The 115,343-nt window shown below is 42.0% G+C and carries 85 protein-coding genes, 4 tRNA genes and 2 riboswitches (2 of these 91 only partly in view); of the genes, 38 read left to right on the top strand and 51 right to left on the bottom strand.

The annotated features are described in order from the left end of the window. The 10 genes from ACK8HY_RS04765 to ACK8HY_RS04720 form a co-directional block, all read right to left on the bottom strand. Positions 1-383, bottom strand: partial view of a Gfo/Idh/MocA family oxidoreductase gene (locus ACK8HY_RS04765; RefSeq protein WP_077434842.1) — the start only. 931 nt of this gene lie to the left of the window's left edge; 383 of the gene's 1,314 nt are visible here — the first part of the coding sequence; its start codon is at positions 381-383; its stop codon lies beyond the left edge, outside the window. A 28-nt stretch (positions 384-411) separates the two neighbouring features. Continuing rightward, positions 412-1,380: a formylglycine-generating enzyme family protein gene (locus tag ACK8HY_RS04760; protein WP_077434844.1), complete on the bottom strand. Its 969-nt coding sequence runs from the start codon at positions 1,378-1,380 to the stop codon at positions 412-414. A gap of 237 nt (positions 1,381-1,617) precedes the next feature. Further along, a complete protein-coding gene (locus tag ACK8HY_RS04755) occupies positions 1,618-2,208 on the bottom strand; it encodes a hypothetical protein (RefSeq protein WP_077434846.1) in 591 nt (196 codons plus the stop codon). Between the two features lie 5 nt (positions 2,209-2,213). After that, the gene (locus ACK8HY_RS04750; RefSeq protein WP_077434848.1) at positions 2,214-2,957 is read right to left on the bottom strand and encodes a hypothetical protein; all 744 of its coding nucleotides are present in this window, start codon (positions 2,955-2,957) and stop codon (positions 2,214-2,216) included. Between the two features lie 290 nt (positions 2,958-3,247). Next, positions 3,248-3,511, bottom strand: coding sequence for a 50S ribosomal protein L27 (gene rpmA / locus ACK8HY_RS04745; protein WP_046672918.1), 264 nt, complete (start codon positions 3,509-3,511; stop codon positions 3,248-3,250). A 43-nt stretch (positions 3,512-3,554) separates the two neighbouring features. Then, on the bottom strand, positions 3,555-3,866 hold the full coding sequence (gene rplU / locus ACK8HY_RS04740; protein ID WP_028068281.1) for a 50S ribosomal protein L21: 312 nt from the start codon (positions 3,864-3,866) through the stop codon (positions 3,555-3,557). A 150-nt stretch (positions 3,867-4,016) separates the two neighbouring features. Next, positions 4,017-6,059: a M13 family metallopeptidase gene (locus ACK8HY_RS04735; RefSeq protein ID WP_416132926.1), complete on the bottom strand. Its 2,043-nt coding sequence runs from the start codon at positions 6,057-6,059 to the stop codon at positions 4,017-4,019. Between the two features lie 68 nt (positions 6,060-6,127). Continuing rightward, positions 6,128-7,636, bottom strand: coding sequence for a bifunctional GNAT family N-acetyltransferase/carbon-nitrogen hydrolase family protein (locus ACK8HY_RS04730; protein WP_343560538.1), 1,509 nt, complete (start codon positions 7,634-7,636; stop codon positions 6,128-6,130). 238 nt (positions 7,637-7,874) lie between these two features. Beyond that, positions 7,875-8,216: a DUF3467 domain-containing protein gene (locus tag ACK8HY_RS04725; protein WP_077434854.1), complete on the bottom strand. Its 342-nt coding sequence runs from the start codon at positions 8,214-8,216 to the stop codon at positions 7,875-7,877. Positions 8,217-8,252: 36 nt separating this feature from the next. Then, complete coding sequence (locus ACK8HY_RS04720; RefSeq protein ID WP_077434855.1) at positions 8,253-9,371, bottom strand: M42 family metallopeptidase; 1,119 nt, start codon at positions 9,369-9,371, stop codon at positions 8,253-8,255. 162 nt (positions 9,372-9,533) lie between these two features. On the opposite strand from ACK8HY_RS04720, the gene lgt reads away from it, so the two are divergent. From lgt to ACK8HY_RS04700, 4 genes are all read left to right on the top strand, one after another. Then, positions 9,534-10,349, top strand: a complete 816-nt coding sequence (gene lgt / locus ACK8HY_RS04715; RefSeq protein WP_077434857.1) for a prolipoprotein diacylglyceryl transferase — start codon at positions 9,534-9,536, stop codon at positions 10,347-10,349. 466 nt (positions 10,350-10,815) lie between these two features. Continuing rightward, the gene (gene trpB / locus ACK8HY_RS04710) at positions 10,816-12,006 is read left to right on the top strand and encodes a tryptophan synthase subunit beta (protein WP_217700031.1); all 1,191 of its coding nucleotides are present in this window, start codon (positions 10,816-10,818) and stop codon (positions 12,004-12,006) included. A gap of 72 nt (positions 12,007-12,078) precedes the next feature. Next, positions 12,079-12,663 carry a L,D-transpeptidase family protein gene (locus ACK8HY_RS04705; RefSeq protein WP_416132925.1) on the top strand — a complete coding sequence of 195 codons (585 nt, stop codon included), beginning with the start codon at positions 12,079-12,081 and terminating at the stop codon, positions 12,661-12,663. 162 nt (positions 12,664-12,825) lie between these two features. Then, on the top strand, positions 12,826-13,398 hold the full coding sequence (locus ACK8HY_RS04700) for a helix-turn-helix domain-containing protein (RefSeq protein WP_077434859.1): 573 nt from the start codon (positions 12,826-12,828) through the stop codon (positions 13,396-13,398). Positions 13,399-13,494: 96 nt separating this feature from the next. Here ACK8HY_RS04700 and ACK8HY_RS04695 read toward each other — a convergent pair whose 3' ends face one another. The 7 genes from ACK8HY_RS04695 to ACK8HY_RS04665 form a co-directional block, all read right to left on the bottom strand. After that, positions 13,495-15,675, bottom strand: a complete 2,181-nt coding sequence (locus ACK8HY_RS04695) for a DUF4954 family protein (RefSeq protein WP_416132924.1) — start codon at positions 15,673-15,675, stop codon at positions 13,495-13,497. Between the two features lie 8 nt (positions 15,676-15,683). Then, complete coding sequence (gene glmS / locus ACK8HY_RS04690; RefSeq protein ID WP_416132923.1) at positions 15,684-17,525, bottom strand: glutamine--fructose-6-phosphate transaminase (isomerizing); 1,842 nt, start codon at positions 17,523-17,525, stop codon at positions 15,684-15,686. 151 nt (positions 17,526-17,676) lie between these two features. Continuing rightward, positions 17,677-20,817 (bottom strand): efflux RND transporter permease subunit, encoded by a 3,141-nt coding sequence (locus ACK8HY_RS04685; RefSeq protein WP_416132922.1) that lies wholly within the window; start codon positions 20,815-20,817, stop codon positions 17,677-17,679. A gap of 65 nt (positions 20,818-20,882) precedes the next feature. Continuing rightward, entirely contained in the window at positions 20,883-21,938 is a 1,056-nt protein-coding gene (locus ACK8HY_RS04680) for an efflux RND transporter periplasmic adaptor subunit (RefSeq protein ID WP_416132921.1), read from the bottom strand. Between the two features lie 14 nt (positions 21,939-21,952). Next, positions 21,953-23,269 (bottom strand): TolC family protein, encoded by a 1,317-nt coding sequence (locus ACK8HY_RS04675; RefSeq protein ID WP_416132920.1) that lies wholly within the window; start codon positions 23,267-23,269, stop codon positions 21,953-21,955. 28 nt (positions 23,270-23,297) lie between these two features. Next, the gene (locus ACK8HY_RS04670; RefSeq protein ID WP_416132919.1) at positions 23,298-23,897 is read right to left on the bottom strand and encodes a TetR/AcrR family transcriptional regulator; all 600 of its coding nucleotides are present in this window, start codon (positions 23,895-23,897) and stop codon (positions 23,298-23,300) included. 171 nt (positions 23,898-24,068) lie between these two features. Further along, positions 24,069-24,740 (bottom strand): NUDIX hydrolase, encoded by a 672-nt coding sequence (locus ACK8HY_RS04665; protein WP_172394375.1) that lies wholly within the window; start codon positions 24,738-24,740, stop codon positions 24,069-24,071. A gap of 185 nt (positions 24,741-24,925) precedes the next feature. On the opposite strand from ACK8HY_RS04665, the gene pfkA reads away from it, so the two are divergent. The 6 genes from pfkA (at position 24,926) to ACK8HY_RS04635 (ending at position 28,240) form a co-directional block, all read left to right on the top strand. Then, positions 24,926-25,903: a 6-phosphofructokinase gene (gene pfkA / locus ACK8HY_RS04660; RefSeq protein WP_077435901.1), complete on the top strand. Its 978-nt coding sequence runs from the start codon at positions 24,926-24,928 to the stop codon at positions 25,901-25,903. An 18-nt stretch (positions 25,904-25,921) separates the two neighbouring features. Beyond that, positions 25,922-26,773 (top strand): hypothetical protein, encoded by an 852-nt coding sequence (locus ACK8HY_RS04655; RefSeq protein ID WP_077434875.1) that lies wholly within the window; start codon positions 25,922-25,924, stop codon positions 26,771-26,773. Positions 26,774-26,777: 4 nt separating this feature from the next. Continuing rightward, positions 26,778-27,776 (top strand): type I glyceraldehyde-3-phosphate dehydrogenase, encoded by a 999-nt coding sequence (gene gap / locus ACK8HY_RS04650; RefSeq protein WP_077434877.1) that lies wholly within the window; start codon positions 26,778-26,780, stop codon positions 27,774-27,776. A gap of 176 nt (positions 27,777-27,952) precedes the next feature. Then, positions 27,953-28,028 (top strand) — tRNA-Phe (locus tag ACK8HY_RS04645). 49 nt (positions 28,029-28,077) lie between these two features. Next, positions 28,078-28,150, top strand: a tRNA-Gly gene (locus ACK8HY_RS04640). A gap of 5 nt (positions 28,151-28,155) precedes the next feature. Continuing rightward, positions 28,156-28,240: transfer RNA gene (locus tag ACK8HY_RS04635), tRNA-Leu, on the top strand. A gap of 114 nt (positions 28,241-28,354) precedes the next feature. Here ACK8HY_RS04635 and ACK8HY_RS04630 read toward each other — a convergent pair. Beyond that, a complete protein-coding gene (locus ACK8HY_RS04630) occupies positions 28,355-29,695 on the bottom strand; it encodes a M60 family metallopeptidase (protein WP_416132918.1) in 1,341 nt (446 codons plus the stop codon). Positions 29,696-30,260: 565 nt separating this feature from the next. Further along, complete coding sequence (locus tag ACK8HY_RS04625) at positions 30,261-32,900, bottom strand: family 78 glycoside hydrolase catalytic domain (protein WP_416132917.1); 2,640 nt, start codon at positions 32,898-32,900, stop codon at positions 30,261-30,263. Positions 32,901-33,134: 234 nt separating this feature from the next. Continuing rightward, positions 33,135-33,230, top strand: a riboswitch (TPP riboswitch). Between the two features lie 60 nt (positions 33,231-33,290). On the opposite strand from ACK8HY_RS04625, the gene thiS reads away from it, so the two are divergent. From thiS to ACK8HY_RS04585, 8 genes are all read left to right on the top strand, one after another. After that, positions 33,291-33,497 carry a sulfur carrier protein ThiS gene (gene thiS / locus ACK8HY_RS04620; protein ID WP_077434881.1) on the top strand — a complete coding sequence of 69 codons (207 nt, stop codon included), beginning with the start codon at positions 33,291-33,293 and terminating at the stop codon, positions 33,495-33,497. 42 nt (positions 33,498-33,539) lie between these two features. Then, complete coding sequence (gene thiC / locus ACK8HY_RS04615) at positions 33,540-35,354, top strand: phosphomethylpyrimidine synthase ThiC (protein ID WP_416132916.1); 1,815 nt, start codon at positions 33,540-33,542, stop codon at positions 35,352-35,354. Next, positions 35,351-35,962 (top strand): thiamine phosphate synthase, encoded by a 612-nt coding sequence (locus tag ACK8HY_RS04610; protein ID WP_416132915.1) that lies wholly within the window; start codon positions 35,351-35,353, stop codon positions 35,960-35,962. Before thiC ends, ACK8HY_RS04610 begins: the two co-directional genes overlap by 4 nt. Then, entirely contained in the window at positions 35,926-36,546 is a 621-nt protein-coding gene (gene thiE, locus ACK8HY_RS04605; RefSeq protein WP_416132914.1) for a thiamine phosphate synthase, read from the top strand. The genes ACK8HY_RS04610 and thiE overlap by 37 nt, the downstream gene beginning before the upstream one ends. Continuing rightward, on the top strand, positions 36,543-37,313 hold the full coding sequence (locus ACK8HY_RS04600) for a thiazole synthase (protein WP_416132913.1): 771 nt from the start codon (positions 36,543-36,545) through the stop codon (positions 37,311-37,313). Before thiE ends, ACK8HY_RS04600 begins: the two co-directional genes overlap by 4 nt. 9 nt (positions 37,314-37,322) lie before the next feature. Next, on the top strand, positions 37,323-38,447 hold the full coding sequence (gene thiH / locus ACK8HY_RS04595; protein WP_416132912.1) for a 2-iminoacetate synthase ThiH: 1,125 nt from the start codon (positions 37,323-37,325) through the stop codon (positions 38,445-38,447). Between the two features lie 4 nt (positions 38,448-38,451). Next, positions 38,452-39,162 carry a HesA/MoeB/ThiF family protein gene (locus ACK8HY_RS04590; protein WP_416132911.1) on the top strand — a complete coding sequence of 237 codons (711 nt, stop codon included), beginning with the start codon at positions 38,452-38,454 and terminating at the stop codon, positions 39,160-39,162. 141 nt (positions 39,163-39,303) lie between these two features. Beyond that, on the top strand, positions 39,304-40,545 hold the full coding sequence (locus tag ACK8HY_RS04585; protein WP_416132910.1) for a YaiO family outer membrane beta-barrel protein: 1,242 nt from the start codon (positions 39,304-39,306) through the stop codon (positions 40,543-40,545). Here ACK8HY_RS04585 and ACK8HY_RS04580 read toward each other — a convergent pair. The 9 genes from ACK8HY_RS04580 to ACK8HY_RS04540 form a co-directional block, all read right to left on the bottom strand. Further along, entirely contained in the window at positions 40,542-43,964 is a 3,423-nt protein-coding gene (locus tag ACK8HY_RS04580; RefSeq protein ID WP_416132909.1) for a sulfatase-like hydrolase/transferase, read from the bottom strand. The genes ACK8HY_RS04585 and ACK8HY_RS04580 overlap by 4 nt on opposite strands. Continuing rightward, complete coding sequence (locus ACK8HY_RS04575; protein ID WP_416132908.1) at positions 43,958-45,025, bottom strand: hypothetical protein; 1,068 nt, start codon at positions 45,023-45,025, stop codon at positions 43,958-43,960. The genes ACK8HY_RS04580 and ACK8HY_RS04575 overlap by 7 nt, the downstream gene beginning before the upstream one ends. A gap of 9 nt (positions 45,026-45,034) precedes the next feature. Beyond that, positions 45,035-45,391 carry a response regulator transcription factor gene (locus ACK8HY_RS04570; protein ID WP_077434901.1) on the bottom strand — a complete coding sequence of 119 codons (357 nt, stop codon included), beginning with the start codon at positions 45,389-45,391 and terminating at the stop codon, positions 45,035-45,037. A gap of 4 nt (positions 45,392-45,395) precedes the next feature. Beyond that, positions 45,396-49,313 carry a response regulator gene (locus tag ACK8HY_RS04565; protein ID WP_416132907.1) on the bottom strand — a complete coding sequence of 1,306 codons (3,918 nt, stop codon included), beginning with the start codon at positions 49,311-49,313 and terminating at the stop codon, positions 45,396-45,398. A gap of 336 nt (positions 49,314-49,649) precedes the next feature. Further along, on the bottom strand, positions 49,650-50,804 hold the full coding sequence (locus ACK8HY_RS04560) for a TIGR03364 family FAD-dependent oxidoreductase (RefSeq protein ID WP_416132906.1): 1,155 nt from the start codon (positions 50,802-50,804) through the stop codon (positions 49,650-49,652). An 18-nt stretch (positions 50,805-50,822) separates the two neighbouring features. Continuing rightward, the gene (locus tag ACK8HY_RS04555) at positions 50,823-52,163 is read right to left on the bottom strand and encodes a DUF5690 family protein (protein ID WP_416132905.1); all 1,341 of its coding nucleotides are present in this window, start codon (positions 52,161-52,163) and stop codon (positions 50,823-50,825) included. Positions 52,164-52,353: 190 nt separating this feature from the next. Then, entirely contained in the window at positions 52,354-52,932 is a 579-nt protein-coding gene (locus ACK8HY_RS04550) for a helix-turn-helix domain-containing protein (protein WP_416132904.1), read from the bottom strand. Between the two features lie 48 nt (positions 52,933-52,980). Continuing rightward, entirely contained in the window at positions 52,981-53,805 is an 825-nt protein-coding gene (locus tag ACK8HY_RS04545; RefSeq protein WP_077434909.1) for a glycoside hydrolase family 16 protein, read from the bottom strand. 108 nt (positions 53,806-53,913) lie between these two features. Further along, complete coding sequence (locus tag ACK8HY_RS04540) at positions 53,914-54,402, bottom strand: ester cyclase (protein ID WP_416132903.1); 489 nt, start codon at positions 54,400-54,402, stop codon at positions 53,914-53,916. Between the two features lie 488 nt (positions 54,403-54,890). On the opposite strand from ACK8HY_RS04540, the gene ACK8HY_RS04535 reads away from it, so the two are divergent. The 3 genes from ACK8HY_RS04535 to ACK8HY_RS04525 are packed head-to-tail and all read left to right on the top strand — an operon-like array spanning position 54,891 to position 56,788. Beyond that, entirely contained in the window at positions 54,891-55,823 is a 933-nt protein-coding gene (locus ACK8HY_RS04535) for a ring-cleaving dioxygenase (RefSeq protein ID WP_077434913.1), read from the top strand. A 33-nt stretch (positions 55,824-55,856) separates the two neighbouring features. After that, on the top strand, positions 55,857-56,156 hold the full coding sequence (locus ACK8HY_RS04530) for a GNAT family N-acetyltransferase (protein ID WP_077434915.1): 300 nt from the start codon (positions 55,857-55,859) through the stop codon (positions 56,154-56,156). Positions 56,157-56,167: 11 nt separating this feature from the next. Further along, complete coding sequence (locus ACK8HY_RS04525; RefSeq protein WP_416132902.1) at positions 56,168-56,788, top strand: alpha/beta hydrolase; 621 nt, start codon at positions 56,168-56,170, stop codon at positions 56,786-56,788. A 177-nt stretch (positions 56,789-56,965) separates the two neighbouring features. Here the strand turns inward: ACK8HY_RS04525 and ACK8HY_RS04520 are convergent, their stop codons facing one another. Then, positions 56,966-58,249 (bottom strand): Gfo/Idh/MocA family protein, encoded by a 1,284-nt coding sequence (locus tag ACK8HY_RS04520; protein WP_416132901.1) that lies wholly within the window; start codon positions 58,247-58,249, stop codon positions 56,966-56,968. Positions 58,250-58,652: 403 nt separating this feature from the next. Here ACK8HY_RS04520 and ACK8HY_RS04515 point away from each other — a divergent pair, with 403 nt between their 5' ends. Next, positions 58,653-58,844, top strand: coding sequence for a cold-shock protein (locus tag ACK8HY_RS04515; protein WP_077434921.1), 192 nt, complete (start codon positions 58,653-58,655; stop codon positions 58,842-58,844). Between the two features lie 190 nt (positions 58,845-59,034). Continuing rightward, the gene (locus ACK8HY_RS04510; protein WP_077434923.1) at positions 59,035-60,165 is read left to right on the top strand and encodes a DEAD/DEAH box helicase; all 1,131 of its coding nucleotides are present in this window, start codon (positions 59,035-59,037) and stop codon (positions 60,163-60,165) included. Positions 60,166-60,230: 65 nt separating this feature from the next. Here the strand turns inward: ACK8HY_RS04510 and ACK8HY_RS04505 are convergent, their stop codons facing one another. The 3 genes from ACK8HY_RS04505 to ACK8HY_RS04495 form a co-directional block, all read right to left on the bottom strand. Then, a complete protein-coding gene (locus ACK8HY_RS04505) occupies positions 60,231-62,501 on the bottom strand; it encodes a cation:proton antiporter (RefSeq protein WP_077434925.1) in 2,271 nt (756 codons plus the stop codon). A gap of 176 nt (positions 62,502-62,677) precedes the next feature. Further along, positions 62,678-63,403 (bottom strand): LytR/AlgR family response regulator transcription factor, encoded by a 726-nt coding sequence (locus ACK8HY_RS04500; RefSeq protein WP_077434927.1) that lies wholly within the window; start codon positions 63,401-63,403, stop codon positions 62,678-62,680. Next, a complete protein-coding gene (locus ACK8HY_RS04495; RefSeq protein WP_416132900.1) occupies positions 63,393-64,127 on the bottom strand; it encodes a histidine kinase in 735 nt (244 codons plus the stop codon). Before ACK8HY_RS04495 ends, ACK8HY_RS04500 begins: the two co-directional genes overlap by 11 nt. Before the next feature lie 392 nt (positions 64,128-64,519). Here ACK8HY_RS04495 and ACK8HY_RS04490 point away from each other — a divergent pair, with 392 nt between their 5' ends. Further along, positions 64,520-64,738: a hypothetical protein gene (locus tag ACK8HY_RS04490; RefSeq protein WP_046672939.1), complete on the top strand. Its 219-nt coding sequence runs from the start codon at positions 64,520-64,522 to the stop codon at positions 64,736-64,738. A gap of 96 nt (positions 64,739-64,834) precedes the next feature. Here ACK8HY_RS04490 and ACK8HY_RS04485 read toward each other — a convergent pair whose 3' ends face one another. Beyond that, positions 64,835-66,013, bottom strand: coding sequence for a thiolase family protein (locus tag ACK8HY_RS04485; protein WP_077435907.1), 1,179 nt, complete (start codon positions 66,011-66,013; stop codon positions 64,835-64,837). Positions 66,014-66,397: 384 nt separating this feature from the next. On the opposite strand from ACK8HY_RS04485, the gene ACK8HY_RS04480 reads away from it, so the two are divergent. Both ACK8HY_RS04480 and ACK8HY_RS04475 read left to right on the top strand, forming a co-directional pair. Next, positions 66,398-67,576, top strand: coding sequence for an acyl-CoA dehydrogenase family protein (locus tag ACK8HY_RS04480; protein ID WP_416132899.1), 1,179 nt, complete (start codon positions 66,398-66,400; stop codon positions 67,574-67,576). 31 nt (positions 67,577-67,607) lie between these two features. Beyond that, positions 67,608-69,722, top strand: coding sequence for a 3-hydroxyacyl-CoA dehydrogenase NAD-binding domain-containing protein (locus ACK8HY_RS04475; protein ID WP_416132898.1), 2,115 nt, complete (start codon positions 67,608-67,610; stop codon positions 69,720-69,722). Positions 69,723-69,939: 217 nt separating this feature from the next. On the opposite strand, the gene ACK8HY_RS04470 is transcribed toward ACK8HY_RS04475, so the two are convergent. The 9 genes from ACK8HY_RS04470 to ACK8HY_RS04430 form a co-directional block, all read right to left on the bottom strand. After that, positions 69,940-71,391, bottom strand: a complete 1,452-nt coding sequence (locus tag ACK8HY_RS04470; protein ID WP_077434935.1) for a bifunctional 2-methylcitrate dehydratase/aconitate hydratase — start codon at positions 71,389-71,391, stop codon at positions 69,940-69,942. Positions 71,392-71,544: 153 nt separating this feature from the next. Continuing rightward, entirely contained in the window at positions 71,545-72,696 is a 1,152-nt protein-coding gene (prpC, locus tag ACK8HY_RS04465; RefSeq protein ID WP_077434937.1) for a 2-methylcitrate synthase, read from the bottom strand. A gap of 70 nt (positions 72,697-72,766) precedes the next feature. Beyond that, entirely contained in the window at positions 72,767-73,720 is a 954-nt protein-coding gene (gene prpB / locus ACK8HY_RS04460; RefSeq protein WP_254846196.1) for a methylisocitrate lyase, read from the bottom strand. A gap of 349 nt (positions 73,721-74,069) precedes the next feature. Continuing rightward, positions 74,070-75,581, bottom strand: a complete 1,512-nt coding sequence (locus ACK8HY_RS04455; RefSeq protein ID WP_139351064.1) for a SusD/RagB family nutrient-binding outer membrane lipoprotein — start codon at positions 75,579-75,581, stop codon at positions 74,070-74,072. 42 nt (positions 75,582-75,623) lie between these two features. Further along, positions 75,624-78,854, bottom strand: a complete 3,231-nt coding sequence (locus ACK8HY_RS04450) for a SusC/RagA family TonB-linked outer membrane protein (RefSeq protein ID WP_077434939.1) — start codon at positions 78,852-78,854, stop codon at positions 75,624-75,626. Between the two features lie 330 nt (positions 78,855-79,184). After that, the gene (gene prfH, locus ACK8HY_RS04445; RefSeq protein ID WP_416132897.1) at positions 79,185-79,805 is read right to left on the bottom strand and encodes a peptide chain release factor H; all 621 of its coding nucleotides are present in this window, start codon (positions 79,803-79,805) and stop codon (positions 79,185-79,187) included. A 6-nt stretch (positions 79,806-79,811) separates the two neighbouring features. Next, positions 79,812-81,203 (bottom strand): RtcB family protein, encoded by a 1,392-nt coding sequence (locus tag ACK8HY_RS04440; RefSeq protein ID WP_416132896.1) that lies wholly within the window; start codon positions 81,201-81,203, stop codon positions 79,812-79,814. Positions 81,204-81,683: 480 nt separating this feature from the next. Continuing rightward, positions 81,684-82,997 carry a PDZ domain-containing protein gene (locus ACK8HY_RS04435; protein ID WP_077434945.1) on the bottom strand — a complete coding sequence of 438 codons (1,314 nt, stop codon included), beginning with the start codon at positions 82,995-82,997 and terminating at the stop codon, positions 81,684-81,686. A 344-nt stretch (positions 82,998-83,341) separates the two neighbouring features. Beyond that, positions 83,342-84,394 (bottom strand): ligand-binding sensor domain-containing protein, encoded by a 1,053-nt coding sequence (locus ACK8HY_RS04430; protein WP_416132895.1) that lies wholly within the window; start codon positions 84,392-84,394, stop codon positions 83,342-83,344. Positions 84,395-84,751: 357 nt separating this feature from the next. Between ACK8HY_RS04430 and ACK8HY_RS04425 the strand changes: the two genes are divergently transcribed. Next, entirely contained in the window at positions 84,752-85,642 is an 891-nt protein-coding gene (locus ACK8HY_RS04425) for a winged helix-turn-helix domain-containing protein (RefSeq protein ID WP_416132894.1), read from the top strand. An 89-nt stretch (positions 85,643-85,731) separates the two neighbouring features. On the opposite strand, the gene ACK8HY_RS04420 is transcribed toward ACK8HY_RS04425, so the two are convergent. After that, positions 85,732-85,811 (bottom strand) — tRNA-Leu (locus ACK8HY_RS04420). Positions 85,812-85,925: 114 nt separating this feature from the next. Then, the gene (locus ACK8HY_RS04415; RefSeq protein ID WP_077434947.1) at positions 85,926-86,660 is read right to left on the bottom strand and encodes an SIMPL domain-containing protein; all 735 of its coding nucleotides are present in this window, start codon (positions 86,658-86,660) and stop codon (positions 85,926-85,928) included. A gap of 94 nt (positions 86,661-86,754) precedes the next feature. Here ACK8HY_RS04415 and ACK8HY_RS04410 point away from each other — a divergent pair, with 94 nt between their 5' ends. Together ACK8HY_RS04410 and ACK8HY_RS04405 are read left to right on the top strand one after the other, a co-directional pair. Continuing rightward, positions 86,755-89,583 (top strand): prolyl oligopeptidase family serine peptidase, encoded by a 2,829-nt coding sequence (locus ACK8HY_RS04410; RefSeq protein ID WP_139351065.1) that lies wholly within the window; start codon positions 86,755-86,757, stop codon positions 89,581-89,583. A 171-nt stretch (positions 89,584-89,754) separates the two neighbouring features. After that, complete coding sequence (locus ACK8HY_RS04405) at positions 89,755-91,944, top strand: glutamine synthetase III (RefSeq protein WP_077434949.1); 2,190 nt, start codon at positions 89,755-89,757, stop codon at positions 91,942-91,944. Positions 91,945-92,047: 103 nt separating this feature from the next. On the opposite strand, the gene ACK8HY_RS04400 is transcribed toward ACK8HY_RS04405, so the two are convergent. Further along, entirely contained in the window at positions 92,048-94,501 is a 2,454-nt protein-coding gene (locus ACK8HY_RS04400; protein WP_416132893.1) for a TonB-dependent receptor domain-containing protein, read from the bottom strand. Positions 94,502-94,934: 433 nt separating this feature from the next. Here ACK8HY_RS04400 and ACK8HY_RS04395 point away from each other — a divergent pair, with 433 nt between their 5' ends. From ACK8HY_RS04395 to ACK8HY_RS04375, 5 genes are all read left to right on the top strand, one after another. Continuing rightward, positions 94,935-96,911 (top strand): FUSC family membrane protein, encoded by a 1,977-nt coding sequence (locus ACK8HY_RS04395; RefSeq protein WP_416132892.1) that lies wholly within the window; start codon positions 94,935-94,937, stop codon positions 96,909-96,911. A gap of 203 nt (positions 96,912-97,114) precedes the next feature. Beyond that, positions 97,115-97,227: riboswitch (SAM riboswitch) on the top strand. Positions 97,228-97,237: 10 nt separating this feature from the next. Then, entirely contained in the window at positions 97,238-97,372 is a 135-nt protein-coding gene (locus ACK8HY_RS04390; RefSeq protein WP_262507812.1) for a hypothetical protein, read from the top strand. Between the two features lie 115 nt (positions 97,373-97,487). After that, entirely contained in the window at positions 97,488-98,798 is a 1,311-nt protein-coding gene (locus tag ACK8HY_RS04385) for an O-acetylhomoserine aminocarboxypropyltransferase/cysteine synthase family protein (protein WP_416132891.1), read from the top strand. A 27-nt stretch (positions 98,799-98,825) separates the two neighbouring features. Then, on the top strand, positions 98,826-99,869 hold the full coding sequence (locus tag ACK8HY_RS04380) for a homoserine O-acetyltransferase family protein (RefSeq protein ID WP_416132890.1): 1,044 nt from the start codon (positions 98,826-98,828) through the stop codon (positions 99,867-99,869). A gap of 39 nt (positions 99,870-99,908) precedes the next feature. Continuing rightward, a complete protein-coding gene (locus tag ACK8HY_RS04375; protein WP_077434959.1) occupies positions 99,909-101,090 on the top strand; it encodes a homoserine dehydrogenase in 1,182 nt (393 codons plus the stop codon). Between the two features lie 307 nt (positions 101,091-101,397). Here the strand turns inward: ACK8HY_RS04375 and ACK8HY_RS04370 are convergent, their stop codons facing one another. After that, positions 101,398-103,740, bottom strand: a complete 2,343-nt coding sequence (locus ACK8HY_RS04370) for a GH92 family glycosyl hydrolase (RefSeq protein ID WP_416132889.1) — start codon at positions 103,738-103,740, stop codon at positions 101,398-101,400. A 330-nt stretch (positions 103,741-104,070) separates the two neighbouring features. Here ACK8HY_RS04370 and ACK8HY_RS04365 point away from each other — a divergent pair, with 330 nt between their 5' ends. Then, entirely contained in the window at positions 104,071-105,402 is a 1,332-nt protein-coding gene (locus ACK8HY_RS04365) for a hypothetical protein (RefSeq protein WP_416132888.1), read from the top strand. Positions 105,403-105,454: 52 nt separating this feature from the next. On the opposite strand, the gene ACK8HY_RS04360 is transcribed toward ACK8HY_RS04365, so the two are convergent. Continuing rightward, on the bottom strand, positions 105,455-106,189 hold the full coding sequence (locus ACK8HY_RS04360; RefSeq protein WP_077434965.1) for a GntR family transcriptional regulator: 735 nt from the start codon (positions 106,187-106,189) through the stop codon (positions 105,455-105,457). 61 nt (positions 106,190-106,250) lie between these two features. On the opposite strand from ACK8HY_RS04360, the gene ACK8HY_RS04355 reads away from it, so the two are divergent. From ACK8HY_RS04355 to ACK8HY_RS04345, 3 genes are all read left to right on the top strand, one after another. After that, positions 106,251-107,627 carry a sugar porter family MFS transporter gene (locus ACK8HY_RS04355; protein WP_416132887.1) on the top strand — a complete coding sequence of 459 codons (1,377 nt, stop codon included), beginning with the start codon at positions 106,251-106,253 and terminating at the stop codon, positions 107,625-107,627. A 62-nt stretch (positions 107,628-107,689) separates the two neighbouring features. Beyond that, complete coding sequence (locus tag ACK8HY_RS04350) at positions 107,690-109,438, top strand: class I mannose-6-phosphate isomerase (RefSeq protein ID WP_077434969.1); 1,749 nt, start codon at positions 107,690-107,692, stop codon at positions 109,436-109,438. A 31-nt stretch (positions 109,439-109,469) separates the two neighbouring features. After that, complete coding sequence (locus ACK8HY_RS04345; protein WP_077434971.1) at positions 109,470-110,765, top strand: amylo-alpha-1,6-glucosidase; 1,296 nt, start codon at positions 109,470-109,472, stop codon at positions 110,763-110,765. 269 nt (positions 110,766-111,034) lie between these two features. On the opposite strand, the gene ACK8HY_RS04340 is transcribed toward ACK8HY_RS04345, so the two are convergent. From ACK8HY_RS04340 to ACK8HY_RS04325, 4 genes are all read right to left on the bottom strand, one after another. Next, complete coding sequence (locus ACK8HY_RS04340) at positions 111,035-112,471, bottom strand: c-type cytochrome domain-containing protein (protein ID WP_254846197.1); 1,437 nt, start codon at positions 112,469-112,471, stop codon at positions 111,035-111,037. Continuing rightward, positions 112,468-113,349, bottom strand: a complete 882-nt coding sequence (locus ACK8HY_RS04335) for a sugar phosphate isomerase/epimerase family protein (RefSeq protein WP_416132886.1) — start codon at positions 113,347-113,349, stop codon at positions 112,468-112,470. Before ACK8HY_RS04335 ends, ACK8HY_RS04340 begins: the two co-directional genes overlap by 4 nt. 3 nt (positions 113,350-113,352) lie before the next feature. Continuing rightward, positions 113,353-114,852, bottom strand: coding sequence for a DUF1501 domain-containing protein (locus tag ACK8HY_RS04330; protein ID WP_077434975.1), 1,500 nt, complete (start codon positions 114,850-114,852; stop codon positions 113,353-113,355). A gap of 137 nt (positions 114,853-114,989) precedes the next feature. Next, positions 114,990-115,343, bottom strand: partial view of a DUF1553 domain-containing protein gene (locus tag ACK8HY_RS04325; RefSeq protein WP_077434977.1) — the 3' end only. Its footprint extends 2,403 nt past the window's final position; 354 of the gene's 2,757 nt are visible here — the last part of the coding sequence; its start codon lies off the right edge, out of view — the gene reads right to left on this strand; it ends in the stop codon at positions 114,990-114,992.

Here is a 115,343-nt window from a genome sequence, read left to right as displayed (position 1 = left end):
AAATGGGTTGGTCTAAATCCGGGAGGCGTTGCCAAAATAACAACATCAGCCAATTTGATCGCCTCTTTATAGGCATCAAATCCAACAAATTTATGGTTATCGCTGACATCGATTTTATCCTGCCATTTTTCCTTAAGGGTATTATATGTACTATCTAAATTATCTTTAAATGCATCGGCCAAAGCGACTACCTTGATATTTGCACCCGAACTCAGGGCATCAAATGTAGCTCCGGTGCCTCTACCCCCACAGCCTACCAAAGCAACTTTGATGACATCGGAACCAGCAGCATAAGCTCCGGATAAAGGCAATGAGCTTAATAAGGCTCCACCTGCGACCACAGCAGAAGTTTTAATAAAATCTCTTCTTTCTAGATTTTCCATAATAGTTTTATATTGATTATTTTATTTTTTAAAAATCTTTAATTGGTTTTTTATCATAATAGGCCATAATTTCTTCATGGCTAGGAGGATTCAGCGGTCTGACCAAACGCATCCCAACAAATGGGGCTTCTGGAAACCACCAATTACTTTTTGGAACCTGCGGGTCCAATTGCTTCCATACGGGGTCTGAGGCACCACGGGCGGCTGAACGGAGGTCATCTGCGGCATGGTCAAAGGCTCCACCGCGGACAACATGTGGGTACAAGGTCGTCGGAACAACCACCGGATTGGTCAAAACTTTATCTTTACCTTCGTTATAGCTATCGGCTTTGTATTGGTCATAGGTCCATTCTGCCACATTGCCATAAATATCATAAAGACCCCAAGGGTTCGGTTTCTTCTCTCCTACAGCATGCGTTTTCTGATCCGAATTATCTTTAAACCAAGCATATTCACCCAGCTGTCCTGCTTGATCGCCAAAGAAGTAAGCTGTCTTAGCGCCAGCACGGGCCGCATATTCCCATTCCGCCTCAGTTGGTAGACGGTAGAACACACCGGTACGCACATATAACCACTTACAAAATTGAATTGCATTATAGTGGGTCATGGCAAGTGCGGGATGCCCCTCTTTACCAAATCCAAATGTCATGTCCAGATAGGGCTTGGTGGGTCTGGTTACCGCGTCGATTTCCGGGGCAACCTTACCATCCTTGCTTTTCGCGATTTCATAATCTTTATACAGAAAAGGCTCAAACAAGTCCCAGGTCACTTCGTACTGTCCCATCCAGAACGGATCGAGCTTCACCTCATGTGCTGGCTTTTCATCTTCCTTTCCGCCAGTCACAGATCCCATTTTAAAGCTTCCACCAGGGATAGCTACCATTTTAAACGAAAGATTGGTCCCTTCAATGGTCTGCTCATAAGGGTCAAACTTCTTTTGAGCAATAGCATGTACCCCAGCAAACAACAAAACAGGAATTAAGAATCTTTTTAACATATTTAGGTTTCTATTTAAAGACTAAAATATAAAATAAGGTGTATACTTTACACTTTGACATTATAACTTTTTTATTACAGTTTAATTCTTAACAGTAGAATCGATTTATAATAACGGTTTAGCAAATTGACCTACCGTTCTTTACGCCGAACACAGTAAATCAAAAAAATCCCCCAATAAAAAAGGTTTCCCATCGCTATGGAAAACCTCTTTATCTTTTTTGCTGATCCGTACTCCTTATAACAGGATTTTCCGGCTTACCGCTTTGTCTATGGTAATATATCCTGGATAAAATACCGATTGGCCAGCAATATTGATAGAAGGTTTAATTTTTAACGTAAAAATTCCCTTTTTATTCTCATCACTGGACATTAAAAAATCCTGCAGGTCCGAATTCACCAAAAGATCATAAATATTGGTCGCAATACGCACATTGGCCACAGTTGAAGCCCCAGGTTCAATTTGCAGGGATTGATTGACAATACCCTCAACAAGCTGCTGGCCACCATACAGGATGATGTATTGAAACTTATTGATCGATGCTTTCTTTAGCGTCGGATTATCTATTTTAAGACGGATTACAGCATCCAATGGAATATCTTTTCTTAAATAAGCCAGAGCCAGGCTTGGCGCTGCTCCCAGATCAATCTGGTTATTTTTGACCAGACGCTGCAACGATGTTCCTGCCAGGCGAATACTGTCCACGGATTCCACATCAAACTTGCATTTCGCCAGATTCTCGATCTGTGCTTTTTGTCTGTTCACCCCACATCCGGAAATGAATAACCCCAAAAACACCAAACATCCAAATAAAATTTTCTTGCTCATAACCGCTATTTTCCTCCAAATTTATATAAAACTCCCAGTGTAAACAATGGGTAACCGGCTTTTAAATAGGTATTGCTTTTAAAGCCGAAAACCATGCCATTGGTATACTGCAATTTCCACCCCTTTCCGAGCCCCATTCGGGTATAAAACACGGGCTCGATCAGCATATTATCTTCTTTCTCCGCCGGAAGACCGTCAATCGCGAAGTTTTTCATGCGCATATTGCTCAGCCTGATAATGGTACCATAATCGATATCATGTCGGTTGCCGAACAATTTTAGGGCATCCTTCTTTTCCGATGAAAAGTTCACCTGCACGAAAACCTTGTCAAAATCCATATCCTGCGTCTCCACGATCGACTGCCCCATCGTCGATGATCTTTTATCAATGACAGTCGTCGTTCCCAATCCATAGCCCCCATAAACTTCAAATACGCGATTATTTTTCTTACCAAAGCGTGTAAAGTATCCTATCCCCGCTTCGCCCATTTTCTGCGCATAATCTTTGGTATTGGATCTATTATCCACATAGGATCCATTAGCAATAACGGCGACATGATCGCTCACTGCTACGCCTAAATTTGCGGACACATTTGCTTTTGTATTGATGTTTCCGGAAACATATACCTCGCCGGCTTCCGTAAACATCGGCGCCGAAGGTACATTGGGCATATAGATCGAACTACAGGAATATAATGAACAGGCAAACAATCCAGCACACAGACCATATCCAAACTTGTTGTATTTCATAAATCGGTATTTATCTTAAAAACACATATCCCTTATAAAAATTGTACCAAAGCTTTTACATTTAACAGAAAATAACAATGTATCCTAGCAATACATCCCTGTTTTTTTTCACATTTAAGATTTCAGTCAGCCTTGGGCATCAGCAAATCACTCTGCTCCAACCAGATGCAATGTTTCCAATCTTAGCAACAGCATTAAACTTGTTGAAAATAAAATTCGATAACAAAAAGCGATAGGTATAAAAAAAGGCATCAATTGCTTGATGCCTTCTTCAAATATTGTTGCAAACCTTATGCTTGTTCTGTAGGAACTACAGATACATAAGATTTATTGTTCGCTTTTTTACGGAAAACTACTTTACCGTCTACTAGAGCGAACAATGTGTGGTCTTTACCAATACCAACATTTGTGTCAGGATTGTGCTGTGTACCGCGTTGGCGTACGATGATGTTACCAGCGATTGCTTGTTGACCACCGAAGATTTTGATACCTAAACGCTTGCTATGTGACTCACGGCCGTTCTTAGAACTACCCGCACCTTTTTTGTGTGCCATTTCTTTATCTTAATTTAAGACTAATGTCTGATTAAAAATTCAATTATAACGTAATACCAGTGATCTGGATTTTAGAAAATTGTTGACGGTGACCGTTTTTCTTTTTGTAGCCTTTACGACGTTTTTTCTTGAAAACGATAACTTTATCGCCTTTTAAATGAGACAAAATTTTAGCCGAAACTTTTGCACCAGCAACGCTAGGTGTACCAATGGTAAATTTACCACCGTCTTCTGCTAACAATACATTGTCAAATTCAATACTAGCGCCTTCATCTCCTTGTAAACGGTGTACAAAAAGGAACTGGTCTTTTGCAACCTTAAATTGCTGTCCTGCTATATTTACTATTGCGTACATTGTTAATTAATTAAATGTGTTATTAAATGAAGGGCAAAAGTAATTAGTTTTTCTCATAATTCAAAGATAAATCTATCTTTTTCCCTTCAACTATTTTCAGCAGCTGCACCATCGCGCATTCGAAATAACAGAATAGCAAGCATTAAGCCCTTACCAAACTAAAATTCTCTTTTCCGGTGCGACATACATTTTAGCCGTAGGCTGTACATTAAATGCCTTATAAAATGCCTCCATATTATAGACAGGACCATTTACACGGAACTGCTCCGGACTATGGGGGTCAACCTTCAAACGTAAACGCATACGTTCGTCGCTGCTCTTCACCCGCCAGACCTGCGCAAAACTTAAAAAGAAACGTTGATCAGGTGTGAAACCGTCAATCTTTTCGCTCCCCTGTCCTTGTTTGGTCAATTTAAACGCATCGTAAGCGATGTTCAAACCGCCAATATCGGCCAGATTCTCGCCTAAGGTCAGCTCTCCATTGACATGTTGATTATCCAATAAGGTGAAGCCGCCATACAATTTTGCGACCTGGTTGGCCCGTTCGGTAAACTGCTTGGCATCCACGGCTGTCCACCAGTCGTTTAAGTTACCATCTTTGTCATACTGCCTACCTTGGTCATCAAAACCATGAGTCATCTCATGACCTATGACAGCACCGATCGCGCCATAATTGATTGCATCGTCGGCATTGGCATCGAAAAATGGGAATTGCAGGATGCCCGCCGGAAATACAATCTCATTGTATGGAGGATTATAATAAGCGTTTACAGTTGGTGTTGTCATCAACCATTCCTTCTTGTCGACAGGCTTGCTTATCTTAGCGACCATCTCCTTATAGGCATGCTTAGCCGAAGATTGCAGATTGGCGTAATACGTATCTTTTGCGATTTCTACATCGCTATAATCTTTCCATTTTTCGGGGTAACCAATTTTCTTGACAAAAGCTTCTAATTTCTCGATCGCCTTTTTCTTGGTCTCCGGTGTCATCCAATCCAATTTTTCAATTCTTGACTTGTACACCTTTTGCAGATTATCGACGAGTTCCATCATGCGTTGCTTTGCTTCGGGTTTAAAGTAGTCTTCCACATAAAGTTTCCCCACAATCTCACCCAGGTTTTCATCTGCTGAGCTCACCATTAATTTCCAACGCTCTTTTTGTTGCTTCTGCCCATTCAGTGTCTTACCGAATAATTCAAACTTAGCATCTCGAAATTCCTTGCTTAACGCCGTTGCCGAAGCATTCGCCAAATCTGCTTTTAACTTTGTTTTCCAGACCTCTACAGGCTGTGATTTCAACAGATTGTTCAAAGCCAGATAGAACTTAGGCTGTTGCACCAGGATCGTGTCCGTCTTCACTTCCAAACGGCCTAGAATATCTTTCCAGTTCAAATTAGGCGTTTGCTTCTGAAAATCCTGAACGGCAAATTTATTGTAGTTTTTGATCGGATCCCGCAGCTCCACAGGTGTTAGATGAGATTTCGCGATTTCCGTTTCCAGTTTGAGCACCTCTTCGGCAGCTTTCTGTGCATTTGCCCCCTCACCGATCAATCCGAACAATTTAACCAAATAGGCTACATAAGCTTCCCGGATCTTTTTGGCTTTATCGTCCTGGTCCAAATAATAACTCGCCTCAGGCAGATTCAACCCTCCTTGGAAAAACTGAAGCGCATTTTTGTTGCTAATCCGATCATCGGCAGCTACATAGAAACTAAAAAGATCACCATCCCCTTCTTTGAATCCATCAGCCGCATAAGCAATCAGTTCATCTGCCGTTTTCAAGGCATTTATTTTCTGAATAGCAGCTTCTATTGGCTTAGCCCCCAGCTTATCAATCGTCACGGTATCCATACCGCTCGCATAAAAATCACCGGCTTTCTGCTGGTCCGACCCCTTCTTACTGTTGGATTGGGCTGCATTTTCCAATACCGTTTTTAATTTCTGCAGGTTTTCATCTGCTAGAATATAAAATGAGCCCCAACCGGTTTCAGAGGCAGGAATCTGTGTATTTTTCATCCATGCGCCATTTGCATATTGAAAGAAATTGTCGCCAGGATTGACCGTGGTATCCATGCCAGAAACATCAAAAAAATTAGTTCTGACTTCCTGTGGACTCTCCTTACTTTTATTGGACTGACATGACAGCATCATTAAGACGAGCGAGAGCGTCCCCCATTTGACTTTTTGTATCATACTTTATTAGATTAAAGAATATAACTAAAGCTAAGCATATTTTGAAGCGCTTCAAAAATACAGGCAAATTATTTCAAAAGTTTTACTTCATATAAGTCTTTACGTCGGTCTTTTTTGATTTTTACCGTACCATATTCATGCAGATCGCGCAGGGCATAAAGATCCACATCAGCAATCAGCACCATCTCCGCGTTAGGCGTGGCCTCGGCCTTGATGGCATTATTCGGAAACGCAAAATCCGATGGTGTAAAGACGGCGGATTGCGAATATTGAATATCCATGTTGTTAACACGCGGCAAGTTACCTACGGAGCCCGCTATGGCTACATAACATTCGTTTTCGATCGCACGGGCCTGCGCACAGGTCCTGACACGGATATAGCCATTTTGCGTGTCTGTCATAAAAGGCACGAATAGGATCTGCATCCCCTGATCCGCCAGAATACGGCTCAGTTCAGGAAACTCTACATCATAGCAGATCAGCAGACCGACTTTCCCGCAGTCCGTATCGAATACCTTCACCTCACTTCCCCCTACCATACCGTAATATTTAAATTCATTCGGTGTGATGTGAATCTTTTTGAATTCATCCAGTTTACCATTGCGATGACAGAGGTAAGAAACATTATAAAGTTTTTTGTTTTCCATCAGCGGCATGGAACCGGCAATGATATTGACGTTATAGGACACCGCAAATTGCTGAATGCGGTCAATAATATCCGAGGTATGCTGCGCCAGCCTTTCCATCGCCAATCGCTCAGGAAGGTCATTATAAGGACTCATTAATGGGGTATTGAAAAACTCCGGAAACATGATAAAGTCTGTCCCATAATCACTCACGGTATCCACAAAAAATTCGACCTGATCATAGAAAGCTTCAATATTGTCGAACAAGCGCATCTGCCACTGCACCAACCCCAAACGAATGGTCTGCTTGGTCGTCGAAATCGAGCGGGTCTCCGATTCGTAATAAATGTTATTCCATTCGAGCAATGTGGCAAACTCCATCGACTCAGCATCCTCCGGCAGATAATGTTTTAAGATCTTTTTGACATGAAAATCATTGGAGAGCTGAAAGGTCAGGGTCGGATCATAAATCTCCTTGCGTTTTACTTTCTCAATGTAAACCCTTGGACTCATTTTGTCCGCGTAATTATGGTAATTGGGAATCCGGCCGCCAGCAACGATGCATTTTAAGTTCATCTGTTCACAGAGCTCTTTTCGTGCATCGTATAGACGTCTTCCCAAGCGCAAAGCCCGATGCTCGGGATGGACGAACACTTCGATGCCATACAAGGTGTCACCGTCATCACTGTGTTTGCTGAACTTCCCGTCGTCAATAATATCGTAATAGCTATCGTAGATATTATTTTTTTTGGAATTGAGGATAATGGACAGCGCACAGGCAACCACATGTCCATCGATCTCCACGCACAATTGTCCTTCGGGAAATATATCGATCAGGTCCTGAATATTTTCCTTCGACCAGGTATCCCCCACACCATCATACGCTTGTTCCATTGATTTTTTCAAATCAACATAATCCTTCTTTGTCAAGTTGCGCACTTGAATATCCATAGTAATCTCCTTTTGAAATAAGTTTTCCTAAAAATAGCAAAAGTCGGGCCCAAGCGCAAATATCCTAGTGGCCCCTTAGCCACAAATGGAGACAAAACCTTCATGCTCTTATAAGCACCAACAGCTAGGAAAATCGATTGAGGGCTCTTTCTGACCAATAGAAATCAGACACTTTCAGAAACAAAAAGGCGCCAATAAAACAATTGGCGCCTTTATTATCGATAGATTATGCTATTGACTATGCTTGACCTTGAGGAGTTCCGAAAGGAAATGCCACTGTTGGGTCACCACCTTGTTGCGGTTGTTCAGCAACCCCCGTATCCATTTTAATCGGACCGTTTAATGCTTCGAAACGATTCACGTTATCAACCAATGCACCTAACAGGCGTTTTGCGTGCTCTGGAGTCAAAACGATTCTTGATTTCACTTTTGCTTTTGGCACTCCTGGCATCACACGGATAAAGTCAACCACAAATTCTGTATTAGAGTGAGTGATAATCGCAAGATTTGAGTAGATTCCTTCTGCTACTTCTTCTGTCAACTCGATGCTCAATTCGTTTTGATTTTGGTTATTTTCCATAATAATTCTAAATGTAAGTTAATATAATCCTAAATTTTATTTTGTAAATGTTCTAAAGTCCTGGCCATCCTCGATATGCAGCAATGTCTGATAGATCAAACGGATCACATTGTCAACATCCTCTTTGTGCACCATCTCAACCGTTGTATGCATATAACGCAACGGCAAAGAAATCAATGCTGAAGGTACCCCACCATTGCTGTACGCAAAAGCGTCGGTATCAGTCCCTGTATAACGTGAGCAGGCCTGACGTTGAAATGGAATATTGTTGTCCTCAGCAACCTTAACCAACAGTTTATTCAAGTTGACCTGAACCGCTGGGGCATAAGATAATACCGGCCCTTTACCCGAGAATAAATCCCCTTGCGTGATCTTGTTGATCATTGGCGTCTGGGTGTCATGCGTCACATCTGTAACGATGGCAACATTCGGCTTTATACGGTCAGCAATCATTTCAGCACCACGCAGACCAATCTCTTCCTGCACCGAATTTACGATATATAATCCAAATGGCAATTTCTTTTTATTCTCTTTTAGCAAGCGTGCTACCTCGGCAATCATAAAGCCGCCGGCCCGGTTGTCCAAGGCACGTCCGATATAATAACGGTCGTTCAGGATCGAAAATGTATCTTCATAGGTAATCACACAGCCGACGTGTACACCCAAAGCTTCCACCTCCTCTTTGGAGCTGCAGCCACAGTCCAAAAAGATATTTTTCAAGGACGGATTTTCCTCTTTCTCACCCGAGCGTGTATGAATCGCAGGCCAACCAAATACCGCCTTCACAATACCTTTTTCGGTATGAATGTTCACACGCTTGGACGGTGCAATCTGATGATCTGAACCACCGTTACGCACCACGTAGATCAATCCGTCCTTTGTAATGTAATTGACAAACCAGGAAATTTCATCCGCATGCGCTTCGATCACGACCTTATAGGCCGCTTTTGGATTGATAACACCAACAGCTGTACCGTAATTATCTACGAAAGTTTCATCCACATAAGGCTTCAGATAATCCAGCCATAAACGTTGGCCCTCCCATTCAAAACCTGTGGGGGATGCATTATTTATATATTTTTCAAAAAATGAAAGCGAATCTTTTGTCACGACTGCAGTCGTTTTCTGTTCTTTTTTCTTATTCTTTTCAGCCATCTTTTCCTTTTCTATTTACTTTCGTCAAAATATGAAAATTTCAATGAAATGCAAAAGTAAAAATGTTTTTTAGAATATTCCTTTTACATTTCACTTTGATTTTATTGAAAAATAAGATTAAACCTTATCTTTACCCTAGTAATTTAAACTGACATAAAATATATGAATTCAATATTAAGTGCTATACATTGGAATATAGATCCCGTGATGTTCAACCTTGGTGCATTTGCTCTGCGTTACTATGCCCTGTGTTGGCTTCTCGCTTTTTTTGTTTCCTATGTTATTATGCTGCGCATTTTCAAAAAAGAAGGCCGCACGCAGGAACAATTGGACCAACTTTCCATTTATATCTTCCTCGGCACACTGATCGGTGCACGACTTGGTCATTGCCTATTCTACGACTTTGATTATTACAAAGACCATATTCTGGAAATTTTCCTTCCTTTCAAATGGGATCAAAACGGGTTCCAAGTCACGGGTTTCGCCGGATTAGCTTCCCATGGTGGGGCTATCGGTATCCTCACTGCGCTTTACCTCTTCTGTCGCAAAACAAAAACAGACTTTTTATGGTTAGCAGATCGATTGGTAGTGGTTGTTCCCATTGCCGGTGCCCTGATCCGTATCGGAAATTTTTTCAATTCAGAGATGGTCGGTACGCCAACAGATTTACCCTGGGCAATTATTTTTGAACGTCATGACAACATTCCCCGCCACCCGGGCCAACTTTATGAAGCCATTGCCTACATCATCATCTTTATTATTATCGGCTCCTTATTCAAGTCAAATCCTAATCGCCAAAAGGGTTGGTTATTTGGCGTTTTCATGGTCTTATTATTTGGAGCACGGATGGTATTGGAACATTTTAAACTTGATCAGGAAGATTTTGAACAAAACATGATCCTCAATATGGGACAACTATTGAGTATACCATTTATTCTGGTCGGTCTTTATTTTATTTTCCGAAAGCCAAAAGCGTAAAACAGCCTGCGATCAGCAATCGTTTACAAAATATAGAATTAACAAGGCATCTTTTCTGAGAAAGATGCCTTTTTTTATATCCTGTCCAAAGTACTGCAAGCGCTATCCAGGTTTTGGTTTCTGTTCGACCGTGCTAGCTATCTGCCCCGATACAGATACCTAGCCGAGACGGCATGAATCCACCATGAATCCATGCTGAGTCCGTGGTGAGTCCGAGTCTAACACTTGGTCAACACGGATCCATTATCGTAGCATAGTGGATACACCTGCTTGTAGAGTCGAATAAGCCCCGAATCAGCTTCGAACAGGGAGCGCACAGCTGTTGAATACCGCCCATAACACGGACTCCATATCTAATTTTTAAAACTAAATTATCTTGTCTTTACCACCAAAGACTCCAAAGATTGCTATATTTAGGCTTCTTTTATGATCAAATATTTTTACAACAAGAAAACTTAAGCCTAAAATGAGTCTAGAAAAGTGCGCATCTGTTGAAGCGAACGAAAACATGCTTCAATACAATGGTAAATATGGTGAGTACGGCGGGTCCTTTATCCCACCTGTTTTGGAGAGCCAGTTAAACAAGTTAGCCGAATTTTTCGACAGCCATGTACAGAAAGAAGAATTCCAAAAAGAATTTATCGCCATCCTCAAACATTATGTCGGACGGCCATCGCCTTTGTATTTTGCCAAAAACCTGAGTGACTATGTTGGTTCGAGGATCTACTTAAAACGGGAGGACCTCAACCACACGGGTTCACATAAGATAAACAATTGTATCGGTCAGATCTTATTAGCCAAACAAATGGGCGCTACGGAGATCATTGCTGAAACCGGTGCAGGACAACATGGTGTCGCTACGGCTACAGCTGCGGCATTGTTAAATATCCCATGCAAAGTATTTATGGGCGAGATTGATGCCGCCCGTCAGGCGCTGAATGTCAAACGGATGGAATTATTGGGTGCTCAGGTTGTCACCACAAACCTCGGAAGCCGTACACTCAAAGACGCTGTTGATGCAGCTTTGATGTACTATGTCGAAAATCCTTCTTCCTATTACCTGTTGGGCTCACATGTCGGGCCCCATCCCTACCCTAAAATGGTCGGATATTTTCAGAGCGTTATCGGGAAAGAAGCCCGGCAACAGATCCTTGAACAGGAAGGACGTCTTCCGGACAGCATTTTTGCCTGTGTAGGCGGCGGTTCGAATGCCATCGGTTTATTTTCGGGTTTTCTGGAGGACCAAGAAGTGGAAATCAATGGTGGCGAAGGTGGCGGTTCGGGAACCTATCCTAAAACAGCCGCAACTTTATCATTTGGCAAGCCCACTGTATTCCAAGGCACCTATTCCTATTGTTTAGTCGATGACGAAGGTAATCCAATTCCTTCCACCTCAGTGTCCGCAGGACTGGATTATCCCGGCATATCACCCCAGCATGCTGCTTTAAAGGACAGCAATAGGGCTAATTACTATCCGGTAACAGATGATGAAGCAATTGCTGCCTATAAACTGCTTTCCAGATTAGAAGGAATTATCCCGGCAATCGAATCCTCGCATGCAGTTGCTCTGGCGGTCAAATTACTGAAAGACAAAAACAAACTCGCCATCGTCAACCTATCTGGACGTGGTGACAAGGATGTAGATCGTGAATTTTAACTGCTCCCATCACAGCTTGTCTTACAAATTCCCCTATCGGGATTTTGTAAGACAAGCTGAATTGAATCGGGCATGCCCAATACACCTAACGACAATTCGCAAACAACAGAAGCCATGAAGCAAAGTAAACCTCGCCGCAGCTGGTTAAAAATTGGGATCACCGTACTGCTCCTGTCCATGATAGCGCTAACGGCCTATAACCTTTACCCCGAATCGCGCCTACCCCAAAATACGGTGGTCGACAAACTTGTGGTTTACAAATCCAAGCGTAGCCTATTGGCTTATGCAGATGGCAGATTGCTCAAATCTTACCGTATTTCACTCGGTGGACAGCCTATAGGTGCGAAAGAAATCGAAGGCGATCTAAAGACCCCGGAAGGATTGTATGTTATCAACGATAAGAATCCACATAGTGACTATCATAAAAATTTAGGGGTCTCCTATCCCAATGAAAAGGATATTGCTCATGCCAAAACCCTGGGTAAAGCTGCTGGTGGTGATATTAAAATCCATGGTCTGCGCAATGGAATGGGGTTTATCGGTAAACTACAACGCTATGTAGACTGGACTCTCGGTTGCATGGCCTTGACCGATACGGAAATTGACGAACTCTATCAGGCTGTTCCTATAGGTACAGCCATTGAAATTCATCCATAGTATTCGGGCAGGCACACACGCAGACGCTGAACTGCTGTAATCCTAGTCTTCTGTTTAACTTTCCCAAAACTCTACAACATATGCCCCAAATCTTACAACAGAATGTCTGATTAATTTGCGATTTTTGGGTTTAGATTTGTAACTTGTATTAAAAAAAACCGAATGAAACTCGCAATAAAGAATATGGTATGCAATAGGTGCATCATGGTTGTCGAAAACGAATTGGCCAAGCTTAATCTCCATGTTAAACATATTTCTTTAGGACAGGTCGAAATTGAAGAAACGTTGAATAAAGAACAATCTGCACAATTGGCCGCGAACTTCTCTGCCCTTGGCTTTGAATTGATCGACGACAAGCGAACAGTGCTGATTGAACAGGTCAAACATCTGGTACTGGATCTCATCCGTAATCAACATAATAACACCAATCTCAATTTATCAGAGATCATCAGCAATGAGATTTATCACGATTACAACTATATTTCGAATCTATTTTCGGATGTGGAAGGCATGACCATTGAGAAATATTTCATCAGTCAAAAGATCGAATATGTCAAGGAATTACTGGTGTACGACGAACTGACTTTAAGTGAGATAGCTTATCAGCTGAATTACTCCAGTGTCGCTTATTTGAGCAACCAATTTAAAAAAGTAACCGGACTGACACCAAGTCATTTCAAGCATATCAAGGAGAATAAACGGAAACCCTTGGATAAGATTCAAGATGCCGGATAACCCTTGTCCTTGTCGCCAACCTGCGCCGGGTACATCAGATCATTATCCTATCCCCACAAGAAAAAAAGAAAAGGCTTCCGAGCGGAAGCCTTTCTTTTAAAATTGCCCTTTCAAATTAGCAACCCTTATTTTAAATAACTCTAATTCGTTTTGTTGTTGATTGATAAAGGCGTTTTCGGCTAATTTCCCGACGACGATATCGCGTTCTTCCTCGTTGGCATATACCATATTCTTGAACGGATTTTTATAATCTTTTGCACGGGATTTATAGATCTGCTCGCCTATCCAGATTCGATGCCCCAAAGCCTGATCCAACAAAGATACAATTTTATCTTTGGATATTTCCATTCCCTCCAGATGCAGAATTTCAATCAGCGATAACAAGGCATGTTTTCGCTTATCCAATGGGTAGCCTTTGCTGCGCTCGTGATAAAATTCATGAATATCGTCCCATGAGTCAATCTTTTTGGATTTAATCTCATTCAGGAAAACCTGCAAAGCAGTACTTTCGATAAGTTGTCCACCGATATTTTCCCAGTTGGTCCGCTGTTCAGTGGCGAGGCTCGCAAAGATTTCATCCAGCGATTGTCCTTCCTCAAGCGCTTCCATCAGGTGCAAAACACCATAATACTTGATAAATGAACGATAGAGATGATAGGCTTCGCCTACTTTCTGAATCACCGTAGGTCTGCGCGAATTCTCAGCTCCGGATAAAACAATAGTCTTATCTTTTAGATCAATATTGTTGGCAAGTAAAGCACGTCCAGCTAAAATGCGCTCCGCACGTGTTTTGTTTTCTTCGGGCTGGAGACTTTCCGATACGGCAACGGCAAGTGTTTCCATTCCGGCGAACATCTCATTGACGGTATCCGGTGCCAACATATCGTACTCAAAATATTGGTTTTTAAAATGCCTATTGTCGCGTGCTTCATATTTATTGGCATTGCGTACCAGGGCATACATATTATACATAAACCAATATCCCGGAATAAGTACGAGCCGATCATGCTGCACGTCATTGCTGACCAATGTAAAAGGCAATTGGATATCCAGCTCATGTAGGAAGTCCCCCTTGACAATTAGACAATAGGAGGCAAATCTCGAGTTATGTTTAAGACTTACGCATAATCCCGGCCAGAAGCCACGCCCAGCGATAATCTCACCATCCGCTGCCCTGGAATTGTGGTTTGACCCTACGGTGGCCCCAGCAGCCATATTACTTTGTCCCATCACCAATGCGGCACAGAGGAAAGAATTATTATGGTGTTGTTCGTGTGCCGGAAAGATCAGTGAATTGAGCACTTCACAACAGGATATCGTCGAATTATCGCCGAGATAGGAATTGATCAGCCGGGCGCCATATTTCAGTTGCGAGTAAGAAGCCAAAATAAAACGTACTGCTTTTACACCATAGAATATACGGCAACCGTAACCAATGATACCATTGACCAATTCACAGCCTTCACCGATCTGCGTATAGGATTCCTGTGATGAATTCACCGTCACATTCTTCAGCTTATTCACTCCTTTGATATAGGCATCTGTACCAATCTTCACATTCTTGATCGTAAAGGTATTTTTGATGACACAGCGATCACCGATCTGGCTATAATAGCCACGTTGCGTACCAAACTTCTGGTCTGTAAGTTCTTCAAAACGATGTTGCAGTTCCCGATCATGGCGATTTCGTGTCCACAGGTAGACGTCGGCAGCCTGCATCCCATCGAAAGGATAGACCGAACGTGCACCATTTTCATTACAGAGCTCCAGTTGGATGCGTTTACCCGATTCCTCGCCATCGCGCAGGATTCCATTTCCAAATTTGGCCGTGCTTCCGGTCTCCATCTCCTTGATCTGACTCAGCAGCACTTCATTTCCCACAATAAAATAGGATAAATAACCGATATGATGAACAGCGACATCATCGCCAAAATCCGAACTGATAATGGTCGAATGATACAGGCCGATCGGAAGTTTTAAATTCCGGTACTCCAAATAGCTGGGGCTGAGATTTCCGATCCGAACCAGGCCATAGAATTTACAGTGTTGAATCTGCTTGGGATCAAAGATTGCAGAAACTTTTACCCTGGACCAGTCGCTCGACCAATTTCCGTTGGCGATGAGCTGCTGAATCTCATCTGCTGTAAGGTCACGGTAGCCATTACGTGGATTTTGCTGAAAACGCAGGGTATACTCATCCTGCCCTTCCTGGAGAAACTCATTTGGGATAAAATCATATCCCAAATGCTCCAAAGGTATTTTCTTTAATACACTCATGCGCCTCCTTATTCTACGGTAACAGATTTGGCGAGATTACGAGGTTTGTCAACGTCTAAGCCCAACTCCACACCGATATAATAAGACAACAACTGAAGTGGAACCACGGAGATCAATGGTGCAATAATCTCATCTGCTTCGGGGATTTCCATATAATCATCCGATAAGCCTTCGGATACAGCGTCACCTCTGGTCACAACAGAGATAATTTTTCCTTTCCTTGCTTTTATTTCCTGGATATTGGAAACAATTTTTTCATGATAAGCATCTTTCGTAGCCACAAAAACAACTGGTAGGTTTTCATCAACCAAAGCAATAGGTCCATGTTTCATTTCCGCTGCCGGATAGCCCTCAGCATGGATATATGAAATTTCTTTAAGCTTTAATGCGCCCTCTAGCGCTACAGGGAAGTTATAGCCTCTACCTAGGAATAAGAAATCCCGAGCATCTTTATATTTTTTTGCAATTTGCTGAATCTTTTCGATCTGTGTATCCAGTATCCATTCCACCTTCTCTGGTACTGCATGCAATTCTGCCGATAATTCCAGAAAACGTTCTTGGGAAATTGTTCCTTTTAATGCTGCGATTTTTAGCGCGATCAGGTTTAAAACAGTGAGTTGTGCTGTAAATGCCTTGGTACTCGCTACCCCGATTTCGGGACCGGCATGCGTATAAGCTCCTGCATCCGAAAGGCGGGCAATTGAGGATCCCACAACATTGACCACGCCAAGAATAATTGCCCCCTGCTTTTTCGCATTTTCCAGTGCTACCAAGGTATCCGCGGTCTCCCCGCTTTGCGAAATGGCCAAAATGACGTCTCCAGGATGGATCACTGGATTGCGGTAACGGAATTCCGATGCATATTCCACTTCAACGTTAATGCGGCATAATTCTTCAATGATATATTCGGCAATCAAACCCGCATGCCAGCTTGTACCACAGGCAACAATAACAATGCGATTGGTGCTACTGATTTCTTCTGCGTATTTCTCAATGCCGCTCAGAATAATCTGCTTGGCCTGCAGATCCAGACGACCCCGCATTGAATCGTAAATGGTATGAGGTTGTTCAAAGATCTCCTTTAACATAAAGTGATCATAACCACCTTTTTCAATAGCAGACAATTCCAGATCTAATTTTTGGATATAGGGTGTAATCCGTTCATTACCCAAGTTCTTGAGGATAAGTTCCTCCGGTGTGATAATTGCCAGTTCGTAATCATTAATGTACACAACTTCTTTGGTGTAGGCTAACATCGGCGAAGCATCCGAGCCCAAGAAATGTTCATTTTTACCTATTCCGATAACAAGGGGGCTTCCCTTTCTAGCCGCAATAATCCGATCTGCATGACCAGCTTCCAATACCAGGATCACATAGGCACCTACCACCCTTTTTAAGGCAATACGGATTGCCTCTTCCAGGGAGCATTCATTTTGCAATTGAATTTCTTCGATAAAGTTGACAAGTACTTCGGTATCTGTATCACTTTTAAAATGATAACCTTTGCTGATCAATTCTGATTTTAGGGATGCATAGTTTTCAATGATACCATTATGAATCATTGCAATGCGTCCACTGTTGGAATAATGCGGATGGGCATTGCGGTCAGAAGGTTCACCATGGGTAGCCCATCGTGTATGACCTATTCCTGTTGTTGATTGGAGATCCTGACCGTAAACGAATTCTTCCAGATTCGCTACTTTTCCGGTCTTTTTGTAAACATCGACCTGTTCACCTTTATGCAGTGCCACTCCAGCACTGTCATATCCACGGTATTCTAATTTTTTCAATCCATCAATGACGATACCATACGCCTGACGGTAACCTGTGTATCCTACAATTCCACACATGCTTGTCTCAATTTTAAGTATTTATATATTTTGTTAATGCGGCCGCAATGTAATAAAAAATATTTACGCAATCGATTGATTAACCTAAAATTAACACAAAAAAAAGGAGGCCAATGATTTAGCCTCCTTTCTTTTGTAAAATTATTTAGATTTAATGATCTGCGACATCCACATGATCATAGTCTTCGACCATCAATGCTTCATAGTCAGTCTTCTTCTTCCTTCCGAAACGGTCGAAAATCGAATACACGACCGGAACGACAACAAGGGTCAGGAATAAGGATGACAAGAGGCCACCGATGATAACGATTGCCAGACCTCTGTTCATATCGGCTCCATCACCTGTGGCAATGGCAATCGGAATCATACCGAATACCATGGCAATTGTCGTCATCAGGATCGGACGAAGACGGGCGTGGTTAGCCGCCACCAATGCGTCGTGCGTGTTATCCCCCGCTTCTTTACGGTGGTTCGCAAAATCGACCAGCATGATCGCATTTTTGGCCACCAGACCAATCAACATGATAATACCCAAAATCGTAAAGATATTCAGCGTCTGATTACCCAGAGCAAGGAACAACAAGGCACCTATAAAGGACAACGGAATAGAGAACAATACCACAAAAGGTGTGATAAAGCTGTCATATAGCGCCACCATAACCAGGTATACCAAGATAATGGAAGCCAGTAAAGCGATTCCCAATGTACCGAAACCCTCGGTCTGGTTTTCCATGTTACCCCCCCAGATAAAGACGATTCCCGGCTTGCGTGGTAGCTTCTCAAATTGCGCCTGCCATTCCTGTGCTACGGTACCCATTGGCCTACCGATGGCCTGACCTTGGATAGATACAGCCGGTGATTTATCGCGACGTTCCAATAAAGTCGGACCCGAACCATAAGAAACTGTTGCAAACTGTTCCAAAGAAATTGAAGCCCCTTTGTTATTGATAAATTTCAGATCGCGAACATTGTCGATGCTGGCGCGACCGCTTTCCGTATAGCGGATATTGATATCGTATTCATTATCACCCGCTCTATACTTATTGTCTGTATTTCCCGAAAATGCAGTCTGCATCGTCATACCGACCGTGGATACGTTCAATCCCAAAGACGTCATTTTATCGCGGTCAATTTTCACATTGATCTCAGGGTTACCTGCTTCGGAGGTTAACTTCACTCCTGCTGCTCCTGGGATCTTACGCAATTGCGCCGCTGCTTTCTCCGCAAATTCCTGCGCATCTTCAACCGAAGAACCGATGATGGTCAATTTCAATGGTGCCTGCTCAGCACCCATGATCCCTACATTCACGGTTTTAATCTTCGCTCCGATCAGCTTGTTTTCGAGTTCACGTTTCAAAGTCGCAGAATACACCTGTGAATTGCCTTCGAAATTTTCCTTATCCAGGATGACGTGAATCTCGGATTTATAGCGCGAACCTGTTGTCGAAGCCATACCATCTGAAGACTGTCCTACAGTAGTAATGATTTCTTTGACATCGGGTTTAGATTTGATATAAGCTTCAGCTTTTTGGGTCAGCAAGTTCGTCTTTTCCAGAGAAGCATCTTTGTCCAATTCCAGCTGGATGAAAAACTCCTTACGGTCTATCCCTGGGAAGAAATCCGAACCGATATAGCCTTTGACCACAAGCATAAAAGAAGCAACCAATAAACCTACAGCAAGTCCCAGTGTTGCCAATTTATTCATCCGGCTTTTTAATGCCCAGACCAACAAGCCAGATACCCAATGGGTAAAAGCTGTCAGTCCACTTTCAAAACCGTGGATAATACGTCCAAAGAAGGAAGTTTTGCTCAGATGCTCCAGTTTTCCGAAACGGGAATATAACCATGGAACAACCGTAAAGGATACCAATAGGGACAACAAGGTGGAGATAATTACCGTCACACAGAATTGTGCCAGGATATTTGCCACCAAACCCGTAGACATCGCAATCGGTAAAAACACCACCACGATAACCAAGGTAATCGCTGTTACGGTAAAACCGATCTCCGAGGCTCCATCGAATGCTGCACGCACCTTATTTTTTCCCATCTCCATGTGGCGGTGGATATTCTCGATAACAACGATCGCATCATCCACCAGGATACCTACAACCAGCGAAAGACCCAATAAAGACATCAGGTTTAAGGTATAGCCCATTAACAGCAATCCAATAAATGTCGCAATCAGGGATAATGGAATGGCTACCATCGTAATCGCGGCATTACGCAAACTCTGCAAGAAGAATAGCATGATAAAACCTACCAACGCAATCGCAATCATCAAGTCATGGATAACGTTATTGGCGGCATTTAATGTAAAGTCAGAAGAGTCATTTGCAACAAGAATCTTGATTTTGTTACCTGCATAATCTTTCTCAACTTGCTCTATCGTCTTTTTTACACCTTCTGATACGGCTACCGCATTGGCATCGGACTGCTTAAAGACCTGCAATAAGATCGTGTTTTGACGGTCAAGACGAGCGACCTTCTCAATTTCCTTGATACCATCCTGCACATCAGCGATGTCACGTAAATAAATTTGTACCCCTGATGGCGTTGTAATTGGCAGATTACGTAATTCTTCAATCGAGGTTACTTTACCCGCCAAACGGATTGTTGTTCTGTTGTCACGGGTACTGACGTTACCTGTAGGAAAATCAAGATTTGAAGAGGCAACAGTCTGTTGTACCTGAGCGATTGTTAAGCCATAGCCCTCAATTTTCTTCGGGTCTACAGAAATCTGAATTTCACGCTCCTCACCACCGACCATATCCACTTTGGCCACACCATTGATCCGGGCAAAGACAGGTTGAATTTTATTGTCCAAGAGGTCATACAGTTCTTTCTCAGATAAATTCGATGTTACGGCTAAACTCATAATGGCCACATCATCCAACGAAAATTTGGATAAGGACGGTGTTTTCACATCATCGGGCAAATCATTGACAACCGCATTGATCTTCCGTTGTGCATCGGTCAGCAGGAAGTTGACATCGGCCCCGTTATTTAAGGTAATCATGACAATGGATACCCCTTCGAGGGAAGTCGATTCTACTTTCTTAATACTCTCCAGCGAGGAAATCGCATCCTCAATTTTTTTGGTAACAGAGCTTTCCACCTCAGCAGGCGATGCGCCCGGATAGACTGTCTGCACCGTGATTACGTTGATCTCAAATTTAGGGACTAACTCGTACCCCAACTGAGTATAGGAAAACAACCCACCTAATGTCAGTATTATAAATAATACGATAATTATACTGGGACGTTTTATCGATATTTCGGTAATTTTCATTAGAATTATTTGTTTTTAATGGTAATGAAACCACAACTTCATTTGCTACTGGTTTTCAGTAAACATTATTTAATAATTTCAACAGGGCTCTGATCAAACAGATTGATTTGACCCGAAACAATCACTTGGTCGCCATTTTGCAGACCACCCAAGATTTCAATGTAATCGCCAAAATTTCTTCCGGATTTCACATTGGTTTCGATTGCTTTACCATTTTTAAGAACGAATATTTTATTGTCGCTCACACTACCGACAAATGCATTGCGAGGTACGATCAAGGTATTACCGGCAACACCTTCGCCAAATATTGCTGTACCATACATACCGGCACGCAATTGATTCGATGCGTTATTGACTTCGATTTCTACCGGGAAATTCAAGCTTCCGTCCGATTTAGGAGCAATAAATGTCACCTTACCGGTGAATCTTTGGTCTGCATAGACACTTGCTGACACGTCAACTGATTGCCCAACCCGCAATGTAGCCACATTTTTTTCATCCACATTGACCCGTAATTTTAAGGTACCGACATTGACGATATCAAAAGCCGGAGCGCCAACATTTAAATACGTTCCGGGCTCAATTTTACGTGCATTGACCACCCCGGAAACCGATGTTTTGATGGTAACATCACCAGCATTCAATTTTGATGCTCTCAAATTATTCTTGGCGTTTTCAAATTGCAACTTCACCTGATCAAGCTGCTGTTTGGTAACACCACCTGTAGAAAAAGCACTTTCAAATCGATGTAAGTCCGCCTGCGCATTCGTAAATGCGGCTTGCGCATTAGCTACATTGACATTGAGCTTGTCACCTTCGATAATTGCCAGAGTTTGTCCAGCACTCACACGGGAACCCTCGTCGACCAATACCTTCACCACTCTACCCGCAGTCTCCGCAGATACGGTGACTTCTTGCTTTGGCGCAAAAGTTCCATTAGCCGTGTAACGTAGGTCCATTGAGCTTACCTTTGCCGTATCGATACGGACCGCAATTGCCGCATTTGTTTTGGCAACCTCAGCCGTTTCCGCTTCGTTTTTCTTTTTATTTTTATTTAACACAAAAAATATTCCTGCCAGACCAGCAGCAATAATAAGTAGGGTAATAATTCCGCGTTTCATATTGTATTAGTCAATTATTCGTTAATTAGTGATTTTAACTCGCCATTCGATTTAATAATCTGTACTTCAGCAACCTTATAGTTCAATAAACTTGTATTCAGGTTATTTTCGGCATCAGCTAATGCTCTTTCCGCATCCAGTAACTCAGTTAAAGTTGCCAAGCCATTGTTAAAGTTGTTTTTTGTATCATCCAGGACTCCTTTGGCCAATTTCACATTTCGGCGATTGTTGTCGATAGTCAGTAAGCTGATCTTAATCTGAGATTTGGCATTTTCCTTCGCCAGGCTAAGGCCAAGCTTTGTATCTTCCAAGTCCACCTGGGCCTGTCTGATCTGGATATCGGCCTGATTGATTCTTGCTTTGGTCGTTCCGCCTGTAAATATCGGCACCGAAAGGTTAAGTCCGATACTCGAGGTCTTTGGCCAGCTAAAATCACCACCGATCGGAAACCCTTTACCAAAACCATTGAAACCAAAGTCAGCACCCAAGGATAGTTTGGGATAAAGATCCGCCACTTTAGATTTCTTGTTCAATTCATACAGTTCAATCTGTTTCTTCATCAGCTGCACCTCGGTACGATTCTCAATATTGTCCGATTCCATTGCCAATACCGGGTTGATCTCAAAAGTTTCGTTCGACAATTCAATATCTTCCTCGATTGGTTTACCGATCGCAAATTTCAGCGCATTCTCCTTGATCTGCACAGCGCTACTTGTCTGCTGTTTTTGGGCCTCTAGGTTATTCACATTGACCACAAGACGATCCAAGTCGATTTTTTTTGCCAGTCCGGCTTTGACAAGCCCCTCTGTCACCTCTTTGGTTTTAGTGGTGCTCTGCAGGTTATTTTCTATTGTTTGCAGTCTAAGATGTTCCTGATAGATATCGTAGTAAGCGTTAGCTACTTTTTCAATAAGCTGTTCATCTGTTAACTGAGCATTAATCTGATAAAATTCCTTTGTTGTCCTAGCTGCTTTTAACCCTGTAAAGATCGATTGGTTAAATAACTGTTGGTTTAAAGAAACGACGGCATTTGAATTCCAGGGTTGTCCCATTTTGATTTTTTGGGTTTGCCCACCTGCTTCCAACACCATTTCTGGAATCAATACATTGTATTTCAGGGAACCGTTGGCGTTGATCTGAGGCAATGCGCTACCTCTTACCTCATCAATCTGATATTGTGAATTTTCGAGATCCAACTTGGCCTTCTTTGCTTCCTTTTTATTCTGCAAAGCAAATTTGATCGCATCACTTAGGCTTAATTGCTGCTGTGCATGACTTTGGAAAACCATCGTACCTAATAAAAGGCTGGCTAGTATTCTGATTGTTTTCATTCCTAATTTATTTATCCTAATTTTATATCTATTTTTTATTTATACCATTAAAAAACAGCTTCGTAGCTAGCTTTTGTTTCTGTAGCACTTCATCAAAACGATCCTGATTAGGTATTCCCGAAATGATATCAGAAATATTGCACATCAGGGAGAGACTCTTCATCAGCTCGACATAGATTTCAGCGGTTTCATAGAGATGCTCGCCATTGAGCTCGCCATTTTCAGCCCCAACCTTCAGTATTTCATAAAGCGCATTTACATCACGATTGTGCAGGCACTGAAAAAAATCCTGCATTGAAAGCCCTTTAATCCATTCCAGATTCTCGTTCATGTGCAACATATAATATTTGCGTACAAAGGCGTCCCGTAATTCCAATATTTTCATGATCACTTCGTAGGTTGTCCCCCTGTGCGCGGCGACTAACCTCTCTTCCTCTTCCCGGTACTCGTCAGTCAATCGGATGATCACATCCCGTATGAGCACATTCTTCTCTGAGTAATAGTAATACAAATTCGCTTTGGTAATTTTTATATCCTCCGCAATCTCATTCATTGTTGTCTTACTAAAACCATAATGCATAAAACGTCTTATGGCAGCATCAATGATCTGGTCTTTTCTATCTTCCATTCTTCAAAAAACTCCTTTCTACTTTCTGACTTTTATCGGAAATTGTTCAAAAATATAAAAAGTAACTTCCTGTACAAAATATATTTTGAAATCGCTATTAATTTGATATTTAGTTGACAACAAAAAAGGCAAACTTTGGAAGTTTGCCTTTTCTTAATAACTCAGAATTTATTAAAACGCTACAGTATTCTGAAAATGTTTGAGGAATTTTCTTTTGTCCAGCTTATAGAGCCTTGCTGCCCGGTAAGCGACACCGGTCTGCACCTCATCCAGCTCCTTTAGGAAGCCATAATTCTGCATTTTCTTTCTAAAATTGCGCTTATCCAATGTTTTATTCAATATTCCCTCATACACCAACTGTAATTGTGTCAGGGTAAATTTTTCAGGCAACAGCTCAAAAGCGATGGGTTTATAAGCCAGACGGCGCTGCAACCTTTCCAGGCATAAATCCAAAATCTGCTTATGGTCAAACGCCAATTCAGGGACATTTCTGACAGGAAACCATTTTGCCTGCTTCATATAGTTTGTAACAGGCTTTGTCTTCAGTTTTGTGTTATCCAGCTGAATCAGGGCATAGTATGCTACGGTCAGAATACGCCCTTTTGGGTGCCGTTTTAAGCCCGCAAAAGAATGCAATTGGTCCATAAATACATCCTTCAAACCTGTATTTTCATACAGAATTCTCTTCACGGCATCTTCCATCTCTTCGTCATTGTCCACGAAAAAGCCTGGCAATGCCCACCAATCCTTAAAAGGATATTCATTTCTTTCAGCCAAAAGAACCTTTAATTCTCCTTCATGAAAGCCTAATATGACGCAGTCTACGGTAAAATTACTATACAAAACTTCTAAATTTATTTATGTGCAATATACTGAGCTAAATTTATTGGCTACTAATCATCGGGTTACCTGTAACAATTATACGCTTCCTAAACGTGATGCGCAAAAAAATAATGAAAAATTTATTCAAAGTGTAGAATATACACTATAAAAATCTTATATTCGTAAAACCTAAAATATAGAGTGTGATAAAAGAAATTAAAAAAATAGGCGTATTAACATCTGGCGGTGATGCACCGGGCATGAATGCCTGTATTCGTGCAGTTGTCCGTACAGCATTACACAAGGGCCTTCAGGTCACTGGGATCTATCAGGGCTACCAAGGTTTGATTGACGGAAATTTCAAAGAAATGGATACCCGTTCGGTGAGCAATATCATACAGCGTGGTGGTACAATATTAAAAACAGCACGTTGTCTTGAGTTTAAAACAACCGAGGGGCGAAAAATTGCATATGATAATTTAAAGGCTGCCGAAATAGATGCTTTGGTGGTTATTGGTGGTGATGGTACTTTTACGGGTGCGAATTTCTTTTCCAAAGAATTTGAAATTCCCATCGTAGGTATCCCAGGAACGATTGACAATGACCTATATGGCTCAGATTATACCATTGGTTACGATACCGCAAACAACACCGTTATTGAAGCCATTGACAAAATCAGAGACACCGCAGCGTCGCATGAGCGCCTCTTCTTTGTGGAGGTCATGGGTAGAGATTCAGGCTGTATTGCATTAAATGCTGGAATTGCAGGTGGTGCAGAAGCGATCCTACTTCCAGAAAAGGAGACTGCTATTGATGACTTAATCAGTCACCTGGAAGATGGAGCCATCAAAAAGAAATCTTCTTCAATTGTGATCGTTGCCGAAGGCGATCAAAACGGTGGTGCCTATTATGTCGCAAAAAAAGTAAAGGAAAAATTTGATCATTACGACACGAAAGTTAGTATATTAGGGCATTTGCAACGCGGCGGATCTCCAACAAGCTTCGACCGTGTATTAGCTAGTCGATTGGGTTTTGCCGCCGTTAATGAAATTTTAGCAGGCAATACACGGATCACCGTAGGTCTCCGTGGTAACGAAATTAAAACTACTCCGATCGAGGAAGCTATCAGCAATAAGGAAATTAAGCTTAGCCCTGATCTATTGGAAATGGCTGAGATTTTGTAATATAAAATTAAGCAGACGATGATAGCAGTAGTATACAGTGGATCCCGATTCTCAGACTGGCGGTTGGCCGACAAAGGCCGAATAACAACCGGATTTCGCATGAATGGTATCAACCCCTATCTACAGGATGAACGGTCCATACTACAGCATTTAAATAGAAACACCAATTTGATCAATAACGCTGAAAAAATAAAACGTATTTATTTTTTTGGTGCCGGCTCCTCATCAAAAGAACGTAAGGACAAGATCAAAAATGTGTTCGAGCGCTTTTTTGTCAATGCCCGTGTCAAGGTAGACCATGATGTCATTGCTTCAGCCATTTCAACCTTTGGTGATGAAAAAGGCATTGTCGGCATTATCGGAAGTGGATCGAACGCGGCCTATTATACCGGTAAGAAAATCATTGAGAACAACTATGGTCTGGGTTACATTCTCGCAGATGAAGGGGCGACAAACTGGAACAGTCAGCAATTGCTGAAACATTATATGACCGACACGCTTCCGGTCGATCTGAAAGATAAATTGGAAAAAGAATTTACCCTGGACAAGAAAAGTATTTTGGAGAAGGTCTATATTGCGCCGCAGCCAACCAACTTTTTAAATTCATTTACCGATTTTGTACTTGAAAATAAGGATCACCTATTTATCAATCAGCTGATCAAAAACGGACTGCGCATCTTCATTAAGACGTACATTAAGCCATTAATGAAAGAGTATCCGGATAGTGATGTGAATTTTACAGGTTCGGTAGCTTTCAATTATGAAAACATCCTCCGGGAAGTTGCTACAGAAGAATTTAATATCAGTATTGGCACCGTAGTTAAGGAGCCGATACATAATTTAATTAAATATTATATCAATAAAAATTAAGAATATGAAAATTGGAATTAACGGATTTGGCCGTATTGGTCGTTTAGCATTCAGAGCTGCTATCAATCGTCCAGAAATTGAAATTGTTGGTATCAATGACTTAGTTGAGCCTGATTATATGGCTTATATGTTGAAATACGATTCAACTCACGGTAAATTTGATGGTACTGTAGAGGTGAAAGATGGTAACTTGGTCGTGAATGGCAAAACAATCCGTGTAACTGCTGAAAAAGATCCAGCAAACTTGAAATGGAATGAAGTAGGTGCTGAAGTAATCATCGAATCTACAGGTTTCTTCCTTACTCAGGAGTTGGCTCAAAAACACATTGACGCAGGTGCGAAAAAAGTTGTGATGTCTGCTCCGGCAAAAGATGATACCCCTACTTTCGTAATGGGTGTAAACCACAAAGAATTAAAAGCTGATCAACATATCGTTTCAAATGCATCATGTACAACAAACTGTTTAGCGCCTATCGCTAAAGTATTGAATGACAAATTTGGTATCGTTGAAGGTTTGATGACTACCGTACACGCGGTAACAGCTACGCAAAAGACTGTGGATGGTCCTTCAGTGAAAGACTGGAGAGGTGGCCGTGGTGCTTACCAAAACATCATCCCTTCATCTACAGGTGCTGCTAAAGCTGTAGGTTTGGTACTTCCTGAATTGAAAGGTAAATTGACAGGTATGTCATTACGTGTTCCTACTGCTGACGTTTCAGTTGTTGACTTGACAGTACGTTTGAACAAAGGTGCTTCATACGAAGAGATCAAAACTGCGATGAAAGAAGCTTCTGAAGGTGAATTGAAAGGTATTTTGGGTTACACTGAGGATGAGGTTGTTTCAACTGACTTCTTGGGTGATGCACGTACATCAATCTTCGATGCTAAAGCTGGTATTTCTTTGAATGATAACTTCGTTAAAGTGGTATCTTGGTACGACAACGAGTGGGGTTATTCAAACAAAATCGTTGATCTAGTATTAGAAGTAGGTAAATTATCTTAATCAGATCCACCTAGACCATATCAAAGGGCTATTCACATCGAATAGCCCTTTATTTTTTCCACTTAGGAATCAATGGGTTGGCGTTTAAACGCAAAAAAAAGCGCTTTTGCCTTTTGTATTTCAAATAATCCCTCTATATTTGCAGCATCAATAAGGCAAACGCCTAGTATTGAAAAGGTGCCATAGCTCAGTTGGTAGAGCAAAGGACTGAAAATCCTTGTGTCGCTGGTTCGAATCCAGCTGGCACCACCAAAAGAAACAGAACGCGAAGTTCTGAAATACTTGAAAAAATAAATTCCATGCGAAAATAGCTCAGTTGGTAGAGCACAACCTTGCCAAGGTTGGGGTCGCGAGTTCGAATCTCGTTTTTCGCTCACCTGCCTAGGTGGTGGAACTGGTAGACACGCAGGACTTAAAATCCTGTTCCCGTTAAGGGAGTGCGGGTTCGATTCCCGCCCTAGGTACAAGAAAGCTCATCTAACGATGGGCTTTTCTTGTTTTTATACTGTTCAGCTTCCCTGAATAAAAAAGGGCACACGAATGATCATGTACCCTAACTAACTATTAAAAATGAAATTTTAATCCCTCAATGCCGTAATATCTTGATTCGGCGCTGGAAAATTAAAGTTGGCAATCTCCGTATAAACAGATTCATTAACTTTGAAGCCCCATTTTCTAAAAAAGTCTGAAAGGTCTTTCTGTGAAATTTGACAAGCTGAAAGCATAAAATAGCGCATTTTATCCGCATCTGTTGATAAAACAGGGCGATTCTCACGCGTAGCCTTGCTCAAATTAATATAGAGATCATCACCAAAAGCCAACCACAATTGATGGAACATAATCATCTTCAAGTCATTATCACCCAAATTGAAATCTCGTTCGGTAATAGGCTTTTGGAGATAAGTATCCAATTTGGGCCATGCATTGTTTGCAGTAACACGACTAACAGGCAGACCAAAACCTCGCTCACATGCTAACGAATAAACATTGACCGTCGTTTCCGTCAGATTGTTCCAAGTCCAAGCTTTCTGCTGATAGGTATGTCCTACTTCGTGCCAGATCCCCCATCCATTGGTGTTGGAAAGATATTTAGGCTGCAGCATGCGATAAGACAATGATTCCGTATAAAAAATAGAAATACCTGCCGCCATATATCCGCCAGAAGCAGAATCCCTAACCGTGATCAAATGTTTATTGTAAGGGATGGCATGTACACCGCTTGTACCGCTCAAGCCACTAATACGATTTGAAAAACCGATGATCGAATCCAATCGATTAACGATCAATTGTTGATCCTCGCCCTTATAAAGAAGAGCCTCATCCATATTAGCGACCATAATGGTACGGTCGGAAGAAAAGACCACATCCGGCGCAATGTTCTTAAGCGAATCCAATGTCAGCACCCATTGATCATGGGTTGTTTTACCTTTTTGAAAATACGGAACAGGAATAAATCCATTGCCGAAAGTAAGTTCAATTTCTCCTGTTGTTGTATAATTATTCGCGGTATAGATCAAATAAACCAACCCTCCGTATTGATCTACTGTAAACGATTGCGTTCCCGGCTGTAGATCAAAGTATTGTCTCACAGGCCTGATATTATCCCTAAAAGGAGTACCGATCGCAAGTCGGGCTCCTGTTGAACCAGCTTTGACGTTAACAGTTACCGTTATTGTACTATTGGGAGCAGCATAAAATCCCGTTGCCTGCATATCGTTGTGATTTGCCCTGAATTGCAATCGATCGGTCTCTGTCGATGCCGAAGGCATTACTTTGAACGTTTGTACACTATCTGCAATGGCCAATTTGACCGGTTCAGGATCATTAGGCACCGGATGCATCCAACCACCATCCTTTTTACAGGAGGTAAATAAGCCGACAAAGCAGATTGCAATTACATAAAAGATGTTTTTCTTCATTGGTTTTCAAAATTAAGTTTATAAACAGTTTAAAACTTTGGTAAAAAATTAGTAGTAGGATTATAATCGCTATGACCAATATAGAAGTAAATTATTCAATAAATCCGAGCAATCGATTGCGCAACAAACGAAAACGTTATCGTGTACAATAAACACAATAAGTTAAAAAGAACTAAAATTAACTATCGTAAATAAAAACCTCCTTTAATAGGTAAAATAAAGTATAACTGGCTCACAAATGGGATATCGTCCTTAATAGGCTTTGCTTTTGCTAAAAAAGAGCGGCTGACAATCCATTTATACGTGGACTGTTCACTGGTTAATGATCACCTTTCTTCGGATCAAATTCGGATCATATTCGCTAACAGCCAGACAGGTGGCTGAGCCAGAGCAGACCTGAGGCAGATTCGATGCAGAAATTGTTTGGGTAAAACCGGCCACCGATCTGCAGCAATATTGGTCAGTACCGCAAACGATCCGAATAAGGTCCGAAGATAATAGCAAGAAAAGCCCCGCCAATGACAACCATATCCAGTAGAAAAAAATAGGATGTAAACCAGGCCTATTATTTTAATTCCAAATCCATTTGATATTTCCCTGCTTCCAACTGGACTGCACCGCTACTGCGGATATTCGCTGGCGGATAAAAGGTTGCCGTCGCATTCGCCGGTATCTCGACAGTGTATTCGATTTTGTTTCCATTTACTCGCCAACTGGACACAATTTTACCATAAGGCGATTGATAAGAAATCGAGGATTCCTTGAGCTCCTTCGGGAAAATAGGTTTTAACAAGACATGTTTAAAGCCAGCCTGTGTTGGATCTGGCAGGATACCGCCAATGGATTTAAAAAACCAGCCGCCGATCTCGCCAAACATCATATGGTTATCCGAAATATCCCGCGTCGCCTGTAGGTCCCAATTTTCAAGCAAGGTGGTTGCACCATTGACAATCCACCAGCCCCAGGAGGGATAAGTATCCTGTACGGCGACTTTATACGCCGTCTCGCCGTAACCATTATCCTTCAATGCATTCAGCAGTGCTTTAGCCCCAAGTACACCAACATCCAAATGAAAATTGGTCTCTTCTACCCGCTTATTTAAGTTGGCTGCAACTTTGGCTTTCATCGCCTCGGGTACCAGGCCCCAATATAAGGGTACACTTAACTCGGTCTGTGTCCCTGTACTGTAGATCCCTGTTGTGGTATCCAAAAATTTCGTATTGATCGCGTCTTTGATCTTCTGGCTCAATCGTTCATATTTCTGCTGATCACCGGTCTTTCCAAACATTTTTGCGGCCGCGGCTAAGATCGTCGCATCCACATAAAAGTACACCGACGAAGTTAGCTCAAGATTAGATTGCGATTTGACGGGTACCCAATCTCCACGACCAAAGGTGGTCAGTCCATTCGGACTAATTCCGTCCACGTAATCCACATAACGCTTGATATTGTCATAACATTCTGCCAGTAACTTTGCATCACCGTAAAACAAATAGGTCTGCCAGGGAATAATGGCGATGGTACTTGTCCAATCCAAGCCATTTGCCGTACCATATCCCCAGCCGCCGGTCGGAATGATATCGGGCAACACGCCGTTTTCCTGCTGCTCATCCCGATGATCCGCCATCCATTTCTCATAAACGGTAATCCCGTCAAAATTATAATAGGCGGTTTCAATTGCGAGGTGCCCATCCCCCGTCCAACCATTTTTCTCCCGTTGTGGGCAGTCCGTGGGATAACCCATCAAGTTGGACAGGTAGGCGTTGTTAGTCGCTTCCCACAACCCATTGATCAACGAAGAAGAGGTTTTCAGCTGGCCAATGGGCCGTACATCACTATGCATAAAATAAGCCGTAACAGCCGATTCATCCACTGCAATTGGTTCACTGCTGCTCAGCTCAACATAACGGAAGCCCTTATAGCCAAATTTCGCCATAAATTCATCCATTTTCCTGCCACTCAGTGTCAGGATATCGGTCTGAAAGGGTTCCAGATCTTTGTTTCCACGGTAATATACATCAATATTGGACTGATCCAAGCGGCCATTTGCCTGCACGCGTTCGCCATGCTTGATTTTGACCACCGTCCCGGCTTTCCCAGCGATCTTGATCTTCGTTACACCAGCCATATTTTGCCCCATATCAAAGACATAGGTCCTGTCATCGATTTTTTTTATTAATTTCGGTTTATACGATCTGACCAGCCGTATCGGTACCATCTGCTGGGAGACGATATTTGCGGAAGGTGGTTTCCGATACTGCACTGCATGCCATTCTGAATCATCAAAGGCTGCTGTATCCCATCCTGGCATTTCCAGACGGGCATCATAATGTTCACCGGTATAAATATTATTGTAGCGGATCGGTCCTGCCGCAGTCTTCCAGGTTTGGTCTGAACTTACTGTTTCTTCAGTACCGTCCTCATAGACAATACGCAAATCCAAACAAAATGTCGGACGATCCCGCCAGGGTGCCTTGTCAAAATTCCATACCGCCAGGGCTTGATGGTTATACCAGCCGTTTCCCAAAACAATAGCGAGGACATTGTCGCCCTGCTGAAGCTGTCCGGTCACATCTTCCACCAGATACAATGTGCGTTTATCAAACCGAGTATACATGGGATCAAGGCGGTGATCGCCGATTCGCTTGCCATTTATGGACAGCTCATAAAGTCCTGCTGCCGCAATATAGGCCCGGGCCGACTTGATTGCTTTGGCTGCTTTAAAAGCCTTTCTGAAATAAGGGGCCGCCTGTTCGTGAATGTCCTGCTTATCATTGATCCATTTTCCCTTCCAGTTCTGCATCCCCATCATCCCTGTTTCGAACGAGGCGATGGAGGATGTGCTTGGCTTTCCATTTTTGTCCCAGACAAGGACTCTCCAAAAATATTTTGTCTGCGGTTCCAAAGTCGATCCATCATACTGAACCAAGATGTCGGAATTAGACTGCTTTCCACTATTCCAAATACGGGATTTATTTTTCACTAGGGCTGTTGAATCCCTGTCTACCAAGATTTGATAAGCAGATTGCTTTGCGCCCTGTCGCTTATCATCCAGCTGCCAGCTTAAACGGGGATTTAATTTGTCTACACCCAAGGGGTTCTCCAAATGTTCGCATCGGAGTGCAATAGGTACACATTCTTTTTGCTGCTGTGCATGCAATAACGTCCCCATGCTCAGCATGATCATCAGTAAAGTCTTCCTCATATTTCGTAGATACATGTTGACCTCTTGTGTTTCCCACGATGAAAATAGAATGCGTTTCCTAAGAAATCAGGGATGAATTCAGCAGGTTTACAAAAGGACGTTAAATTGTTTTAGTTGATTTAAAAACGAATATATCAAATATTTTCAACATAATAAACAGCCTTGTCTTATTGCAACAGTATTTAAAATTAACAGGGATGTTTTGGATTTTTCATCAAAATAGTCCTATATTAGTTGCGACTTTAGGGGTGTCTGCATATGCGGGCTGAGATTTTACCCTTATAACCTGATCCAGATCATACTGGCGTAGGGAAAAGTAAGCTGTCTACAGGATACATTACCGTATCTTATTGTAGCCATTCCTAAAGTTTTACCAAAAAAATAAAAGGAATGGAACTTACAATCAATCATCAAATCCGATTTTTCGACCCCGCGCCAAATTCGCTAGCCGATCTTTTACAGGTTGAACTTTCCGGTAAAACACAAGGTGTCGCTGTAGCCGTCAATAACCAGGTTATTCCCAAAGACGATTGGCCAAACACATCCCTACGTGCCAGTGACCAGATTCTACTTATTACCGCTACGCAAGGTGGTTAACCATCTTTGGAACTTATTCAATATACCTAATTTCTCCTTAACATGACATCAGAAAAAATCACACAGACCGCTTTTCCAAACTCAACCAAAGTTTTTGTTCCTGGAACACTCTATCCCATTCAGGTCGCCATGCGCCAGATTTCGTTGAGCCCTACCAAATTAAGCAATGGACAGATCGAAGTCAACCCGCCAATCACCATTTATGATACCTCAGGTCCCTATACAGATGGAACCCAGGAAATTGATATTCGTAAGGGACTTCCCCGGCTACGGGAACAATGGATCCTAGACCGTGGTGATGTGCACCAGCTGGACGGTATCAGTTCGCGGTACGGACAAGAACGCCTAGCAGATACAAGCTTAGATGAGCTTCGTTTTGCCTACAGCCATAAGCCGAAAGTTGCGGCACCGGGAAAAAATGTAACGCAATTGCATTATGCCAGAAAAGGTATCATTACGCCGGAAATGGAATATGTCGCCATTCGTGAAAATCAACGTATAGCCCAACTAGCCGACAGTACACCCGGAATGGATCATCAGCATCCCGGGGAGAACTTCGGCGCCCGGACAGCTGGAAAATATATTACACCGGAATTTGTCCGGGAGGAAATTGCTGCCGGTAGAGCTATTATACCCAATAATATCAATCATCCCGAGAGCGAACCGATGATTATCGGCCGTAATTTTCTGGTAAAAATCAATGCCAACATCGGCAATAGCGCCGTCAGCTCCAGCATCGAAGAAGAAGTCGAAAAAGCAGTATGGGCCTGCCGCTGGGGCGCCGATACCATCATGGATCTGTCTACAGGCAAAAATATCCACGAAACCCGCGAATGGATTATTCGCAACTCACCCGTGCCGATCGGTACTGTTCCGATTTATCAGGCGCTTGAAAAGGTGAAAGGTGTTGCCGAAGATCTCACCTGGGAAATATTTCGGGACACGCTGATTGAGCAGGCGGAACAGGGAGTTTCCTATTTCACGATCCATGCCGGTGTTCTCTTGCGCTATATTCACCTAACCGCAAAACGCGTGACCGGCATTGTGTCAAGGGGTGGCTCCATTATGGCTAAATGGTGTCTATTCCATCATCAGGAAAACTTTCTCTATACCCATTTTGACGAAATCTGTCAGATCATGAAGCAGTATGATGTTGCTTTTTCACTGGGTGACGGTCTGCGCCCCGGTGCTATCGCAGATGCCAATGATGCAGCCCAATTTGCCGAACTGGAAACCTTGGGGGAATTGACAAAAATTGCCTGGAAACACGATGTACAAGTGATGATCGAGGGACCGGGCCACGTGCCGATGCAATTGATCAAAGAAAATATGGAAAAACAGCTGGAATGTTGTGACGAAGCTCCATTTTATACGTTAGGGCCACTGACCACCGATATCGCGCCAGGATATGACCATATCACCTCGGCGATCGGCGCGGCAATGATCGGTTGGTATGGCTGTGCCATGCTCTGTTATGTCACACCCAAAGAACATCTTGGCCTGCCCAATAAAAAAGATGTGAAAGATGGCGTGATTACCTACAAACTGGCGGCACACGCAGCTGATCTGGCCAAAGGTCATCCGGGGGCACAATACCGTGACAATGCGCTGAGCAAGGCTAGATTCGAATTCCGTTGGGAAGATCAGTTCAACTTATCCCTTGATCCGGATACTGCCCGTGAGTACCACGACGAAACATTACCTGCGGATGCCGCCAAAGTAGCTCATTTCTGCTCGATGTGCGGTCCCAAATTCTGCTCCATGAAAATTACACAGGAAATCCGGGATACTGCCGCACAGGGTATGCTGGAAAAATCGCAGGAATTCATCGCACAGGGAAAGGAAATCTACTTATGATCATTGCATTGACAGCAGCGGAAGAATTTGCCTCAGAAATACAGACCATCCATGATCTTTTTGTGCATGGACTCGATCTTTTGCATCTGCGCAAATATCATTTTACGGATGAGCAAATGTATCGTTATATCGCATCTATCGATGCGATATACCACGATAGACTGGTTCTTCACTCCCATCCGCAGCTGTCGGATGCACTTCAAATTAATCGGATTCATCTCAACGCACATGATCGCCAAAGCGGCCTATTCGATCCGCAAAACTTCGGAGGTATCTGTTCGACATCAGTCCACCATATCGATCAGTTCAACGCATTGGACAAAAGCTGGGATTATGCCTTTTTAAGCCCTTTGTTTCCAAGCATTTCCAAGGTCGGTTATGGCCAGGAAAATACTGTACTGAGCCAACTTCCCTTCCGGACCAATTTTGATGTCGGCCTGGTCGGTCTTGGCGGAATACAAGCCTCAAATTGCCGGATTCCCATCCATGCAGGTGTAGATGGGATCGCCTTGCTGGGAGCCATCTGGCAAACCAACAACCCTATTCAACATTTTATAACATGCAAAAACTTATGCTCGAAAAACTCCAATATATCTCACAGGGGCTGACGCAGGCTGAACAAAAGAACAATATCCTAAAAGCCCTGGACGCCGGAGCCACATGGATACAGATCCGATGGAAACAGGCGGGAGAAGCAGAATTCGCCATACTTGCGAAGCAAATACAACAGGTTTGCCAGCAGTTTGGAGCCAAATGTATCATCAATGATGATGTACACCTGGCCAAGCAACTGGATGTGGATGGTGTACATCTTGGCTTAACGGATTGCGGTATCGCGGAAGCACGGCAGTTGCTCGGCCCCGAAAAAATTATCGGTGGCACCGCTAATAGCCTGCAAGATGTGCAACAGCGGATCGCAGAAAATTGTGACTATATCGGCCTGGGGCCATTTAAACACACGCATACAAAACAAAAGCTCAGCCCACTATTGGGCTTGGCTGGATATCAAAATATCTTCCAGGAAATCCACCGGCTGGAACTCCCTCCTGTTCCAATCTTTGCTATTGGCGGGATCAGCAGTGCCGAAGATATTCAACATTTAATACAGACAGGAGTTTACGGTGTCGCGGTATCGGGATTGATCACGCAAACACCGCACCTTATTTCATCCATTAAAAATCTCTTCGCATGAGCACATTACACATAGCCAATCGCAGCTTCGAATCCAGGTTATTTATGGGAACGGGCAAATTTGGCAATCTGACCGAGATGAGCGCAGCCGTTGCTGCTTCGGGTTCACAGCTGGTTACCGTCGCACTGAAACGCATCGACCAGCTTGGAGCCGATGATGAGTTAACCGCCGCGCTCGACCTTACAAAAATAGACCTGCTTCCGAATACTTCTGGAGCGAGAACAGCCGAAGAAGCTGTCTTAGCGGCTCAGCTTGCCCGGGAGGCCCTGGAGACAAACTGGGTAAAGCTGGAAATACATCCGGATCCACGGTACCTGCTACCAGATCCTATTGAAACCCTACGGGCAACAGAAGCACTGGCAAAGCTGGGCTTTGTGGTCATGCCTTATATCCATGCGGATCCGGTGCTCTGTAAACGTCTGGAGAATGCAGGTACCGCCGTTGTCATGCCCCTGGGAGCTCCGATCGGAAGCAACAAAGGACTTCGTACCCTGGACTTTCTGGAAATTATTATCGAGGAGAGCAATGTCCCCGTCGTCGTTGACGCTGGAATCGGTGCCCCTTCGGATGCAGCAAAAGCCATGGAAATTGGCGCGGATGCCGTATTGGTCAACACTGCAATTGCCGTTTCCGGAAATCCGGTACACATGGCCGAGGCTTTTAAGCAAGCTGTCATCGCTGGACGTCAAGCTTATGAAGCAGGTTTAGGCGCGCTTTCCACCGGCGCGGTCAGTTCAAGCCCGCTAACTTCATTTTTATTTGATTGATGCTGCGTTATGAACAATTTTAAAGAGATACTCGATCAATACAGCTGGGAAGAGGTTCAGACGAAGATCTATAACTGCTCCGATCTGGAGGTACGCCATGCATTAAACAGGGATAATCTGACCTTGAATGATTTCATCGCGCTGATATCGCCGGCAGCAGCACCTTATCTGGAACAGATGGCTGTCAAAGCCCAGCAGATCACACAACGCCGCTTTGGTAAGACCATACAGCTCTATGCGCCACTTTACCTCAGCAACGAATGCCAGAATATCTGTACCTACTGCGGGTTTAGCATGGACAATAAAATTCGACGCAAAACCCTGAACAACACAGAACTATTGCTCGAAGCCATGGCGCTCAAATCCATGGGTGTCAATCATGTATTACTGGTCAGCGGTGAAGCAAACAAGACCGTGGAAATTAACTATTTTCTGCAGGCCATTACACTGCTCAAACCTCATTTCGCCCAGATATCCATCGAGGTACAACCGCTTGAACTGGCGGAGTATCAGTTGCTACAGGCTGCGGGGGTATATGCTATTTTAGTGTACCAGGAGACTTATCATCGGGAGGTCTACAAAAAATATCATCCCAAAGGCAAGAAATCCAATTTTGATTACCGGCTGGACACACCCGACCGCATCGGGCAGGCGGGTATCCATAAAATCGGATTAGGCGTGCTACTCGGACTGGAAGATTGGCGTGTGGACAGCTTCTTTACCGCAGCCCATATTGCCTATTTGCAAAAGCACTATTGGCAAACGCGGTATTCAATCTCCTTTCCGCGGCTACGGCCAGCCGAAGGTTCCGTAGCTCCCAATTTCGATCTATCAGACAAGCATCTGCTGCAATTGATCTGTGCTTACCGCTTGTGGAATGAAAACCTGGAAATCTCCATTTCTACCCGGGAAAACGAACGTTTTAGGGACCATATTATCCCTATCGGTGTAACGACAATGAGCGCGGCCTCAAAAACGAATCCTGGCGGCTATGTCGTCGATCCTCAGGCACTGGAGCAGTTTGAAGTCAGCGACGAACGGGATATGGAGACCATAAAAAAACAAATCCGGAAAATGGGCTATTCTCCCGTAATGAAAGATTGGGAAAGCAGCTATTCAGGACTAATCCGTTAAATGGATGAAAGAAGACCTTATATTCGAACGTTATAGCCGACAAATCTTTATTGAGGAGATCGGTGTTTCGGGACAACGCAAAATCATGCATTCCAAGGTACTCGTCGTTGGGGCGGGCGGACTGGGAAGTCCTGTATTACAATATCTCGCTGCTGCGGGCATTGGCAAACTTGCTGTGGTCGACTTCGACCGGGTTGAGCTGCATAATCTCAATAGGCAGGTCATCCACAGCGAAAGACAGCTGTATAACGGCAAGGTCAGCAGCGCCGCCGACTTTATACAGCAGCACAACAGTACAATTGATTTCCGGCCTATACCTGTTAAAATCGATGTGGATAATGCCGAAGAAATTCTTCAGCCTTATGATATCATTGTAGATTGCTGTGACAACTTTAAGACGCGTTACCTGCTCAATGAGACCTGTCTCAAACTCAATAAGCCCCTGGTCTATGGCAGTATATATGGATTCGAAGGCCAATTGGCGGTGTTTAATTATTGTGGCAGCAAGAACTTGCTGGACTTATTTCCGACAGCTCCTCCTCCTGAGCTGGTTCCCAACTGTGATAAAAATGGTGTATTGGGTCCATTACCAGGGATAATAGGTAGTATGATGGCCATGCAGGTACTTAAGCTGGCTGCCGGACTGCCTGTAGACTGTAATCAATTGACCCTCGTGGATACACTGCACTGGCGCTTTACGAAACTATCTTTTTAAAACAGAGCCCAAGTAGCTCTCTTCTCTGGGGGAGCTACTTATTTAACGGGAAAATTCATGGAAAAACGCTTATTGGCAAACAATATTTTCTAATTTTAGTTTATATATTAGCAAGCTAAAATCTTAACGATACAATCTGGAATGAAAAAAGTAACCTATCCATTACTATCTCTCGCTTTATTACCTTTATTTTCAATTGCCCAAGAGACGAAGATCACTGCTGATGAGCTCTTTGCCAAAGCACGAAAGGTAGCTTTTGATTCAAAAGATTATCCACAGGCCATTCAATTATCAAAACAGGCCCTTCAACAGGCACCTGATTATACAGATATCAGCATCTTCCTGGGACGTCTTTATACCTGGTCGGACAAGGTTGATTCGGCCCGTACACTCTTTCAGGAGCTGGATAGAAAAAATACGAAGGATGAAGACTTTTTTCTCGCTTATGCAGCACTGGAGTACTGGAATGATCAGGCTGAAAAAGCGACGCAACTGACCGACAAAGGCCTGGGTTTTCACCCGCAATCTCAGGACCTGCTCTTGTTAAAAGCCAAGATCAACTATAGCGCCAATCACTACGATGTTGCCGAAAATGCCGTCCACCAGCTCCTTAAGATCGACCCAAAAAATGCGGAAGCGCGGTCTCTGGCCAAAAACATTGAAGAATATACTGCTAAAAACGCCATTGGCTTAACTTATAATTTCGTCTATTTTGACAAACAGTTTGACAACAACTGGCACATCGTTGGCTTGAGCTATAAACGCGCTACGCCAATCGGCTCGGTGATCTTTAGGACAAATTATGCCAATAAGTTTGCGGAGAATGGTGTACAATTTGAAATGGAAGCTTACCCACGCCTATCCAAGCTATTTTATCTTTATGTCGGAGCAGCCTACTCCAATAATGTGGGCATATTTGCCAAATACCGTACGGGTGTCTCCTTATACGCCAACTTACCAAACAGTTTTGAAGGGGAAATCGGTTACCGTCAGCTCCATTTCAGTGACAATATCTGGATGTATACGGCTTCAGTCGGAAAATATTACGAAAACTTCTGGTTCAACCTGCGAACTTACCTTACTCCCGGCGAGAAGAATATTTCTCAGTCCTATACCGGAACAGTGCGTTACTATACCAAAGGAGCAAACGATTATTTCGGCCTAATAGCAGGTACAGGTTTGAGTCCCGAAGAAAACCGGAATAATTTATTGGATAACGCACAGTACAAATTAAAGACATTTAAAGTGGGTGCAGAATATAATTTTTCGGTCAAACAAAGCAACCTATTTTCGATCTCCGGCACTTATTATAACCAAGAATTCCGACCAAAAGAAAAAGGAAATCAATTGGACATCATCCTTGGTTATATCCGCAAATTTTAGTCTTTTTTCAAGGGTCTAAAATAATTGCTGTAAACGCTATCCGGTAGCAATTGCTTTTGAGTATAAAACAGTTTGTTCTTGCGCTTAAACAATTCAAAGTGCTTGGACATTTCTTCTTTTGCAGCATCCGAAGCAATATCCTCATTGAGGGTTCCATCCAGTTGGTATAATTGTCCTTCAGACAGATGATAATTTCCACGTACAAAATCAGCCAGTTGATTTTTGCTCTGCATCATGGCAATCCCCTCGCCTTTTGCCGACACACCTTTGTCAAGTCCCTGACCGATCCAGGTCACCTGAGCTGGAGTTTTCAGCGCAAAATTTTCTCTATAATAAGCCAGCAACGAAGGGGCGACATCAAAATGGCTTACAAAGTTGTGGAAGGTCTTTGTTTCTTTTAGGAGCGGTGAATAAATCAAAAGTGGCACATGATAACGGTCGATCTTGCTCTGTAGCGGAATCTCCGGCATGGCATGGTCTCCCGTGATAACAAAAATGGTATTTGCAAAATCGGGTCTCTTGCGATATTCTTTAAAAAACTGTTCCATTGCACCATCCAAATTTAAGACCGAAACAAGCTGGGTCCGATTTTCCAGGGCCCACTTTTTTTGCGTTGAGGACAACTCCATAGATGCAATCCGCTGATCAAATAACTGCTCATAATGGGCCACATTATTAATCAGGAAGGGATTATGTGTAGATAGTGTCAGCAGCACATGGAAATAGGGATCCGCTTGCACTTTCTGTACTTCAAGCAATTTGCTAAATACAGCCTGATCTTCATAGCCCCAGCTTTCGCCGCCTTTTTCCGGTAACTTCTTATAGGGTGGAGCAAAAGCGTCCTGGTCAATAAACCTATCAATCTTGTTATAGTCCATGAATTTTTTCATGAAATCGAAATTGGAGTTGCCGCCATAGAAGAACCCTGTATTGAACCCATTATGCTTTAGAATGTTGAACAGATTAAAGTGATCCGGCAAAGTATCCTGCTCAAGGAAACCATGCATGGCGAAAGGCAATGATCCAGTTAATGTAGGTAATACGGAGAATGTCCGTCCCGAAGAGCTCATGTTATTATCCCAATACAGCGATTGCTTTTTTAATGAACCTATAAATGGTGTAAAGTTGCCGATATACCCATTTTCCGAACTATAGGCATGGCCTAAGCCCTCAATCACAAGAATGACTAAATTGGGCGGCCTCGTTGTCTTCTTTAAATAGGCTCCCAGGAAATCCTTAGTGTCCTCAGTTTTCAGAAAAGGGAATTTACTATTCAGTTCTTTGGTATCCACTTCATCCTGATAAAATGCCGCCAGCATGCCGGGATGTTCCGCCACATAATCTGACAAATTAGATTCAAAAAAATACCGCCATTTACTTCGGCTTGCATTGGCTACGAATTCATCTTTTGTCAAAGCGCTTCCCAAAATCGAACCTGAAGAAATAAAATAGGATATAAAACCCAAAGACAAACATGAAATACCCACATAAGCCTTTTTAAAAGTCTGCTTATTGGCAATCCAGAGGGGAACCCAGGCAATCGCAATCAATACTAAAAGTAAAGCGATATTTGTAAAATTCAACATGCCACTGGCTTCCAAAATCTGCTTCAGCTCTTCGGAATTGTAATAAAATAAGTCTGCACCCAGCAGGTTTCTCGATTCAGCAAAATACAAAAACAGGATAAATTGAATGACTATGATTGCTGAAAACGATAAGTCCAGCAGAAACTTGGACCAAAAACTGCTGATGAATTGAAGCAATAAGTAGCCTAATCCCAGGCAGCCCAACACCTGAAAGGCAAAGATGAGGTTATCCACAAGCAAATACTTGCCCGCGTTCGCTTCCGCAAGCTGGGAAAAACGTTGGCCATACCACCACCATTCCGCCCCGATGGACAGCATATACAGCACAAAGAAAGCCAGCATAACAGGGCCTATTTCCTGCAAAGCTGCATTTAAACGTTTAGCCAGGTATTTCCAAACAGACTCATTTGCCTCTTTTTGTTGAAAACCCTGCCTTGTCATTTCGCCCCAGCCATGCTGCTTGCGAAAATAATCCACGACTCCCTGCACACCGGCTTTGACAACAATGGGATGAAAATATAAAGGCTCAAGAACCGCTGTTGTAATTAAGGTCGAAAGATCCCTTTTTTTTGTATAGACCTGATGACTGACAAGGTCAACCAAGATGGCATAGATGGAATAGAGAATTCCGGAAGCGATGACCAGTGAAAATAAAGCAAAGAAGAAGGGCCAGTTAATAATGCCTAAAATAAAAAAGATCACAAAAATAATGTAGCCTGTAAATTCGACGATAGGGCCTAAAAACTCGAATAAAAACCAATATGGCATACTGATCATCCCAAAACGGCCATATTTGGGATTAAACATCAGCTTGCGGTGCTTCCATAGCGTCTCCATAGTCCCTCTCATCCAGCGGTTGCGTTGTTTGCGCAAGATCTCTTTCGATTCTGGCACTTCTGTCCAGCACAAGGGATCGGGAATATTAACGACTTCATAGGCTTGTTTCTGCTCTTCCATATAGCGTCGCATACGGACTACGAGCTCCATATCTTCACCTACAGTATTTCTGTCATAGCCACCACAGGCCAAAACGATCTGACGATCGAAAGCCCCGAAGGCACCAGAAATCAGAATCAGTCCAGAAGCGCGGGACCAGGCCATCCGTCCCAGAATAAAGGCACGGATATATTCCAAAGCTTGTGTGCGACCCAACCAGGACTTTGGAAGATTGACATCCGTTACAGATCCATTAACCACATTGCAATTATTGGCCAGACGTATTACCCCGCCACAGGCAATAACACGTTTGTCTGTTTGTTCCAGAAAAGGTTTCGCTAATTTTAAAATTGCATCCTGTTCAAGAATGCAATCGACATCAATACAGACAATATAATCACCGGCAGAAATATTGACTCCGACATTCAGTGCATCTGCCTTACCCCCATTCTCTTTGTCGACAACAATAAGTTTTTTAAAGGCAGGATTTTTACTCTTATAGATACCCCGGATTTCTTTGGTTTCAATATTTCCCTGGACAAAAAAAGACGTGGGTTCAAGTTCGTAAGCTGCGATCAGCTTTTGCATGGAATCATCCTTACTTCCATCATTCACAATGATAATTTCCAAATTATGGTAATAGAGGGATAATAAGGAGCGTACATTTTCAATGATGGTCATGCCCTCATTATAGGCAGGTGCAATCAGACTGAAGGTCGGTGCATTGGGATTTGTAGCAACGATGCTATAATCGGTAAACGCGTTTTTATGTTTATAGCGAAATACCGCCCCATAAGCATACAGCCCTATCCAAGTATAAATAATACATACGGCAGCAGAGTATAACAAAAATAGCCAAACTACAATTTCATAGACAATATGGGAAAATTCTAACATTTTTTCTCTTGCAAAGCGTGTTTAATAATCTGTATAAGCTCGTCTCCGGTCGCTGTCTCCTGCGAAATTTCGCGCAAATAGTCGGTTTTTCCTAAAATCACCAGCACTTCGGCCGCAGCAATTTTAATCGATACTGCGGCATTATTCCACAATTGTTCCTTTAGAAAGTTCTCACTTTCCCTGCTCCTGGCGATCTTCATGGATTTTAGAATTTCGAGCTGCACATCAATCGGCTGTTGGTCGAAGCAGGCAATAAACTGTCCGATCGTCGCGCTATTTTCTATTGCCTGCATGCTGCGTATTGCCTGCACACGAACAGGAATGGCCGGATGAGCAAGCAACTCATATACTTCCGCATAAAATGACAGTAATCTAAATTTGCGGATCAGGCGTAAAGTAAATATCACGACGGAATCATTTGTACGCTTTAACCAGCTGTAAACCTGTGCATCGGAAAAGTCAGGTAAATACTGAATAGAGTATAGAAGACGTAGTTGCTGCCAATCTGATAGGGGTTTATCAACATGTTCCAGGAATCCAAGACCTTCATAGCCCTGAAAACTTACCATAGCGTACTGTGCTTCCTGATAAACTGCCATCCGCTCATCATTCAGCTTCGCTTCTATTTCAGGAATTGCTGCTTCAACATTCATTGCTGCCAGTTCCTGTATACCGCCGGCAACGAGATATGCTTTCCTATGTCTTAACTTTCGCCAGGCTTCGTCTTCCAGTTTAAAATCATAAAACAGGCTATTTATGGATTCTTTGGCTGCTCCCGAAAACTTCCGGTCGGAGTCTACCAGTACCTCTAAAAAAAGCGCCCGAAAGGATGGTTCTTTTAAATGCTTGCTAAATTCCTGATCCCGTTCACGATTTGTATCACTGCCCACAATCGTCTCCATAATTTTATATTCAATAATCTGTCTCCAGGATTGTCGGTTATGCAAGATCCTATAACTATAAAAGCTAAATCCCAGCACGGCAATAATCAGCAACAGTACCAGAATCAGGACGACAATAATCGCTAGAATAAGCTCATGTAGGAAGATATGGCTGGGCATACAATACGTTTATTTAGTTGTTAAGCGTTTTATTCTCAGGATCAGTTCGTTTGGACTGAAAGGTTTAACCATAAAATCCGATGCGCCAAGATCAAAGGCATCTACGACCACTTCTTCCTGCCCCATACTTGACAACACAATGACGGGAATCTTTTTTCCGATGCGTTTTATCGCGGAAAGAATTTCGATCCCCGACGCAAATGGCATCATAATATCGGTTACCACCAGATCGAAATCTGATGCCTCAATCTTCTCGATTGCTTCCTGACCATTTCTAGTTAAAACAACTTCATGTCCTTCCTTTACTAATTTGTGTTCTACGGTACGTAAAATTAACTCGTCGTCTTCGGCAATTAAAATCAACATATTCCTATTTATTTAAAATTTTCGTTATCAAGTCCAACCCCAGCTCCATTTCTACTTCAATTACAGCAAAGGCTTTCGAGAGATCGGTGTCGGATGAAATGCTAGTTTCCAGTTCTTCCGTTAATTGGGCAAGTTTAATCAATCCGGCGGTTGAAGAAGTTCCTCTCAATTTGTGTAATAGCTCCTTCATACGCTTCAGGTCATTTTCCTGTATTGCTTCTGCGATCTGAACACCCGATGCTGTAATTTCTTTGATGACCAGGTCAAGGAAAAAAGATAAAAATGCAGGGTCATCGCCTGCCTGCTCATGCAGGCGCTGTACATCCAAATGTGTTTCAAGCTCAGCTGTTACCTCTTCTGATATACCAGAAGAGGTCGAAACAGATAACATAGCTTTTTCCAACGCATTAAATAAATCCTGTTGGCGAATAGGTTTAGCTAGAAAATCAGACATTCCCGCATTCAGACAGCGTTCTTTCTCTCCAGAAATATTGCCGGCTGTGATACCGATAATGGGTGTATTTTGATATTCTTTCATTTGACGGATCTGTTTCGTTGCTTCGATACCGTCTACTTCGGGCATTTGTACATCCAGGAGAATGAGGTCAAAATGGTTTGCTTTAGATGCCTGAATTGCTTCCGCACCATTGGACACTTCTGTCAAAATTGCATCGGGCATAATACTGGCCATCATCCTTACATTCAATGCCATATTGACCGCATTGTCATCCGCTAGCAAAACCTGCATTTCCTTTCGATAGACATCAGCAGATAAAGATAGATTTACCTTTGCCTGTTCCGTATCTTCTTTATTTTGTTGGATAGCCCTACGCAGGGTCTGGTACAACTCCTCCGATTTAATAGGTTTCAATAGACAAAATGAGCCTTCTTCCTGTCTAAATGTTGAAATTACTTCGTGCTCTTCGGAAGATGTATGCAATACAATCAAGGGAATACCTTCTTCCTGTTGTCGAAAGAGTTCCTTGATCTTTTCAATGGTTTCGAGTCCCGATAAAATAGGCATATGATAATCCATTAAGATGACATCGAAACGCTCACCCTTCATCAGCAATTGCAAAGCTTCCATACCATTTTCCGCCAAAACAGATTCGACTTGTTTATAACTCAGCATATGCTGCAGGATGGTGCGGTTGTTTGCATTATCGTCTACGACGAGCACCCGATTTAACGGTAATTGAGCATCTTCCTGCTCCACCGCCTCGCAGGCAACATCAATATCAAAATAAAAGGTAGACCCAGTGCCCAGCTGACTGGTCAGGTTTAACTTACTGCCCATATATTTCAATAAATTATTGGAGATCGTAAGTCCTAACCCAGTCCCGCCATAACGTTTGCTGACAGAACTGTCTTCCTGTGTAAAGGCATCAAAAATACGCTGCTGTTTTTCCTCAGGAATTCCGATCCCTGTATCACGTACTTCAAAACGCAGGCGTAGCTTATCATCAGTATGATGCAGCTGACTTATTTTGAATTCAATTTCCCCTTTTTCAGTAAACTTAACCGCATTGCCCAATAAATTTATAAGCACTTGTTTAATACGTGCATCGTCAACCCATATAAAGGCGGGCAATCCTTGCTCGATATTCAAAAGCAATTCGACTTCCTTTCTTTGAGCTTGGTATAAGACAACATTGATCACCTGATTGGCGATATCGTATACATTATGTTTATCGACAAACAGTTCCAGTTTTCCGGACTCGATCTTCGAAAAGTCCAGAATATCGTTGATAATATTTAACAGACTGTTGCCAGATTCATTAATGTAGCCCAAGTATTGCATTTGGATATCATTGAGCGGTGTTTTCAATAAGAGATCCGAGAATCCGATTACGCCATTTAATGGAGTCCGGATTTCGTGACTCATATTGGCCAAGAACTCTGATTTGGCTTTACTTGCCAGATCCGCCATTTTTTTCGCGTGTTTTAGTTCCTCATTTTTTTGGACAGACTCCGTAATATTCTGTGTGAAAATAATAATCCCACCAATGCTTCCATCGGTCAAATGCCAAGGTCTTACTTCCCAGTTGAAATGCTGTGGTTCGGCTATTCCACCCGCCTGAATAACTTCGTCTATATTCTTATAAGGAATCCCCCGCAATGCATCCTGATAGATTTTCTTTCGCTGTTCCGGAATATTTGGAAAAAGTTCAAACAGGTTTTTATTAAGCAATTGAGTTTCATCTTGATGAAAGTCTTCAATCCATTGGTTGCTCAATGATACATAATTAAAATCACGATCGAACATCGCCACGGATGCAGGCACATAATTCACAAACGCGCGCAGCATGGACTCTTTGCGTTCCAGTTCCAGGTATAGCGACTTACTCTTATCAATATCCTGGATAATACCAAATACCCGTTTACAGACATCATTCTCATATTCAGGAATTCCTTTTACCCTGACCCAAATCGCTTCTCCGCTCTGTTTCAACAGACGCAATTCCGTATCATAAGGTTTTCGGTTGCGGACCGATTCTTCAAATATCTGCCGTAGGGCGATTTGGCTTTCGGGTTCATAAAAACCGATGGCATGTTCAAAATCCGGAGTAAAATCAGGATCAACGCCGTGGATCAACTTTGTGGACTCTGACCAATATACCCTATTTTCAGCCAGGTTTACCTCCCAGCCACCGACCTGAGCAACAGCATTGGTCTGCTCCAAAATTTGTTTGGTATGCAGCAGGTCATTTTCCAAACGCATGCGATCGGTCATATTCAATGCAGTACTGACGACATAGGGCTTACCGTCTTCGTCCAGTTCGACCATATTGTGATAAAGCCAATAAATATCTTCCCCCTCTTTTGTCCGCAGGACCATCATTGCGGAGTCTTCTTTATTTTTAGCAATACGTTTTAAGTATTCTTCAACCAATGCCACATGATGTGGCGGAACCAATTTTTTCAGATTGAGCGACTTTACCTCTTGCTGTTCATATTTCAGCATGACCCTTCCCTTTTCATTGACAGCAAGAATATTGCCTTCCATATCATGCATACTCATCAGGCCAATGGCATTTTCAAAGAAACTACGGAAGCGTCGCTCTGAATTTTCCAGTTTCAGTTTTTCCTGACGCTCTTTGGTGACATTACGGCCAAAGGCCAGAATTTCATGGTTGATGGGGTCATGTTTAAAATGCCATTCAATAATGACTTCACTGCCATCTGCGATGGAAGTTGATGATGTCGATTGAATGCCGAAATCAGCAGCTTCGATCTGCTTTAAATCAGCAGCTAGTGTCTTCGTATCATCTTGCAATAATGTAAAAAGGGATTTTCCAATGCTATCTGGCCTTGATATCCCCAGTACACCGGTAAAGGCAGGATTGACATCTTTAACCCGGCAATTTTCATCCAACACACAAATAACATTGTTTGTCAACTGAAAGATTTCGGAGAAATATCCAGCCTGCCGCTTTCTTTTCTTTCCAAGTAGGATCTTGGTCACTCCTTTTCCAAGCTCTTCCAATAAATGTCGCTGCCGATCCGAAAGTGATTTTGGTTGAAAATCGATCACACAAATGGTTCCCAACACATCTCCATCCTCATCCATCAACGGTACCCCAGCATAAAAACGGATATTACCTTCCCGGATCAAGGGATTGGCGGAAGAGCGCGGATCTTCAAAGGTATCCTCGATAACGAGCAATTCCTTACTCAAAATCGTATATTGGCAAACGGTATTTTCTCTTTCGACAGTATCCAGCTCCATACCCACACAACTTTGTATACGCTGTGTTTGCTCTTCCATCATCGCTATCAATGATGCGGGACAGTCGGTAATCAAACAGGCTGCCTGCGCAAATACATCCAACTCGGGATCTTTCCCTAGTCCCATTAACTCATAAGACTTTAATTTCTCTATCCTTCGCCATTCATTTTCAGGGAAATTCTGATTTGCCATAAGTTGCTGTTTGTAATTTTTGGTTTTAATATGCCTGTGAAGTTAATAAAAAACATTGTTTAATACCTAAGCAATAAGGAAATATCATTGGATTGCTCTTTTATAAAGAACAATATTACCAGCAAATAGTTGGTACCAGTGAGCAGAAAGTTTTTAATAAACAATTGCAAACCGCTAGCAAAAATTCTTAATAATTAATTTTTTAAAACTACAAACTTATTCTATTCGCCTATAGATTGCTTTTTTCCTGCGAAATAGTTTAGCTGACACCAGGCTTAGAAAGAAAAAGGTCCTACTTTCGCTAAGTAGAACCTTTTTTAATGGAGGGGAACGTAATTAAAAAAGTTTTTCAATACTTTGTTCGGCATACCCGGCACTGGCTGTCATTCCTTTACCGCCGATACCGGTACGTACATGGATACGTGGACTAATGTCAACTTCAAGAATATGGTCTTTATGCTGTGAGTAAAAGCCCGACCAGGACGAAGCAATCCAATCTTTCTGCATCGGAATAATTCGGTTAGCTTCAGCGATCATAAGTTCGTTGATATAGGTATCCACTGCAAAACCCAGTTCATCCAATCGATTGCCGGCCGCATATTCATGTGAATCGCCAACAATAATACTACCGTCAATGGCCTGTTTAAATAAAATATGGATGCCATATTTGCGCAGTTCGTGATAATGTTCAGGTACAGGAATAGCGCCAAATGACGGACAATATTCTTCGAAGCTTTCATAACGGCGAATCGTTAATCCAGTCAGGATATTTCCGGGTAGTTGGATCTGAGGCAAAGGTTTGGTACGCATCATTTGCAATTTACTGATTTCTAAACCGCTATCATCAAATAGAGAACGATACAGGATCTTAAATTCATAACCGTTGCAGATAATTACTTTAGCCCCTGTAAAGGTTTCTAGGCTACTTGTTGTCAAGCATGCCATTTCATTGGCATCTTCGCACGCGATAACAGTTGTGTCATATTTCAGCGTATACCTATCAAATTTTGCCTGCATAAAAATATGCAGCTGGCGAATCATCGTTTCGGGCTCAGCACTTAGTTCCTGTTCAAAAACAATGGCTTCTTTCACGTAATCCGCATTCATACTGGGATATTTTGCCAGGATTTGCTCTTTAGACCAAAGGGCATGCTCATATCCTTTGGTTTGATAATGTGCGGATAGTTCGTGGATGACCTGCACTTCATCGGCATCGGACGCGATATAAATACTGCCATTATTCCGAATGGAAATATCCATTTCCTGTTGGATGGATTGGTATATTTCCAATCCCCTTACACCATAATCAAACCACTCCCCTGCCATTCCTGAGGGCACCACCTGGCCAAAGTTGCGTACAGTAGAACCTACAGGAAAATTATCTTTTTCCAGCTGTAGCACACGTAAGCCTTTTTTCAGCGCGTGATAAGCATGAAAAGTCCCCAAGATACCACCTCCAACAACAATTAAATCGTATGTATTTGTTTTCATTCTTTAAAAATATTAGCATTAACTTATTTGTACTTCACCATTGGATGCTTGCCAGGGCTGTACCAATTTATCATCTTTTTTTGTTTTCATCTGCTCTTTCTTACGAACAAAATAAACGAGCGAGAAGATCGCCAAAATAGCACCTATGATTGAAGCAAGATAAACCAGTTGAATAAAATAAGTTCCCCAGGTGACTGAATTTGGCAAAAATTCTTTATTCATTAATATGAGAAAGCTTCCTAAATACCCCACCGAATCAGCCATATACATCACAAAACCGATATTACTTTTCATACGATAAGTCGCAATCATCCGTTCAAAAAATATGGCATTGTAAGGAATATAGGCCATGTACAGTCCCAAACCCACCAATAACATCCAACTGAGTCCCCCGATCCAGTGCCTGGTAAATAAATAGGTAGAAATCCCCGCAATAAGAAATCCCAGAATAATCATGTAATGAATCAGCTTAAATGCCTTCAGGTTGTTTTTTACCATAATCAGGCAGCCTATTAAAATTAAGACAATTAATGCAATCGTTCCATCGACTTTCGCAAAAACACCGGCGCCTTGGAGGTGCAGCATCTGCCAGATTTCAATCTCGAAATTGTCCCGCACATCGCGTAAAATGGTCAGCATGGTATAGATTATAATGGTCAGGATAATACCCGGCATGAATACACTAAAAAAATGTTTGCGCATCGTTGCATCCATTGCCACGCGTTCGGTCCGTAAACGCTTATCTTCTGCAGTCGGCCCAGGCGTATTTTCCAAAATCCATACACACAGCACAAAGGGTAAGAAAAAGAGCATCCCCGTTAAAAAAGGCATCCAAAATTCATTAACCTGAAAGGTATCCATTAACCAACGCCCCACAGTCTTGATAAAACCAGACGCAAAAATCAGACTCACCGACATGACGGCTCCCATAATTTCCGTATACCGACGACCTTCGAGGTAACTGAACACCAAGCCCCAAACCATTCCCAATGGAAAACCATTGATAAAAAGAAAAATGACATTCCACGGTTTTGGTAAAAGCGCAAAAGCCAATAATCCTGCCCATGAAATACAGATCAGGGCAATTAAATAACGTCCTCTATGCCGTTGCTTGCTTTCGGAGATAAATTTAATTCCGTAGAACTTCGAGAACAAATATCCCAACATCTGGATAATGACCATGCACACTTTATAATCTAAACCAAAAATAGATTCACTGGCAAAAGCCGAAGCTGTGAATGATTTCCGAAATGAATACATACTTGTATAACATAAAAATGCAGTAATAGCCAATAATATGGCCACCGAACGCTCGTCAAATCCCGCTATACGTCTTTTTACTCGCTGGTTAAAATCCATGATTTAGAATTGTTCGCGGACTTCATTGTCCGCAATCAAAAGTAAATTCTGGAAATTAACATAACACTAAACTTTTGTTAAGTATTTATAAACAAATATAAATAACTGAAGTGATATTGTAGGTAGAGAAATAAAAAAAGCATCACTGTTGGGTTCAATGATGCTTTTTCATACTGCTTAATGCGTAGGGCTAGCGTTTATTTTCGAAGAAATACACAATAAGCATGGATGCTTTTTCCTTTCCTACATTGCGTGGTGTATGCGATAATCGTCCATTAAAGAAAATGGAGTCACCTTCTTCCAACCTGATTGTTTGGTCCTGGAATACATACTCCACCTCTCCGCTGATGATGTATTTATATTCATAGGCCTCGGTTTCTACCATCGGACGCTGTGCATCGGGCTGCAGTTCCAAAAGAACGATATCCATGGTAGAGCTATCCATGGCGGAGGTGAAGATTCGTTTATAATGAAATCCTATCGCATGTTCCTTTTCGAAGGCTGTATAGCTGTCTTTTTTTCGAACAACTATTGGCCCTGCGTCGAGGTCGGAATTAAAATCTTTAAAGAATTCATTCAGGTCGACATCCAGCGCATTGATAATATTGATCAACACCAACAGGGATGGAATCGTTCGATTATTTTCGATCTGCGATATGAGGCCCTTGCTTACACCAGCTTTATCCGCAACCTCCTGTATCGTGATTCCTTTCTCCTTGCGGATCTCTTTAATCTTATAACTTATTTTGAATAGTGTATTATCTTCCATAATTGGGTCAAAAATAAACATTATTTTCGCGGTCGGTATGTTAAGTTTTTATTGATAAATCTTGACCCAGTCTACCCGCATTTCGACTGGCAACTGTTCGGGATCTACTTTTCCCACCCAACTACCACCAAGCTGCTGGTCTATCAATAGGTAAAAAGGCTGATCATAAGGCCATTGCGAAGCATCAACACCGTTTATACGCGGATAAGTAAATGTATCCACACCATTCAATTGAAATACAATTCGATCTGGATACCAGCTTATACCATAGACATTATATGCTCCAGCATTGACTTTTGCTGTTCCCGAATGTTTGGGATTATCTTTTTGTCCGAGATTCAACGTATAATGCGAATGCGTCGTCTGATAAATTATATCATCAAAATTGAGGTGTTCCATGATATCAATTTCCCCATTTCGAGGGTATTGACCATATCTATCCAACTCGGCCAGCATCCACATCGCTGGCCATGCACCTTGTGCACTACCCAGTTTGGCTCTTATTTCGATACGTCCATACTGAAAGGCAAACTTTCCCTTACTCCATATCCCACCTGTTAGAAATAGTCTTGTATCTTTCTGCTGATCCGTGTTTCGGATCCCTTTGAGAATCAATTCCCCTTTTTCCCATCCAAAACAGGCATCATCTTGGCTCATATGACGGTTCCAGTCCGACCCACCTGCCGGAATCCGGCTCCATTTGCTCGTATCCAAATTTGGTGAATTAAAGTTGTCTTCCCACACAAGTTTCCATTTTTTTGTTTCCCGTCCGGGATTTTGCAAATACACCTGGGGGTGTTCTTTTGGATTATGATGTACACTGCACGCGGATATGAGGATATAAAACAGGCCTGCACCTAAAATTCGCTTCATTTAAATTAATTATTTTCTATAGTCAATACAAAACTACCCAATTTATGGATAGCGTATTAAATATAAGACCTTTTTAAAAAGGAACCAGCATTAATATCAAATAACTGATTAAAACATCGGATGGCTGTTAGCGGACTCCTTGGGCACATCTTGCTGTGCGTCCCAGTGTTCCACAATCTTTCCATTTTCTAAGCGAAAGATATCTATTGTAGACTTGAGACTACCAGCCGCATTTTTATTCTTAATATGAATAAATACGAGATCACCATCTGAGGCAATACGTTGCACGTCTACCTTGGTTTTAGGCTGCCCTTCAAACCACTTTGCAGCGGCGGCTTTAAATGCGGCTGCACCATCAGCTACATGAGGGTTATGCTGAATATATTCCGGCGCAATATATTTGTCTACGGCCGATAGATCCTTGTCGCCGAACATCTGCTGATAGAAGTCTAATACGATCCGCTTATTTTCTTTATTGATATCTAGCTGTGTCTGATCCTTTTCTGCGGGTTTATTAGGCGTGCTTTTTTGCCCACACCCGGTAAATAAGAGCGCTACGATTGCTGTCAACAGCATAAAATTTGTTCGTATTTTCATTATCTGAACGTATTATGATGGATAAAAAACCGATTATATGTCTCAGTTTGGTATTGATAATACCCAATAAACAAACATTTGGTTTATCGTTTTGTTTTCCACCAGTTGTTTCCTTTAGTGAAGAATAGGCTGAAAAAGATGGCATGATAATTGAAAATTACCCCATAGTATAATATTCAGAAATATACATTTCATAAATTTAGGTTAATAATTGGTTAGATTAAAACACCAGAAGTTGGGGACTTCTGGTGTTTTTTTTTCTGAAAGTATCTGTTTTCTATGGATCAGAAATAATCCACAGTTGATTTTTGGGGCCATTGCTGCCTCGTAAAAGCACGAAAGTCTTGTTTAAAGCCCTACTCCTTTTAAAAAGTTATCGACAAGCTAAAACAAAAAGTTCATTTCTTGTTTTTATTAATCTAGTTCAATGATTTTTTTTCTTGGCTGCCGTAATTTTACATCAGTTAAGAAAATAAAAAACAACAACCATGGACAATAAAATATTAGGACTACACCATATTACAGCGATAGCTGATAACGCAAAACGAAACCTTGATTTTTACACTGGCGTACTTGGACTCCGTTTGGTAAAGAAAACTGTCAATTTTGACGACCCTGGCACCTATCATTTTTATTTCGGGAATGAACAGGGGGATCCGGGCACCATCCTGACCTTTTTCCCTTGGGAAGGTATTGGCAAAGGTACACAGGGTGCGGGTATGGCAACCCATATCGGCTATGCTGTTCCCGAAGGAAGCCTCGCTTTCTGGAAAGACAGATTGAAAGCGCATAATGTTGCATTCCAGGAAAATGAAATTTTTGGCGAAAAGTTAATTTCATTTACAGATCCTGACGGTCTACAGATCCAATTTATTGAACCGTTAACAAAAGATCACAGAAAGGTGTGGACAACCGCAGATATCACGAATGAAAATGCTTTAAGGGGATTTCATAATATTACCCTATCCTTAAAAGAGGCTGATCCGACACTAAGGGTCTTAACGGATATATTAGGATACACGGTGCAAGGTCAGGATAGTGGACGCTACCGGTTGACGACCGACAGCATAGATACGGCCAATATTGTTGATATTCTGGCAGATCGCAACCTACCTTACGGTCGTAATGCTGCCGGTACGAATCATCATGTGGCCTTTCGGGTAAAAGATGACAACATTTTAATGGAATATCGCGAAAAGGTGCTTTCTGCAGGTTTGGATATTACACCAAAAATCAACCGGGATTACTTTTTCTCCCTTTACTTTCGGGAACCTGGTGGTGTTTTATTTGAGATCGCAACAGACAATCCCGGATTTACAGTGGATGAGCCCTTAGAGCATCTTGGAACAGCTCTTAAATTGCCAAAACAATACGAAGGTCATCGGTCGCAGATCGAAGCTACATTACCAAAAATAAATTAGGATCGACATAAAAACGATTAAGTAAAGCAAAAAATGGAAAGAACAGAAATTGTACTGGATAAAAATCAGCGTGGTGAACTTCAATTATTCTCTGATGAGAAAAAAGCTGGTTTAATGAGCATCGCTATTATCGATGGAAGATTGGTCGTCTACCATACCGAAGTCGATGAGGCCTACGAAGGCAGGGGATTTGCCAAAATACTTTTGGAAAAACTGGTGTCCTATGCGCGGGAAAACACCATGAAAATTGTCCCGCTATGCCCTTATGTAAATGCACAATTCCATCGTCATCCCGACATATATGACGATGTATGGTTTAAGAAAACAGTATAGGAAAAACTATAATGAGTCACTCAAATAATATTAAAACAGCTGGACACAGTTTAGAAAATACAGAAAAAGCATTGATCATGATTCATGGCCGTGGCGGAAATGCAACGGACATTCTGAGCATGTCTGCTTACCTGAATGTGGGGGATTACGCACTACTCGCACCACAGGCAGACAATTACACTTGGTATCCATATTCCTTTATGGCTCCTGAGCAAAGCAATGAACCCTGGTTAAGTTCGGCAATTCAAATCATTGAAAATACGGTACAACTTGCTTTGGATAAGGGGATCAAAACTGAAAACATCTATTTCTTCGGATTCTCCCAAGGCGCATGTCTAACGCTTGAATTCCTGGCACGCAATGCCCGGCGGTATGGGGGGGCGGTCGCCATTATTGGTGGACTAATCGGCGAAACAATCGATCCGGATAAGTATATGGGGGACTTTGCGCAAACACCTATATTTATCGGCACGAGTGATCCTGATCCTCATGTTCCGTTGGAACGCGTTAATGCGACAGTGAAAATTTTGGAAGCACAAAATGCGGATGTTAAACTAGCCGTTTATCCAAATTTCGGTCATTCCATTAATCAGGAAGAGATTACGATTGCCAACGAGTTTGTCTTTCGTTAGGCGCCCACGAAAGCTGCGCAACCAATAGTAAGGCCTTCAATCAGCCCTTCGTTGAAAAAGCGATGCATATGCTGGCTTTGAACTGTATTCATTTTAGCAGCTCAAAGTCAGCATATTTATTAAAAGTTATCGGTTTTCGATTGCTTACTTCCCGATGGCAAGTCTTATCACCAGCTATCAAACCTTGGGGTACTTATACCCGTTATGATATACCGAAGCCAGATATTTATTTGCTGCCTCGTCTTTAAAACGCTGTTTATCCTTATCCCAGTACAGCTTCTGTCCGGTTCTATAGGCAATATTTCCCAATTGCGAAAAAATAGCGATGTGTGCACCGACTTCAAGTGGAGCATGCAGCAGTTTCGGATTTTTCTGGCGAATGGCATCCACAAAATTAGCCATATGCTTCTCCAGACCGTTGTCAATGGAAGGCTGTAATGCAATTGCCTCCATCCTGCCCTTCTCGGGTATCACTTCCCAGCCAGCACGGTTTAATACCAAGGTCCCGTTATTACCAATAAAGGCGACGCCATGGTTACGGTTATAGGGGCCTAAATCTATTCCCTTGGCATGCTCCCATTGGATATTAAAGTTGTCAAACTCGTAGACTGCAGTCATGGTATCCGGTGTTTCCCCGGCATCATCCGGGAAGGCAAATTTTCCGCCGGAAGCCATAACAGATTTTGGGTCGGAGACATTCATACCCAGTAAGGCATAATCCAGCATATGTACGCCCCAGTCTGTCATCAAGCCACCCGCATAATCCCAGAACCACCTGAAATTAAAATGAAAGCGATTGACATTAAACGGTCTTTTTGAGGCGGGTCCCAGCCAATCCAAATAGTGTACACCTGTAGGAACCGGTTCGTCCGGATGAATGGGAATACTGTTTTTCCAGCCCAGATAAGACCAGGCCTTGACCAAGCGTATTTTCCCGAGCTTACCTGAATGGACAAAGTCAATGGCATCTTTAAAATGCTGTTGACTGCGCTGCCATTGCCCCACCTGGACAACAGCATTACTTTTGTTTGCCGCCGCTAGCATCAACTGGCATTCCTGAATAGAATTACCGATGGGCTTTTCGACGTAAACATGCTTCCCTGCCTTCACAGCGTCAATCATCTGTAAGCAATGCCAATGATCAGGTGTCGCAATAATGACTGCATCCACATCCGGGCTGTTCAACATTTTTTTATAATCCAGATAGGTTGAAACCTTTATATTCCGGTCCTGAAGTTCTTTTGCCCTTTTGCCCAAAATATGCTCATCCACATCGCACAGGGCCGTACATGTAACACCTTGTTGCTTTAACAAAGCATTCAGATCAGACCAGCCCATCCCATTGACCCCAATCACTCCCACTCGAATGGGTTGTTCAAATAGACTGGATGCATGGCTTCTACCGATGACGGATGCCGCAGCCAAAATACTGGAAGTTCGGATAAAGTCTTTTCTATTCATCAGATGCTGGTTTATATATTCACGGTTTAAGTTCGCGATGAAAATACAAAATTCACTTTAAGCCCTTACCAAAATTATTGTAAAATATATATCGACATTCAGCGCATTCCAGTGAGGAGCCCTAGGGAGAAGTTTACTAAGGGTTGAGATAACCGGAGAAAGTCTGTTGCTATTGATTCGTGTTTTATGATTCCCGGATGATATAGCCTACCCCATGTTACAGAATTTACGAAAGACACTTCAGCAACTGACTTTCAATACAATAGAAAAGTGCAGCTGAAAGGTCCTGAAGGTTGATTATTGATATATAAATGTTAAGAAAGAAAAAAAACTTTGTTATTTCAACGAAAAATAAAAGATTAGTCATTTATTATCCCTACCTTGCGGAACTTAATTAAAAATAATGAATACAGGTAAAATTAAATTTTTCAATGAAACTAAAGGTTTTGGTTTTATTACACCAGAGGATGGTAGTGCAGATGTTTTCGTACACGTTTCTGCTCTTAAGAACCAAGTATCTGAAGGCGACGTTGTAACTTATGATGTAGAAAGAACTCCAAAAGGAATCAACGCTACAAATGTAAAATTGGCGTAATCCAAAAAATACACTTTCTTGTTAATGGGGTAATTCATCATGATTTATCCCATTTCTTTTTCGTATTCTTCCCTTGTTATTTCAATAGACTTATTCGTTCCAGGTGTAATTAAGATACCTTTAATTAATCGGTTAAAACTATACAAAATATGCAGGGCCTTCGTTTAAGCTTATTTTCCTATCATATTTAATGGAATTCAAACAACTTAATTTAATACCTCCTCTCCTCAAGGCAATCGCGGAAACAGGATATACAACCCCCACTGCAATACAACAAAAAGCGATCCCCGTCATATTAAGCGGTCAGGATCTGATTGGATGTGCACAGACCGGTACCGGTAAGACAGCGGCATTTGCCCTACCCTTATTACAGCGTTTATCCGAGAAAAATGTACATGCGCATGGTAAGATAATGCCTATCCGCGCCTTAATCCTCACACCGACCCGCGAATTGGCCATTCAGATCGGTGAAAACATCAATTTATATCGCAAGCATCTAAAATTAAATTACAGCACCATTTTTGGCGGGGTCAATCAAGACAGACAGGTCAAAGAAATCAAAAAGGGTGTCGATATTTTAGTGGCCACACCGGGTCGTCTATTGGATCTGATGAATCAGAAACTGGTCTATCTGGATAAAATAGAGGTCCTCATCCTTGATGAAGCTGACAATATGCTCGACATGGGCTTTATCCACGATATCAAAAAAATCCTGGCTAAAGTACCTGCGAAAAGGCAGACCCTGTTTTTTTCAGCGACGATGCCACCAAATATTCGGAAATTTGCACATGGGATACTTCACAAACCTGTCGAAGTAGACGTAACTCCTGTGAGTTCAACTGCTGAAAAAGTAAATCAATCGGTTTACTTTATCGAGAAAAAAGAAAAAATAAAACTACTTACAAGCCTTCTTAAGCAATTTAAGCAAGACCGTACGATTGTATTTTCACGGACTAAACATGGGGCGGATAAAATTGTCAAATTATTGGCTAAAAATGGTCTTCGTGCTGCTGCAATCCATGGAAACAAGTCGCAAAATGCCCGACAAAAGGCATTGGGCGAATTCAAGGAAAACCATCTAAAAATCCTGATCGCTACGGACATTGCTGCACGGGGAATAGACATTGAACAGTTGCCGATGGTCATTAATTACGATCTGCCAAATGTACCGGAAACCTACGTGCATCGCATCGGAAGGACAGGCAGAGCGGGTCTGGAAGGTAACGCCATTTCCTTTTGTGACGTGGAAGAAAGACCTTATTTAAGTGATATTGAAAAATTGATCGGATTAAAGATTAAAGTGAATAAGATCGGAAAATAAACGCGGATCTAATTCCAATACAGCGCGCGCCGAAACTGATAGTTTCGGCGCGCGCTGTATAACGACTATTTTTTACGGTCTGCAAGCAGCAGCGTGGATGGTGTGCGGTGCAGCCAGTCGGGTTTTTTATTGACAATCTTATGCCAGGAAGGCAAACTGATGAGCATCAGATCTTGCTGCGCCCAGAGATCAACATCGAGACTCTTCTCCTCCAATATCGTCAAATGATTGGGCACAAGTTGTTCTAGCTGTCTCAGCTTTTCCCGGAAACCCTCCTGCGTCCGCAAAATCTGGTCAAAATCCCATACCATCACCTGTGCATCCGAATGATGAATTAACCGTTGTATAAGTACGCTAAGGAATTCATCATTTTTAAGTAGTATAGGAACAATAACACGGCGGGCCTTAACAAAATTCTTGTCAATCAAAATTCCTACCATCGCGTTAACTTTAGCGTTGATCTGTTGATTTCTATCAAAGGTCGCAAAAGGTGATTCGGCGTTTGTCACGGTATGGAACAATTTCTCCGGATTGATAATACGTGAAGTAAAATCCAAAAATCTTCCCAAAAGACTACCTTCGTAGATGGATTCGCTGACACCCAACAACAATAGATCTTGACTATGTTCATTTGAAGTCTGCACAATTTCACTGTCGATATCACTGGAAATTTTAAATATCGTCCGGATAGGTTGCGCTAATTCCTCCGCAACCTGCTTTATTTCCCGAAAGCTATCCTGCTCCTGCGTTTCTACTTCGTAATGATGGAGCTCGTTGGAAGGCTCGATATGCAACGCCGTAATTTCTGCAGTATTTTTTGATTTTAACGTTAGCGCATCTGCAAGATGAAGCAGTGAAATCCCGGTATTGCTCTTGGCAAACGATAGCAGTATCTTAAATTTCGATTTATTTTGAATTTCCTCCTGTAGGGAACGTTTCCGGGGGCGGTATAGATAATTGATCAAGTCCAACAATGGACCCGTCATAAACGTAGTGACCAATGCCATGACAACCATCATAGAAAATAATTCGGCACTCAGTACTCCGAGATCGTAACCGATGTTCAACACAATCAGTTCCATGAGTCCTCTTGTATTCATCAAGGCACCTATACTCAAACTATCTTTCCAGCTTTGTCCTACAAAACGGGCAGCTAAGGCACTACCGGCGAATTTACCAATTACTGCGACCAAAATAATCAACAGGGTGGTCATCCAGAGTTGCGGATCATTCAATAGACCGATCTGTGTACGCAATCCAGTGTAAACAAAAAATAATGGTAATAACAATAATGTGGAGACATCTTCGATTTTTTCAATAAAAGCTGTTCGAAAACGACTGTTTTCAGGCATGATCGCTCCCGCCATAAAGGCACCGAACAAAGCATGTATGCCTATTACCTCTGTTGCATAAGCAGACAATAAAAGCACAATAAAAAAGATGGCAACAACAGGTTTGTTGAGTCCTTCACGTGTCCCTTTTACTTCCCCCACACGCATCAGAAAGGGACGTACGATTTTGATCATCAGCAGCACATAGGCCAGCGCGAGGGCAACGGTATACAAGGCGCTTGCAAAATCTCCCGCCTTCACGATCGCGATCACCACGGCCAAAATACACCAGGCTGTAATATCATCAGCAGCGGCACAGGTAATCACCATTGCACCCAGTTTACTTTTCTGCAATCCACGTTCCTGTACGATCCTAGCCAAGACCGGAAAAGCAGTGATGCTCATCGAAATCCCGATAAACAAGCTATAGGACAAAAATTCCACATTCGCCGGTGGATGATATAAGTATAAAAAGTAGGCTAAAGAAATGCCAAGTGTAAATGGTATAACGATACTTGCATGCGAAATCACCACAGCATCGTGGGCTTTGTTGCGCAGCACATTCAGGTCCAGTTCCATTCCGATAATAAACATAAACAGGATTAAGCCGATCTGGCTTAGAAACTGTAGGTTGCTCAGAGATTCAACAGGAAATAGCGTATGGGAGAATTCAGGAAAATAAAGCCCCAATAAAGATGGTCCCAATATTATACCAGCTAGCATTTCGCCTATCACAACAGGCTGTTTAATCTTTATACAGATCCAACCCATTACCCGGGCAGCAATAATAATCGTTACAATCTGTGCCAACAGAATAGCCAAGGGGTGCTGAATACTATGTAATAAAGTCAATCTAAAATCCTGCCAGGCACCCCGGCTTATCTTTTCACTGGTAAGCAGCCCCTCGCTTTGCATTTGCGTACCTAAATGAATAACCCAGTACATCACCAGCAGCAGTGTACCGATTAAAGTCACATAAAAAATCGTATTCCTGTATTTCTTCATCCTTTTTCGCTTTAAAAAGTTAACGGTGATAATTGCATGTATGAGCTTACTCCAAAATCAACGTTCCAGTTGGATTTGGAGTATAACCATCACAAAAATAGAATTCTGGGTCTGTTTTAAGACGTGTCGGGCTACAAGAACGGAAAAATATGTAATGAACTCCTTGAATTTTGTAATCAATTGAATCTTTCAAGGAATGTTTTTTTATAAGATTCTCCCAGGCTAAAAACAAGAGGTGTATCCTGTCCATCGATCAGACTGCTGGTAATCACATCGCCCGAAAAGAACTTCACAATTCTCAGTGCGATGATTTCCTTTTTATTGATACGAATGAAATTTTGTTGCGGCAGTAGCGCGAGGAGCTTGTCGAAACTGATATTTTTTAATAAAATAGTGGACCCATCGTTGAGGAACACCATCTTATCGCGACTATCTACTTCAGCAATCTGAACATAGTCAATCTGACTGAAGTAAAGTATTGCTTTGCCCTTATTGGTATTGAATTGTGCGAAAGGGGAAGGCTCCGCCGGCCGGCTAGTGATTACCTGCTCAACTTTCAGAACGGCTTGCTGCAGGCGCGACAGCGATATTGGCTTCCGTATATAATCTACGGCATTGATATCAAAAGCGTCGCTGGCATACTGCTTATAGGCGGTAGCGAAAACAATGGGGTAATTTTTTAGCCGTTCTGCTATGTCAAAACCATTAAACTGGGGCATTTCAATATCCAGTATACAAAAGTCAAAATCTAAGCTTTTGTATTCGTCGAGTAACACCGCAGGATCATTAAATGCTTTGACTACCTCCAGACCGGGAATCTGCTCACAGAGCATCTTTAGAAACCGCAACCCAGGCAGTTCATCATCCAATAAAATGCATCGCAGCGTTTTCTCAATTTTCATACAGTCGGATCTGAAGGTAAGCGTTATAGACATCATTTTCTACAAAACGTTTTAATTCATGGCGATCTGGATAATACAGCATCAACCGTTCCTCCAACGTCTTACTGCCTATTCCACCTTTGGTTTTATACAAGGGTGAGCGCTTCGATATTTTATTGCTGACAGTCAATTCCAGCAGACCATTGCGAAAGCTAAGTACAATCGAAATAAAGGAGTCGGGATGGTGAAAATCAGCATGTTTAAATGCATTTTCGATGAGGTCTACAGTCATCAATGGTACCAGTGAAGGACGTTCCAATAATGATTCGTTCAATTCATCAATATCAAATTTAACCCGCATATCAAACAAGGGACTCAACTTAACCTTATTGACTTCAATTAAATTACGGGCAAACTCGATCTCCGCTTTTGGAGATACCAGCTCCTCTTCACTTTCATATAATACGTAATCCAATACCATAGCCAGCTTATCCATCGTATAGTAAGTTTGATAGGCGTGAGAAAGGATACCATTGAGCGAATTTTTCAGCAAATGTGGGTTTAATCGATTGCGATGCACATGATCCATCTGCTCATTATCCATTCGTTTAAAAAGTTCCTGATGCCGCCGCTCTTCCACCCTGAGCTTTTTGTATTTCCGTATTAATAATACATACAAAATCAACAGGACAACGACTGCTACAAGCAGAAATAGAATAATTATATTGGAAAGTTCAGTAGTCATGATTCCGCTCAAACTTAATTAAAATTTTATTAGCAACGAAAAATGAAACAGGATCTAAGTGATCTTCCTTCTATTAGCTGCAGGCTTCTTTCACGTAAGTCCTGCTTAAATCCGTTAAGAAGATTCCCTTATACAAAACTTGGGTAAACCCGCCTTTCAGCCGACAATACCGCTCAAAACACAAGACAAAAAATGCTATTTATTAACTATAAAATTTGCAGGTATTGATTACAAAAATTAACAGTTTCATTACAATTTAGTCACTTTAAACTATTAATTTCAGAGTATTCTTCTTATATTGAGAGTATTGTAATTAGCCGATCAAATGATTGTCTACGCTATTTTGGTTAAACCTGCCTGATTTGTTCTAATCGGGCCTAATATGAAACACGATGGAAAAGCTCATTTTCGAAACTAATGCACAACATCCCAGTCTTGTAGACAAGATCAAACAAGCTGTTGAAAAATTAAATGGTATCCATGAATGGAAAATAGATCTGGATTCTATTTACAACCTGTTAACCATTGAAGGCATTCGACTCAATCCGACAGAGATCGAATCTGAACTTGCACTTCATGGCGTTGAGGCAAGTCGCCTTTATGAGGAATAACCTCAATCAATGTTCTGGCACATTGTCACCAACCAAAGAATAGACTTTGTCCAGATAAGTACTTACTTTAAAATAAATACTTATCTGGACAAAGCATTATAGTTTTTTTATAATCATTCCCGAAGCACCACCACCACCGTTGCAAATTGCAGCAAGTCCGATTGTCCCGCCTTCCTGTTGTAAAATGCTCGTCAAGGTGACGACTATTCTCGCTCCGGAACAACCCAATGGATGACCCAGGGAAACTGCCCCCCCATAGATATTCACCTTACGCATTGGAATATCCAGAATTTTAGCGTTTGCAAGTGCAACAACAGAGAAAGCTTCATTAAATTCAAAATAGTCAATATCATCTTTCGTTAGTCCAGCCTTTTTCAAAACCTTTTCCGTTACTATAGCGGGACTTGTCGTAAACCATTCTGGCGCTTGTTCTGCATCAGCATAGGCTATGATTTCAGCCAATGGTTGCAATCCCAGTCCCTTCACCTTCTCAGCACTCATTAATAATACCGCAGCCGCCCCATCGCTTAATGTGGATGCATTTGCGGCAGTTACCGTTCCATCTTTCTTAAAAGCAGGTTTTAATTCGGGGATCTTATCAAAATTGACCTGTGAAAACTCCTCATCCCTGGAGATTATCTGCTCACCCTTGCGCCCTTGGATAGCGACAGGACTGACCTCCTTGATGAATTTATTCTTCTGCCAAGCCTCCAGGCTCCGCTTATAGGAATTAATCGCATACTCATCCTGTTCGGCCCGGCCGATACCATATTTCTCAGCACATAATTCAGCAAAACTGCCCATTGGTTCATTTGAATAGACATCACTTAAACCGTCCCGTTGCAAACCATCGACGAAACTCTGGCCACCGAACTTGGCACCCCAGCGCATTGTATTCGCATAATACGGGACTTTACTCATGTTTTCCATACCTCCGGCAATGACCACATCGGCATCCCCCAACAAAATAGATTGTGCGGCAAAAGCGATGGCTTTCATTCCACTGGCACAGACTTTATTTACTGTAGTCGCTGTTACCTGATCAGGTAAGCCGGCAAGCCTTGCAACCTGGCGGGCGGGAGCTTGCCCCAAATCGGCCTGCAGAACGCTACCGATCAGAATTTCATCGACTTGATCTGCAGCAATCCCAGTCTCATCCAATACAGCACGGACAGCATGAGCGCCCAGCGCTGTCGCCGCAACCGATGATAATCCACCTCCAAAACTTCCTATTGGCGTACGCTTTGCCGCAACGATAAATACACTTTTTGACATGTTATTCTGTTTATAATTGTTTTTTCTTGAATTCAATAGACTTGCTACCCGATTCACCTGAGGATTCATCAGCCAAAACTGGTATCATTCCTTTCCTAAAGATAAAAAATATAACACAAACAAGCGAACCCTCTTATTTTATTTTTTTAGGCCAAAACAAAATAAATAGAAAAAAAACAAGGCAAAAAGTTCCCTACATAACCTATTTGACAAAAAATAAACAATAAATATTTGCAGAAAAGCCAACGCTTTTCGCTAAATTCGGTTAGACATTCCGCTCTTTTTAACGAGGGCGATGTTATACCAAGATAAAGCAAAAGACAAATCGTTTTCAGTCCGCAGTCATGTAACTGAAACCAATAACCAAAAGTAAAATAAACAATTATGCAGGCAAGCAAACTCACAGCCGAACATCAGATTTTTCGCGAAACCATTCGGGCATTTATTCACAAAGAAATCATCCCGCATGTAGATCAATGGGAACAGCAGGGTGAAATAGATCGAAGCATTTGGAAGAAAATGGGTGACATGGGTTTTATGGGACTCAACTACCCGGAAGAATATGGTGGTCTGGACCTGGATTTTTACTATTCGATGATTTTGTGCGAGGAACTATCCTATTGTTTTTCGGGAGGATTCACGATATCTGCTCTGGTCACCCAATACATGTCAGCTCCTTATCTATTGAAATATGCATCTGAGGAACTCAAGCAACATTACCTTAGACCAGTGATCGCCGGTGATATGGTGAGTGCTGTTGCTATCACCGAACCTGGGGCGGGGTCTGATGTCAAACAGATCAAAACAACTGCCGTCCGATCGGGCGACCACTACATTGTCAATGGCTCCAAAACATTTATCACCAATGGCTACTACGGCGATTTTTTTATTACGGCTGTTAAAACCGATCCAGAAAAAGGAACAAAAGGCATCAGCCTCTTACTGATAGAAAGACATGCTGAAGGTGTTTCGGCAAATAAAATCAACAAATTAGGCTGGCATGCCTCGGATACTGCCGAGTTGGGTTTCGATCAGGTCAAAGTACCTGTTTCCAATCTGATTGGAAAGGAAGGTGATGGTTTTCTTTATTTAATGGCCGGATTGCAATTGGAACGTTTGACCGCCGCCATACATAGTCTGGCTACAGCGGATTCCGCATTACAGTACACCCTGGAATATATTGGGCAGCGGCAGGCATTCGGCAAAAAAATCCAGGAGTTTCAGACGATTCGTCACCGCATTGCCCAGATGGCTGCCGATATCGCAACTACCAGGGCTTTTGTCTACCAGTGCTGCGATCTCCAAAATCAAAGTGAATATGCCGTTCAGGATTGCTCCATAGCCAAACTGCAAGCCAGCGAGCTTGCCGTACAGGTCGTGAGCCAATGTCTTCAGTTATTTGGGGGCTACGGATTCACCGAAGATTACAAAATCGCCCGTCTATATCGGGATGTACGGGTCGGAACAATCATTGGCGGAACATCCGAGATTATGCTGGAAATCATTGCAAAGATGACGATCGACAAGGTTAACTATCAATCAAACAAACCCAGCTTAACTTAAACATTTTCAACACAAAAAGCAGTTCAGCATAATGACTTATCAGGTACACCCATTTTTTCATATCGAACAGGACAATCAACATATTGTCACCATAAAACCATTGGCAGATGCAGCGACCGAGGAGTCAACAATCCTTGACCGTATACAGGAGTTTGTCGACTTGGTGGCTCATGTACTAAATGAAAAAGAAGTCCGCGGATTGATCTATACCTGTCCGCTAAACAACAAGCAGACTGATTACATCCGATTATTTGATCAGGTTTCCAATGGTCAACTCGATCCCGAGATCATACAGAAAACCACTTGGAAGGCATTGCAATGGAAGACCTTGGGCAAACCTATTGTATCGATCTTGGATAGCAACTGCACGGGCATCGGTTTAGCAACGATGCTATGGTCAGACTACCGTATTGCAGGTCCACCGATAAAACTGGGCTTTCCAGAGAGTAAATTCGGCCTATTTACCGGCTTTGCGACGACCATTACCTTAGCTCAACTTGTAGGTTCTACTGCAGCGTTGAACCTGTTGACCCAAGCAAAACTGATCTCAAACAAAGAGGCTCTTGAACTGGGTTTGGTGAATGAGGTAACAACAGATAGCGAGCAGAGCCTAGTGCTGGCAAAGAACTGGATTCTTGAAAATTCAAAAACCAGCATTTCCACCTCCAGCCCAACAGCAGTCTCCGCCGAATTTGAAGAAGCTTGCACTATTGTTTTAAAGAAAACAAGAGGATTGTTACCCGGCACCAATGCGGTTGTACAGTTATTAAAAACAAGCCAATCGCTGTCTTTAACAGAAGCTGTGGAGGCCGAGGCAAAGCTATATCATAAGGTATTAAATGCCCCTGAACCGCTGCACATGGTCAGGACACTGTATGAAGGCATACTACAGGCACAACATCGTGACCGTATCAAATCACTCGGCACCTATGCAATCAAAAAAATAGGCATCCTGGGTGCAGGTATGATGGGATCCGGCATCGCCTATGAAGCCGCCAGAGCAGGCATTTCCGTTGTTTTAAAAGATGTGAACAGAACTCAGGCGGAGCAGGGAAAAGCTTATTCTGCCAAACTTTGTGATAAATTACTTGCACAGGGCCAGATAAATAGCTTACAACAACAGACGCTTTTAGCCAATATTCAACCCAGTGACCAGGTTGCTGATCTTGTCGATGCTGATCTTATTATTGAAGCGGTATTTGAAGACCTGGAGTTAAAAGCCGAAGTAACCCGACAAAGCCTTCCCTATCTTGCCGAAAATGGTTTTTTCGCATCCAATACAACGTCGTTGCCCATTACAACTTTGGCTGCGGCAACGGATCGGCCAGAGCATTTTATCGGTATGCATTTCTTCTCCCCTGTAGATCGTATGCCATTGGTCGAAATTATCTGCGGTACTCAGACCGATCAAATAACATTACAAAAAGCGATTGCAATCGCTTTGCGCCTCGGTAAGATTCCCATTGTTGTACATGATGGCCCCGGATTCTTTACATCCCGTATTTTCTTCAATTACCTACTGGAGGCCATCACCATGTTGCTGGAAGGCATTCCGGCAAGTCAGATTGAAGACGAAGCCATACAGGCCGGATTTGCTGTCGGTCCATTAGCAGTACTCGATGAAATTTCATTGGAACTGATGCTGCATGTCTATGATCAGTTTCCAGCATTGCATAATAGTCAGCGACGTGCGTATGCCCATTTAAGCAAAATGATTAAAAATGGCAGAAAAGGTAGAAAATCCGGCCATGGATTCTATGATTATGATGCAGCTTCCAGAACGAAAACAGTCTGGCAGAACCCCGCACTACCTACATCAGGAGAATCCCCTCCCTCTGGAATAATACAAAAAAGACTTCTTCATGTCATGGCCCTTGATAGCTACCGTTGTCTCGAAGAAGGTGTATTGGAACAACCCATTGATGGTGATATCGGCTCTATCCTCGGTGTAGGCTATGCAGCACATACCGGTGGTGTATTTGGCCATATCGACCTTACAAGCCTTCCTGTTTTTGTACAGGAATGCCAGTCATTTCTACACCTGGGTGAACAATGGGAAGTCCCCCGTTCGTTAATCGAACGTGCTGACAGGAATTTTAAATTTTATACAGGTTTTGATTCAAATTGGCCAGGAAAGAAATCCTAGATTGAAACAGTTATAAGTTCACGAGGAAACATTGTGTATCGGACAGCGCTCTCGAATAACCAGGAAACAACTCTTAAATGAAGCGGAAGCATTTTAGCATGAAACATCTAGATCAAACAAGTCATTTGTATTTAGCTAAAAATCGTTCAATTAAATAAGATCTCTGAGAAAGTCATTGATCGATAGTTTGCCTGCTATCGATCAATGACATTTTTATTTAGCGGGCAAGGAGATCCATTAGTTCGGATACATCCAGGTCAATGAAGGTATCGTAATCCAAAGTCACCTCAAGCAATTGTTTTTGCTGTTTTTCAGAAAATACACGGGCAAGATTCGTTTTATACTTTTCGATCAATTTAGGAATCCCCTCCTGCCGGCGTCTCGGATGTCCAATCGGATATTCCACCACCAGCTCCGGCAATACTGTTCCATCCTTTAATACCACCGTCAGGGCATTTGAGATCGCCCGTTTTTGTGGATCATGATAATCAATTGTAAACTGAGGATCTTCAACACAGAAAATTTTGTCCCGCAGTGCATCAATACGTGGGTCCAGTGCAATATGGTTTTCATAATCCTCCGCTGTCAGACGTCCAAAGATTAAGGGTACAGCAACCATATATTGGATACAGTGATCCCGATCGGCCGGATTATGCAACGGCCCCTTCTTGTCGATGATTCGGATTGCGGCCTCATGTGTACGAATGGTAACACGTTCAATATCATCACTGCTTTTCCCAAAATCCTTTAACTGCTGGTGCAATTGCATTGCCGCTTCGGCAGCGGTCTGTGCGTGAAATTCAGCAGGGAAAGAAATCTTGAATAGGATATTCTCCATCACATAAGAGCCATAATCGCGCTGAAATTTAAATGGGTTGCCTTTAAATGAAACGTCATAGAAACCCCATACCGGTGCTGTTAACACCGATGGATACCCCATTTCACCCGTTTTTGCAATTAAAGCAAGGCGTACCGCACGCGAAGTTGCATCTCCAGCGGCCCAGGATTTACGACTACCTGTATTAGGCGCATGACGATACGTACGCAAAGCCTGTCCGTCGACAAAAGCCAATGAAACCGCATTGAGCAATTCGTCCCGACTGAGGCCCAAAAGCTTACCAACAACGGCTGTCGAAGCAACCTTTACCAAAATTACGTGATCCAATCCCACTTTATTAAAGGAATTTTCAAGTGCTAATACGCCTTGAACCTCATGTGCCATAATCATCGCTTCAAGCACCTGTTTTGCCTTTAGGGATTTCTCCCCTTTCGCAATCTGTGTTCTGCTCAGCCAGTCTGCAGTAGCCAGAATACCTCCAAGATTGTCCGATGGATGTCCCCACTCCGCAGCCAGCCAGGTATCGTTAAAATCCAACCAGCGAATGACTGTACCAATATTGAATGCCGCTTGTATCGGATCCAGTTGATAATTCGTTCCGGGTACTTTTGCACCATTGGGAACAATCGTACCGGGCACAACAGGCCCCAGTAATTTGGTACAGGCCGGATAGGTCAGCGCTTCCAAACCACAGCCGATGGTATCCAGAAAACAGTAAAAAGCTGTATTCCATGCAACTTTACTTTCGATTTTGTAATTTAACACGTAATCCACAATAGCCACCAGAACCTGATCTGGCTGTGGTCTTTCATTTGATATCGTTGAACTCATTATTTTATTTCTTATAAGGCTGTTGTTCTTTTCAATTTATTTTTTCTGGACGCACCTGCATCAATGATCAAAAAAACACAGCGCTGTTTCTTCAATGCGAGATGCAAACGACTTCTTTCCGTTTTATTTTTTTATGCTATACACTTTATCACACTATCTCGCGGAGATGGGCACGAAAGGCCTATCTTCGGGTCCGATATAATTTGCACTCGGCCGAATGATTTTTCCATCCTGGCGTTGTTCGAATACATGAGCAGACCAGCCCGTGATACGTGAAAGCACAAACAGTGGCGTAAACATTTCCGTTGGAATTCCCATCAGGTGATAAGAAACCGCGGAATACCAATCTAAATTTGGAAACATCCGTTTCTCTTCCCACATTACCTTTTCCAAGCGTTCGGCAATCAGGTAAAGTGTCATATCCCCCGCTTCTTCGGATAGCTCTTTAGCGACCTGTTTGATGACCTGATTCCTGGGATCCGATATCGTATAGACAGGATGTCCGAAGCCTATGATAACTTCTTTATTTTCCAGCCTTTTACGAATATCGGCTTCGGCTTCATCGGCATTGGCATAGCGGCTCTGGATTTCAAAAGCAACCTCATTGGCACCACCATGTTTGGGACCACGCAGCGCTCCGATTGCACCGGCAATACAAGAGTACATATCAGATCCCGTCCCCGCAATTACCCGGGCCGTAAAAGTAGATGCATTAAACTCGTGCTCAGCATATAAGTTAAGTGAAATCTGCATCGCCCGTACCCAGGAGTCGGATGGCACCTTGCCGTGTAACAGGTGTAGAAAATGCCCGCCCAGGGTAGAGTCGTCGGTCTCGACCTGAATTTCGCGCCCGTTTTGGCTAAAATGATACCAATAGAGTAAGGCTGAGGCCATAGAAGCCATCAGACGATTGGCGATGTCCCTGGCTCCTGCCAGTCCATGATTTTCCTTTTCTGGATTCACACTTCCAAAAAAGGAGACGTAAGTACGTAGGACATCCATTGCATGGGCAGTAGAAGGAAGCTGTTTCAGCACCTGTTGTACCGTGATGGGCAAGCCGCGCTGGCTGAGCAACTGGCTTTGATAAGTGCTGAGTTGCGCCTGGGTAGGCAGGCTTCCATAGATCAGTAGATAGGCAACTTCCTCAAAGGAGGCCTGATGTGCCAGATCTAAAATATCATAGCCCCTATAATGGAGATCATTACCACTTTTTCCAACAGTACTCAAGGCTGTATTTCCGGCAGGAACACCAGAAAGTGCTACGCTTTTTTTGGGTTTAAAACCAGTGTCGTTTGTCTCTTTCATCGGAATATATTATGTATGAAGAGCGTATCCTCGATAGTAAAAATACACTCGGTCACGCGGTTTGAAATTCTTATGATTTAGTATTGAACAATTTATCCAGGCGATCTTCGTACGCATAATAATCTATGCTCCGATATAGCTCATCACGTGTTTGCATGCGATCGATTACTGCAGCCTGACCGCCGTCCTTCCGGATATGTTGGTACACATCGGTTGCGGCCTTATTGGCTGCACGAAATGCAGATAAAGGGTAAAGCACAATGGACACATCCGCGTGGCGAAGTTCATCAAGATTAAACAAGGGTGTTTGCCCAAACTCTGTAATATTAGCAAGTATCGGCAGTCCAGTAGCTCTACTGAATTGCATATATTGATCCAGATTGTGTACGGCTTCTGCAAAAATAAAGTCAGCTCCTGCTTCTTTATAGGCTACAGCACGTTCCAAAGCACGTTCCAATCCCTCTGAAGCCAGCGCATCCGTGCGCGCGCCAATAACGAAATGCGGATCTGTCCGGGCATCCACCGCCGCTTTGAGGCGATCGACCATCTCATCTTTCGAAACCAGTTCCTTCCCCGGCCGGTGACCACAACGTTTGGCCCCAACCTGATCTTCCATATGTACGGCCGCAGCTCCCGCTTTGATCAGGCTCTTGATCGTACGCGCAACATTAAAGGCGGAAGGTCCAAAACCGGTGTCAATATCGACCATTAAAGGGAGCTTGCATACATTGGTTATGCGCTCCACGTCGATTAATACATCCTGAAGCGTTGTGATACCCAAATCAGGTATACCGAGTGAGCCGGCGGCAACACCGCCTCCGGAGAGATATATGGCTTTAAAACCAGCTTGTTCAGCCAAAAGTGCATGATTTGCATTGATGGTTCCGACTACCTGTAGGGGTTTTTCATGCTTGATTGCCTCCCGAAAAAGGAAGCCTGGAGAATCTATCATATCATCGAAATTTGAAATTCCACCGTCCATAATCTGTCGGCAAAAACCCTCCAACGATAGTATGAACAGCATTTAAGTTTATTTTAGTTTGAACAATTGCATATTGGATCGTTCATCCTAAAGATACTAATTATCATGGTATTTCAACAAATTATTTTCTACATTTCAAGCGTTTAGCAGAAGAAAATATGGAAAGAGGATTTTCCTCTCGATATTGAATAAAATCTTTTAATTGTTATTTTAGTACGCAAAGCTGACTGATACCTATTCAAATATAGGGTGATCGCCCAAAAATTCTTTTCAATGGATGGCTTGATATGTTTAATTGTAAAAACGAGCAAAGCCCTAATCAGGAATGATCAGAGCTTTGCTGTTCTATTAAAATTAAATTAGGTTGATTTTTATATTAACTATAGGCCTATTAATTTTTTCCATTATTTTTTGCCCACCACAATCTTTTACCCCAGTTGTAATCGACAGTCCCTGCTTCGGCGGCTTTAACATTCTCAGTATTATATAAATACTCATTATTTGGATACGGTAATCGCCATGGTTGGTCAGTATGAGGGGTTTCAAAATTCTGAATTTTCGAAGGATAATTTGTGCTAGGAATACCCGTTCTTCTATACAAACTCCAAGCTTCGTAATTTTCTTTAAATAAGGCTACCCACATATCCCAATAAATGCGATTTTTGGTTCCATCAAATTTACCTGATCCTGCGAGGTATGTGGCAATAGCCGCCCCGGCTATATTATTATCTTCCATCGATAGGGTAACTGCTTTTTCATAGGCCTCTTTCGCCGATATTCCAACATTATACCCCGATAAAGCAGCTTCTGCCAGCATATAATAGGTTTCACAAGCCCTATAAAAAGGAACTGCTCCAGCAGGATCGTTAATATAGTGTTCACCAATCCAAGAAATCGAACTCAGTGGAGACGGATTCGTCAAAGAACCATTTACAAACCCCACATACTTACCTTCATTATTTTTCCGTGCAACTGATGCAATTCTTGGATCTTTTGTGTTATTTAAATGATCAATAAAAATATCAAACATCCCCCAGTTATTGAGACGATTGCCATTGATACCGGATTCGTACCAAGGTTCCATATAAGGTAAGGTTCCAGGGAAAGCTACTTCACAATTTTCCGCATTTGTTTCAATTAATGGATATTTAGCGCTATTTCCAGCAATTTCCTCAATAGTAGATTTCGCTAAAGCGGGGGCTACGGAAGAGATACGCGTCGCCATCCGCAAACGAAGTGAATTACAAAACTTTTGCCATTTCAACATCTGAGCCTTTAAAGCATCAGGCCCTGTTTCTTTTGTTCCGTATATAATATCATACTCTCCAATTTCATCGGTACCAATACCAGCAGCAAGTTCATCTGCCAATGTTTTAAGATCTGCCAATACCGCCGGAAAAATATCCTCCTGTTTGTCATATTTTGCTTTCAAAATAGAACCGTCTTCAGGACGCCCTTTAAAAGCCTCTGAATATGGGATATCGCCCCAACCATCCAAAAGGTAGGACCACATATAATTATTCCATATACGGGCTACAATTCGAGTATTTTTAAAACCAGCGGCTTTATCATCCGTTTTCTTCAGCAAATCATTCATCTGTGTGATATTATAATAACATGCTGCCCAACGATTGCCATAGGAGTTATTGGTTGGTATCAATCCTGATAGATTGTCCGGATATTGAATTTTGACAATATATCCCGCGAAGGTGCCATAACCGTCTATGTCACCTCCAAATTGATCGGCAGCATTTCGCAGCACATTTACCAACATATTCCGAGGTGGAACATCTGTCAAAGCATCTGGATCGGTATTAATTTTTTCAAAATTTTTGGTACATCCTGAAACCAAAAGCATTGCTAAAAGGGGCGTATATTTTAGTTTTTTTATAAAAGTGTTCATAACCATAAATTGTTTTAGTACGTTTTAAATTCTGTAAAAGGATTAAAATGTAAAACCAAGCTTAAGACCTATACTTCTTGAATTCGGGACAGAGGCTTGTTCAAAACCTACACCACGTGAATCACTTGAGACCCCGCCACCTTCTGGGTCCAAACGCATGGTATTGGTTTTATGTACCCAAAGCAGCGCCAAATTGGTTCCGGTAAGAGAAACATGTGCACGTTTAATTCCCTTGATTCTACTGTAAAGATGTTTTGGCAAATTATAAGTAATATAGGCCTCTCTCAATTTCAGAAACGAACCATCAAAAACATACATTTCCGCAATACCACCATTTTCATACCAATCCTGCGCGCTTGTCTCGATGGTATTTTCAACCCAATTATCGCCAACTTTCATCGCGAATCGTTCATTTTTCATTACATCTTTACCCGCAATGATCGCCCGCTCGCGTATACCATCTTTAGCTGTGATTTCAGCAATACCGGTTGTATAACCATGAGACATAGTTTGCGACCAGATGTCCCCACCTTTTCTGAAATCAAGCATAAATCCAAATCTAAAATCCTTAATGGTAAAATCATTGCGCATCGATGCTAGGAAATCAGGCACTACATTACCAATAGCCTGAGCGTCCAGCGGCTTTGATACCAATCCATTAGACCCTACTTTTATTGCTCCTTTCATTGGACCATCTTCCACACGATCATAACCCGGTCCGACCAATGTGCCCCATGGTCGCCCAACCGATGCCATATTGGATATACCCCATGTCCAGCCTAATCTAAGATCGTTCAAACCCAATTCAGGATACAGTTCGACGACTTTATTTTTATCCTTGGAGAAATTGACGGTTGTGGTCCAATTTAATCCCTCTTCCCGTTTGAGGATATCACCTCTTAACTGAATTTCAATTCCCTTACTTCTGATTTCGCCAGCATTTAAGAAGATGTTACTAAAGCCAACAACATTTGATGTGGGGACAGAAAGTAATTGTTTTTTATTGATTTTTTGATAGTAAGTAAGATCCAGGTGCAATCGGTCCTTAAACATACCAAGCTCAGTTCCGATTTCGTAGGATGTAATCGCCTCGGGCTCCAAGCCCTCAATAGCATAGGTCATACTTTTGTACATCTGAGCCAGATTATTAAAAGCATCTGTCTGTGCATAATAGTAATTCCCATTTTGATACGGACGGGTCGCATTCCCCACTTTCACCAAGTTAAATCGTAACTTCCAAAAATTGAGGTAATCGCTTTTTAACCCTTCAAAACTAGACGTTGGTATCCAGCTCAAACTTGCTGCAGGATAAAAAAATGATTTTTTTAAGGTTGAGGACCAATCGTTACGTGCGGTCAAATCTAAGTACAATTGATCTTTCCAACCTAAATTGGCCTGCCCGTACAAAGAATTGGACCGGCCTTTGGCATGATCCATAAAGGTATAAGCATCACCAATTTTGTTGGTGATTGTATAAACACCCAATACATTAAGTGCTTTTGCTCCGAGGGTATTTGTTTCAAACTGATAATCCCGGTAATTTGCACCTAAAATTCCCGTTAAACTAAGATCTCCAAATTGTTTGTTGAAGTTTGCGATAAAATCTGCATTGAAATCCGAATTACTATTTTTTGTTTCATTGAACTTACCATCCCTATTATCAAAATTGAAGTATGTCGATTCAAAAATATGTGTATTGTAATAATCCAGTCCAACCCTACCTTCAAATTTTAGGAAATCAAAGGGCTGATAAAACAAGGATGTCTTTCCAAAAATACGGTTCATTTTAAGCGCATTCTGGGATTCGTGCATTGTATAAAACGGATTCATATGATAGGATGAATTCCAATTGTAATAGGTGTAATTTCCCTGTGCATCGCGCTGATCCCAATTTTTTTTCAGGTCCTGCATGTCTACTTGTCGGCCAAACCAGATCAAGCCATTCATTGGATTTGCACTGTCATAGCCCTGCATTACCAAATTATTACTTTCAGTACGTGTAAAGTTAGTCATGATGTCGTATGAAACTTTATCGCTGATTTTGTAATCGTTATTTAGTTGTGCAGTATATTTTTTCTGGTCTGTATTGGGAACTGTTCCTCGCTGATCTCTAAAAGAAATGGAAGCACGAGTCGAAGAACGATCTGTTTTCGACAGCAACGAAATATTATGATTTTGAGAAAAACCCGTTTGGAAGAATTCTTTCACATTATTTTTATTGGAATTCCAAGGCGTAGCTTGTCGTACCCCATTCACAACAGGACTATTGAATTGTGGGATTAATAATCCCATATCCATCCGAGGCCCCCAAGACTCATCAATTCCGTCGTTAACTCCGTCATTTCCGGTTCCATCCAAATAGCTGAACGAATTTTTCAAAACGTAATCTTGATACGATAATCCGTCGCCGTTAGTTTTAAAACTGTATTCATCTCCCCGAGATCCTTGACCATATAAATTTTGGTATTTGGGTAAATTGGCAGCCCGATCAATAGAAAAATTTCCGTCATAGGAAATTTGCACACCATTTTCACCACGCTTTCCAGATTTTGTAGTGATCATAATAACACCGGCACCGGCACGCATACCATAGATTGCTGCCGCGCCTCCTTTTAAGACGTTGATACTCTCTATATCATCCGGATTAATATCATTCAATCCAGATCCGTAATCCACACCGGTGTATGTATTATCACCCGTGCGTTGCGCGTCATTTGTAATTGGAATACCATCTACAACGACCAACGGTTGTTGATCCTTTTGTAATGAGGTATTTCCACGGATAGAAATCCGCGCTGAAGACCCAATAGCACCTCCAAATTGATTTACTTGAACACCGGCCACTTTGCCCGCCAATGCACCGGTAAGACTATGTTGTCCGGCGTCGGTCAATTCCTTTGCGCTTACGTTCTGGGTGGCATATCCCAGGGATTTTTTTTCCCGTGTAATTCCAAGGGCAGTTACCACGACCTCATCCAAATTTTCCGTAAGGGATTGCAGCGTGACGTTGATGACGGTTTGATTATTAATCTGTACTTGCTTTGACTGATAGCCTATCGCACTGACATTTAAGATAGTTCCATTGGTGTGGATCAACGAAAAACTGCCATCAGCACCTGTCTGTGTGCCTGGGCCGCCCTTAATAGATACGGAAACGCCCGGAATGGCTTTCCCATCCTGATCCACTACCTTTCCTTTGAGTGCTGTTTGAGCGTAGAGCGCAGAACATACTAGTATATTGGATGCCAGTATCGCAATACTTCTTTTGTTCATAAGTTAGTTTCTAAGAGTTAGTTTTAAAATGTTTTTACTGAGCCAATTTATATAAATATTAAAGCACAACACAAGAGTATATTAACCAGTATTGCCCACATCTTAACATCAAATGTTAAATTATAGCTACTAGACTTGGCTAATTGAAAAATAGGCTATCCAACAGGCATCAAATCCCCCCTTTATCGTACTCTTATAACTCTTATAATAGAATGAAATCACTACGTCAGGTAAAAAATTAAGCCCTGATCACAGCTGACCAGGGCTTAAACAAGCGTTTCCAGATATAAAAGATCAGCTAGCCACAATGGCTAGCCTATTCTCAATTGATCACTGTTCCTTAAATTTGGTTCCAAGGAAAATACGCTTCGAATTACCTCTTTTAATTGCAATCTGGTCTTTCCATCGCTGATTTTCCGCTGTAGCCTTTTGCAATCGTTCGAGCGCTATCAACTGTTCTTCCAAACGCGAAACAGCAATTTCTCTATTTTGCAATTGAGAACGAGTATCCATTACCTGCACCATCAATCCTGTAGGAAGATGGGTTGCGCGAACAGCCGAGCTCACTTTATTTACATGCTGTCCACCAGCACCGCTGCTCCGCATTGCTTTGAATTGCACATCTTTTAGACTCATTTTTGCGGCGCCTTTTACCGGATGCCAATCCTTCACCTCTACAAACCAATTTTTACGTCGATGATTTGGTCGAAAAGGGCTTTGACAAATCCAGCAGATTGTACCTATCCAACGGTCCCTGAATAGCTCGACTTCTGCGCCCGTCAATTTTAGGACAAATGAGCATGGAAGTCCGTCTATTTTCTCCTCCCTCATCGTCTCGATCGATATAGCATATTGATCCGACTCTTTCAATAGCCTTTCGAACACCAGTTGAACAGTTAAATTACACTCCTTAGGACCCCGTCCCGAAGTAATTAAAATATACTTTTCCATCCCGTCTTATTTATCCATACGAACAATCTTCGGACTGAATGTCCCAAATACATTAACCAGCTCATTTTGCAAGCCCATCACACGATGGATATCTTTGTAGGCATGTGGTGCTTCATCCAGCGCCCCGCCAATTAGCTCCACACCATGCTGCTCCAGTTCGTTGAGCATGGCACTTTTAGTGAGGCTACTTTTACAGGCTGCACGGGACATTATACGTCCAGCGCCATGTGAAGCCGATTGTACACTCAATGGATTTCCGCGCCCCTCAACAATAAAACCCGGTGCCGTCATAGAGCCCGGAATAATTCCCAATACCCCTTGTCCTGCAGGTGTTGCCCCTTTACGGTGCACGATACATTCCTTGCCATCGACCATTTCCCGCCAGGCAAAATTATGATGGTTCTCAATGGTCAACACAGGGCGTTCACCCAATGCCTTTGCCAAACGTCTATGGATATCCGCATGGCAAGCCTGCGCATAATCACCAGCTAGATTCATTGCCAGCCAATACTCCTGTCCTGCCTCAGTGTCTAGATCCAGCCATGCCAAATGTTGTACCTGGCGTGGCAAAGGGCATTGCTTTGCAGCTAAAGCTGTGTACTGTTTAGCAATATTAGCGCCCAAACCACGGGACCCACTGTGTGACAAAACCGCTAGATAAGCTCCGGGACTAATGCCCCACTCCGCGCGAACGCGATGCAACTCAACCACACCGAATTCGACAAAGTGATTTCCACTGCCCGAAGTCCCAAATTGTTTATAAGCTTTGTCTAACAGTGATTTCAACAAAGGGATAGCTTTAAACTCTGGACGGCTAAAAATAGCATGATCCTGTTTCTCCCGATGTGTATCGTACATGCCAAATTTGGTATTTTCCTTCAGTATATTCCGCAGCTGGAATTCCCGTCCTTTGAAATAACTTGCCGGTAGATCGAAGATCGATAAACTCATCCGGCAGCCTATATCCATACCTACCCCATAAGGTATTACAGCATTATCCGTTGCCAGTACGCCGCCAATAGGTAAACCATAGCCCATGTGTGCGTCTGGCATCAATGCCCCCTTGCAGGCGATGGGCAGCTTCAAAGCCTCATACAGCTGCCTTTTGGCCTGCTCATCAATTTCATTTTCACCAAAGATGGTAAAAGGAGCCATTTGCTTATTTAGCTGTTGCTTGCGCACTTCAGCCGGTTGAATAAGGCCTTCAGCAAGCTTGGCCCAAACTGCATCTTCTCTGAATTTTTCAGGTGCTTCCAGCACCTTCTTCGCTTCCAAAAGGATATTTTCTTTCTTTTCTCCTCTTCGGTGGCGTGTGATTAGCCCTAAGGCTACATTTATAATATTATGCTGAGGAAAACCAATTTTAACAAGGTCTTTCCCCGATAATTTACTTCCCATATTCTTAAAAATAATGTAACATATTGCCTTATCCGTTTTAGGAATAGGCGATCTAAAAACATTCGGGAATCTCTTTTCTAAAATAGCTGTTTACCAACGGCGACGGTTAGGCGTTTGCAGATTGAACAAGTCTCTCAATTTAACAAGTCTCTCGAATGAACAAAACACTTCCAGTCCTACCGAATTGATCTACCTAAAGGCAGTGACAATATCATGGATCGCCAAAACATGACGTGCATAAGCTGGCAAAACAGAAAATAAAAGGCAATAAAAAACCCGAATGATCTTCGGGCTTTTTTCATTTCGTAAAGAATACGTTATAGGTGAAGAAAAGCACGAAGAATGCTTTCAGCAAATCCATTTGCTGCAAAAGCGCTTTTTGTTTTAATCCTGGAGACCAACATAGTTCTTCGTCTTTAAATTGTTTGCAAATTAATATCGAGGGCAAAGATAAGCAAGATCAACTTACTTTTCAAAATTTTATTTTGTATTAAAAGGCAATGGATCTTTCAACAAGAATGTATATTCAAGCACTTTTCCTGCTCTTTCAATCTTAAATTTCATTTCTTTACCTTCCTCTGATTTGAAAAGGGTATGAATCGTTTCGAGGGAATAGGAAGAAGCCGATCGCCCATTGATTTTCAACAGCTTATCATCAGGTTGTAATCCAGCAATTGCCGCTGGTGAAGCTGTCCGGACAGTTGCGATTTTATACATGTTTTTAAGGACAAATCGATACTGCACCCTGTTATCCATCCGGATCTCGGTTCCACCATCTTTCTTTAAGTAAACAGGAACCTCCTCTTTCTCATATTTTATACCGTCATGGATAATTTCAAGGCCACTCATGTTTAGGTAATAAAATTTATCAAAGTTTCTATTTTTAAGAAGATAAACCGCATTATTGGGATAGTCGAAAATTACTTTAAATCTACGCAGGAGTTCGTTTCCAACAGAACCGATGCGCTCATTGACAAATGTTGCATGTTGCGTCGAGCTCAATTCAGGATAGGCCACTAACGGATAATTCATTTTAAATGGTCCCAATTCCAGGGATTTGATGCGGTTTCTTTTTCCATAGATCTCGCCATTGAATCCCTGTCCAATATAATCATCGATAAAAGGTGGTTTGATCGTAAAATTATTTAATTTGGAAGGGATTAACATCAAGGCATCACTATTGCCCATATCGATCAGTACACGCCCTTCAATGTCTGCAGAATCCTGATTAAAAGCAACAGGAATATAAGGCCTACTGTTCAAAATATCAAGCGGGATACGATGCATTTTAGCGAGCCCCTTGGGATCCTCGCCCTTCTGATATACAGTGATTCTATGTTTCAAAAAATCCATTTCAACAACATGATCACTAAAAAAACGACTACCCATAATGCCGTTTACTTCAACGCCTATTCGGGTAGAAATATCAATATGAGCATTCTTAAGGATATAGATAGGCTGGTCATTATCTTCATAAACATCGGCTACGCTAACACTGTTGTTCACGGACAAATAACCGTCCAAGCCTTCGTCCTTACCCAGGCCTTGAAATTTATTCACGAAAACGGCACTATCAATAGATTTCAGCGTCTCTCCAAATATCATGGTCTCTTTGACTCCTGTGTCCAACAGGAAATTCATGGCAAAACCATTGACCTTCACGGGGATGATTACCAAGTTATGCACAAACAGAAATGGGAACTTAGCTTTCTTTTTTTCTTTCAGAACAAAACGGTCTTGTCCCCATGCAAAAAAGCAACAGAATAAAGCGAAAGATAAAAATACTGCTTTCATCCAAGTTTATATTTGGTATTTCCAATTTAAACAAGAATTTTCATAATAAAAAAGGTTTATGCAAAAAAAAACCGTATACATCTTTCTCTCCATTTAACTCCCCTCTATTCGGACCTGCTTCCCCCCTTACTTGGGGCAACATACCACTTGCCTTGCTATTTCTATGCCTCTTTATTGGTATTTTATTGGTGTTTTATTGCTATTATACCAAAGAAACAGCAATAAAACACCAACGAATAAGCAAGGAAATACCAAAGGAATACCAAGACAGTCTCAAAGAAAGGGCCTACAAAAGGCAAAGAAACGGCAATAAACAAGCAAAGAATAAGTAGAGAAAAGAGGCTCTATTCGGCTTTAAAGTTTGTGATTGTTCTTCCACCGTAAACATACACACCATCTAGCGAACCAAACCAAATATTGCGTTTATCATCTTCTAAAATCCCGAATATCATTGCTTTATTTGCGATTTCGGTTATGGTAGGCTTCTTATTGGACAAGGACTCCTTGCTATATCGGGAGAGGATCCAACTTTTCTTAAACGCACTTTCCGAACTCGTTAAGATATTACCTTCTTTATCTTCATAAATATATCCGACAAAGGTCTTGCTAAAATTGCTAAATGTGTGACCGTCATAGCACCAAAGTCCATCATACCCTCCAAGCCAAATATTTCCTTTTTTATCTTTGATTATTGATCTAACATTTGCAAAAGGCTTGCCTTCGTTATTAGTTATAACCTTAAATTTCTTCCCATCATATACATAGGCATACGCTCTGGTACCAAACCAAAGTTTTCCGCTCTGATCTTCGACAATAGCATCCACATCATTATGCATGGTATGATTTTCTGGTAGCTGTTGTTTATAAATTGATACGTGTACCGAATCAGCTGTATTGAGAACAGTTCCTTTATTCATCTTAAAGTTTTGAAAAGAATTCCCATTGTAGCGACTGACGCCATTGTCTGTGCCAAACCAAATATAACCAAACCTGTCTTCATAAATAGTTGTTACCCGGTCACTGGCAAGACCGTCCTTACTTGTAAAATTCCGAAAGGATTTCCCGTCGTAATAATAAACACCCGAACCGATAGAAGCAAACCAAAAGTTCCCCTTTTTATCTTCTAGCACAGAAAAAAAACGTGCTGAGCTCACTTTATTGGTTACATTGGTAAACGATTTTCCATTATACCGAAAAACACCCTCCCATGAGGCCAACCAAATATTCCCTTTTCGATCTTGTTTGATTGTACGTACGATACTGTTTGGTCCATACTGAGAGGAAGTGTTATTAGTTTTAGCTGGAAGGTTACTTACTTGTGCTACTGTATTTTTGTCCTGCGCATTGCAGCTATACTCGACAAATAAAATGGATAATGTATATAAAAGGTATTTCATGATTTTTGTATTTATGACCAAGGGACAGACATCCATAAAGTTATCTGCTCCTGTATTTTTATAATTTATTTTCTCAACCTTTATTATGCTAATGCGAAGCTAGGTAGGCGCTTTCGAAAACAATTGGATTTTGTCAGGTGCGGACTGACCATCGACAAACCTAATGCGCTTTTTTTGTTGGACTGATGGGTGTAAATAAGAGATTACTATTAACAAGACCAGCGCAAAATATAAGGCAGTTTTTTTTATTTTCATTTCGTATCGGTGTTGATAGAGCGAAATTACTTTGGTATTTTTCAGTACAGGAATTTGGATTGTAAATAAAAATGTAAACTTTGTAAATAAATCGTAAATAGCATGTTAGATCGAAAAAAAACATCCAAAATAAGCAGCAGGTATATCTATGGATCTTTGCTACTTTTATTTACTGGAATAATCTTCGTTTCATTTAGCAGCACTGACACCGAAGATTTTGACTTCGCTAAAAGAGAAGTTTTACTTCGCAGCATCGGACACCAATTGCTTTTGCAATCTGGAGACAGTACTTCAAGAGTACTCCCCATAGAAAAGGTTGCGAAGAATGAATATCAGATTAAGTTTGAGCATGAGCTGGACTTTCAACCGGAGGCCCTTGTAAATACTGTCCGAAGTTTGCTCGCAAAAGACCCTTTGGCCGTTGACTACATTGTCGATGTGCTCAACTGTAGCCGTTCCAATGTAGTCTATGGATTTGCCATATCCAAAAACAAAAAAGATGATATTATTGCCTGTCAGGGAAGAACGCAGCCTCGCGCTTGTTATATAGTCAACATTAAATTCAAACCAATAGGAATAGATACGATAAAGAATAAATATTTGTTTGGCAGTCTACCCATTTTAGCCGTTGTAGGATTTATTTTTATGAGATCTGTAAAATCAAGAAAAAACCTCCCTATACCCCAGCTTATGGCACTATTTACATTAGGCACTACAGAATTTGATGTTACGGAAAGAAAATTGACAATCAATGGAACAACTATAGATCTAACAGCAACTGAATCTCGTCTAATGCTAATTTTTGCTTCCACGCCCAATGAAATGATAACAAGAAGCCGGCTGCAGAAAGAACTTTGGGAAGATGAAGGTGTTATTGTCGGGCGCAGTCTGGATATGTTTATATCCAAACTTAGAAAAAAATTAGAAGCTGATCCGAAGATCAATATCGTTGTGATACGAGGTAAAGGATATAAACTTGAAGTGGGTACTTAGCAAGATGTACCGAACACATAAAATAGCTAATAGTATTTGAAACTGTATTCAAAAAAAATCCCTCTCTACTTGCGTAAAGAGGGATTTTGTACCCGGAGCCGGAGTCGAACCGGCACGGTTTCCCACTGGTGTTTGAGACCAGCGCGTCTACCAATTCCGCCATCCGGGCATATCCGTTTGGGATGATGCAAAAGTAGGCTTTTTATTGAAAAAGAGAAAACTTTTCCAACAAATTTCCGCTCAAAATCAATAGCACACTGAAAGACAGCCGAATAATTTTCCATTAATTACTCAAAAAGCTCGCTTTGACTGTAATATTCGCTGTTTTCTTACGTGAAGTTGTATTAAATGCTCCCCCCGACGAGTATTCTTCATTATCGTTTTGCCCCGTTATCTGAAAAATACCCAAATCAGCTTTTACCAAATCACCTAATCCAGCATTCGATTCCTTGGCAATATTATCTGCACGTTGGTGTGCATTTTTAGAAGCCTGGGAAATCAATTCTAATTTAAGGTCTTCCAGTTTTGAGTAATAATAATTTGGCGTACTTGAGCTCAATTCTATTCCCTTCGAAATCAACGTTGATATTTCTCTGGAAGCATTGTCCACTTTGTTGAGATCCTTGGATTCCACACTTACTGTTTGGGACAGGGTGTAGCCTGAAAATGTATTATAACCGTTTCCTTTTCCATCAGTATGGTATTCAAAGTCTTTGGCAATATTCACGGCCTCGAAACGAATTTCAGCGACTTTAACGCCCTGCTGAACTAAAAAGTCCCGTACCAGATCACGGTCTGTTGCCAATTGTGCCGAAGCTGCGCTTAATTCAAAGTTCTTCCTACTAAATGTTGCGTTCCATTTGACTAAATCAGATTCAAAATCTTTCTTTGCATTGCCATTGACGGTAATTGTCTGCGTAGATTTAAATTTATATCGATATGCACTGCCCAAGATCCATGCAGTAAGCAACACCACGACGCCCACGATAACAGAAACGATAATAGATGATGATTTCATAATCAGTTTTTTATATTTACGTAACAATGAATATACCAAAAAATCAACGTTTTTTTATTTTTTATGGATAAATTGCAGCAAAAAGAATTTAAACATGAATAAGAAAAATATCTGTATTCCATTCTGTTTTCTTGCGAGCTTAGCGGTACACGCACAAAAGAAACCAGTGGACCATACGGTATATGATAGCTGGCAAAGCATATCATCTCCCTATATCAGTAAATCCGGTAAATTTGTACTCTTTCAGGTGGCTCCACAAGAAGGCGATAGTCAACTGTTCCTGAAAACGAAAGAAAACAAAGAATTGATCCAGATCCCGCGGGGCTATAATGGAAAACTGACCGATACAGAAAATCATTTGATCAGCTTAATCAAAGCGCCATTTGCCGTAACACGTGAGGCAAGAATTAAAAAGAAAAAAACAGAGGATTTGCCGAAAGATTCTCTTGCAATCTATAATTTAACCAGCTCTTCGCTTGTCAAATTTGGACAGGTGAAATCCTATAAAGTTTCAGAACAAAACAACAATTTTGTTTCCTTCCTCTTTGATAAACAATCAGACGAAAAAACAGAGCCATCCAAAAATCCAGCAGACTCTACACAAAATAAGAGAAATAGCGGCGACAAAAAGAAGAAAGCTATTGCTACACTCGCGTTATATAACCTCAATTCTGGAGATTCGGTCCAATTTTCCTTAGTAGATCAATATGAATGGAACAAAAATGGAACAAAACTGGTCTTTTCAAAGAAAACCGACGCAAAAGACAGCCTTTCTAAGGAATCTGGAGTCTATTTATATGATATAGCCACCAAAAACCTAAAAAAAATATCAACAGGCAAAGGCGAATATAAAAATTTCAGTTTTGATGAAACGGGCAATCAACTAGCTTACTTAGGTGATCTATCCAAGGAAAAGGCACTGGTTAAAAACTATAACCTCTATTATTATACCAATGGCATCGATACTGCGCAGTACCTAGCGACGAAAAATAGCATGGGCATTCCCAAAAACTGGGCTGTCAGCGGAGATGGAAATATCCGGTTCAGCAAAAATGGTGAAAAGCTTTTCTTTGGTATCGCACCTATCCCCCGTGTCAAAGACACGACATTAGTTGATTTTGAACATGCCAAAGTGGATGTCTGGGGCTGGCAGGACGACTACTTGCAGCCTATGCAATTGGTCAACCTGAACAAAGACCTTTCCAAAAATTTCCTGGCAGTTACCTATCCCAAAAATAATCGTAACGTTATTCCGTTGACAGATGAAACTTTTAATTCTACAGCCCTGACACCTGATGGAAATGCAGAATATATATTGGCCCGTACAGATTTTGGCAAAAGGATTGAAAGCCAATGGAAAGGTGGCACAAAGGAAGATATCTACCTGGTCTCGACAAGAACTGGTCAACGGGAATTAGTTCTTTCCAACTTCTCGGGAAATGTAGCGCTTAGTCCGGATGCAAAATATGTCGTTTATTTCGACGAAGAAAAAGGGACATGGAATTCCTACCAGGTCAGTTCCAAAAGAAAAGTGGTCTTAAATGAAGGTATTCCTGCATCCTTCGCCGATGAGGAAAATGATATGCCTACTTCCGCTCAAGCCTACGGAATGGCGGCCTGGAGTCCTGATTACAAAGGTGTATATCTCAACTCTCGTTATGATATCTGGTATTTTAATCTGGATGGATCCAATAAATCCATTCTCACCAACGGTTACGGCGCTGCTTCCCAAACGACATTCCGTTATCTCCCTTTAAGACGTGATGAAGACCGTGATCAGCCATTGACGCTGGACTACAAAAAAGGAGGCTTCTTGACCTCATTTGACAATAAAACCAAAGAGTCTGGTTTTTACCAATTCAAAGGGCAGCACAATGATCCTAAAAGCCTTTTTGTTGAACCAAAAACATTTAGAAATATAAATGCTTCTGCGGATCAACAAACGATCCTTTATAGTAAGGAAGACTATAGCAATTCGCCCAACGTTTATATCAATAGTATAAAGTTCAAAGATGAACTGCAACTGTCCGATATTAACAAACAACAAGCAAACTATAACTGGGGTACTGCCGAGCTTGTGCATTGGACCACACCTGCAGGCCATCAGGCGGAAGGCATTCTTTATAAACCCGAAAATTTTGACCCTGCAAAAAAATACCCGATCATTGCTTATTTCTATGAAAAGCTGTCGGATGGCCTATATACCTATCAGCCGCCTGCTCCTACTCCTTCGCGGCTCAATATCCCTTATTTCGTGAGCAACGAGTATTTGGTCTTTGCGCCAAATATAAGTTACGAAACTGGGCATCCTGGAAAATCTGCAGAGGAATATATCAATTCGGGCATGCGTTATTTAGCACAAAATTCCTGGGTAGACAGCACCAAAATGGGTATCCAGGGACAAAGCTGGGGCGGCTATCAAGTAGCTCACCTGATCACACGCACCAATATGTATGCTGCAGCATGGACCGGAGCACCAGTAGTCAATATGACTTCCGCTTATGGAGGAATACGTTGGCAGTCGGGTATGTCACGTCAATTCCAGTACGAGCATACACAAAGCCGTATCGGAAAAACCCTATGGGAGGCGCCCGAACTCTATATCGAGAATTCACCCCTGTTTCATATGAACAAGGTAAATACACCTGTTGTTATTATGGCCAATGATAATGATGGTGCTGTGCCATGGTACCAAGGTATCGAAATGTTTACTGCTTTACGCCGGTTAAACAAACCGGTCTGGATGTTGAACTATAATGGCGATGAACATAATTTGATTCAACGACAAAACAGAAAAGATATACAGATACGCGAACAGCAGTTCTTCGATCACTATCTAAAAGGAGCTCCTGCAGCAAATTGGCTGAAGAAAGGAGTGCCAGCCACCTTAAAAGGAATAGACTGGGGATTGGATTACAACTAAAAATACTCAAAATGGGTCGATTTATAAAAATCGACCCATTTTTTTTAACCAAAAACCATTGTCAAATACATATTTTTCAAAAAAAATCAAAAAAAATTTCAGTTTTCCGTAAAAACACAATATTTTTGAAAAACAAAATCAACAAAACTGTAATTTAATTATAAAATACAAATGTCGAACCTAAGATTCAAAGCAGTAGAGGCAGCGGGCTCACGCCAGATTGCACAATTTGAAAAAGTTGAAACTAAAAAAGCAACTGACATCTACGGAAAGAACGTTTTTTCCGTAAACAAAATGAAAGACTACCTTCCTAAAAACTCATACAAGGAGTTAGTTGCATCCATTGAAGAGGGACAGATTATTTCAAGAGATCTAGCTGAGCACATTTCTCAGGCAATGAAAACTTGGGCACTTAATCATGGCGTTTCCCACTATACACATTGGTTTCAACCTTTGACTGGTTCGACAGCTGAAAAACACGATGCATTTTTCGAGCCGGATGAAAATGGTGAAGCAATCGAAAAATTCACTGCTGACGCTTTGGTTCAACAAGAACCAGATGCTTCATCCTTCCCAAATGGCGGTATCCGTAACACTTTCGAAGCGCGTGGCTATACTGCCTGGGATCCTTCGTCACCAGCATTTATCTACGAAACCGGTGCCGGCAAAACACTCTGTATCCCTACAGTATTTGTTTCCTATACGGGTGAATCATTAGATTATAAAGCACCTCTATTAAAAGCAATCAATGCCGTTGATAAAGCTGCAACCGAAGTGGCACAATATTTTGACAAATCTATCACGAAAGTAAACGCTTCTCTTGGTATCGAGCAAGAGTATTTTCTAGTTGACCTTTCTTTATACAATGCCCGCCCTGACCTTCAATTGACTGGACGTACTTTATTCGGTCACATGTCAGCCAAAGGCCAACAATTGGAAGACCATTATTTCGGTGCGATTCCAGAGCGTGTATTAGCATACATGGTTGATCTGGAAAATGAAGCGTTGAAATTAGGTATTCCATTAAAAACGCGTCACAATGAGGTGGCACCATCGCAGTTTGAGTGTGCACCAATGTACGAAGAGATCAACTTGGCAATTGACCACAATCAATTGTTGATGAACGTCATGGAGCAAGTTGCTTTGAGACACAACTTCAAAGTATTATTACATGAAAAACCATATTCTGGTGTAAACGGTTCTGGAAAACACAACAACTGGTCTTTGATTACCAATACTGGTGTCAACCTATTGTCTCCAGGCAAAACGCCTAAAAATAACCTGATGTTCTTGACATTCTTTGTCAATACCATCAAAGCGGTTTTTGAAAATGCTGATTTAATGCGTGCATCTATTGCAAGCGCAAGCAACGACCACCGTTTAGGTGCTAACGAAGCGCCACCGGCAATTATCTCGATCTTCTTAGGTTCTCAATTAGACGAATTATTGGAAGAAGTAGAATCAGCTCGTGTAGCCAAGAAAGTTAAAGCTGAAGCAAACTTGTGGCACGGTATCCCTAAAGTTCCAGAATTGAAATTGGATAACACGGACCGTAACCGTACTTCACCTTTCGCATTCACTGGTAATAAGTTTGAGTTCCGCGCCGTGGGTTCTTCAGCAAACTCTGCCCTACCAATGACGATATTAAATGCCATCGTTGCTGCACAATTGATCGAATTCAAAGCAGAGGTAGACAAGCAAATCAAAAAAGGCACGAAAAAAGATCTTGCGATCTTAAATGTTGTCCGTAAATATATAAAAGATTCAAAAGCAATCCGTTTTGAAGGAAATGGATACAGCGAAGAGTGGGAAAAAGAAGCGGAAGCACGCGGTCTTTCCAACATTAAATCAACTCCTAAGGCTCTAGATGTCTATGTAAAAGAAGAGTCTTTGGCTTTATTTGAATCCTTAGGTATCTATACAAAACGCGAATCCGAAGCTCGTCATGAAATCTTGTTGGAGAACTTCTACAAAAAACTTCAAATCGAGGCTCGTGTGATCGAAGAGATGGTTAATAATCAGATTGCTCCTGCATGTTTCACCTACCAAAACGAATTGATCGAAAATGTGAAAGGCCTGAAAGACTTAGGTCTGGCTCAAGCAGCATTTAGCTCACAATTGAATTTCGTAGAACGTATCTCCACACATGTAAACACAATCTTGGAACAAGCTGAAGCCATGCGCCAAGAACGTAAAAAAGCAAACCAAATCGAGGATGTACGTGAACGTTCAATCGCTTATGATGAACTAGTAAAACCATATTTTGATGTGATCCGTTACCATGTCAACAAATTGGAAAAAATCGTTGACGATAAAAAATGGCCTCTTCCAAAATTGAGAGAGATCTTATTCTTAAGCTAATTTCGCTTATATATAAAAAGAAGAAGAGCATTCCTGCAGGAATGCTCTTCTTCTTTTTATACAAGGGCAGTTGATTTAAACGCCTCCCCCTTTTATGAAACAGTTATTTCTTTAAGCGATTATCCTCATCGTTATTCCCCGCTCTCTTATCAACCGATTTGATATTGACGTTTCCAAAACGGTAAGAAAGCGAAAGCCGGATAACTCTACTATCATATCCGTTGCGAATGCGATAATAGCCATTCTCCTGCGAACTTGATAATCTCCGTTGTCCTCTGGTATTCAAGATATCATTCAGGGCCAGCTTCACATTCAGCTTTTTATCAAGAAAATTTTTCCCTGCTCCGAGATCGATCCCATAATAAGATTGAAAACTAAAGACACCATAGACAGCCGGAGAGAAATAATTGGCTGTCAGTTCCACATTGGTTGTCTCACCGATACGGATATCATGATTGGAGCTCACCTGAAAAGATAACTTTTCCAGCTGACGCTGAGCGCCTGAGCGCTCGTCAAAATTATATTTGCTATAAAACGCGGTCAAGTTGTTGGAAGTAGTCCATCCTTTAAGCACTTTAACCGGTACATTGATGTTCATATGATAATAATCGAAATAGGTCAGGTTCCGATCCGTCTGTGCGATGGCCTTGGTTTCCGAATTGCTCTCTATGACCTGCGTGATTGCATCATTGGTTCTCTTATAGCCAAGGCTCAACAAATAACGTTCCTTAAAGGTATAATTCAGCTCATAGGAGTTGGTATATTGTGGATTTAAATAAGGATTACCGTATTGATAGGTATATTGATCCAGGTAGTAGATAAAAGGATTCAACGCACCATAATCCGGGCGGTCTATCCTTCGGCTATAGCTTAGACCAAGTTTATGATTATCATTGATCTGTTGTTGTATAAATACCGTTGGAAAGAAATCCGTATAATTGCGTTTTGTCTGCTGTCCTAAGGTTACTGAATTGCCCAATGAACTGGTATTTTCAACACGGAGTCCGGCTTGTACAGAAAACTTTCCAAAGGACTTATTCAGCGTAAAATATGCCGCTGCGATGTTTTCGTTATACAGGAACTGATTGCTTTGTTTTGTATTTAGCACAAACTCTCCCGCCAAGTTTTGATCCTCATAGATCAGGTTGTTATCTGTTTTCACGCGACTGTATTTCAACCCTGCTTCGAGTTTTGTTGTTTTGTCAAAGGGGTGGACAAAATCTGTTTTGAAAACTAAAATTTTGGAATTGGACAACATGTCATTTCGAAAAACCTTCGGCATTTTAAATTCCGTCCAATTTGAATCTAAGAAACGGTTTTTCACGGTGCTATTATCGTTATTTTTAGAATAGGAATAATCTGCATTCGCTGTCAGTTCAGTTCCCAATGTATCGAATGTCTTTTTGTAATTGAGGTTGTAAGCCAGATAGTGATAGGTAAATTCCGAAAAGTTGCTTCCCTGTACCACAGAGTCCAATTTACCTTTTTCCGAAGCAATTAAATTATCTCCCTGCCGTGTAGAATTACCATTGCTCACGTTACCATTGACGACAAAGCCAAGCACATCTTGTTTGCTAAGGTTAAAATCCGCAGCGAATTTAAAATTATGTCCGCGATAACGAAATTTCGAATAAGAATCCGAATTGAAATAGGTTGTCCCGGTTGAATCCCTGACAGAACGATCGATCGTTAAATCATTAAAGCCCAAACTATTCTGGTAATTATAGGAAGCAAACAGATTTACCCAATTATTGCGATGGTTGAGTAAAAAACCACCATCACCTTTTGTATATTTTCCCTGTCCCAGATTGAAGTTCAAGCTAACGTTACTGCCGAATTGTGTATTTTTTTTGGTTTTGATATTGATAATACCAGCGTTTCCAGCGGCGTCATATTTCGCCGGCGGATTGGTAAGGACTTCAATCGAAGCGATTGAATTGGACGCCGTATTTTCCAACAGTCTGGAAACTTCATCCGCAGAGAGATAAGTAGGCTTTCCATCGATCATAATAATCACATTACTTTTACCGCGCAGGTTGATTTTTTTATTGTCCAAAGTCACACCGGGCACCTTTTGTAGAAGTTCCAACGCGTTGTTTCCGGTTGCCAGTACACTATTCTCTACATTGAGGACAATCTTGTCAATTTGACTTTCAATTAGGGGTTTCTTGCCAACGACCTGAGCCTCACCCAAAACTCGTGTTTCCGCTTGCAGGCGAATGGTATCCAACGACATGATCGCCCCCGCCTTTAATGCGATTTCAGTAGAGCGGTAGGTTGTGTAACCTACTGCTGAAACTTGCATCACATATATACCATGAGGAACTTCCACAAATTCAATACCGCCGTTTTCTTTCGACAACGTCCCTTTCAACGGAATATCGCCAGGACTACGCAATAGTGAAATACTGGCGGCGCCAAGGGGGAGGTCATCCTGACCAACAACAACGGTATGGAGCTTCCCACCTACCGATTGTGCAGAAACTGCTGCCCAAGGAGCAACGAGCATGATCATTAGGGACAATAGCAACAATTTATTTTTCTGTGGTTTCATCATGTAAATCTTTATATCATCAATTAGGGAGTCAACACGCATTTTCTAAACGATGACAACAAACCTCGGGTTTTCATTACACCTTGACCAGTGTTAATAGATAGATAACCAAAAACAATCGGTAGAACAGCAAATTACTTCGGTAAACCAAATTTTATCCATACAATAAGATAGCTTACTGCAATTTTTCAAAAAAAACTGCGCCATCTCCAAGCTCAGCCCATGGCGCCGCTAATTAAGCATGCGCTTAAAACAATGCTTCAAACATGACTTGTTTCAAAATAAAAATTCATAAAAACAATCATATTCAAAATAAATAAAATGTATCTATAAAATATTAAGCATAATATTCGTATTTTTGCAGCGAAAATTAGTAAACTGATTGATGGGCATCGTATCATTAAAGAAAAGATTCTACTGTATTTATAACCAAGTCATGCGATTTATCCAAGGTGAACACAGTGGTGATGCCTTGCGCAATGTATCCATCAGTATTTTACCAAGTTTAGCCATCTATTTATTAGGGGTTCCGGCAAGCACCGCCATAGGAATTGGAGTAGGCTCTTTATTGACGACCTTGACTGATCCTCCAGGTAACCGTAAGGATAAATTATCCTCTGCATTGCTCTGCATTCCGACATTCTTTGTTGCCTCATTTCTTACCGCTTATTTATTCCCTTTTCACTGGCCCTTGGTTATTCTCCTTGGTTTAGCCGGATTCAGCTTTACCTTGTATGGCCTGTTCGGCCCGCGGTATGCTGCGATCGGCAACATGACCTTGATCTTAATGAGTTTTATCATCGGTCTGGCACCAAAACAACCCTTGGCGGTCGGACTGCAAATCACAACTGGAGCAACGATATACTATTTGTTCAGCCTATTACAGGCTTATATAAAACCCTACCGTTCCTTGAAGCACGCGATGGCAAATGGCTTTCAGGGTTTATCTCAATTCTTACTGATCCGTGCCCAATCCTATGACCCGAGCATCCCGCTGGATATTACCTACAGTCGCGTTGGGAAAATCCACGGTCAGATCAGCGAACAGCAAGAACAGATCCGTTCACTGCTATTCCGGGAAAAAAAAATTATCGGCCATCAATGGCCTAAGAGTAATTATTGGCTGAGTCAGGTTTATGGCCTAATTGATCTACACGAGCTTATTATCGCCCTTGACCATGATTATGACGCCATTCGTAAAAATCTTGCGGACACGGGCAGCCTCCCTGTAATCCGCCGCGCAATAAAGTTGTTGGCCCTAGAAATTGATAGCTTTTCACAGCCACATAAACGGTTTCGTTATGCACAACAATTGTATTACAATACAATTAAACTGAATGAATGCCTGACTGAGCTGAAAAATATCCAGCTACAGCAAACCGGTCAAGCAGGCCCCATACTACTTTCTATTATTGCCAACATGGAATCCATTCTTGAGGTGCTTCAACGAATCCAAATTGCTTTTTATCAAAATCAGGAAATTCAGGATAAGATTGGTACCGAAGAATACCAACAATTTATCAACCGACCGTTGGGCAGTCTGGGGGAGATCAAAAATAAACTTCATCTTAAAAATCCATTGTTTCGCTTTGCGCTCCGTATGGCTTTACTTTTTGGTGTGGGTGCGTTGATCGGTATCCTGTTCCTGGATTTCAAATATACCTATTGGATCTTGCTCACTATTGCAATTGTCGCCAGACCGGCGTTCTCAATGACCAAAACCCGAAATATCGAGCGAATTGTAGGGACATTTTCGGGTATCTTGATCGGTATTTTATGTCTGACATTTTTGGAAAGTATCCCCTTACTACTGAGCTTATCGGCAATCGGGCTTTTCGGATTCTTTTTATTCAACCGCTCCAATTATATGGTCAGTGTTGTTTTTATTACATTGGCTGTGGTCATTGCCCTGAACTTATTTGAAGGTAATATCAATCTTATTTTGGGCAGCCGTATGGTTTTTACTTTGGTAGGTGCTTTTCTAGCGATTGCAGGATACTTCCTTATCCCGGTGCGTCAAAGTTCAGGTCTGGTCTACCTGGCAAAGGAGGTTGCAAGCTATAACCAGCATTACTTCCAGATAATCAACCAACGTCTCTCCGACAATCTACAGAGCTCCTTTGACATCCGGTTAGCGCGTAAAAAGGCCCAAACAGCAATGGCCTTATTTTCAGATGCCATCAACCAGATGAAGAAAGAGCCTGAACATAAATGGATCGACTGGTCACACATACACCATTTTCAGGCACTCTCCTATCGGATCAATTCACACTTGGTCGGACTTTCCATCTCCATCAGTAAAAAGAATCCGCAAGTCCTGCACAACGACATCTACGTCAGAATAGACGAGTTAAAACCTTTATTAACAGATCTGGATCAAATTGCGGAGCATATCGCACGCAGCAAAAAATAAGCTGCTACTCCGGATCTGAGAGACAGATAACCACAAGATTTTCAACCCAGCCTATATTTCCCTAGGCTGTTGGGAATATGTATTTACACAATAGTTTGATTTAAAAAATTGTTTTTCTTTTGCATTAATAGAAAAGAAGTTTATATTTGCAATGTCTTCAGATGAAGATTTCTAATCAACACCTTCCTTAATCAGCAGGTCTTGATTTATAAAGAAGTGGCGAGAGACTGGCTCAATGACCCACTGGCAACCTTCAATTTGGTTGAAAAGGTGCCAAATCCTGTCCAAAGCAATATCGTTTTGGAGCATATAAATGAAATAAGACAATGATTATTACATTACAGAAAACCATCAACAATTTAGGTTTGTTTCAGACAAACCAGCTAACAGGTAAAGAGGCGATACATAGCAATGCCATGTCTATGCGAATGCGCGAGCATACGCACCTTCCAACTTGTTAAGCATCATTTTCCCCTTTCCCGGATTACGATATTAACAGACCTTTTAAACAGGTGTGTATGCTTTCTTTTATCTCTTTGTCAACATTTTTTTTGAACCCTTAAAATCTGATATATTATGTCTTCCAACAAAAATCTAAAATTCGAAACGCTACAAGTTCATGCCGGCCAAGTGGCAGATCCTACCACGGGATCCAGAGCAGTACCTATATACCAAACATCTTCATTTGTATTTGAGAATGCCGAACATGGAGCCAACCTATTTGCACTGAAACAATTTGGTAATATCTATACACGGATCATGAATCCCACAACAGATGTTTTTGAGCAACGTATCGCAGCATTGGAAGGCGGGGTTGCAGCATTAGCTGTTGCTTCGGGTCAGGCGGCACAATTTATCGCATTAAATAATATTCTTGAAAACGGAGATAATTTCGTAGCGGGCTCTAATTTATACGGTGGTACATTCAATCAGTTTAAGGTTGCATTCAAACGTCTTGGCATTGAAGCCCGTTTTGCGACGGATGCTGAAGCCGATAAAATTGAAGCACTTATTGACGATAAGACCAAAGCGATTTATGTAGAAACTATCGGAAATCCGAGTTTCAATATACCTGACTTTGAAAAAATTGCGGCTGTAGCCAAAAAATATGATTTACCCTTAATTGTCGACAATACTTTCGGAGCTGGAGGCTATCTATTCAAACCCTTGGAATATGGCGCACATGTTGTCGTTGAATCCGCAACAAAATGGATCGGCGGTCATGGCACAAGTATTGGCGGTGTCATTGTGGATGGTGGAAATTACAATTGGGGCAATGGAAAATATCCACAATTCTCGGAACCGTCCGAAGGCTACCACGGCTTGGTCTTCTCAGAAGTATTTGGGGAAAAGGGGCCTTTGGGTAATATTCAGTTTGCTATCCGCGCCCGTGTTGAAGGTCTACGGGATTTTGGTCCGGCGCTTTCGCCATTCAATTCATTCTTATTACTGCAAGGGCTTGAAACCCTGTCGTTACGTGTACAACGCCATGTAGACAATACCCTAGAGGTCGCCAAATGGCTAGAAGCTCATCCGCAGGTAGAGAAAGTAAATTATCCAGGATTAAAAAGTTCACCAAGCTTTGCCAATGCGCAAAAATATCTCAAAAACGGTTATGGCGCTGTCCTTTCCTTCCAGTTGAAAGGTGATGCCGCTCAAAAGGCAAATGCTTTTATCGACAGTCTGGAACTTATCAGCCATCTGGCCAACGTTGGTGATACCAAATCATTGATTATCCACCCTGCTGCAACGACTCACCAACAGTTAAGTGATGCAGATCAGGCAAATGCGGGTGTATTCCCGGGATTATTGCGCCTTTCTGTAGGGATTGAGCATATTGATGATATCAAAGCGGATCTACAACAAGCATTCGATAAGATCAAATAATCAGGTAGATTCATAAATTTAAGTGTAATGAGCAGGCATATTTATCAACATCCCAGCCCCTTTATATTTGAAAACGGGAAGGAACTTGTCGATTTACAGATCAGCTACCAAGTATTTGGTGAGATTAATGCTGATCGCAGTAATGTAATCTGGGTCTGTCATGCCCTAACGGCAAATGCGAATGTGCTGGACTGGTGGCCCGGTTTGTTTGGCACAAACGATCTATTTAATCCGAATGATTACTACATCGTATGTGCCAATGTCATTGGATCAGCCTATGGCAGTAGCAATCCCCTATCCATCAATCCGGCCACTGGTCAGCCTTATTACCTATCTTTTCCGGAATTTACGGTAAAAGATCTGGTCAATGCGCATCAGTTGCTCGCGGCTCATCTGGATATCAACGAAATTGAAATTCTAATCGGGGGTTCCCTGGGTGGTCAGCAGGCGCTGGAATGGGCAGCGTCCAATACGATCGCCATCAATCAACTCATTGTCGTCGGCACCAATGCGGCACATTCTGCTTGGGGCATTGCGTTTAATGAAAGTCAGCGCTTAGCAATTACGGCAGACCGGACCTTCTATGCCAACCATCCCGATGGGGGTAAAAAAGGTCTTAAAGTAGCCCGCTCGATCGCCCTGTTATCCTATCGAAATTATATCACGTACGACCATACACAACGAGATGAGGACGACAGCAAAGTGAATGGATACAAAGCGGCTTCCTATCAAAATTATCAGGGTGAAAAGCTTGTAAAACGCTATAACGCTTATAGCTACTTCTACCTGACAAAGGCGATGGATAGCCACAATTTGGCCCGGGGAAGAAAATCGCTGGAATCAGCACTCGCTGGGATTCAGTGCCCTACATTAGTTTTAGGTGTAAATACAGATGTGTTATTTCCACCAGATGAGCAGAAATTTATCGCAGCGCATATTCCAAATGCCAGCTATCAGGAGATCGAGTCAAGCTATGGCCATGATGGCTTTCTGATAGAAACAAAAAAACTGACGGCTATTATCCATAATTTTTTAGCGAATAAGAAGGCGTATATCAACGAATTAGTATAAGAGAAGTAAACAATAATATAAGAGCACACAAGAAGAGATATGAGTAATAAATTAACGATAGGGATGTTTGGCTTTGGAGTAGTAGGCCAAGGTCTCTACGACATTATCAAAACCAAAAATCTGAATCTGGAAATCAAGAAGTTTGTCATTAAAAATGCGGACAAAAAACGTACACTGCCAGCTGACCTATTTTCGACGGATGCCGAAGCGATCTTGGGCGATCCCGAAATCAATACTGTTGTCGAACTGATCGATGATGCCGAAGCAGCTTATAAACTAACTGTACGCGCGTTGAAATCTGGCAAGAATGTGGTATCTGCCAATAAAAAAATGATTGCCAGTCATCTTGAGGAGCTGGTTGATATTCAACATGAATATGGCACTAGCCTCCTTTATGAGGGGGCCGTCTGTGGAAGTATTCCTATTATCCGTAACTTGGAGGAATATTATGACAATGAGCTTTTGCATTCGGTCAGTGGTATATTCAACGGATCTTCCAATTACATTCTTTCGAAAGTCTTTAATGAAAACCAACAATACGCAGATGCACTAAAAAAAGCCCAGGAACTCGGCTTTGCAGAAACAGACCCTACGCTTGACGTGGGCGGATATGATCCTAAATTTAAAGTCTGTATTGTCGCTTCACATGCATACGGTATCTATGTTAAACCAGATGACGTGTTTAATATCGGTATTGACAAATTAGGTCAACAGGATATTCGCTTCGCAAAGGAAAAGAACTTAAAAATCAAGTTGATCCCTACCGCCAAAGAGATCGATGGCAATAAGGTTGTACTTTATGTGCTTCCTCGTTTAGTAGGTAAAGAAAGCATGTTGTACAATGTAGAAAATGAAAATAACGGCGTATTGGTCAAAGCTGCTTTTGCGGATGAGCAATTCTTCTATGGCAAAGGCGCGGGCGGTCACCCTACCGGCTCAGCCGTATTGTCAGATATTGCGGCATTACGCTATGGCTATCGTTATGAATATAAAAAGCATTTAGAGTCGAGTACCTTAAATTATAGTCAAGATTATCTGCTCAAGGTTTATTTAAGATACACGGACGATCAACTGATCGAAAAACTAAATTTTAGTGAGATCACCGAAAGATATTACGCAGCAGATTTCAAATATGTTATTGGCTATATCAATCTTCAACAAATTGCAGCCCACAAGGCGGATTTGGACCAAGAGGGCAATTTCATCGCTGAGATCGCGTAGGCAATCAACAAACCAACCTACCATTAAGGGGTGTTCCATAAAAGTTGGACACCCCTATTTTTTTAAATGCTTATTTTTTATTGATTCGTATTTTTCAATAAGGGATCAATAGGCGCTGTGTTCGATTTATTGACCAGAAGGAACCTTCAGTCGCTTTTCAGAGCTATTGGTATTTGTGAAAGCCTGAAGGTTTTATTTTATATATTCCTTGAAGTCAATTTTTTAAATTATCTGGTCTTGGACAGGTTAGCTCTTACTTTGTGGCCAACTACTGTTATTAATTAGCAAGTACCGCCATGAACAAACCTTAATTTGTACTGGCACTGCTTTTCAAATGCACTGTCATTACCCCACCTTTCACCAAATGTTCGAAAGGAAGCTGCCAACCCGTCCAAGGCTTGTTATTCAATCGAACCTGACCAACATAAAAACTATCCGGATTCGTCTTTTTAACCTGAATGGTAAATTTGTTTTTTCGTAAAGTTTTGGGTAGCTGTATCGTAATTTTATCAAATAGAGGAGCACCTATCTGAAAGGCGGGATTTTCAGCTGTTAAGGCGCTCACATCGAATAAACCGATACCTGACAGAACGTACCAAGCTCCCAGTTGGCCCTGGTCTTCATCCTGCCCATAGCCATAACCGTGTACAGGATCATTACCGTAAAATTCATTTGAAATAGCCCGTACCCATTTTTGACTGAGGTCGGGTCTTCCTGAAAAGTAAAATAACCAGGAGATATGTAAGTTGGGCTGATTGCCATGGTTATATAAGCTTTCAATCCCTGCGAAGGCATCGATATGGGTTCCTCCACCAAACACATTCTTTTGTGACACTGTAAATATACTATCCAAGCGTTGATTGAATAGATCCTTTCCGACGAGCTTGACCAATTCCTGCGGAACGTGTGGCACATAAAACGTGTACTGCCAGGCATTTCCTTCCTGAAAACCACGCCAAGGTTGATAAGGATTAAAATTTGGAATAAATTTTCCCAAACTGTCTTTTGGTCGCATGAATTTAGTCGATGGATCGTATAATCCTTTCCAGGCAGTTGAAAGTTCATACAGTTTTCTGTAGTCTGCATCACGGCCGAGTGATTTTGCATATTGCGCTGCAGCTGCGGCCGAAAATGCATATTCCAACGTATGGGAGGCACCAAATGGCGATCCGGTGGTCAATAATTCGGGACTACCGGTATTATCCTCGATATAAGGTGAATACCCCTTATCGACAAATACCCCTACATCGAGCTTGCCTGCCCCCGGAATTCGTCCACGCGATTCAAGTTCATTTTTTCGCACAGCTTCATAGGCAAAATTCGTGTCGTAATTCCGGATACCGACATTATAGGCCGCAGCAATCGCCAGTCCTGTGAAGTTAGTACCCACACCGGAGACATATTTACTATTGGCAATTCCGTCTCCAAGCCATCCTGCATCACGGTATACCAAGAGTTGGCTCTGTACCCAATCGTTGTAATAATCAGGATAGGCAATCGACCATAGTTGTGTCAGGTTCCAAAATGCCCCCCAGATCGCATCTGTATTATAGTGCTGATGTATCGGTTTTCCTTGTGTATTTAAAGCGATCTGGCCAACTGAACCATCATTTTTGGGATAGGCTCCATTAATGTCACTGGCAAGTCCCCGTCCGAGCAGAGCGTGATATAGTCCTGTATAAAATTTTACGCGGTCCGCTTCTTTGCCGCCTTCCACCAATATCCTCCCCAGCTCGTTGTTCCAAGTCTTGAGTGCCCCCGCCTTCGCCTGATCAAAGGTCAGATCCTTGGCCTCCTGCTGCAAATTAAGTTGTGCATTTTCTACAGAAGTATAGGACAAGCCTGTCTTGATTGTAATGGATTCATCAGCCTGTGTAGCGAACCGAAGAAATATTCCGGCCCCTTTTCCTTGTATTGTTTTCTTTTCTTTAAAAATCACCGAATCTTTAAATGTACCGTAGGACTTTGGCAACTTGCTGAGCTGTGCAAAGAAATACATCTTTACAGTGGCTCCCGGTTGATATTTCTGCACATAAACTGGGTTAGTGACTACATATCCCCATACAGACTGCTTATCATAATTGACCTCGGCATCCACCACTGGACCACTTTCTCCCATGACATGTCCAATATCAAATATAATATTAGCGGCATCTGTTTTTGGGAAGGTATAACGATGGAAGCCTACTCTTTTGGTTGCAGTCAGTTCCGCCAGGACCGCATAGTCCTTCAATTTCACGCTGTAATAACCTGAGGTGGCAAATTCATCCTTCTTATCAAATGACGACCGGTAACCACTTTGTGGCTGATCCAATTTACCCGGAACCGTTTTGAGCGTTCCTACCGAAGGCGCAAAGGTAATCCCGCCGACCTGAAATTCGTGAAAATTCGCAAAGCCTTCGATCGAGCTGTGTCTATCATCATAGCCCACCGCCTCCCAACCAGACTTATTGCCATAACTTCCATTAGTACTTGGTGCCAATTTGGCCATTCCAAAGGGAACCGCTGCCGGTGTGTAAAAAAAATACCGGCTATGAACAGATCCAATATTCGGTTTTACCAGTGTGGTTAAATCAATCTTCCTTTGTCCCTGCACACAGTTTACACTGGAGAGTATGCAAAAAAAATAAAATATGAGTCGCTTTGCCATTGTTGTCAATTAGGTTCAAAAACAAACTTACGAAAAATAAACTATGTATAAACATGCTAGTATAATTTATTAAAAAAAGTGGGTAACAGACAGGGCTAAAATCACCATCAGATTGTAAAAATTTAAATACCATCTCAATTAAATCCTATTAAAAGCTTAAAAAGATGGTTATTTTTATATTTTTGTTTGTACATACATAAATAAGAATAACCAAGAAGCTTTCATTCATCAAGGCCAATTTAAAATCAGCGATCATCACTCTTAATTTAACAAATCATACGTAAAGGCTACTGAAATGCTTCAATAATTCAACCACTAACACTAGTTCTCATGAAAAGAAAACTGACATTTTTAAGTCTTACATTTATTTTATTCGGAAGCAGCCTGTCCGCTCAGCAAAAAGCAGCATCAAAAGGGACAGCACTTAAGCTGGCACAAACCATTTTAGCTGATCAAAAGTTAACCTATGTAGACAGTTTGGCCCGACAGGTCATCAAAGAAGGTTTTAATGCCGGGAGTGGTTATTCGCAGATCTGGGCGCGGGATCTCAATACTTTTATTGAAACTGCATTGGAAGAAAGATCTGCTGCCGATGTCCGCGGTGCGATTCTCCTGTTTTTCCAAATGCAACAGCCTAACGGCGAGATGGTAGACGGCTATGTGCTCAAGAAAGATTTTACCTGGCATGACGATACTCCCTATTATTCTAAAAATGCACCCGATCATGTCGGGTTTAAAAATACGGTCGAGACTGACCAGGAGAGCTCTTTGATTCAGTTACTGGGCAAATACATACAGAAAACCAAGGATTACAGTATTCTTGACGAATCCATCGGTGGACTTTCCGTCAAAGAAAGGGTGCAGCTTATGCTGGACTATCTCAAACGAGAGCGGTACAATACAAAGTATAAGCTGCTATGGGGGGCCATGACTGCAGATTGGGGAGATGTACAGCCGCATGACGATTTTGGTTGCGATTGGAACGAGCTTTCAAATGAGGCCATTGATGTATACGACAATGCCATGCTAATCATTGCCCTACAGCTGTTGATCGAAATACAACCTAATGCGGCGAAGACCGCTGACTGGAAGGCCTTTAAAAAAGCGCTTGAAACAAACAGTCGACGCTATCTCTGGGATAAAAAAAGGCAAAAATTTATTCCCCATATCTATCCAAAGTCATCTCCCCTTCCTACAGGTTTCGATGAAAACAAGATTCATTATCATGGCGGAACGGCAGTTGCAATTGAAGCTGGCTTACTCAAACGGAGCGAAATAGCAACTGTCAATAAGCAGATGCTCGAAAATGTACGCCTCTCAGGTATGCCAAGTATTGGTCTCACCCTTTACCCGACCTACCCCGAAGGATTTTTTAAAGGTTGGATGGCCGAGCCTTATCACTATCAGAATGGTGGTGACTGGACCTGGTTTGGTGGCAGAATGATTCAGCAGCTGATCCAACATGGTTTCTATCAGGAAGCCTACGATGAACTACAGCCAATGATCGATCGTGTGGTCAAGAATAAAGGTTTTTATGAATGGTACGGGAAAAACGACGTCCCAAGTGGATCCGGAAAATTCAAGGGATCGGCGGGTGTATTGAGCAAAGCTATTGCAATGATCAACCAATGGGCATCGGAAACGGCTACTCATCAGCAATAATGCAATCAATGAAATGATCCACTAACTAGCCGCTACTGGATCATTTCACGTTTTAATAATCTCTTCGGCTCTCAACCGTGTAGGTAAAACTTTCTGCACGATAGAAACCTAGATTATATTCAATTGGCTTTCCAGACTGATCGAAAACAAATCGCTTGCGTGACAAAATAGGATCACCGATATTAATTTCGAGCTTATCTGCGATAAATTTATTTGCTGCAACGGCATCGATTTCCTCTTGTGATAGATCCGCTACCACATGATAGTCGGCTTCCAATATTTCATACAAGGGACGTTTAAAATCTTCGTCTCCCGTCAAACCGATACGTGGATGGAAATAAGAGATAAAATAGACGAATGGATCATCCTTCTTGCCGCGTAGTCGCTCCAATTTCAACAGCTTTTGATCCTCATCAACAGCAAAAAATTGTGTAATGGCCTTATCGGGTACCACCCAGCTCACGTGTAGCTCGAAATTCTTTACCTCAATCCCGCGATTTTTCATCTCCTGCGAAAAGCTCAGCCAATTTTTGGATTTGGAACTGAATTTGGAACTGGCAACCTTCGTGCCGATACCTTTCTTTCTGGTCAATAGCTCTTCATATACCAGCTTATTAATCGCCAGGCGCAAAGTGGAGCGGGAAATAGCCAATCGCTTAGCCAGTTCGATCTCATTGGGCAATAGCTTTCCTTCGATATATTCCGGTTGTTTTATCAACTCCCGCAATAGATTTTCTGCCTGTATATGCAGTGGAACTGGACTTTTGTGATCTATTTTTAAATTCATTACATAATATTGCTTAGGCTAAAATAAGATTTTTTGCATAATTAAAAAAATAGACATATGTTTGTATGTATATACATATAAAACTTATAAATCAGATATGTCTAAGAATTTTATCATTATTTTATGCATCGTTTCACTGGGGGGGCTACTTTTCGGGTTTGATATGGCCGTTATAGCCGGGGCTTTGCCGCTGGTGAAGCAGTTTTTCGGACTGTCACCAGCACAGGAAGGTGTTTTTGTTAGTTCAGCACTGATCGGTTGCATTATAGGTGTATTTTTTACAGGATCTTTTACAGACAAATACGGTCGTAAACAGGCCTTCATTGTCGCGTCCTTACTTTTCTTATTATCTGCGATCGGTTGCGGATTGAGTCCCAACTATATTTTGCTAATTCTGAGCAGGGGGATCGGAGGACTAGGCGTGGGCATTGCTTCTATCGTTGTGCCACTTTATCTTGCCGAAATATCACCCAGCAAATTCAGAGGCAGATCGGTTACCTGTTATCAACTGGCGATCACCTTTGGTATCCTGATCGCTTATATTAGTAATTATTTTATTCTACAATTGCAATCCTTGCCGCAGACAGAACTTTGGCGCGGGATGTTTCTAGTTGGCGTGGTCCCTGCTATCCTACTCTGTTTCGGCGTTTATTTTATTCCCGAAAGTCCCCGTTGGCTTGCAAAAAATGGACGCAACGAAGAGGTCGCGGTCATTAGCGCCAAACTTGGTCTGACAGATCTACATGATTCGCCTAGTCCGGCCAAAGGAAATATCCGCGAGTTATTTTCTCCTATTTACCGTAGAGCTTTTCTCCTGGGCTTATTTCTACCCTTGTTTTCCCAGCTAAGCGGGATCAATGCGATTGTGTATTACGGTCCCAGTATCCTCCTTGAATCGGGTATTTCCTTAGCTAATTCCTATCACGCGCAATTGTTTTTCGGCGCTGCGAATGTCTTATTTACCTGCTTTGCTATCTGGAAGGTAGATAATTGGGGAAGAAGACCTTTATATATTTTAGGTACATTGGGTGCGACCATCAGTTTGATTGCGACAGGCTATCTTTTCAGTCTGGAACAGACAAACAATGTTGCATTGATTGTTTCCATCCTCTTATTCTTGTTTTTCTTTGCTTTTTCTATCGGTCCATTGAAATTTGTAGTAGCAGCCGAAATATTTCCCAATGCCATACGAGCGCGCGCAATGGGGATAAGCATTATGGTTATGTGGATTTCCGATGCTATCGTTGGACAGCTGACGCCGATTTTGCTTGCATCCTGGGGTGCCCATTATACCTTTTGGTTATTCGCTTTCTTCTGTGCAATAGCTTTTATCGTTGTATTGGGCTATCTGCCCGAAACAAAAGGTAAACCTTTGGAAGATATAGAAAAATATTGGATTGAAAAATCTAAGAAAAATCCCAGCAATCAAAACGCATAATATCATTTTAAAAACATTATATCAATCAAGTCAATTTTTAAATACGCAATAAATAACATCTTATGTATTCCAATACTCAAACGACATCTTTTCAATACGACATCTTACCTACATTTCCAGTTCAGGGCAAATTGTCAAACTCATATTATGAGTTGGTCGATCACCTTGTCGAACATGATATACACTACATAGATGGATTTGTTGGCGTAAATTGGGAAGTACCTGTGGCACAGATTCAGCAGGAATTTGTTAAACGCGGATTAACGGTAAGGTTTGTTTCAATGGAAACCGCATTCTTACCTGAATCGAGCATTCAGGAGAAGGTCGCCCCCTATCTGGGTGGCAATGATCCATTATTTGGAAAAAAAGCGCCCCTCCAACTGGCCGCATATTTTGATGCCGTAAAGCTGGCCGCTTTTGAGGAAATGCTAAACAATACAGCTGCCAATGAATATGTCATCTTTTACGGTCCGGGAGCAGCACTTTTGGATAGCACCAGTAAAGTAATGTACATCGATCTGCCAAAAAATGTGCTTATCCAACGGATGCGTGCCGGGCAGGCCTGGAATTTGGCTTGTGCGAAGCACACGGATCAGAAAGAACTTTACAAACGTTACTATTTTGTCGACTGGGAACTTCTTAACCGACACAAGCGGACGATATTACCCCGGGTGGAGATCCTAGCCGATCAGCAATCTCAGGAAAATCTACCCTGGATTATAGGAAGCGACTTAAAAGAAACCTTACATGCCATGTCCGAAAACTATTTTCGGGTAAGACCAACATTTGAACCTGGAGTCTGGGGTGGACAATGGATGAAGGAACATTTAACGGGCATCGATCAACAGGCAAAAAACTATGCTTGGTCTTTTGAGATGATCGTCCCCGAAAATGGTATATTACTTGAAAGCAATGGACAGGTGCTCGAAATTTCATTTGACCAACTGATGTTTCAGGAAAGTCCAAATATATTGGGCACTGCAGAGCGACGTTTTGACGTTGAATTCCCAATCCGGTTCAACTTTCTTGACACCTTTGATGGCGGCAATCTTTCGATTCAGTGCCACCCTAGCCCAAGTTATGCCAAAACGGAGTTTGGAGAAAATTTCACACAGGATGAATCCTATTACATCGTTGACAGAAAAGGAGACGCTCAGGTCTATTTGGGATTCCAGGAGGATATTGATGCCGACCAGTTCCGAACTGTACTTGAAGATAGTTTCCATACGGGTGAGCCCATTGCAATTGACAGGTACGTCCAAAAGTTTGAATCTCAAAAACACCAACTGTATCTGATTCCGCATGGTACTGTGCACTCTTCCGGTACCAATAACCTTGTGCTGGAAATCAGTGCCACCCCATACAACTATACCTTTAAGATGTACGACTGGGTACGTCCAGATTTAGATGGGAAGCCGCGCCCATTGAATATCGATAGAGCTTTCTCCAATCTCAACTTTAACCGGAAAGGTGATGTTGTTAAAAATACGCTCTTGTCACAACCCCAGATCGAAGTACTGGATACGCAGTCGATAAAGGTACATTTACCGACACATGAAGATCATTTCTATGATGTCTTCAGATACGAATTTGAAGAAGAAGTGCGCATTGAAACAAAGAGTCAATGCCATATTATGATGCTCGTTGAGGGGGAAGCCGTAGAACTGACGACTGCCAATGGAATGAAAAAAATCTTCCATTATGCAGAGACATTTGCTGTTCCCGCGGCTGCGAAATCTTATTCACTCCGTAATCTGGGCGCTAGTCAAGCGAAGGTCATACAGTCTTTTGTCAAAGACGCTAAATGTTAATTTAAGTATACTAACGATAAAAAACAGCATCATGAGAAATTTATATTTCGCGCTATCTACATCATTGTTAATCTTATCCTGCAATAGCGGAGGAAAAAAATCTACCAGCAGCAACACACAGCAAAGCGCTCCCCAGGATAGTAGCTTTCAGGTCGTTAAAGATATGGCGACCAATGTGATCAAAGCTGGATTCAATGCCGGAGACGGCTATAGTGAAGTGTGGATCAGGGATTATAATACCTTTATCACCTTGGCCTCCAAAGTACATCCCCATGATCAGATCAAAGATCAATTGGGCATATTTTTTAAATTGCAGGGTACCGATGGCAATATCGCTGATGGTTTTGTCAAAAAATCCAGCCTGAAGAATGGCGTTTCCGATTATTATACAATCACGAATACCCTGGCACCAGAATATGCCGGGCATAAAAATACGGTTGAAACCGATCAGGAAACATCCCTGATCCAAGCAGTACATAAATACGTCGTCGCAACCAAGGATACCGTTTTTCTGGAACAAAAAATAGGGGCAACAAGTGTAAAAGATCGCATGGAGCAAGCATTGCAATTTCTCATGGATAAGCGCTATAATAGCACCTACGGTCTACTGTGGGGTGCCACAACGGTCGATTGGGGTGATGTACAACCCGAGCATGACTGGGGTGTGCATTTAGATGAAAGTTCCCATATTGCACTGGACATTTACGATAATGCCATGTTTTTAATCGCACTGGACAATTACATTGACCTTTTCCCTGAGAAAAAGGAAAAATGGGGCAAGGTTCGGGAGATGATCGCAAGCAATACGATGAAACATCTCTGGGATGATAAAAATCAAAAATTCATTCCACATATCTATATCAAAGGTTCGCCGTTTCCGAAAGATTTTGATGAAAACCAAATCTACTACCACGGCGGAACTGCGATTGCCATTGAGGCGAACCTGCTCAGCAAAGAGCAGATCAAAACGTCTTTGGACAAGATGATCAAAAATGTAAAGGATGCCGGTGCTGCCACCATTGGTCTAACTATATACCCGACCTATCCGGCCGGCTTCTTCAAGAACAAAGGCATGTATCCCTATGGTTACCAAAATGGTGGAGACTGGACCTGGTTTGGAGGAAGAATGATCCAACAATTGGTTAAACATGGTTTCCAACAGGAAGCCTACGCGCAGATCAAGCCCATGTTGGCGCGTGTTATTAAAAATAAAGGCTTCTACGAATGGTATACCAAAGACAATAAACCCGAAGGTTCGGGAACTTTCAGAGGCGAGGCTGGTGTACTTTACGATGCGATCAGCCTATTGGAAAATACTGAGAAATAACCCGCAGTATTTATACACGACAAATAAAATAGGGTATCCGAAGAGATCGGATACCCTATTTTTATTCAATTTTGTTCGCATTCCCTACACCCTCTTTCCAAATATGCTATAAACGCTATCCTCCTCCAATCGCTTCTTTCTAATAACCACAAGTCAGGTCTCCAATACCCTTTAAGTATTGACTAAGTATTGTTTCAGTATAGACTAAGTATCTATACAGCCGTATTATCGTCAATGGATCATACGACTTGATCTGTATTTTATCATCGCTAGAACCTGACTGTATCCGTAGCGATAAATGGCAATCGGTAATTACCCGTGTCAATACGAACCTTACCATGTAATGCCTTTAAGACCGTACTGTCCTGGCTTCCCGTTTGGTAGATATATACATTTTTCAGATTAGGAACATCCTTCAAATTCGACAAACCCTTTGCAGTTACTTTTGTTCCCACCAGATTGAGATAAATCAACTTTTGCAGTCCTTTCAATTGTGACAAACCACCGTCAGAGACCTTTGTGTTCTCGAGATGCAAACGCGAGATGACAGGCATGGATTTTATGGTAGAAAAAGCCTGGTCTGTAATGGCTGTATGTCCGAGTTTCAGCTGAACGATATTCTCTTTAATGGCCAACAGATCTTGCAGATCCTTATCATTAAACTGTGGGTAGTTGATGGCATTGACCAGCACGAGATTATTTTCTTTAGCCACAGGAATGATTTTAATACCTTTTGCCTGCCAGGCATCGACTTTATCCTTTGGTAAATCGGGTGCTTTGGGAAAATCTGCATACAATACCTGGGAAGCTTCCTGCTCCCCTGTTTCTAGCTTTTTCAATATTACTGCTATTTCTTTGGTCTGTGTGAGTTGATTCACTTTTTTATCGAAATTCGCTCCTTGATCAATCCACCAGGCGATCAATTTGATCTGGTCAGGACTGATTGGTGTACGTCCTTTTGGTGGCATTCTTTTTTTGTGCCCTTCCGGTAAGATCAATCGTGCATACAGCTCACTTTCTTTGGACTTGCTATCGACCAGTACTTTACCGTTCTCGCCTCCTTTTAGCAGGCTTTCCTTTGTATGTAAGGCCAATCCTCCCTCCTGTTTACGATCACCATGACAGCTTTGACAACGCTGTTTGAGGATAGGCTGAATAATACCATCATATACAGCAGCCTCCTGTACATTCTCAACGATTAATACCTCTTCGCTGCTCTCCTTCACGCCAAAAGTCTTTTTCATTGCTTGCGGCATCGCCTCAATAAAGTAACCCTTGCCATGTGTCAAGGTACCACCGTAGTGTCCTGTGATTCCCAGCAATACGACCAGGATCAAAAATAACCAAAAGCGAAACCCAACGATCTTTATTGTCCATTGCAACGTTTCACTTTTTTCACGATAGAGCATATAGAGCAGTATACTGCATCCTGCCACCACAATGCCCAACCATTGGTGGTAATTGAGCACCTCTATTTCGTAACCACCATTGCGCGAAAGCAGAAATCCTGAGAGCGCCGCAAATACAGCTGCTATACTACCTAATAACAAGGATAACCTAATCGCAGGCCGGTATGGATTTTCCTTCTTGAATAGCTCCAAAAATGCCATCACAAATGCGATCAATAAAATTCCGATGGGTAAATGCACTAAGATGGGATGAAAGCGTCCCAAAAAGGCCATCAATTCTTCAAGGAAAACCATCATTCTTTATACCTGTCTTTGAGTAAGTTCAACATATATACATTTACCGACCATTGGTCAGCTACGGGTTGCTGCGTAAAAGGTAGTGTTGGCAGATAGCCCGCCGGACCAAACTCTGTGGTGATGGTCAACACTTTAGCTCCATTTTGTTTATGCTGCTTAACGATCTCATCCCACCAGGCCAAATGTTGACCGACGGTATTTTTCCATTCCGGTGCCGCAGGATCATTGACCTGTGGTCCTTCAGGGTGCCCGATCCGGGCATGGATATGTTCCGTCCGGGCAAGCGCCAAAGCTACCGCTTCTTGCTGGTCACCGAGTAGAGACTCATGTACGTTGCACCAATGTGAAATATCCAGAGCAAGCCTTAAGGAAGGAATCTTTGCTAAGTAATCTTTGGTCAGATGCGCTGCAAAGCTAAATCTACCGCGATGCGTTTCATGGTATACCGGAACATACTGTTTTTCCATGACAACCTGGCCAATGTCGATCAATTGCTTATTTTGTTCAAAGGAATAATATTCCTTACCTGTATGGCAGTTGATATAATCAGGTTTCATACTTGCAGCTTCTTCCAGATTACGTTTAAAGCTTTCACGGTATTGTTCGAAGGAAGCTCCAGAACCACCGGAAAGCAAGCCTAGGCTCAGACCGTATTTTTGTAGGGCATCCGTCATTTCCTTCCGTTCTTTCTGATCTCCAGGTAGCCAGGCTTCGACACCCTGATAACCTGCTTTCTTAACACGCGCACAAAACTGCTCCCAGGAATCGGCATTTCCCCAATTGGTACAATAATATTTGATATGTAGGTTCTCTTTCTTTTGCGCCAAAACTGCAAAAAAATTGGCTAACAGAAGTATTAGTAATAGGAATCGTTTCATTAGTTAAATAATCGCTTGTATAAGTTCACCTTCCACATCCGTCAAACGGAATGGTCGGCCCTGAAATTCATAAGTAAATTTTTCGTGGTCAAAGCCAAGGAGATGGAGCATGGTTGCATGGACATCGTGTACGGAAGCCCTTCCTTCTACACCCGTAAAACCGATATCGTCCGTTTGTCCATAACTGATGCCATTGCGTATCCCTCCGCCCGCCATCCAAATGGTATAGGCATCCGTATGATGATCGCGTCCCAGGAACGGCATATCACTATTATCCCGATTTTCCTGCATTGGCGTCCGCCCAAACTCACCACCCCAGACCACCAGTGTATCTTCGAGTAGACCACGCTGTTTTAGATCCAAAATCAGTGCTGTCATCGGGCGATCAATCTCCCGACATTTATTTCGAAACCCAAGATCTATCGAGTCAGATGCATTGGTACCATGGCTATCCCAGCCCCAATCAAATAATTGTACAAAGCGTACCCCCTGCTCAACGAGCTTGCGTGCCAATAGGCAATTATTTGCAAAAGATTCCTTTCCGGGCTCGGTACCATATAATTCATGGATATAGGCCGGTTCATTATTGATATTCATCACCTCCGGTACAGCAACCTGCATTTTATAAGCCATTTCATATTGCGCAATCCGGGACAGTGTCTCTGGATCTTTAAATGTGTCATACTCTGTTTTATTCACCTTATTGATCGCATCAATAAGATTTCGCTTCATATCCCGATCCATCCCTTCAGGGTCAGCAATATACAGGACGGGATCTCCTTTCGAACGACATTGGACCCCCTGATAAACTGATGGTAGAAATCCACTTCCCCAGACACTTTTTCCTGCATCCGGTGTTTTACCACCAGAAGTTAACACCACAAAACCCGGTAAATTGCTATTTTCAGAGCCTAGACCATAGGTCACCCATGAACCGATACTCGGACGTCCCAGACGGGCACTCCCGGTATGCATAAACAGCTGTGCCGGTCCATGATTAAACTGATCGGTATGAACAGCTTTCAAAAAACTAACATCATCAACTACCTTACTGAAATGTGGTAAATGATCAGATACCCAAGCGCCACTTTGACCATATTGCTTGAAGGTAGCCTGTGGCCCCAGCATTTTAGGCACCCCTCGAATAAAGGCGAACTTCTTACCTGCCAAAAGTGATTGTGGACAGGGTTGATTATGCAGTTTCTGCAATGCAGGCTTATAATCAAAGAGTTCAAGCTGTGAAGGGGCTCCTGCCATATGTAGATAGATGACACTTTTGGCTTTACCTGGGAAATGTGGCGATTTAGGGATCAATGGATTTAGGGCATTGAGATCCAGACTCCCTTTAGAATTCGATGAATCCCATCCACCGCAACTTGCCAATAGGCCTCCAAGTGCAATGCTACCGATACCAGCGACGCAATCTTTCAGGAAATGTCTTCTTGTCACAGCCTTCAATTCAGATTGCTGTGCCTCTTCAATTAGTTTATTCAGATCTTTCATTCAAGTAAATCTTTTGTAACAGTATCATTCTATCAAGAACCTGCTATTATCTTTGTTTATCTATTATTTTAAGCTTCCGTCCATCGCACTCACTCACTCACTCACTCACTCACATCAATTACCTTTGCGTCTATTCCTTATGATTTTGTCAAAAATTCATCTAAATTCAATAAGGCATTTGCCACCAACATGTAAGCGGCTTTGGATGACAGGTTTTTGCTATTCTCTTTTGCCAAATCACCGCCCAGGTATTTCGCTGCTGAGGCTGGTGTTTTGTTAAATTCAGCAAGCGCTTTTTGGTAGAGCAGTTCGAGATCGGCAATCTTCTTTGGATCAGCCTCCCGGAGCATCGCCCTTCGGTAGCCTGCACCGATACTATTTTTTGTATTTCCTTTGCCTTCCCGCTCCATGATCTCGCCCAAATGTTTTGCAGCTTCAAGATATACAGGATCATTGAGCGTCGTCAAAGCCTGTAATGGTGTATTTGTCCG

The sequence above is a fragment of the Sphingobacterium sp. NGMCC 1.201703 genome (genome assembly GCF_047784615.1).
GTDB lineage: Bacteria > Bacteroidota > Bacteroidia > Sphingobacteriales > Sphingobacteriaceae > Sphingobacterium.
This window is presented reverse-complemented; position numbering and strand designations above follow the sequence as displayed.

What these genes read in the sequence shown, in the direction of transcription:
- ACK8HY_RS04680 (WP_416132921.1), bottom strand. Translation starts at nt 21,938, where the DNA reads ATGAAACGCGGAATTATTACCCTACTTATTATTGCTGCTGGTCTGGCA.
- ACK8HY_RS04360 (WP_077434965.1), bottom strand. Translation starts at nt 106,189, where the DNA reads ATGAATTTAAAAATAGATCACAAAAGTCCAGTTCCACTGCATATACAG.
- ACK8HY_RS04755 (WP_077434846.1), bottom strand. Translation starts at nt 2,208, where the DNA reads ATGAGCAAGAAAATTTTATTTGGATGTTTGGTGTTTTTGGGGTTATTC.
- thiE (WP_416132914.1), top strand. Translation starts at nt 35,926, where the DNA reads ATGCTCGAAAAACTCCAATATATCTCACAGGGGCTGACGCAGGCTGAA.
- ACK8HY_RS04485 (WP_077435907.1), bottom strand. Translation starts at nt 66,013, where the DNA reads ATGTCAAAAAGTGTATTTATCGTTGCGGCAAAGCGTACGCCAATAGGA.
- rplU (WP_028068281.1), bottom strand. Translation starts at nt 3,866, where the DNA reads ATGTACGCAATAGTAAATATAGCAGGACAGCAATTTAAGGTTGCAAAA.
- ACK8HY_RS04625 (WP_416132917.1), bottom strand. Translation starts at nt 32,900, where the DNA reads ATGAGGAAGACTTTACTGATGATCATGCTGAGCATGGGGACGTTATTG.
- ACK8HY_RS04560 (WP_416132906.1), bottom strand. Translation starts at nt 50,804, where the DNA reads ATGAAAACAAATACATACGATTTAATTGTTGTTGGAGGTGGTATCTTG.
- ACK8HY_RS04510 (WP_077434923.1), top strand. Translation starts at nt 59,035, where the DNA reads ATGGAATTCAAACAACTTAATTTAATACCTCCTCTCCTCAAGGCAATC.
- ACK8HY_RS04555 (WP_416132905.1), bottom strand. Translation starts at nt 52,163, where the DNA reads ATGGATTTTAACCAGCGAGTAAAAAGACGTATAGCGGGATTTGACGAG.
- gap (WP_077434877.1), top strand. Translation starts at nt 26,778, where the DNA reads ATGAAAATTGGAATTAACGGATTTGGCCGTATTGGTCGTTTAGCATTC.
- ACK8HY_RS04725 (WP_077434854.1), bottom strand. Translation starts at nt 8,216, where the DNA reads ATGGAAAATAACCAAAATCAAAACGAATTGAGCATCGAGTTGACAGAA.
- prfH (WP_416132897.1), bottom strand. Translation starts at nt 79,805, where the DNA reads ATGGAAAAGTATATTTTAATTACTTCGGGACGGGGTCCTAAGGAGTGT.
- ACK8HY_RS04335 (WP_416132886.1), bottom strand. Translation starts at nt 113,349, where the DNA reads ATGAAACGATTCCTATTACTAATACTTCTGTTAGCCAATTTTTTTGCA.
- ACK8HY_RS04425 (WP_416132894.1), top strand. Translation starts at nt 84,752, where the DNA reads ATGTTAGATCGAAAAAAAACATCCAAAATAAGCAGCAGGTATATCTAT.
- ACK8HY_RS04475 (WP_416132898.1), top strand. Translation starts at nt 67,608, where the DNA reads ATGACTTATCAGGTACACCCATTTTTTCATATCGAACAGGACAATCAA.
- ACK8HY_RS04720 (WP_077434855.1), bottom strand. Translation starts at nt 9,371, where the DNA reads ATGGCTGAAAAGAATAAGAAAAAAGAACAGAAAACGACTGCAGTCGTG.
- ACK8HY_RS04570 (WP_077434901.1), bottom strand. Translation starts at nt 45,391, where the DNA reads ATGTTGATTTTAATTGCCGAAGACGACGAGTTAATTTTACGTACCGTA.
- trpB (WP_217700031.1), top strand. Translation starts at nt 10,816, where the DNA reads ATGAGTCTAGAAAAGTGCGCATCTGTTGAAGCGAACGAAAACATGCTT.
- ACK8HY_RS04545 (WP_077434909.1), bottom strand. Translation starts at nt 53,805, where the DNA reads ATGAAGCGAATTTTAGGTGCAGGCCTGTTTTATATCCTCATATCCGCG.
- rpmA (WP_046672918.1), bottom strand. Translation starts at nt 3,511, where the DNA reads ATGGCACACAAAAAAGGTGCGGGTAGTTCTAAGAACGGCCGTGAGTCA.
- ACK8HY_RS04655 (WP_077434875.1), top strand. Translation starts at nt 25,922, where the DNA reads ATGATAGCAGTAGTATACAGTGGATCCCGATTCTCAGACTGGCGGTTG.
- ACK8HY_RS04565 (WP_416132907.1), bottom strand. Translation starts at nt 49,313, where the DNA reads ATGGCAAATCAGAATTTCCCTGAAAATGAATGGCGAAGGATAGAGAAA.
- ACK8HY_RS04340 (WP_254846197.1), bottom strand. Translation starts at nt 112,471, where the DNA reads ATGATGGTTTTCCTTGAAGAATTGATGGCCTTTTTGGGACGCTTTCAT.
- ACK8HY_RS04400 (WP_416132893.1), bottom strand. Translation starts at nt 94,501, where the DNA reads ATGATGAAACCACAGAAAAATAAATTGTTGCTATTGTCCCTAATGATC.
- ACK8HY_RS04365 (WP_416132888.1), top strand. Translation starts at nt 104,071, where the DNA reads ATGAAAAGAAAACTGACATTTTTAAGTCTTACATTTATTTTATTCGGA.
- ACK8HY_RS04385 (WP_416132891.1), top strand. Translation starts at nt 97,488, where the DNA reads ATGTCTTCCAACAAAAATCTAAAATTCGAAACGCTACAAGTTCATGCC.
- ACK8HY_RS04670 (WP_416132919.1), bottom strand. Translation starts at nt 23,897, where the DNA reads ATGGAAGATAGAAAAGACCAGATCATTGATGCTGCCATAAGACGTTTT.
- ACK8HY_RS04370 (WP_416132889.1), bottom strand. Translation starts at nt 103,740, where the DNA reads ATGGCAAAGCGACTCATATTTTATTTTTTTTGCATACTCTCCAGTGTA.
- glmS (WP_416132923.1), bottom strand. Translation starts at nt 17,525, where the DNA reads ATGTGTGGAATTGTAGGATACACAGGTTACCGTCAGGCGTATGGTATC.
- ACK8HY_RS04530 (WP_077434915.1), top strand. Translation starts at nt 55,857, where the DNA reads ATGGAAAGAACAGAAATTGTACTGGATAAAAATCAGCGTGGTGAACTT.
- ACK8HY_RS04490 (WP_046672939.1), top strand. Translation starts at nt 64,520, where the DNA reads ATGGAAAAGCTCATTTTCGAAACTAATGCACAACATCCCAGTCTTGTA.
- prpB (WP_254846196.1), bottom strand. Translation starts at nt 73,720, where the DNA reads ATGCTGTTCATACTATCGTTGGAGGGTTTTTGCCGACAGATTATGGAC.
- ACK8HY_RS04520 (WP_416132901.1), bottom strand. Translation starts at nt 58,249, where the DNA reads ATGAATAGAAAAGACTTTATCCGAACTTCCAGTATTTTGGCTGCGGCA.
- ACK8HY_RS04750 (WP_077434848.1), bottom strand. Translation starts at nt 2,957, where the DNA reads ATGAAATACAACAAGTTTGGATATGGTCTGTGTGCTGGATTGTTTGCC.
- ACK8HY_RS04500 (WP_077434927.1), bottom strand. Translation starts at nt 63,403, where the DNA reads ATGAAAATTGAGAAAACGCTGCGATGCATTTTATTGGATGATGAACTG.
- ACK8HY_RS04610 (WP_416132915.1), top strand. Translation starts at nt 35,351, where the DNA reads ATGATCATTGCATTGACAGCAGCGGAAGAATTTGCCTCAGAAATACAG.
- ACK8HY_RS04600 (WP_416132913.1), top strand. Translation starts at nt 36,543, where the DNA reads ATGAGCACATTACACATAGCCAATCGCAGCTTCGAATCCAGGTTATTT.
- ACK8HY_RS04440 (WP_416132896.1), bottom strand. Translation starts at nt 81,203, where the DNA reads ATGGGAAGTAAATTATCGGGGAAAGACCTTGTTAAAATTGGTTTTCCT.
- ACK8HY_RS04480 (WP_416132899.1), top strand. Translation starts at nt 66,398, where the DNA reads ATGCAGGCAAGCAAACTCACAGCCGAACATCAGATTTTTCGCGAAACC.
- thiS (WP_077434881.1), top strand. Translation starts at nt 33,291, where the DNA reads ATGGAACTTACAATCAATCATCAAATCCGATTTTTCGACCCCGCGCCA.
- ACK8HY_RS04700 (WP_077434859.1), top strand. Translation starts at nt 12,826, where the DNA reads ATGAAACTCGCAATAAAGAATATGGTATGCAATAGGTGCATCATGGTT.
- ACK8HY_RS04630 (WP_416132918.1), bottom strand. Translation starts at nt 29,695, where the DNA reads ATGAAGAAAAACATCTTTTATGTAATTGCAATCTGCTTTGTCGGCTTA.
- ACK8HY_RS04435 (WP_077434945.1), bottom strand. Translation starts at nt 82,997, where the DNA reads ATGAAAGCAGTATTTTTATCTTTCGCTTTATTCTGTTGCTTTTTTGCA.
- prpC (WP_077434937.1), bottom strand. Translation starts at nt 72,696, where the DNA reads ATGAAAGAGACAAACGACACTGGTTTTAAACCCAAAAAAAGCGTAGCA.
- ACK8HY_RS04705 (WP_416132925.1), top strand. Translation starts at nt 12,079, where the DNA reads ATGCCCAATACACCTAACGACAATTCGCAAACAACAGAAGCCATGAAG.
- ACK8HY_RS04405 (WP_077434949.1), top strand. Translation starts at nt 89,755, where the DNA reads ATGTCGAACCTAAGATTCAAAGCAGTAGAGGCAGCGGGCTCACGCCAG.
- ACK8HY_RS04760 (WP_077434844.1), bottom strand. Translation starts at nt 1,380, where the DNA reads ATGTTAAAAAGATTCTTAATTCCTGTTTTGTTGTTTGCTGGGGTACAT.
- ACK8HY_RS04410 (WP_139351065.1), top strand. Translation starts at nt 86,755, where the DNA reads ATGAATAAGAAAAATATCTGTATTCCATTCTGTTTTCTTGCGAGCTTA.
- ACK8HY_RS04580 (WP_416132909.1), bottom strand. Translation starts at nt 43,964, where the DNA reads ATGTTAGAATTTTCCCATATTGTCTATGAAATTGTAGTTTGGCTATTT.
- ACK8HY_RS04395 (WP_416132892.1), top strand. Translation starts at nt 94,935, where the DNA reads ATGCGATTTATCCAAGGTGAACACAGTGGTGATGCCTTGCGCAATGTA.
- ACK8HY_RS04505 (WP_077434925.1), bottom strand. Translation starts at nt 62,501, where the DNA reads ATGAAGAAATACAGGAATACGATTTTTTATGTGACTTTAATCGGTACA.
- ACK8HY_RS04735 (WP_416132926.1), bottom strand. Translation starts at nt 6,059, where the DNA reads ATGATACAAAAAGTCAAATGGGGGACGCTCTCGCTCGTCTTAATGATG.
- ACK8HY_RS04415 (WP_077434947.1), bottom strand. Translation starts at nt 86,660, where the DNA reads ATGAAATCATCATCTATTATCGTTTCTGTTATCGTGGGCGTCGTGGTG.
- ACK8HY_RS04675 (WP_416132920.1), bottom strand. Translation starts at nt 23,269, where the DNA reads ATGAAAACAATCAGAATACTAGCCAGCCTTTTATTAGGTACGATGGTT.
- ACK8HY_RS04550 (WP_416132904.1), bottom strand. Translation starts at nt 52,932, where the DNA reads ATGGAAGATAATACACTATTCAAAATAAGTTATAAGATTAAAGAGATC.
- ACK8HY_RS04590 (WP_416132911.1), top strand. Translation starts at nt 38,452, where the DNA reads ATGAAAGAAGACCTTATATTCGAACGTTATAGCCGACAAATCTTTATT.
- ACK8HY_RS04585 (WP_416132910.1), top strand. Translation starts at nt 39,304, where the DNA reads ATGAAAAAAGTAACCTATCCATTACTATCTCTCGCTTTATTACCTTTA.
- ACK8HY_RS04450 (WP_077434939.1), bottom strand. Translation starts at nt 78,854, where the DNA reads ATGAACAAAAGAAGTATTGCGATACTGGCATCCAATATACTAGTATGT.
- ACK8HY_RS04470 (WP_077434935.1), bottom strand. Translation starts at nt 71,391, where the DNA reads ATGAGTTCAACGATATCAAATGAAAGACCACAGCCAGATCAGGTTCTG.
- ACK8HY_RS04390 (WP_262507812.1), top strand. Translation starts at nt 97,238, where the DNA reads ATGATTATTACATTACAGAAAACCATCAACAATTTAGGTTTGTTTCAG.
- ACK8HY_RS04330 (WP_077434975.1), bottom strand. Translation starts at nt 114,852, where the DNA reads ATGAAAGATCTGAATAAACTAATTGAAGAGGCACAGCAATCTGAATTG.
- ACK8HY_RS04730 (WP_343560538.1), bottom strand. Translation starts at nt 7,636, where the DNA reads ATGGATATTCAAGTGCGCAACTTGACAAAGAAGGATTATGTTGATTTG.
- ACK8HY_RS04455 (WP_139351064.1), bottom strand. Translation starts at nt 75,581, where the DNA reads ATGAACACTTTTATAAAAAAACTAAAATATACGCCCCTTTTAGCAATG.
- ACK8HY_RS04535 (WP_077434913.1), top strand. Translation starts at nt 54,891, where the DNA reads ATGGACAATAAAATATTAGGACTACACCATATTACAGCGATAGCTGAT.
- ACK8HY_RS04525 (WP_416132902.1), top strand. Translation starts at nt 56,168, where the DNA reads ATGAGTCACTCAAATAATATTAAAACAGCTGGACACAGTTTAGAAAAT.
- ACK8HY_RS04430 (WP_416132895.1), bottom strand. Translation starts at nt 84,394, where the DNA reads ATGAAATACCTTTTATATACATTATCCATTTTATTTGTCGAGTATAGC.
- ACK8HY_RS04345 (WP_077434971.1), top strand. Translation starts at nt 109,470, where the DNA reads ATGAGAAATTTATATTTCGCGCTATCTACATCATTGTTAATCTTATCC.
- ACK8HY_RS04380 (WP_416132890.1), top strand. Translation starts at nt 98,826, where the DNA reads ATGAGCAGGCATATTTATCAACATCCCAGCCCCTTTATATTTGAAAAC.
- lgt (WP_077434857.1), top strand. Translation starts at nt 9,534, where the DNA reads ATGAATTCAATATTAAGTGCTATACATTGGAATATAGATCCCGTGATG.
- ACK8HY_RS04575 (WP_416132908.1), bottom strand. Translation starts at nt 45,025, where the DNA reads ATGCCCAGCCATATCTTCCTACATGAGCTTATTCTAGCGATTATTGTC.
- ACK8HY_RS04350 (WP_077434969.1), top strand. Translation starts at nt 107,690, where the DNA reads ATGTATTCCAATACTCAAACGACATCTTTTCAATACGACATCTTACCT.
- thiC (WP_416132916.1), top strand. Translation starts at nt 33,540, where the DNA reads ATGACATCAGAAAAAATCACACAGACCGCTTTTCCAAACTCAACCAAA.
- thiH (WP_416132912.1), top strand. Translation starts at nt 37,323, where the DNA reads ATGAACAATTTTAAAGAGATACTCGATCAATACAGCTGGGAAGAGGTT.
- ACK8HY_RS04375 (WP_077434959.1), top strand. Translation starts at nt 99,909, where the DNA reads ATGAGTAATAAATTAACGATAGGGATGTTTGGCTTTGGAGTAGTAGGC.
- ACK8HY_RS04515 (WP_077434921.1), top strand. Translation starts at nt 58,653, where the DNA reads ATGAATACAGGTAAAATTAAATTTTTCAATGAAACTAAAGGTTTTGGT.
- ACK8HY_RS04540 (WP_416132903.1), bottom strand. Translation starts at nt 54,402, where the DNA reads ATGAAAATACGAACAAATTTTATGCTGTTGACAGCAATCGTAGCGCTC.
- ACK8HY_RS04685 (WP_416132922.1), bottom strand. Translation starts at nt 20,817, where the DNA reads ATGAAAATTACCGAAATATCGATAAAACGTCCCAGTATAATTATCGTA.
- ACK8HY_RS04695 (WP_416132924.1), bottom strand. Translation starts at nt 15,675, where the DNA reads ATGAGTGTATTAAAGAAAATACCTTTGGAGCATTTGGGATATGATTTT.
- ACK8HY_RS04495 (WP_416132900.1), bottom strand. Translation starts at nt 64,127, where the DNA reads ATGACTACTGAACTTTCCAATATAATTATTCTATTTCTGCTTGTAGCA.